This window comes from Pseudomonas sp. RSB 5.4 (genome assembly GCF_037126175.1).
Taxonomy (GTDB): domain Bacteria; phylum Pseudomonadota; class Gammaproteobacteria; order Pseudomonadales; family Pseudomonadaceae; genus Aquipseudomonas; species Aquipseudomonas fluorescens_H.
The window spans coordinates 1648888-1764230 of the sequence record NZ_CP146986.1 but is presented as its reverse complement, the minus strand read 5'-3'; the positions used below and the strand labels follow the sequence as shown (position 1 = coordinate 1764230).

Below are 115343 nucleotides of genomic sequence, written 5' to 3'. Positions count from 1 at the left end.
CATTGTTGAGGGTCGACGAGTTGACGGTCGACTGGTTGTTCACATAGTTATTGTTGTTGTATTGGGTGGCACTGGCGGCCGCGGTCGAGGTGCCGAAGATGAAGCTTTCGTCAGACGAAGCGATCGCTGCCAGGTTGGCTTGCTGGTTGCCGTCACCGGCCGCCGAGTTACCGTTGATGTTGCCGCTGGAACTGTTCATCGCATTGGACATCGACGAATTGTTCTGGGTGCCTTCGTTGTTCACAACGTTGGTGTCGCTGTTTTGGGTATCCACCGAAACGGCGCTGGCGCCTGCACCGATCTGCAGCAGTTGTTCCAGAGTCGGGCCTTTTGGTGGAGGAGGGTTGTGGCCGTGACCGCCTTCATTGCCGCCGCCTGCTTGTGCTGCCATTGCCATCACTGCTGCCAGAGCGAAAACCAGTGGTTTGAGGGCCATTGTAGATTTCATTTTGTTTCCCCTTGCTCATGTGTTGGTTAAGTGTTGGTACTTTCTTGCACTGCAATTGGGTCAGTTAGCGACCCGGATGCTCAGGGTGTTTGAAACCTGATTCCCCACCCCGGCACTCTGGTTCACCTGAATCACTCCCCGGCTGCCGGTGAAGGCCTGGTCGCTGGTAATGACCTGGCGGCTGCCTTTCGAAGTGTCAGTTGCTCCTGAGCTGATTGACGGCGTCACGTTCTGTTGGGAAAGCACGCTGTCGTCGATACTTTGCGGCCCGGTACTGGTGCTGATCCGTACCACGTTGGCCATCTGGTTGCCGGCGCCGGCCGACTGGTTCACGCCCAGTACGCCACTGCCGTTACTGAAAGAGTTGCCGCCAATGGTGGCTGTCGCGTTCATCCGCGGATCGCTGGCCGTGTTGATGTTCTGGTTGATGGTGGTCGTCGCCGAGGCGCTGGGGCCGTTGGCAATGGCCCGGACGTTGGCCTGTTGCGACTGGTCGCCAGCCGCCTGGTTGACGCCGAAGTTGCCGTTGTACTGGGCACCGGAATCCTGGATGTTGGCGCTGTTCTGCACCGGTACACTGGAGTCGGCCATGGCGCTGGTGCTGGCCAGCAGGGCGAGGAAGATCAGGGAGCGGTTCATTTCATGGCTCCGCCGAGAGCGCCAAGTGGGGCCAGGCCATTACTGACGGCGCGGTTCACGGTGTTGGAGATGGATGAGCCCATGCCTCCGCCGTTGCCGCTGCCACCGCCCGCACCCGGCATACCGTTGTTGATGCCATTGAGTGTGTTGACGGCGGAGCCGCCGAACGCGTTGTTCACCGAGTTGGCAATTGAAGAACCGCTGGCGATGCCGGCGAATTCGTTATCGCTCAGTTCGGCATGCGCAGTGGCTGCATTGACGGTCACTGACGGGTTGGCGTTGACTGTGGTCGGGTAGGGGTCTTTGCCGCCATTGCGGCCAATCGGTATGGGTTGAACTTCCCGATTGAGAACGATCACGCCGTTGCCATCGGCGTGGGCGGTGAAACTGATCAGAGAGCTGGCTGCAGATCCGATCAGCAAGAGGCAGGTCAAGCCTTTATTGATATTCCCCACGGCGGCAATTCCTTCTTCAGTGGGCTGGCTCTTGTCAGCGTTGTGAAGGAGAGAGCGAAAGCTGTGCCGCTTTTGAGTTGTCCTTGACTTTCAATGGGTTAGTGCCGAGCCGTGCAGCGCTGTTACATAATCTGTCTCAGCGCTGAAACAGTCGTGCAGGCGCGTGCGGGGTCAGGGGCGGTGCAAAGCTCTGGAACAAGGGTTTGCGCTGAGGTGTTTCACGGCAGTAACAGATGTCCTGACAGAACGATGAAGGCCATTGAAATGGCTGCTTTGCGCGGGGATGGGTGTTTCAGGAATGGACACTTGAGCCCCGAAAGGAGCCCTTTGACGGTCAAGCAGCCAACAAACGCCTCACTGCATCGAAGGCCTGAGACCGACGTTCATCCCAGTTGCCCTGAATGATTTGCAGCGGTTGCCGGTGTTGTTCCAGCCAGTCGCGGGTGGCCTGAAAGAACGCCATGCGTTCACTGAGTTGCGGCTGGCAGCGTTGGCCGTCGTTGGTCCAGTCGATCTGCTCCGGCGACAACAGCAGGTGCAGGTCGTAATGCCGCGCCAGCAGCTCGGACTCGAGCCAGTGCGGGCAGTCGCCGAACAGCGTCTGGCTCCAGAGGATGTTGCTCAGCAGGTGGGTATCGAGAATCAGCAGTTCCGGTTGCTGCGCCCGTGCCTGATCCTCCCATTGCAACTGCCCTCGGGCGATGTCGGGGATGTCGTTCAGGCAGGTGTCGCGCGGATTCTGCTCGATGAACCAGCGCACGTATTCATCCACCCGCAGGCCACCAAAGTGTTCCTGCAGGCCTGCCGCCAGCCAACTCTTGCCCGTGGATTCCGGGCCGGTCAGTACAACGACTTTCATCGCTGCAACGCCGGATCGGCGCGCCACTCACGCCAACCTTGCACGGCAATCAAGGTGAACAGGGCATAGAGTGCCGCAGTGAGGTAAAGGCCCTTGTAAAGAAACAGACCGACGAAAATCACGTCCAGCACGAACCACAGCGCCCAGCATTGCAGGCGTTTCTGCGCCATCCAGAGTTGTGCGACCAGGCTGAACGCCGTCAGCGCGGCGTCGAGCCACGGCTGCGCCGCATCGGTCCAGTGTGCCATGGCTGCGCCGAGCAGCAGACTGCCGAGCGCTCCGACACTCAGGCCGAGCAGGATCGAGCGCCGGTCCAGACGGGTGACATCGCGTCCGTCATGCATCGTGCCGGCGCGTGTCCATTGCCACCAGCCGTAGACTTGCAGCGCGGCGTAGATCACTTGCAGCAACATGTCCGAATACAGCTTCACGTCATAGAAGATCCAGCTGTACAGCAACACCATGACCAGGCCGATCGGCCAGCACCACGGATTCTGTTTGACCGTCAGCCAGACGGCGATCACACCGAGGGCGGCGGCAAACAGTTCAAGCCCGGACATGGGGGTTCCTTGGGGGAATTGAGGAGGGAGCGGATTGTACCCAAAAAACTGTAGGAGTGAGCCTGCTCGCGATGGCGGTGGTTCAGTCACTCTTGGTTGACTGATACGACGCTATCGCGAGCAGGCTCACTCCTACAGGGTAGCGCTGTCAGACGCGGAATTGCCGCAGAAGCTGGTTCAACTGCTCGCTCAATTGCCCAAGCTTCACGCTCGCCGCGCTCGACTGCTCCGCCGCCAACGCGGTGCTGTGAGACAGGCCCGCTGCCTGCGTGACGTTCTGATTAATGTCTTCGACCACATGCGCCTGTTGCAGTGTGGCGCTGGCAATCGAGGCGTTCAGGCCATTGAGATTGCGCAGCGCCTGGCCGATGGCGTTGAGGCTGGCGCCGGCGAGGCCGGCCTGTTCGATGGTCAGTTGCGAGGCCTTGCTGCTGTCGCCAATGACCTTCACCGCCGCTTCGGAATGATTCTGCAGGCGTTCGATCATGGTCTGGATTTCCGCCGTCGATTTTTGCGTGCGCTGCGCCAACAACCGGACTTCATCGGCCACCACCGCGAAGCCACGGCCCTGTTCGCCGGCGCGGGCCGCTTCGATGGCGGCGTTGAGTGCCAGCAGGTTGGTCTGCTCGGCAATCGATCGGATCACCTCCAGCACACTGCCAATCTGCGTGCTTTCCGCCGCCAGGGTGCGAATCACCTCGACCGCCTGATCAATAGTCCCCGACAGTTTATCGATCTGTTGCAGACTGCCGTCGATGTTGATCTGGCCCTGTTGTGCCTGGGCTTCGGCATCGCGCATTTCAGCGGCAGCATGTTCGGCATTCTTCGCTACGTCCTGCACGCCGTAGGTGACTTCGTTGATCGCGGTCGCCACCAGTTCCATCTGCTGCGATTGCTGCTGGCTGCGTTGCTGGGCCTGGGTGGCATCGTTGCCCAGTTCACTTGAGGACTGGCCCAGCGCACTGGCCGAGATCTGCAAATCGCCAATCACCCGGCGCAACTTGGCGGTAAAGGCGTTGAAGTGATGAGCCAGTTGCGTCACTTCGTCCTGGCCGTGGGTGTCGAGACTGCGAGTCAGGTCGCTTTCACCGCTGGCGATGTTGGCCATGGCGTTCACGGTTTCCTGCAGCGGACGCACGATGCTGCGGGCAATCAAAATCACCAGCAGGGCCATGATCACGGCGATCACCAGACCGATCACCGAAGCCTTGATCACCTGACCCTGGAACTCGCTCTGCACATCGTCGATGTAAACGCCGGAGCCGAGCACCCAGCCCCATGGCTCGAACAGCTTGACGTAAGAGGTTTTCGCCACCGGCTCGCTGGCGCCGGGCTTGGGCCAGCGGTAATCGACCATGCCGGCGCCTTTGCTTTTGGCGATTGCGACCATTTCGTTGAACACCGCGAAACCGTCCGGGTCGCGGATCGCCGAGAGGTTCTGGCCTTCGAGCTTGGGGTTGGTCGGGTGCATGACCATCACAGGCGTGAGGTCGTTGATCCAAAAGTAATCGCTCTGGTCGTAGCGCAGACCGCGAATGGCGGTCAGCGCCTGTTTCTGTGCGGCGTCGCGGGTGAGGGTACCGGCAGTTTCGAGGTCGTGGTAGTAGGTCAGCAGGCCGCTGGCGGTCTGCACCACATGCTGGGTTTTCTGCGCCTTGGCGTGATACAGGTCGTCGTGGATCTGCTTGAGCATCAACACGCCCAAGGTCAACAACATGACCACGGCCACAATCAAAATGAGCCACAAGCGTCGGCTGATCGACACACTGCGCAAGCTGTTCATAACGCTGTCACTCCGATTTCTTTTTCTTGTAATAAATCAACGCCAGCATCCAACCACGTTTGGGTGATCGGGCATACGCGACCCAAGTCGAATAACGCCGCAGCACTATTAAGGCTTGTCTGTTAGGATTTCGGCCCCGCGCGGGAAAACCTGAATTCAGGTTGATATTTCACGGAATTTTGACTGTTCCGTGTGGATGCTGTGCGCGCGGAATCGATACAGCAACATACAGCTACGCTGAGCGCAGTGAACGTAAAAATATTATCGGGGCATGCCATGTGCATCGCTTTTTGGGGGATTGATGGATCTTTGGACCGCCTTGCAGGCGCTGATTCTTGGAGTTGTAGAGGGGCTGACGGAGTTTTTGCCCATTTCCAGTACCGGACACCAGATCATTGTTGCCGACTTGCTCGACTTCGGCGGCGAACGGGCCATGGCGTTCAACATCATTATTCAGCTCGGCGCGATCCTCGCGGTGGTCTGGGAGTTTCGCCGCAAGATTCTCGACGTGGTGATCGGCTTGCCGACTCAGCCGAGTGCGCGGCGTTTCACCGCCAATCTGCTGATCGCGTTTCTGCCGGCAGTGGTGTTGGGGGTAATTTTTGCCGATTTGATTCACCAATACCTGTTCAACCCGATCACTGTTGCGACTGCGCTGGTGGTGGGTGGCGTGATCATGTTGTGGGCCGAACGCAGGCAGCATGAAGTGCACGCCGAAACCGTGGACGAGATCACCTGGAAGGACGCGCTGAAAGTCGGTTTCGCGCAATGTCTGGCGATGATTCCCGGCACTTCGCGTTCCGGCTCGACGATCATCGGTGGCCTGCTGTTTGGCCTGTCGCGCAAGACCGCGACCGAGTTCTCGTTCTTCCTGGCCATGCCGACCATGGTCGGTGCGGCGGTTTACTCCGGTTACAAGTATCGCCACCTGTTTGTGCCGGCGGATTTCCCGGTGTTTGCCATCGGCTTCATCACTGCGTTCATCTTCGCCATGATTGCCGTACGCGGTCTGCTCAAGTTTATCGCCAGCCACAGTTACGCAGCGTTTGCCTGGTACCGGATCGTTTTCGGTCTGGTGATTCTGGCGACCTGGCAGTTCGGCTGGGTCGACTGGTCGGCGGCCAAGGCATGAGTGATACTCGCGCCCGTCGCCCCGAAGGACGTCCATCCGGTGGCGGCATTCAGAACCTCAAGTTGAAACTGATCGTTTTCCTGATCGTTTGCGCACTGCCGCTGTTCGGTTCGGTGTCGATGTGGCTGCGCGGAATCTCGCTGGTGCCGCTGGCCGCCTATGGGATCGTCAGCGTGCTGGCGTTCTTTCTGTATTGGGCTGACAAGCGCAAGGCTCGTGCCGACGCCTGGCGAACGCCGGAGAACGTACTGCACGCGGTGGAGCTGGCGGGTGGCTGGCCGGGTGCGCTGATTGCTCAGCAGGTGTTTCGGCACAAGACGCGCAAGGTGTCGTATCAGATCCTGTTCTGGGTGATTGTGGTGTTGCATCAGGTGTTCTGGATCGACCAGTTGTTTCTGGGTTCGAACCTGCTTTCATTGTTCTGAATCACCACAAGAAACCCTGTGGGAGCGAGCAAGCCCGCTCCCACCAAAGTCAAAAGCTAAAGCAACAATCCGATTTGGGTTTTCTTCGGCAACTTGCTCACCACCAACTGATGCGAACGCTGCAGCAAGCCCTGCAGTTCCTCGGCACCCAGCGGGTAGGGCGGGTGCATGATGATCCACTGCGCCCGCGCCAGATAAGGCGCCGGATGAATGCCCGGGCGGTCGCAATGGCCGAGAAACAGATCCTTGTCGACCTTGAACGCCAATGAGTCTCCACGCAGCCCTTGCAGGGCGAACATCTTGTTGCCAGCAATCGAAAACACCCGCACGCCGCCCCATTTGTAGTCTTCCCGCGCGCCCGGCAAGGCCAGGCAGAAGGCGGCGACGTCCGCTTCGTTCATCTTTCCCTGTTTCATAACAAACGCTCCCCGCACGCATTGAACGAATCGACCAGGTGATCGATCCACGCCCGCACCGCCGGCATCACGCCGCGCCGATGCGGATACACCGCCTGCAACCAGCCGCCGGGCAACGACCACTCGGGCAACAGCTGCACCAGCGCGCCGCTCTCGAGGTCGGCTTCGCAATACATCATTGGCAGCAGGGTGAAGCCCTGGCCGGCGAGTACACAGGCCTTGCGCACGATGAAGTCGTCGATGCCCAGTCGCGCCTCCATGTTCAGCTCGACGCTGTTGCCTTGCTGGTCGAGCAGGCGCACATGGACCATGCGATCGGCTTCCAGTGCGCCAAGCACCGGCAGATGCTTCAGATCCAGCGGGTGGGCGATGGTTTTGCCCTCGACGAATGCCGGGCTGGCCACCACGACCATTTGCGCCTGACGCAGACGCCGGGTCACCAGCAACGGATCTTCATCACCGAGTTCGCGCACACGCAACGCAACGTCGAAACCTTCCGCGACCAGATCCACCCGACGATTGAGCAGCACCACTTCCAGTTGCACTTGAGGGAATTTGCCGAGAAATTCGCTGATCACCCACGGCAACATTTCCCGCGCCAGACCGGTAGGGCAGGACACGCGCAAGCGGCCGCGTGGCTCGCTGGACATGCTGGCGACCGCTTCGTCGGCCATTTCCGCTTCCAGCAGCATTGCCTGACAGTGGCGCAAGTAACGCTCGCCGACAGCGGTAAGGTTCAACTGGCGGGTGGTGCGTTGCAGCAATCGGGCGCCCAGGCGCTCTTCGAGTTCGGCAATACGCCGCGACAACCGCGACTTGGGAATGCCCAGCAGACGCCCGGCCGCCGCGAAGCCGCCAGCCTCGACCACCTTGGCGAAATAGTAGAGATCGTTGAGATCCTGCATGAAAAGTCCACCGTTCTATCAGTGGGACGAACTATCGCATTGTCAGCGGCTAATCAGCTATTGGTTTCTTCCGTAGGATTGTCTCCATTCCGTCGCCGTCGGCGATTCTTCCAGGAGATCCCACATGAAACTGCTGCACATCGATTCGAGCATTCTGGGCGACAACTCGGCTTCCCGTCAGTTGAGCAGCCAAGTCGTCAAAGCCTGGCAAGCCGCCGAGCCAACCGCCGTGGTGACCTACCGCGACCTGGCCGCAGACGCCATCAGTCACTTCTCGTCGACCACTTTGGTAGCCGCTGGCACTACCGCTGAACTGCGCAACGCCGCGCAACAGCACGAAGCCGAGCTGAGCGCTTCGACTCTGGCTGAATTCATCGCCGCCGACGCCATCGTCATCGCCGCGCCGATGTACAACTTCACCGTGCCGACCCAACTCAAGGCCTGGATCGACCGCGTTGCCGTTGCCGGCCAGACTTTCCGTTACACCGAAGCCGGCCCGGAAGGCCTGTGCGGTGGCAAGAAAGTAATCATCGTTTCCACCTCCGGCGGCATCCATGCCGGTCAGGCCAGCGGTATCGCTCACGAAGAGTATCTGAAACTGGTCCTGGGCTTCCTCGGCATCACCGACATCGAAATCGTCCGCGCCGAAGGCCTGGCTTACGGTGATGAAGTGCGCAATAACGCGATGAGCGCCGCTCAGGCGAAGATCAGCGAGCAACTGTTCGCCGCTGCGTAAGCATTACGTAAAGACCAGCTGCCGTTCAGGTAGCCCCTCAAAAAACTCTGTATTCTGGTTCTGCAAGGGCCAGATGCGGAGTTTTTTGTTTCTGACTGTTGCATAATCTGGCCCGGGTTATGCAGTCAAACGATCAACGTCTGAGTGCAACGCCGCGCCGGATTACCGAACCACAGGGTTGCGGGCGTGTCGGAACACAAAGGATCTTTCGATTGAGTAACACAGGGTGGGCCATCCCATGATGCGTCTTTGTGCAGCGTTACTGATTTGCCTGCTCGGCAGCCTCGGTTCAGTGCATGCCGCGCCCGGGCGACACCCTGTCTGGAGCGTCGGTTATCACGAGATGACGTTCCTCGATCCGCTGGATCTGCAACCGATGCGTGCCATCGCCTTCTATCCCTCCAGCGACCGCGAACACACCAGCCTGCTTGAGGGCTACACCGTCGAGGCCGGCGCCGACACCAAGGTTGCCATCGGCCGCTTTCCGATGCTGATGCTGTCCCACGGCAACACCGGCACGCCCATTGCGCTGCATGACCTCGCCACCTCGCTGGCGCGCAAGGGGTTTGTGGTGGTCGCGGTGACTCATCCCGGCGACAACTCCAAAGACCACAGCCGCCTTGGCACCCTGAGCAATCTGTACGGGCGGCCGATCCAGATTTCCGAAGCGATCACCGCGACGCTCGGCGACCCGATGCTCTCGCCGTTCGTCAACGCCGATCAGGTCGGGGTGATTGGCTACTCGGCCGGTGGCGAGACTGCGTTGATCCTTTCTGGTGCGCAGCCGGATCTGGACCGCTTGCGCCGTTACTGCCAGGAGCGCCCGGACGACCGCGATGCCTGCAACACTCAGGGCGAACTGATCGTCGACCGTGACGATTTGCAGCCAGTGGCTGACCCTCGGGTGCATGCCTTGCTCCTGATGGCGCCGCTGAGCCTGAAGTTCGGCCGTCACACCCTCGCGGATGTGCATGTGCCAGTGCTGCTTTATAGCGGCGATGGCGACAAATTGGTGGCCTTCGACAAAAACGCTGCCGCTCTGGCGCGCAAACTGCCAACCGCACCGGACTTCAAATTACTGGCCGGGGCAGGGCACTTTGTGTTCATGGCGCCGTGCAATGAAGAGCAGATTCGTGCGATGCCGGCGCTGTGCACCGATGCTGACGGGGTCGATCGCGAAGACATCCACCGCAACCTGATCTCCGAAGCCGGGCAGTTTTTCTCGCGGACGCTGGGCAAGCCGAGCCGGGCGGGGATGCAGACCGCGGATCAGTGATTTTGGCCTTTTGTAGGAGTGAGCCTGCTCGCGATAGCGGTTTGTGAGCCATAAAGATGCTGACTGAACCACCGCTATCGCGAGCAAGCCCGCTCCCACAGTGATTTGTACGAAGTTTCAGGACATCGCCCGGCGCTTGAGCAATACCGTCAATCCCAGCCCGATCACCGACAACAGCGCCGCACTGAAGAATATCCACGCATAGCCCAAATTCAACGCCACCGCGCCCATCAACGGCCCGGCAATCGCCAGCGCCAGATCAAAGAACACCGCATAGGCCCCCAACCCCGAGCCACGGCTGGAACTGGGCACCTGCTTGATCGCCTCGACCCCCAGCGCCGGATACACCAGCGACAAACCAAACCCGGCGAGTCCCGCGCCGATCAAGGCAAACGCGGTAGACGGCGCCAGCCACAGCAGCACCAGCCCAACGGTTTCGATGCTCATGCAGGCAATGGCCGAATTGAAGCCGCCAAAACGGCTGATCGCCGAAATAAACAGCAGCCGCGACACGATGAAGCACACGCCGAAGACCGTCAGGCAATACGCCGCGCCGCTCCAGCCACGGTTGAGGTAATAAAGAGTAATGAAGGTGGTCAGTGTGCCGTAACCGATGGACGCCAGGCTCAAGCTGGCCCCATACGGTGCAATCCGCCCGAAGACTGCCCAAAAAGGCAGCCGTTCGCCGCGCACCACTGGCACCGAAGGTTTATTGCGGATCAATATCAAAGCGCCCGCAGCCAGTACCGAAAGGGCGATGCCCAGGCTGACAAAACCGTAGTCGGCGACCATGACCACGCCCAGTGGCGCGCCAATCGCAATCGCGCCGTAGGAGGCAATGCCGTTCCAGCCGATTGATCTTGCCGTGTGTTCGACACCGACCTGGCCCATGCACCAACTGATGGTGCCGACCCCGATCAAGCCCTGTGCCACGCCGAGCAGCAGGCGCCCGACGATCAGAATCATCAGGCTCGGCAACGGAAAATCCTGCAACAGCGTCGAAATCAGCGTCAGCAGCCCGCTGAGGACAATCCCGCACAAGCCATAGACAATCGCCCGTTTGGTGCCCAGCGTATCCGACATGCGCCCGGCCATCGGCCGACTGAGCAGGGTGGCCAGATACTGCGAGCCGATCACCAGACCGGCAACGATCGCGCTGAACCCCAGTTGTTCATGCACATAACCGGGCAACACCGCGATTGGCAGGCCGATGCACAGGAAGGCGACAAAGGTGTAGAAAACGATGGAGACGATCTGCAGGGTGATCGTCAGGGAGCTTTGCGGAGGCTGTTGCTGCGCAGACATGTGAACTCGTTCGCGGGCGGCGGTGGGAGAGTCGGCATCATGGCGTGGCGTTGAAATAAAAGGAAGCAGGCTAACTATTTTTCTTGGTCCGGGAGTGAGGTGTTGCTGATGGCCTCATCGCGAGCAGGCTCACTCCTACAGTTGAAATGCGTCCCCCCTGTAGGAGTGAGCCTGCTCGCGATGGTCTCGGTACCCGCATGAATACTGGCTCTGGAATGCAAAAAGCCCCGTCACATGGACAGGGCCTTAGCTTGAAGCTAGCAACTCAACACTCGAAGCCGCTCTTAGAACACCACACCCTGACTACGCAGGTAGTCATCGTAGGTGCCGCTGAAGTCGGTCACGCCATTCGGGCTCAACTCGATGATGCGCGTGGCCAGGGACGATACGAACTCACGGTCGTGGCTGACGAAAATCAGCGTGCCCGGGTAGTTTTCCAGCGCCAGGTTCAGCGCCTCGATCGATTCCATGTCCAGGTGGTTGGTCGGTTCGTCCATGATCAGCACGTTCGGCTTTTGCAGGATCAGCTTGCCGAACAGCATGCGACCTTGCTCACCACCGGAAATCACTTTGACCGACTTGAGGATCTCATCGTTGGAGAACAGCATGCGGCCCAAGGTACCGCGAATCATCTGCTCGCCCTGCGTCCACTGACCCATCCAGTCGAACAGCGTGACGTCGTCTTCAAAGTCGTGCGCGTGGTCCTGAGCGTAGTAGCCCAGTTCCGCGGCGTCGGTCCACTTGACGCTACCGGCATCCGGGGTCAGTTCGTTGACCAGGGTGCGCAGCAGGGTAGTCTTGCCGATGCCGTTCGGGCCGATGATCGCTACGCGCTCGCCCGCTTCAACCTGGAAGCTGAAGTCTTTGAACAGTGGCTTGCCGTCGAAACCTTTGGCCATCTTTTCGACCATGACGGCCTGACGGTGCAGCTTTTTGTTTTGCTCGAAACGGATGAACGGGCTCACGCGGCTGGAAGGCTTGACCTCGGCCAGCTGGATCTTGTCGATCGCCTTGGCACGGGAAGTGGCCTGTTTGGCTTTCGAGGCGTTGGCCGAGAAGCGGCTGACGAACGATTGCAGCTCGGAAATCTGCGCTTTCTTCTTGGCGTTGTCCGACAGCAGTTGCTCGCGGGACTGGGTCGCCACGGTCATGTACTCGTCGTAGTTGCCCGGGAACAGGCGCAATTCGCCGTAATCCAGGTCAGCCATGTGGGTGCACACGCTGTTCAGGAAGTGACGGTCGTGAGAGATGATGATCATCAGGCTGTTACGCTGAGTCAGAACGTTTTCCAGCCAGCGAATGGTGTTGATGTCCAGGTGGTTGGTCGGTTCGTCGAGCAACAGCACTTCCGGATCGGAGAACAGCGCCTGAGCCAGCAATACGCGCAGTTTCCAGCCTGGCGAGACTTCGCTCATCGGGCCGAAATGCTGTTCCAGCGGAATACCCAGACCCAGCAACAGTTCACCCGCGCGGGATTCGGCGGTGTAGCCATCCATCTCGGCGAACTCGGTTTCCAGCTCGGCCACGGCCATGCCGTCTTCTTCCGACATTTCTGCCAGCGAGTAGATGCGGTCGCGCTCGGCCTTGACCTTCCACAGCTCTTCGTGACCCATGATCACGGTGTCGATCACGGTGAATTCTTCGTAGGCGAACTGGTCCTGGCGCAATTTACCCAGGCGCACGTTCGGCTCGAGCATGACCTGACCGCCGGACGGGTCGAGGTCGCCACCGAGGATTTTCATGAAGGTCGACTTGCCGCAACCGTTGGCGCCGATCAGACCGTAGCGGTTACCCGCGCCGAATTTGACCGAAACGTTTTCGAAGAGCGGCTTGGCGCCGAACTGCATCGTGATGTTAGCTGTAGAAATCAAAGGTTTTTCCTGCGAAGCATTCTGAGTAGCGAGGGTGCGGCTGGAGCGCTTGGCCCGAGTCAAAGTGCGCTGAGGCGGGACATTCCCGTCATCAACCAAGGGGGCGCGTAAAGTTTGGCGGCGATTGTACTGGTCTGGCTCTTTAAACGATAGGGCGATGACGCCGCGTCTGCCGTTTGGCAGATTCAGCGGACAGTTTTTCACAGATCAGGTTCACCATTGGTTACAAAGTATGGCTAAAATGCCAGCCAGTTACCCAATAGCCGCTAACGGCAAGGGCTCAAGGAAGTGCCACCGGGATAGTATTTGTATTCATGCCACTGCATCAGACCCTGGGCCACCGGCCGGCAGGCGCGCAGTTTGTTCACTTTTGACGTGTGACGATTTCCGTGAAACTCATCATTGCTGCTATTTATGTCATTTCGATTGCATACGTTCACCTTCGTGGGCGCGTGCGTCACAAACTGGGCCGTCAGTTGAGCGATCACTCGACGTTCCTGGCGCCGATCAACTGCTTCCTGTACCTGTTTTCGAAGAAGCCGAACAAGCCGTATCTCGATCCTTCCGAATTTCCTGATCTGAGCCCTTTGCAGGCGCACTGGGAAGAAATTCGCCAGGAAGGGCAGAATCTGCTGCGCGCCGGTGAGATCAAACGCTCGAATCAGTACGATGACGTCGGTTTCAACTCGTTCTTCAAAAGTGGCTGGAAGCGTTTCTACCTCAAGTGGTATGGCGAGAGCCATCCGTCGGCCATGAAGTTGTGCCCGCGCACCACCGAGCTGGTGCAGAGCATCGGTTCGATCAAGGCAGCGATGTTCGCCGAGCTGCCGCCGGGTTCGAAACTGGTCCGTCACCGTGATCCTTACGCCGGTTCGTATCGCTACCACCTGGGTCTCGACACGCCAAACGACGCAGGTTGCTACATCAATGTCGACGGTGAGAGCTATCACTGGCGCGACGGTGAGGCGGTGATGTTCGATGAGACCTATATTCACTACGCCGAAAACACCACCGACAAAAACCGCATCATTCTGTTCTGCGACATCGAGCGGCCGATGAAGTATCGCTGGGCAGCGGCGTTCAATGCCTGGTTCAGCCGCACCGTGATGTCGGCGGCAGGCGCACCAAACGATGCGGGCGATCGTGTCGGTGGGATCAACCGACTGTTTACCAAAATCTACAAAGTCCGACTGCGTGGCAAAGAGCTGAAAAAGCGCAATCGCACGCGTTACTACATGGAAAAGTGGGCGATCTTCGGCGGTTTGCTGGCGGTGTTCATTCTGATCTGACAGCATCGCCAGCCTGCTGGCGATGAGTCTCTCAAAACCAACCTGTCAGCTTCCTGACAGGAGCCGGATCTGATTACGCCCCCGAGGCCTTTTTGGTCTTTCTCGCGGGGGCTGCCTTGCTGGCAGGCTTCGCTTTTGCCTTCGGTTTGGCCGTGGCCTTGCCGCCCAGACTGCGTTTAAGCAGCTCGGTCAGGTCGATCACATCCGCAGACTTGCGCTCTTCCTCGCCACCCACCGTCTCGACATCCTCGATCTTGCCTTCATGGGCCTTTTTCTCGACCAGCGCCATGATCTTGTCTTCAAACTCGTCCTTGTAATCCTCCGGACTCCAGTCGCCGCTCATGTCCTGCACCAGACGTTTGGCCATGTCCAGCTCACCCTTGGCCAACTGTGGCTTGGTCACTTCGCTGCCCAGCTCCAATTCGTCGAGGCCGCGCACTTCCTGCGGCCAGCGCAGCTTGACCAGCACCAGCGCCGATTCCAGCGGCATCAGTGCCGCCAGATATTGCCGAGTGTGCAGGACGACGCGGGCGAGGGCGACCTTGTTGGTTTTGCTCAATGTTTCACGCAGCAGCGCATAGACCTTGCCGCCGCGCTTGTCCGGTGCCAGGTAATAAGGCGTGTCGATGTTTTGTAGTGGAATCTGCTCGGCATCGACGAATGAGAAGATGTCGATGGTCTGGGTCGACACGGGGTGCGCCGACCGAATTTCTTCCTCGCTGAGCACCACGTAGCGGCCCTTTTCATAAGCCACACCTTTAACGATGTTCTCTTTGGTGACTTCCTTGCCCGTGACTTTGTTAACCCGTTTATAACCCACCGGGTCCATGCTGCGGCTATCGAGCCAGTCGAAGTCGACGCCTTGCGAGGACGTTGCCGACACCAGCGCGACAGGGATGTGTACCAGTCCGAAGCTGATCGCGCCTTTCCAGATTGCCCGAGCCATGGTGAGTTCTCCGAGTGATGATCAGGTGACCCGCGTCCCGGCTCGAAAGTTTCCAACGTTTGCATGGGCTCGCAGCAATGCCGGTCAAGTCGTGTTACATCTTGTTTAAGGGCGATGGGTTAACAAATCCGAACCCAGGGCGTAGCGTGGACTCGAAGGCTCTATCCCCTGCGCATCGAGAGGCCGCGCCATGAACCGAATTCCGTTAGGCATCATCGTTCTGTTCCTTGGGGCGGGGCTGGCGCATGCCGAAGTCGGGCCGCCGTCCGCGCCGCTGCTGCTGGCACAGAGTACCACCGGTACCGACAACAACCCTTACAACAGCCCGATCCGCCGCGCCAATCCCAACAGCATGCAGGGCTCACAGCCCAGTGCGCCGATTATTCGCGGGCCGAACACGGTGCCGGTACCCAGTTCGCCAACCGTCGGTAATGGCGGCATCGGCAATGGTCAGCAACAACGTTCGGTGCCGAGTACACCACCAAAATTCATTCCCAACCCACCTTCACGCGATGGAGACAGCAACCGTTGAACGGCAGGACTGAGCGCCTGTCAGCCTTTCGAACGAACAAAAGGAATCGTGCATGTTGCGTAAAACCTTTCTAGCCACGCTGTGTGCCGGCGCGTTGATCAGCGCTCCCGCTTTCGCCGCTGCCCCCAAAGAGCTCAAAAGCGAGCAGGGCACCCTTGAAGTCACCACGATTACCCAAGGACTCGAGCACCCTTGGGCGCTGGCGTTTCTGCCGGATCGGCAGGGCATGCTGGTGACCGAGCGTCCAGGCAACCTGCGGGGGATCAGTGCCGATGGCAAGCGCTCTGAACCGATCAGCGGCGTACCGAAAGTCTGGGCCAAGGGCCAGGGTGGATTGCTCGATGTGGTGCTGTCGCCGGACTTCAAACAGGATCGGCTGGTCTACCTGTCCTATGCCGAGGGCGGTGGTGCCGGGGACAAGGCCGGGACGGCGGTGGGGCGCGGTCGTCTGTCGGACGACTTACGCAGTCTGAGTGATTTCAAAGTGATCTTCCGTCAGGAACCGAAGCTTTCGACCGGTAACCACTTCGGTTCACGGCTGGTGTTCGACCGCGACGGCTACCTGTTTGTCACGCTTGGCGAAAACAACGAGCGGCCCACCGCGCAGGATCTCGACAAGCTGCAAGGCAAGGTCGTGCGGATCTTCCCCGATGGCAAGGTGCCGGATGACAACCCTTTCGTGGGCCAGTCCGGCGTGCGGCCGGAAATCTGGTCTTATGGCCATCGTAATCCGCAGGGCGCTGCGCTCAATCCGTGGAACGGCACAATCTGGGAGAACGAACACGGTCCCCGGGGTGGCGATGAGGTGAACATCATCGAACGCGGGAAAAACTACGGCTGGCCGTTGGCGACCCACGGCATCAACTATTCGCTGCAACCGATCCCGGAAGCCAAGGGCAAAAGTGTCGAAGGCGCCGTGGATCCGCACCATGTGTGGGAGAAGTCTCCCGGCGTCACCGGGATGGCGTTCTATGACGCTGATCGTTTCAAACCTTGGCAGCAGAACCTGTTCATCGGCGCGCTGGTCAGCCAGGAGCTGATCCGGCTGCAGTTCGATGGCGACAAGGTCGTGCACGAGGAGCGTTTGCTGGGCGATTTGAAACAGAGAATTCGTGATGTGCGGCAGGGGCCGGACGGTTATCTGTATGTGCTGACGGATGAGCAGGATGGTTCGTTGTACAAAATCGGTCTGAAATAACTTCACTTCAGACACTGAGTTTCAACTGTAGTGAGGGGATTTATCCCAGATGGCCTGTGCAGCAGGCCCTTAAAAATCCAGGAGGGCCCGCTTCGCGCGCCATCGGGGCGGTGCGACGTTTCGCTAAATCCCCTCACTACAACGGGTCAGCCAGAGATTTCATTCCGGGCATACAAAACCACCGCCGCCCGCAATTTCCCCCGCCCAAATCGGCTCATCTTTTCAAACTCCCCATGGCTGACCGGCACATGTTGGCAGTCCATCGGCTGGCGATGTTGGCTGTGATCGACGTCGGGATCGTGCAGGTACACAAAGTCTTCATCGCAATCGGTGAGCACTACCCAGTGCGGTGATTTGGAGCGGGTCAGGCGATAACTGCTGATCAGCACCAGAGGCTGACCGCCAGCCTCCAGCAGGCGCGGTAAATCCAGATGGATGCCAATCTTCCGCTCGATGTCGGTCTCTTGCATTTGAGCGGTGAACTCCTCATGCACCAGGCGCATGACGTCTTTTTTATGCTCATCGCGCACGCCGTCGAGAAACAATGGCCCGGCCATACTCAGTTGCAAACGCACCCGAAAACCCCGCCGCCAGGCCGCCAGTGCCAAACCCTGGGGGCTGCAGCCACCATGGCCGGAGGTCATGAACACGGTGGTCGCTTCACGCCAGATCTGCAATTCCTCACGCCGCTCCAGCAGGCGCGCAGGCTGCAGCGCGCCCATGGCCATCAGCAGACAGGCCGGGCCACAGGTGAATTCGGTGGTTTGCGGGTAGTAGGGCACCTTGATACTGCGCGAGTCACGGTGCTGAACAATGCGCTTTTCCAGACGCAGTGCATCGGCATGGTCTTCGTAGTAATCGTGAATCAGCGCGAAACGCCGATAGCCGTTGCGCTCGTAAAGCGCGATGGCGGTGGGGTTATCGATACGTACTTCAAGGCGCAGGTATGCGCAGTCATGCTCAACGGCACAGGCCTCGATACGTTGCAGCAATTGTTTGCCCAGACCGGTGCCACGGGCTTCGCCGGCAATGGCGATGGAATACAGGCGCGCCAGTGATGTGCCGCGATGAAACAGCACCAGTGCATAGCCGAGCAATCGCCCGTCAAGCTCGGCGACCAGCAGTTGCGCATGGGCGCGGGTGATCATCCATTGAAAGCTGCGGCTGGTGAGCCGGTCGGTGGTGAAACATTGCATTTCCAGGGCCAGCAACGCTGGCAGATCTTCAACTACCGCCAAACGAAAAACAGCACTCATATGACCACCGTAAAAGTTGCGTAACGAAACGGGACTTTCGAAAAACTTCGTGCTTAATAGAAATGGTCTTGTTCTCCAACGGATCAATCTCTATGTCAGCGGTACAGGGTCATTGGCGCGAAGTATCCGAGCAAAGTTTGCCGACGGCAACTTTTTTAAATCCAGTCATCAGAACTTCCAGTCAAGTGTTGATCATCGTCGAACGCAAGGAAGACTGGGCCTCGTACTTTCCCAGCGAGGACATCGTCACGGCTCAGGAATACCTTGAGCAAACCCGTGACAGCGAACCTGGCAAACGGGTGCAGGTGATTAACCTGTGCCGCAGCTACAAGTACCTGGGGCACGGTTACTACTGCTCGCTGCTGGCAGAAGCCCGCGGCCACAAGGTGATTCCATCGGTCCGCACCATCAGCGAACTGACGAAAAAATCGCTTTACGGCCTGGCGCTGGACGACCTCGATAAAACCCTGGAAAAAGCCCTCAGCCATCATCTGTACAGCGATACCGAAGGTTTCACCCTGACACTTTACTTCGGCAAGACGCATATCGAGCCGCTGCAGGATCTGGCCCGGCAATTGTTTGAAGTGTTTCCGTGTCCGATTCTGCTAGTTGAGTTTCGCCGAACTAACGGCTGGCACATCGAGGGTATAAAGTCCGGTGCCCTGCACAAGTTGCGCGACGATCAGGAAGATCAGTTCGCCAATGCGCTGGACGGCTTTAGCCGTAAAGTCTGGCGAGTGCCGCGCTCGCCGCAAGTGGCGCGTTATGACTTGGCGATTCTGCACGATCCACAAGAAGCCTTGCCGCCGTCAAACGCCAAGGCACTGGAGAATTTTGTGCGGGTCGGCAAGCGTATGGGCATCGATGTCGAGCTGATCGAACGCAAGGACTACGCGCGGCTCGCCGAGTACGACGGCCTGTTGATTCGCGAGACTACCAGCGTCGACAACCACACCTATCGCTTCGCGAAAAAAGCCGAGAGCGAAGGGTTGGTGGTCATGGATGACCCGACCTCGATTCTGCGTTGCACCAACAAGGTCTATCTGACTGACCTGCTCAACAGCCATGAACTGGGTATGCCCGCTACGGAAATTCTCTACAAGGAACGACCGGAAGATTTCGAACGGGTCGGCGAACGCCTCGGTTTCCCGCTAGTGCTGAAGATCCCCGACGGCTGTTTTTCTCGCGGGGTGATCAAGGTTGAAAGCCAGCAGGCGCTGCTTGAGGCCACCGCTGAATTGTTCGAACACTCGGTATTGCTGTTGGCTCAGGAGTTTTTCTACACCGAGTACGACTGGCGCATCGGCGTGCTCAATCGCAAACCGATTTTCGCCTGCCAATACTTCATGTCCAAGGGCCACTGGCAAATCTACAACCACAAGGCCAAGGGCCAGGACATCAATGGCGAGTGCCGCACCCTGGCGGTTCACGAGGCACCGCGGGCAGTGGTGGAACTGGCGGTCAAGACCGCGAACCTGATTGGCGACGGCCTCTACGGCGTGGATCTGAAACAGGCTGGCGACAAAGTGGTGGTGATCGAGGTCAACGACAATCCGAACCTCGATGCCGGCATCGAAGACGCCTATTTGCAGGACGATCTGTATTCACTGGTGCTGGAGGAGTTTGTGCGACGGCTGGAACTCAAGCGTCGCGGCCAGGCCTGGTGAAGCGCCGATGATCAGCAGTTTCGCATTGAGTCACGGCGCGTTGCAGCGGGTAGAACGGCTGGATGCCGAGGTGATGCTGTTCAGCAATCCCGATGCTGCCGAGCGCGACTTGCTCCACACTCACTACAAGGTCGACGAACACGCGCTGGCCTCGGCGCTGGATCCGGACGAAGTCTCGCGAATCGAGTTTCACCCCGACCATTTGTTCTTGATCTGGAAGCGCCCGGAAAACTATTCCGGCGGTGGCAGCCTGGCGTTTGAAGTGTCGTCCTGCGGCCTGCTGTTTTCACCTGGTCAGTTGCTGGTGATCGCCACCGACGACACGCCATTGCACGGCATCGGCACGCGCCAGCCGCTCAATGCGCCGCTGGATGTGTTGCTCGATTTGCTGTTCAACAACATCCACCATTATCTCGGCCACCTGAAGGTGATCAAACTGGTCGCCCGTGAGCTTCAACAGAAGTTCAACGCCTCGATGCAGAACCAGCATCTGGTGCAGATGTTCAACCTCAGCGAAAGCCTGATCTATTACATCAATGCCCTGCACAGCAACGGCGCAGTGCTGACGCGGCTGCGCAATCACGCGGAAAAACAGCACTTCGGCAGCGAGGCGATCGGGTTGATCGACGACCTGATCATCGAGAACAACCAGTGCTACAAACAGGCAGAGATCTACTCAACGGTGTTTTCCGGGCTGATCGATGCGCGCGGCAATCTGATGAACAACAGCATGAACAATCTGCTGCGCAAGCTGACGTTGATCAACGTGGTGTTTCTGCCGTTGAACCTGATTGCCAGTATTGGCGGGATGTCGGAGTTCAGCATGATGACGGCGGGGACGCCGTGGTGGATTTCCTACCCGGTGTTTCTGATGGTGATGTTGCTCGGGGCGGGGGGAATGTTGTTTGGGCTGCGGCGGTTGGCCCAGTGATCGGTGCCTGAGCTGACACCTTCGCGAGCAAGCCCGCTCCCACAGGAGAATGCATTTCAAAAAGTGGGAGCGGGCTTGCTCGCGAAAGCGATCTCAGCAGCACTCGAAGCTCGGGATCAGCTCGCAGGGGCTGCCGCTGCCACTTTCTTGCGCTCCCGAACCCCACGCACCACCAGATACAACAGCGGCCCAATCGACACAAATACTGCCGTCAGCAACAGATACGGCACCACCGACCAGACCGACATCCCTCGCGACCGTGCATCCTTGACCATCCACACCCCGGCCAGCGTCGCCAGCAGATACAGATCAATCACCACCTGCGCCGTGTCCGGGCGCGACATCAGACTGATACCGAAGTCGATCAACGACTGTTCGGCCTGGAGCATCACCGATACGGTGTAGCCAGTAAACGCAATCAACGCAGTGAGGGGCAGGGCGACAGACATCATGCATTCCTTCCTTGGGGTGATGAGCAGAATCGCCAGCCTACCTTGGCGTCCGCAAATAAGCCATTGACTCGCCGGCCGCCGCCGGGCTAATTTCAGGCCCATGACTTCCACCGTATTGCGCTGCCAGCCAAGCATTATTACCGCCATTCCTCATTTGGCGGGCTAGCTCACGACTGCAGCACCCAACCCGCCCTAGAGGCGGGTTTTCATTTTCTGTCTCCGGGGTTTTAACAACGATGGCTCCCTGTAGGAGCTGCCGAAGGCTGCGATCTTTTGACTTTGTTTTGCTCAAATCAAAAGCAAGATCAAGAGATCGCAGCCTTCGGCAGCTCCTACACAGAGCGCCCGGAGATAACGATGAAATACAGCCCCGACCAGCAAGCCCTGCTTGAGCAGTACGTGAAAAAGATCCTCGCCGCGCCGGTCTACGACATTGCCGTGCGTACGCCGTTGCAAGCGGCGCCGGCGCTGTCCGAGGCGCTGGGCAACCGGATCCTGCTCAAGCGCGAAGACCTGCAACCAACGTTCTCCTTCAAGATTCGTGGCGCCTACAACAAGCTGGTGCAACTGAGCGATGCGCAGAAATCGCGCGGGGTGATCACCGCTTCGGCGGGCAATCATGCCCAAGGCGTAGCTCTGGCAGCGCGGGAGCTGGGGATCGCGGCGACCATCGTCATGCCCTCGACCACCCCCGAACTCAAGGTGCTTGGGGTACGAAGTCGGGGGGCCGAGGCGCTGCTGCACGGCGAGAGTTTTCCGTTTGCCCTGGCCCATGCGCTGCAACTCGCCGAGCAGACCGGGCGCACCTTTGTCTCTCCATTCGACGACCCGGACGTGATCGCCGGCCAAGGCACGGTGGCCATGGAAATCCTCCGTCAGCATCAGGGGCCGCTGGATGCGATCTTCGTTCCGGTGGGCGGGGGCGGGCTGATCGCCGGCATCGCGGCGTACGTCAAATACCTGCGACCGGAGGTACGGATCATCGGTGTCGAATCGGAGCATTCGGCCTGCCTGAAGGCGGCGCTGCAAGCGGACGCGCGGGTGGTGCTGCCCAGTGTAGGAACGTTCGCCGATGGCGTGGCGGTGGCGCAGATCGGCGCTTATGGTTTTGAGGTGTGCCGGTTTTGCGTGGACGAGGTGGTCACTGTCAGCAATGACGAGCTGTGCGCGGCGATCAAGAATATCTACGACGATACCCGCTCGATCACCGAGCCTTCCGGGGCATTGGCGGTGGCCGGCATCAAGCAATACGTGGCGCGCAGCGGTGTTCGCGAGCAGACCTTCGTCGCGATCGACTCGGGTGCGAATATCAACTTCGACAGCCTGCGCCATGTCGCCGAGCGCGCCGCGGTGTGCGGCGTCCCGGCGTGATACCGCTCAGGGCAGCAACGGGCGCAGGAAACTGCGCTCGTAGCTGACGATGAATTTCTTCTGCACCAGTGATTCCACTAGCGCCGTGCTTTCCGGGTCGGTCAGCGCGATGTGCCGGTAGCTTTCGTAATCGGCCAGCGAGGGAAAGCTGAACAGGCAATAAGCGATGTTGCTCGCGCCCTCGGAGGGCAAGAAATAGCCGTGATGAGTGCCGCCCAAGCGCTCGACGATGCCCAGCCAGGCCTTGGCGTAGGCCTCGAACTCGGTCAGTTGGTACGGATCGATCACGTATCGCACATGGCAGGTAATCACGTTTGGCGCTCCCTGTTCAGGTCATTCCGCAATGGCGGTGCCGACCTTGTCCGAAGCCGACCAGATGCGATAGCGCACCTCGACATCTTTCGGAGCGTAGATCACCAGTGGCAGCTTGCTGTTGTAGCGCAGCATGAAGCCGTCACCGACGACCGGGACAAAGGCGCGTTTCTTCGCGGTGCCGGGTGGGCAGGCCATCAGCGTGCTCATCGGGCCAATGACTTTTTCCAGGCGGTAGAACGGATAGCCCCAGCCTTCGAGGTTTTTCTCGTCCAGAGCGCCGCCCAGGCGCTGGCGATTACAGTCGACTTCCAGGGTTTTGCCGGCGAGGACTTCAACCTGGAAGTTCTCCTCCTGATCCTGTTTGGGCAGGTAGATGACTTGACGGGTGAAGCCGTTTTCCGCCTTGGGATACGGCGCGACGTCTTCGAGTTTGGCCGCGTGGGCGAGGGTGGACAGGCCGGCAACGAGCAGACCGATTGTCGCGCGAGCGCGTAAAGAACCCATGAAAGCCTCCTGGCGGGTGTAGGGTGGATGTCGGGCATTCTCACTGTCATCAGTGATGAATGCAAACCGGCGTCGACTTGCAAATTGCAGTGCCCAGGAGGGTCGATCTTGCATTTTGCAACTGGCCAACTGCTGGCCACCGCCCCAAGTGCTTGATTTCATGAGGGTCGAAATGACCCGATGAAAGGCACGTTTTATGCGTCGCTTTGGTGCAGCGCACCGGCTTCGGGCGCCTACACTCCAATGGGCATTTCGCAGTACAACCGTTTGCCGCACCAGGGAATCAGCGGGGACACACCCGTGCAGGGGCAGCAAAAGCGGTCAACGTGAAGAGTTGATTGGCAGTTTCATCAATAAGGAGAGGTTCACCATGTTTCTGTCTGCCTTGGAACTACGCAATATCATTGAAAGCAGTTTTCTGCCTAAACGCTGCCAGTGCACGCTGTCGCCAGACCTGTCGATGACCGTCAAGGTCTTCGGCGACCACCAGACTGACCAGGTTGATCTGCACGTCAGCGGAATCGATGCCAGCCATCTCAATGGCTGCCGTGAGATCAATGAGTTGATTGCCGGCCTGCGCTCGGACCTGGCGCAGCAATCCACGCCACACCATTACAGTCCGCGATCCAGAGCCGTTTAACTCACCGTTTCACCCAGTTCGACCGTCACGCGCCGGGCCTGCACAAAGCCTAGGCCCAGCGCGAACTCGACCAGCACCGCGAGCAGAATCCCGGGGCCGGCGTGGCCGTTGAGCCATTCGCCAAAACCCAGTACCGCCAAACCAAAACAACCGACGATAAACCCGTTACTCAGGGCATTGCGCCCCAGCGACGGCGGCGCGCTGCGCACCAGATAAAACATCACCCCCAACGCCGCAAACAGCACCGCACTGCGCCGCGCAACAAACCCGGCAGCGCTCGAATACTCAATGCTCCAGATCGCCAGCAACACCTGCGGGAAAAAGCCCCAGGCAAGCGCCAGCACGAAACACAACAAAGACGTGATGATCGACAACGTGCGAAACGACAACTGCATGGCGAGTCCTTGCGGCAGTGAGGAGGGGCCCCGAGCATAACCCGCGAACCCTCCAGCGCCTACCGCAACCCCGCAAATCAGAGCCTTCTGTCAGTTCTGGTCACTGCACGCGTCGGACATTTTCCGGTAGGTAATTTCCTCAGGCTTCCCGGCATTGTCGACGTACTTCATGTCAGCAGTAACGACTTTGCACTGACGAGTGGGTTGCTCGGTCATGGAGATCACTTTGTTCACATGCAACGGCATGCCGTACTGATAGGGGACAGGCTTGGTTGTGGCGGTGGTGTCATTGGCCTGAGCCACCCCGGCGAATGCGGTGCAGGCGAGGGCGGAGGTGAGCAGCAGCGTGCGAATGTTCATGAATCGGACTCCCGTGCGACGGAATAAGCGTTCGGCGCCATACGGCCGAACCTGCCGCACTCGGCGTCAGCCAGGGGCTGAGGTGTGCGGTTCAGTACAGTCTTGGACTGCGGCGTTAAGCGATGGTTAACCTGGCTGAACGCCGGCTGTCTGGCAGAGGGATGATTTCTCGGGGATGCGGGGCCGATTCCTACAAGGATGGATGCTTTGTCTGCTTCCGGCGACGGGAACGGTGCGGTTATGGTTTGGCGTCGCTGCAAAATCAGCGATTCGGGTTTGGTCACCTGAGAATAATCGATTGCATATGTGCCATCATTTGCACTGCGGAGTTCTTTGACCGTGTAGTGCATTGCTGTGGTGGCCGTGTGCAGGACGCCTTCGGGCGAGCTGAGTTGATTGTTCTCGGTTGACCAAGCCTGTACACGGTCCGCCTCCCATCGTTTGGTCACGATGCTGGCGGGTTACTTTCGAAACAATCGAGTAATCAATATGCTTACACCAAATCCGCTCCCAAGCCGTTATCACCCGCTCAACAGCGGCGTCACCGACAGCGCGCCAATGGTCATCGACACCCAAGCCAACCCCCAAGACATCCTCGAGTCCGCCGTCCAGCGCATCCGCGCCTGCAGCGACCTGCTCGAAACCCTGCACTGCATGTGCTTCCGGCATGGCGATGTTCAGGACATTCCACACATTACCCATGCGCTGTACCTGCTGGCGCAGGATGGCAATGATTTGCTGCAGGTGGCGCAGCAGCAGATGCTGGATTGGAAGGCGCCGGTTTGATGCCTTGAATGCGAACGGGAGTATGGTCGCGTTGGGCGAACCTCACGCCATCTACTCTCCCGTTTGTATGATTCTCGTGCCCTTGAATTCGAATAAAACAAGCTAACGGCTTAGTTTGTCAGGGAAGAAGGACAGGGGAGGGTGCATGGATATCCATTTTTCTGATTGCTCTTTAGCTTCTAATATTTGCGAAGGAGTCAACTTGGAAGCAATGAGGGGAAGCTTGTATTTAACATTTTCCTGCATACCGCCCCCGCCATCCAAGCTACTTAGAGAAAAAATAAGCGAGTATCCCTTTACAGGATCATACGGGAAGCCATAGGTATCGGGCTCGTGAGCTAAATATGAACCGTATCCATATATGGACTCTGCGTAACCTGATACTGCAGCTTGCTCATTCCAATGTCGGAAGCCTTCAATATCTCCCTTCTCAAAAAGAAGAGCAGCCAACTCCATCATTGATCTAGGGTTGCCGCCTTCAGCTGAAAGTTTGTACCTTTTTTCAACTGCCTCACTTCGCTTTCATGGTAGCAAAAATCCCTCACCTTGCTTAAGTGAAGTGGCAAGCCAGTATTGTGCAAGAGCATTTCCTGAAGTTGCAGATCGTTCTAGCCAAGTATCATCTAAAGTGATTTCATACATTATGTACATCGCTTCTGCGTCGCCAGCATTTGCTTTTTGTTGGGCTAATTGTTTTGCTTGGTTTAACCAATCTATAGGTGCTTTCTGTGAAGCGGGACATTCGTTGGATATATCGCATAGGTCGTGTTCGATACGCCCTAACTGAACCATGGCATAAAGATAGTTTTGACCTGAAGACGCCTCGTACCATTTTCTGGCAGCTATATTCATGTAATGATTTTTCGCTCGGAGGGCTTCACCTAAATAATATTGGGCTTCTGCGTCGCCAGCCTCTGCTGCGATTGTCAAAAAGGAAATGGCTGAAGTGGCCTTATATTGGTTATAGAGTATAATGCCTTCGTTTTTAGCGATTTTCTGCTGTGCGTCCAGTTGGGCTTCCGCGTGAGAAGAAAGCATGAATAGCAGGGAAATGGCCAAATACTTCATGGATTCTATCAGTTCAACTCGCCAGAAAAGAGATAATGCTAAGCTTGGTTTTCAACGACTTAGTTTGTCCGGGTAGAACGAAAGTGGTGCGTGAGTCGCCTTCCATTCTTTTGCAAATTTTTTACCTTCTGCAATTTGCTCAGCTGTCATCTTTGCTTCAATTTTCGGTAACTTACTCTCCACTCTTTCTTGTAAACCTCCACCGCCGTCTAGCTCCTTCAAGGTGTAAACGAGGGCATAACCTTTAACGACATCGAATGGGAATCCATACGTGTCTGGCTCATGAGCAAGATCAGAACCGTAACCATAAACTGTTGTGGCGTAGCTTGCTAAAGCTGCTTGCTCATTCCAATGACGGAAACCTTCAATGTCACCTTTTTCATAAAGAAGGGCTCCGTATTCCATCATGGAGGGCGGGTACCCACTCTCAGCTGAAGCTTTGAATAATTTTTCAACCGCTTCCGAGCGTTTCCATGGAAGGAAAAAACCGTCTCCCTGATTGTAGCTCTTAGCTAATAAGTACTGTGAGATTTGGTGGTTTTTTGCGGCTGCTTTTTCTAGCCAAGTTGTATCGAGCGTTAATTCATACATTATGTACATGGCTTCTGCATTTTCATCTTCTGCCTTAGGCTGAGCGATGCTTGATGCTTGATTCAACCAGTCTGATGGTTTTTTTTCTGTGGCAGGGCAGTCGTCTGATAATTTACATAGATCATTTTTTACTCGCCCAAGCTGGATCATTGCATAAAGATCCCCTTGGTCAGCTGCCATTTCATACCACTTTTTAGCTTCAGGATTCATGTAGGTATTTTTTTGCCGTAATGACTCAGCTAGATAATATTGTGCCTCATGGTCTCCAGCCTCTGCCGCTATTCTCAGTAGAGGAGACGCAGAAACAGCTTTAAGTTGATTGTAAAGAATTATTCCTTGTCGCTTTGCGTGCAACTGCTCAGGATTCAGTTCGGCGCTTGCTTGGTTGGCGCCGGCGAGTAATAGCATGGCTGAAAATAATACTATGAGGCGCATGTTTTTTTCTCAAGTGTTATGCTTTTGGGTCTATAAATTTGGCTGTGCCAGACGGCATGTAAGTTCTACCAAAATACTGGGATCTTTGGCATTGCCCATCTTTTTTCGCACCTAGAATTTTTACATGGGACAAATAATCGGCGCGCATGTCATCACCGGTGCGATTTTTTAGGCGGAGAACAGGGTCTGCCATAAAGTTGTCAAGGGCAAGCCTGCTCTCGCAATACAACTGACCTGCGTTTGCTGGTTTTATCCCGAACTTGTTCATCGACATGCATATGTCTTCAAACTGACTTTGTGCTTTATCAATGGTATTGTCTTTCTGTGCACGCTTAAGAATCCAAGACAAAATTTTCTCAATGGCTTGCTGTTGGAGTAGTTTTGATTCTTCGTCGCTGTATTTAATCGTGTCGTCTTTTTCTGCTGTTTTCCCTGTGGGTCTGGAGATGGTCACAGAAAAATCACTTGGAGGGCTGATCAGAGTTAAAAGAAGAGGTCCTAACGCCCCGGGAATAGCATTTATGCACCACTCCTCCAGTTCGAGTTGATTCTCATAAGACATGATGGTTTGTGCTATCGCGCCGCCTTTGCCCGTTGCAGTCAAGCTTTCATAAAGCGTCATTACCGCATCAGCACCCATGAGGTAAATCATCCGGATATCAAAGCCACCAATGGCCAGAGTATTTAATTTCGAAAGGTACGCGTAGGTTTTATCTTCAATAACAAAGTACGGATTCTGTTTGTTTTTATAAAGTTCTCTACGGAACATGTTAAGCAGTTCAGTGACGGCGTCGTAGCCCACCTCGAATTTGAAGGAGCCTCCAACGCCCGGGCCGGCTATCAATGCGGCCTTGAGTACCAGAATCAGACGGCCCTCGTGCAGGGAAATACTCGCTTCAGCCCTCGCACCGAGGCCGGCTGCTGCATTGAGTTCCACGGTCAAGCGCGCAAGGCTAAACCATTCGCTGGCTTTCATTCCTGCGGCTTTACCAGCAACGGGGGCTTTGGTTAGCAAGGCTACTTCGGAAGGTGGAGCCCAGTTCAGCGCTCCGGTGACCATGATCCCGGTTTGCAGACCAGCGAATAGATTGAATGCGGCTTTTGCGCCATCCTGTATCTGTAGAGTTTCTGGAGCTTTTTTAATTTGGCCACTTTTCTCAGTTCTTGCGTAGCTGCGCTTATCGGGGTTGCGCACAACCGGTTCGGGAGGAGCTAAATGGAAGCCAGCGTTGCTGACATCCAATGCAATTTCCGAAGAAAGCAGCAACGATGCTCCGGCGTAGCCCCAAGCCTTCGCGCCTAGATAGAGCGAGAACCGTCCGAGGTTCATCTTCTGCTGTATGTCTTCGGCGTTTCGGTAGGTGATGACGATATCTTTAGCGTTGGCACGGTCTGGCAAGTCGACTTTAAAGAGTTCGACTTCACCCCTTGCAAGGTCAACGGCAAAAGTCGCCTTGGCCGAGGCCTGGAACCCTTCGGCCAGTGTCCAATCTGGCCCCTCTACTTTTGTCGACGAGTGGATGATCTTCGTGGTGGAAGGCATCAGGCAACGAACCAGCTGTGCCTGCGGAGTGATATCGAAAATGCGGAAGGTCTTGCGTACGTTGTCCTTGAACAACACTTGCTGCAATCGATCCCCCCATTCTTTACGTGTACCAGCATTCTCCAGCGCCGTGACCTTGTACTTCTTGCTTTCAAGGTAGGCGTTGAATTTTTCGATCTCGAACCAGCCTTCTGAGGAGAACCAGTCGCTTTCCTGATCCTTGATCCTCAACGCACCTTCGTCTTTCAGCCACTGTCCGAACAAGCTCAGCTCAGAGTCGGTCGCTGCTTTTCCATCGCTATTGCCCGGACGCTTCGCCAGATCTTTGACCTTGGCGCCTACTTTCTTCCAGTCATCCTTTACGGTCTGTTTGAGTCGTGGCAGCGAATACATGCTGAGATAGGTGAGCGGCTTGTTGAGGCTGTCCGCCATGCTCATCTCAGCCAGCGGGAAGCCATTCTTGATCAAACGCTCTTCGGGTCTCGCCTGAAATTGTTCTGGCTCCCACAACAGATGACGGCGAACAGTCGCCGTTTCCACGTTGTTCTCAGCCTGGAGCCGTAGCTTTTCTTTTGACGCCTGCAGCCGGTCCCAGGCGGCACGTTCATTGGTCACAAGGTTGGTGGGCGCCTTGGCTTGTCGTCCACTGGCTTCAATCCAGCCTTTGTACTTGGCACTGAGGCGTTCATTGACCTCTTTTTGCTCTTTCTCTAGCGCCAGATACTGCTTGAACAAGTCGACGCCACCCTCGACTGCTCCACCCTCGGGGATCAATGCAAACTCGGGCAATGCGATTCCGTATTGGGCAACATCGGTGATGGCGTCCAGATAAGCGCTATAGGTCGCTTTCCTTTCCTTGCGTTTGATTTCCTGGTCCCGCACATATGTACACAGCATCAATTGATTATTGGTGCCGCACATCGCGATCTCATCTATTCGCTTTTTGTCCTGAGCGAGCATCGGGGCGAGTTCTGCCGACGTTAACGTGGTGAGATCCTTGTCTTCTAACAACGCCTCTCGTGCTTTCAGATATTTTTGAACGGCTTCACGTGCGGCGATGGCTTTCGGCGCATAAAGGCTGCCGCTTTCGTACGCGTAGCCTTTTTCTTTGGCTGCGGCAATGGCGGTGCGCTTGAGCTTTTGCCATTCACTGTACATGCCGTGCACGCGAGTAGCATCGTCACGGGCGGTCATCATTTCGGTTCTTTTAATCTGATCCTGTTCGAGGCGCGTGAGGGGCGTCGCAGGTGGTGCTGCTTCTGGTGCTGCGGCTTTCCTGCTCTGTTGAGCTTCAAGCAGCGCCGCGTCCAAATTGCTTATGTTGGGATGTTGAGCTTCGATCTCCAGCATCCGGGACTTCTCTTCGCCCTCAAGAAAGTTTGCCAGCTTGGGCTCAAGGAAGTACTCCAGGAGACCTGATTCGTAGAGCCCTTTTTTGCGCTCTTCGGGTGATTTGGTTGAGCTGACTTTTTGTTCCAGATCGCTGGAAGCTTCTTTTAGTGCCGAGTTAGTCCGCTCCGGCAGCAGCCAGAATGATTCATTCTCAGTGTCGTAAATTGCGCTGCCATAGACGGTGGAGCAGGGCGTTTTCACTTTGTCGTGATCGCCTGGTGTATCTTCCGGCGCTTCGGGCTGTTCACCGATATCCCGAGGCGGTTTTGCACAAGCTTCATCAGCGACTACTGCTGTTGTGGGTGCTGACTCGGTGTTAGTTGCTGCGCCGATGTTCTGTTCCATTTCGCTTCCATTCATTCTTTACGGACGGGCTCATCAAGCAGCGCTGTTAGCGAGTTTCTGCAACTGCTGCACTTTGATGAACGACTCTTCCCTTGATTGCAGGATGGCCATTGCCTGTGGCTGCGTTTCGAGCAGCGGGCCGTTGGTGATTTGGCCCAGTTTCAGTAAATGACGACCTTCGTAAATGTTGTGGGCAACCAGCACATTGAGGTTTTCCACGAGGTTGGGCAGTTGTTCGTCGGTAGGTTCACCGTAGGCAGCGTATTGCTCGTCTGCCCAGTAAACCCATCCCAGATGCTCCTGAACCTTTGGCGCTGCTGGTGGCAGGTTGAACGCTGAGACGTCGCCCAGCCATTCAAGTTCCGAAAGGGCTCGCCAACTGAGCCAGCGACCGCGATTGCGCCCGAAGTGGACCGGCGCCGGGCTGTACACGTGCTGCCAAGGGCCGAAGAGCTGATGTGAACTTTCAACGGCGGTGTAGGCCAGCGCGGCCCACAGACTTGGCTTGTGATAACTCAACAGGCTTTGACCGCCGGAGCCATCGTTGGCACGCAGGAGCCAGCGGGCGTGTGCCAGTGCCTTGGCTGGATCTGCTGTGGTGAGGGCGATGCCGGCGAAGTTCTCTTCGCAGAGACTTGCCGCTTCTGCAGCGAGGCGACTGCCCCACGGTGCGACCAGCCATAGAGGGCCGTCAGCGGCGATTTCGGCGAAGTCGGTGTTGAGGAACAGGCCTTGAGTGTCGACAGGTTCGCCGACACGGTAGAGGCGGCTCATGGCCTCTGGCTGACGGGCGCGATCAATGATGAAACATAGGCTAAGGTCGGAGCTCTCTTTCGGCAAACCCTCGAAGGCGTAGCGTGGCGCTTCGAGGAGGGCGCTCAGTGCTTTTACATGCATGTGCAATCCTTACGGCTGCAAGCGCCGTTGCTTTGTTTGCCGCACAACGGCGTGATACCGGACTCGTTGAGGCGTTTGGGCAGCGGGATGAGCACTTTGCCCGCCTTATCCGCATCCGCCACCTTCATCGGCCCCGGCAGCAACGGCGCGGCCGGCGTACCTACACCCGGTGCACCGCCGGTATTGACCTTCACCTCGGCGCCGCTGATGGTCACGCCACCGGCGTCGACCTTGACGAAGCTGCCGCCCGCTTTGGCGGTCAGTTCCATTGCGCCTTCGACGACGACTTTCTGGCCGGCGTAGTAATGGATTTCGCTGCCGGCTTCGACGAATTGCGCTGTGCCTACATTGAGGTGCTGGGTGACTGCGACGGTCAGGTGATCATCTGCGCGCATTTCACTGACGCGATTCAAATGGGTGATGCGGTGCTCTTCGACTTTGAATTCGCTGTAGGTGTTGGCCTCAACCGTGTCATGCCGCTCATTGCCCACACGGATCTTCTGGTCGTGCTCGATGTTCTCGTCCCAATCCCGCTGCGCATGGATATAGATCTGCTCCACACCCTTTTTGTCTTCAATACGAAACTCGTTGTAGCCCTTGCCACCCGGTGAGCTGAGGGTTTTGAAGGTGCTGCGGGTCTTGTTTGCCGGCAGGTCGTAGGGGACGACGTTTTCCTTGTGGTACAGGCAGCCGGTGACGAGTGGCTGGTCGGGGTCGCCTTCGAGGAAGGTGACGAGGACTTCCATGCCGATGCGCGGGATGGCGATGCCGCCGTAGGCCGCGCCGGCCCAGCCGCTGGCGACGCGTAGCCAGCAGGTGGTTTTGTCGTCGGACTGGCCGTCGCGGTCCCAGTGGAACTGGACTTTGATGCGGCCGTACTGGTCGCAGTGGATTTCTTCGCCGGCCGGGCCGGTGACGACCGCGGTCTGGCTGCCGAGGACTTTTGGTTTCGGGTGTTCGAGGGCAGGGCGGTAGTGCGCGTCCCACGGGGTGGCGAGGAAGCTGTTGCGGTAGCCCTGGTGGAAATCGCTTTTGTTGTCGGTGACGTCGCTGGTGACGTTTTCACCGAGCACTTGCGGTTGTTTGCCTTCGTGGAAGACTTCCAGCAGCAGCCACAAGTCGTTCCATTCAGCGCGCGGGTGTTCGGCCAGGGTCAGGAAGTGGCCGCTGGTCAGGGTCGGTTCGTCACCTTTGCCTTCGGCGAGTTTGTAGTCGCTGCGATGGCGTTCAAGGGCGCGGGTCGAGAGGAATTTGCCGCGCTCGCGGGTGGTGAAGCGGCCGGGGTAATCGTAGTCCTCAAGATCCGGGGCGAACTCGGATTTGACTGCACCTTCGGGCAGGATCTTCGGTTTTTCGAAGTCGTAGTCGCGGCGGCTGACGCGCGTGGTGCGGGTTTCCAGGCGCAGGTTGAAGCGTTTGATCACCGGTTTGTCGGCGCTCATGCCGGAGTCTTGCTGGTAGCTCACGGCCTTGAGTTTGCGGAACACTGTCTGATCGTCGCCGAACACCAGTTTGTGCCCGCTACTGCTGTGCTGGAAGTGGAAGTGGATGCCTTCCTCTTCGCACAGGCGCTGGATGAAATGCAGGTCGGACTCGTCGTACTGCACGCAGTAATCGCGTTGCGGGTACTCGGCGTTGAGTTGGAAGCTGTAGGCGTCGGCGAGGATGCCGCGATCTTCCAGCACCTGGGCGATGATCTTCGGCACCGTGAGGTTCTGGAAAATCTGCTGGTCATGGTTGTGCCGCAAATAGGCCAGTTGCGGCACCAGGCTGATGCTGTAACGGGTCAGCGTCTTGCCGGAATCGCCTTGCTCGATGCGGTACACCAGGCCGTGGATTTTGCCTTCGCCGGTGGCGCCGAAGGTCAGGACGCCGGGCTTGTGCAGCAGCTCTTCAAGTTTGAGGTCGGGGCGGGCGCTGACCAGTTCGAGGTCGAAACGGAAAGGCTCGTTGAGGGCTTCGCGACCGGTGAAGCTGAGCACTTGCAGGTCGGCGGAGGCGCCTTCGAGCGTAAGGGTAATGTGGGTAGCGTTGGCGTCCAGCATGCCTTGAATTCCGTCCATTGAATAAGCAGGTGACGGATGATGGAGGATTAAACCGCCCCGTTCAAGGCGCAAATGCCGTAGGGATGGGGTCTGCGACGTATAGGGAAAACCCTTAGATCGGCTTTTTGGCCCAATGAAACCGGGGGCTTCGCAGTCGTGAGCCATTGATCAGCAGGCGGTTTTAGCCAATCGCAGGCCAAAGAATAGCCAGTCAGTTTCAGACTAAAGTCGCCTTCAGCCCGTAAAAGCCATCTGCCATCATTGCGGCTCACCCCTGCGTGTCCACTTCTTCCCGGCAGTTTTTGACCCGGGACGGGAGCTATTTTTCTGGCTAACTGCGCCCCGGCGCAAACGCTGTACTGTTGGAGTTTTTCATGCGTCCCCCATTTCCCCTCATCACCCCGCGCCACTCGTTTGGCTTCGGCGCCGTTGTGCTGTGCGCCGGTTTTGCCGCGCAGGCTCAGGCCAGCGGTTTTCTCGAAGACACCACGGCGAAAATCGAATCGCGCACGGTGTATTTCAACCGCGATTTCCGTGATGGGCACACCTCCAACGAGCAGGGCGCTTCCAAGCGTGAAGAGTCGGCTCAAGGCTTTATTCTCAATCTGCAATCGGGTTACACCGAGGGCACGGTGGGCTTCGGTATCGATGCGCTGGGCATGCTCGGCTTGCAGCTCGATTCCAGCCCTGATCGCAGCAACAGCGGCTTGCTGCCGTCCAGCGGCGACAACCCGCGCGGCTCCAAGGGCCAGTACGCGAAAATGGGCCTGACCGCCAAGGTCAAGGTCTCGGACACGGTGTTGAAGTACGGCGCGTTGCTGCCGGATCTGCCGCTGCTCAAGTACAACGACGGTCGCTTGCTGCCGACCCTGTTCAACGGCGCCATGCTGACCTCTAAAGAGGTCAAGGACCTGACCTTCATGGCCGCGCGTCTGGACAAGTACACCGCACGGGATTCCACCGACTCGCAAGACATCCGCGTGCACTGCAAGAACAAGCGCTACGCCTGTAATACCACTGCCGATCATTTCGACATGTATGGCATCGACTACAAGATCAACGATCGCCTGACCGCGCAGTATCACTACGCGGAACTGGAAGACATCTACCGTCAGCACTTCATTGGTTTGCTCGGCAATCAGCCGTTGGGCGACGGCGTGCTGAAGGCCGATTTGCGCGTGATCAAGAGTGCCGACAGCGGTGCGGAGCGTGCCGGTTCGATCGACAACCGCGCCTTGAGCGGCATGCTTTCCTATGGCATCAGCGGCCACACCTTCAGTGCCGGCTGGCAGCGCATGAACGGCGACAACTCGATGCCGTACCTCGATGGCAGCAACCCGTATCTGGTCAACTACGTGCAGGTCAACGACTTCGCCGCGGCGCAGGAACGTTCCTGGCAGCTGCGTTACGACTATGACTTCAAGGCGATCGGCATCAACGGCCTGAGCTTCTTGACCCGTTATGTGAACGGTGACCACATCAAAGTCCCGGGCAGCGATCAGGAAGGCAAAGAGTGGGAACGCGACAGCGAGTTGAAGTACGTGATCCAGACGGGCACGTTCAAGGATGTCAGCCTGCGTCTGCGCAATGCGACTTACCGCACCAACTATGAAAAGTTTGCGCGGGATGTGGATGAGACCCGGTTGATTGTGAGTTACAACTTCTCCGTCCTCTAAACCTCCCCCCTGTAGGAGCTGCCGCAGGCTGCGATCTTTTGATCTTGATTGTAAAAAACAAAATCAAAAGATCGCAGCCTGCGGCAGCTCCTACAGGGGATTTTCGGCGGGCTACAACCAATGCCAGAACCGGCTCCAGAAGCCGCGATTCAGATCGTCCTTGCACCCGGCATACTGCCGCGCATACACATCGGAACGCGCCTGCACCTTGCGTGCAGTCGGCATCAGCCAGGCCTTGCTGGCGTAGGTCTTGTTGCGGAAACCGCCCCAGCCTTCGTGGTAGTTCAGGTACTGGTTATAGGCGTCGTACTTGTACACGCCGTTGATCGAAGTGGTCTTGTCCATGTACCAGCCGACGAAGTCGATGGCGTCGTCGAAGTCTTCGCGATCGGCGCCATGTCTGCCGGTGCTTTTCTGGTAGTCGGACCAGACTTCATCCTTGGCCTGGGCGTAGCCCGACGCGGTGGTGACCCGGCCCCACGGGATCACCCACAGCAGGTATTTGCGCGGCGTCTTGGCGTCGTAGCGATAGCCGGACTCCTGATACATGATCGCGAAGGGCACCTGGATCGGTACGCCCCAGCGCTTTTGCGTGACTTGCGCGGCGTCGTACCAGTCGCTTTTTTCGCGGAAGATTGCGCAGATGTCTTCCGGCGAACGCGGTGGCGAGGTGCCGCAGCCGCTGAGTAATCCCGCCAGTATCAAAAGTCCCGCCGTCCGCCCCGAAATCAAACCGTCATCCCCATGCGCGCAAAAAGGGCGACAGTCTACGCGCTCAGCTCAACTGGTGACGATAGGGCAAATCCGGACCGGTCTTGCTGCAGGTCAGGGCGGCCGCCTGTACGGCAAACCTGAGCATCGTGTCGATCTGCTCACGGCTGAGCGCTTGAACCCCTTCGACCGAGTCCAGCCCCTGTTCAGTCAACCAGGTGATCAGCGCCGCTTGAAAGGTATCGCCGGCGCCGACGGTATCGGCGATTTTCACTGAAACCGCTGGTACCGACCATGAGCCGTGAGCGCGACTGAATACCGTTGCGCCTTCGCCGCCACGGGTCAGGAACACCAACTGGCAGCGATGTTGCAGCCAGCCTTCGATGACGCGCTGCGGATCCTGTTCCGGGTACAGCAGGCTCAGGTCTTCGTCGCTGACCTTGATCATGTCGGCCAGTTGCACCAGGGTCGCCACCCGCTCGCGCCACAGGTCGATGTTCGGCTCGGGGTTGAGGCGCACGTTGGGGTCGAGGGTGATCAACCGCTTGTCGCTTTCACGTTGCACCAGCGTCAGCAAGGTGTCGGCGATCGGCTGCACCACCAGCGAGAACGAGCCGATGTGCAGACCACGGACGTCAGCGCCCAGTTGTGGCAGATGGGCGAGGCTTAATTGGCGATCAGCGCAGCCCTCGCCGCGAAAGCTGTAATGCGGCGAACCGTTGGCACCGACCGCGACCATCGCCAGCGTGGTTGGCGCGGCAAAGTCGATCAGGTAGTCCGCACGCACACCTTCATCCTGCAGCACCTGCTGCAGACGTCGGCCGAGATAGTCGGTAGACAGCCCGGCAAACAGCGCCGAATCCACGCCCAAACGGCGCAAGCCGACCGCGACGTTGAACGGCGAGCCGCCGGCAATCGCCTTGAAATTCACTTTCGAAGCCAGACCGCTGGCATCGTCTTCGCTGAAGAAATCGAACAGGGCTTCGCCACACACCAAATACATAATTGTTTGCTCTTTATAGGTTTGCGACATGCTGTTGATAGCGTTCATAGGCCTGCTGGAACGCCGCGACATGGGCGGCGACCGGCAGGGTTTCACTGTGCAGATCGAGCTTCACGCAGCGCTGGCACAGGTCGGCCAAAGTGTCCTCGTGGCCGTTCGACCATGACTTGCACCACGCCGCCTGAATCGCCGCGCCGAGGGCTGCGGCTTCGCTGTGTTCGGTGCAGATCACCGGGGTGTTCATGATGTCGGCGACGATCTGCCGCCACACCGCGCTTTTCGAACCGCCGCCGATCAGGCAAATGCTGCGGCTTTGTAAACCATTGTGGCGTAACAGATCCAGTCCATAACGCAAACCGAAGGTGGTGCCCTCGACCACGGCGCGACACAGGTTGGCCTGGGTCAGGTTGCTCAGGGTCAGGCCGTGCAGGCTGCCGGTGGCATGGGGCAGGGCGGGGACGCGTTCGCCGTTGAGGAACGGCAGCATGCTCACGCCTTCGGCACCGATCGGCGCCTGGGCCACGAGTTGATTGAATTGCTCCAGGTCGAGGTTGAACAGTTCGCGGATTGCGCCGGTGGCATTGGTCAGGTTCATGGTGCAGATCAGCGGCAGCCAGCCACCGCTGGATGAACAGAACGTGGCGACCGAGGCATCCGCGCTGACCTTCGGCGCTGCGGCGTAGGCGTACACCGTGCCGGAGGAGCCGAGGCTCATGGTGATCGCTCCCGGCTGAATGTTGCCGGTGCCGATGGCGCCCATCATGTTGTCGCCACCGCCGCTGGCGACCAGCGCATTCGGGTTGAGGCCGAGCTGTTCGGCAATCGCCGGTAGCAAGGTGCCGACCGCCTGATGCGCGTCGATCAGCTCCGGCAGCGCCGCTTGCAGGCGACCCGTGGCGTCGATGTCGCGCAGCAGTTGCAAGTCCCACTGGCGGCTGCGCACGTTGAAATAGCCGGTGCCGGAGGCGTCGCCGTATTCGCTGCACGCGCGGCCGGTGAGCCAGTAATTCAGATAATCGTGGGGCAGCAGAATGCGCGCGATACGCGAGAACACCTCCGGGTGTTGTTCTTTGGTCCAGAGCAGTTTCGACACGGTATAGCCAGGCGCGATGACCACGCCGAGGCGTTCCAGCGAGCCTTTTTCGCCGCCGAGGTGCTTGAGCAGACGGTCATTTTCATCGGTGGTTTCGGTGTCGCACCACAGTTTGGCCGGGCGCAACACCTGGCCCTGATCGTCGAGCAGCACCAGGCCGTGTTGCTGGCCGGAGACGCCGATGCCGAGAATCGCCTGACCGTCGATATTGGCGGCGAGCAGGGCTCGGCGGGTGGCGAGGGCGAAGGCGTCCAGCCACTGTTGAGTGTCCTGCTCGCGCCGGCCGTTGGCGCCGCTGATCATCGTGTGGGTGGCGGCGCCTTCGCCGAGCACCTGACCGTTGGCGGCATCGAGGATGATCGCCTTGGTGCCCTGGGTGCCGCAGTCGATGCCGAGGAAGAGTTGTCGGGTGGTCACAGTGAGGTCCTCAGGGTTCCAGATCTGCCTAGGTGAGGCTGCCATTCGCGAGCAAGCTCGCTCCCACATTGTGAAACGGGTTCCCCTGTGGGAGCGGGCTTGCTCGCGAAGGCGTCGGTGGTTTCACCGCTGAACTCAGGCCAAAACCCGCTCCAAAGTCCGCGAAACACCCACCTCACGCAAACTGTTGCAGCACCACTCGAACGCCGCGACAAACTCCGCCGAACGCGGTATCGCCGTGCCGAAGATCTCCTCGACCGCCAGCAACCGCTGGGTAATCAGCGCATCATCCGCCACCAGCCCCTGACAAAATTCCGCCCGCGGATCAGGAATCGCATAGGTATCGCCGTTCTCGTCGACGCCCTTCAGATACAGCGCCCAGGCCGCCACCACCAGCGCCGCACGCCTGGTTTCCTGACCATCGGCAATCAATCGGTTGATCGTCGGAATGGTGAACTTGGGAAACTTCGACGAGCCATCCGAACACACCCGCTCCAGCTGATCGGCAATTGCCTGATTGGAGAAGCGCGCGACCAGCGTATTTTTGTAGTCGGTCAGATCGATGCCCGGTACCGGCGCCAGTTGTGGGGTGACATCGAGGTCCATGTACGCACGCACATAGCGCACGAACAGCGGGTCGTTCATGGTTTCGTGAACGAAGCGGTAGCCCTTCAGAAAACCCAGATACGTCAGCGCCAAGTGGCTGCCGTTAAGCAGTTTGATCTTCATTTCTTCGTAGGGCGAAACGTCATCGGTGAACTGCACGCCGACCTGTTCCCAGGCCGGGCGACCGTTGACGAATTTGTCTTCCAGCACCCATTGCACAAACGGCTCGCAGACCACTGGCCAGGCATCGTCCACCGCGTGTTTGTCGGCCAGTTGCAGGCGATGCGCGGTGCTGGTCATCGGCGTGATGCGATCAACCATGGCGTTGGGGAAACTGACGTTCTGCTCGATCCAGTCGCACAGTCCTGCGTCGCGCAGGGTGGCGAAGGCCAGCAGCGCTTTGCGGGTCACCGCGCCGTTATGCGGCAGGTTATCGCAGGACATGATAGTGAACGCCGGCGTGCCTGCGCCACGACGCTTTTCCAGCGCCGCGCAGAGGAAACCGAACACGGTTTTCGGCGTTTGCGGATTTGTCAGATCGTGTTGGATCTGCGGCAGGTGCGCCATGAATTCGCCGTTGCTGTCGTCGATGCAGTAGCCGCCTTCGGTGATGGTCAGCGAGACAATGCGGATCTGCGGATCGGCGAGTTTGTCGATCAGCGCCTGCGCGCCATCTTCGGCGAGGAGCATGTCGCGGATCGCGCCGATCACCCGCACCTCGGTGTCGTCGCTGTCACCGAGTTCGAACAGGGTGAACAGGTAGTCCTGTTCCTTGAGGTCGTCACGGGCGCGGCGGTCTTCGGCGCGCAGGCCGACGCCGCAGATCGCCCAGTCCAGCGCCTGACCGGTGTTCATCAGTGCATCGGTGTAGTACGCCTGATGCGCGCGGTGAAAGCCGCCGACGCCAATGTGTGCGATGCCCTCGCGGGTGTCGCTGAGGCTGTAGGCCGGCAGTTGCACCTCGGGGGCGAGGCGATGCAGGTTTTGTTTATTCAGTTTCATCGGGCAAGTCTCGAAATTCAGGCCGCCGCACGCAGCGGGCGGGTCAGCGCCACGCCATTGGCGTCGAACAGGTGGCAATGGCTGGCGTCCAGGTGCAGGTTCAGTTGCTCGCCGTAGCGGCTCGCCAGGTCACCGCGCACGCGCATGGTCAGGGCTTCGCCGGCGCTGGTGGTGACGTGGCAGAAGGTGTCGCTGCCCAGACGTTCACTGACGTCGGCGGTGACCTGCAAGGTGCAGTCGCCCGGTTGCGCCAGTTCCAGATGTTCCGGGCGAATGCCCAGGGTCACGGCGCTGCCGATGCTCAGGTTGGCGGCGTTGAACGGCAGGGTGATGCGCGTGCCGGCATCCAGCGAGACTTCGCAGGTCTGGCTGTCGACACGGGCGATTTTGCCCTTGAGGAAACCCATTTTCGGCGTGCCGAGAAAGCCGGCGACGAACAGGTTGGCCGGGTTGTGATAGAGGTCCAGCGGCGAGCCGACCTGCTCGATTTTGCCGCCGTTGAGCACCACGACCTTGTCGGCCATGGTCATCGCTTCGACCTGATCGTGGGTCACGTAGATCATCGTGGCTTGCAGGTCTTTGTGCAGACGCAGCAGCTCCAGACGCATCTGCACGCGCAGCGCCGCGTCGAGGTTGGACAGCGGTTCGTCGAACAGGAAGATCTTCGGGTTGCGCACGATGGCCCGGCCGATGGCGACCCGTTGTCGCTGGCCGCCAGACAGTTGTTTCGGCTTGCGCTCCAGCATCGGCCCGAGTTCGAGAATGCGCGCCGCTTCACCGACCTTTTTCTCGACTTCGGCTTTCGGTACACCGGCCAGATCGAGGGCGAATGACATGTTCTTCTTCACCGTCATGTGCGGGTACAGCGCGTAGGTCTGGAACACCATCGCCAGATCGCGTTTGGCCGGACTGACTTCGGTGATGTCGCGGCCATCGAGTTCGATGGTGCCGCCACTGACTTCTTCCAGCCCGGCGATCAGCCGCAGCAGGGTGGATTTGCCGCAGCCGGATGGGCCGACGAAGACCACGAACTCCTTGTCATTCACCTCAAGGTCGATGCCCTTGATGATGGAAAAACCTTCGAAGCCTTTTTGCAGATTCTTGATTTTCAGGTTGGCCATGGTGATGGGCCTCCGCTTAAGTTAATTCAATAGCGCCGGGCAGGTTTTTGGTGGGAGCGGGCTTGCTCGCGAAGGGGCCGTGTCAGGCACCATCATTGTTGGATGACACTCCGCTTTCGCGAGCAAGCCCGCTCCCACAGGGGAGAGTGTCGAATGAGCGAGATTCATTTCACGGCGCCGAACGACAAACCGCGCACCAGTTGTTTCTGGCTGATCCAGCCGAAGATCAGGATCGGCGCACAAGCCAGGGTCGAGACCGCCGACAACTTGGCCCAGAACAAGCCTTCGGGGCTTGAATACGAGGCGATCAGCGCCGTCAGCGGCGCGGCTTTCGACGAGGTCAGGTTCAGCGACCAGAAGGCCTCGTTCCAGCACAGGATCAGCGACAACAGTACGGTCGAAGCGAGCCCACCCTTGGCAATCGGCAGCAGCACGCGGACCATTTCCTGCCACAGGGTGGCGCCGTCCAGACGCGCGGCTTCGAGGATGTCCTTGGGGATGTCCTTGAAGTAGGTGTAAATCATCCAGACCACGATCGGCAGGTTGATCAGGGTGTAGATCACGATCAGTGCGATGCGTGTATCGAGCAGGCCAAAACTCTTGGCCAGCAGGTAGATCGGCATCAGCACGCCCACCGGCGGCAGCATCTTGGTCGAGAGCATCCACAGCAGCGTGCCCTTGGTGCGCTGGGTTTCGTAGAACGCCATCGAGTAGGCGGCGGGCACCGCGATCAGCAGGCACAGCGCCGTGGCACTGAAGGAAATCACCACCGAGTTCCAGGCAAAACTTAAGTAGTCGCTGCGCTCGTTGATGTGCAGGTAGTTCTCCAGCGTTGGCGTGAAGATGAACTGCGGCGGCGTGGCGAAGGCGTCGATTTCGGTCTTGAAACTGGTCATCACCATCCAGAAGATCGGGAAGAAAATCACGATCGCGATGGCCCAGGCCAGGGTGCCGAGCAGCAGGCTTTGCAGCCGGCGGGATTGTTGAAGAGTCATGGCAGGCCTCAGGCTTTGTCAGTCAGGTTTTTGCCGATCATCCGCACCAGAATGATCGCGGCGATGTTGGCGATGACCACGGCAATCAAGCCGCCCGCCGAGGCCATGCCGACGTCGAACTGCACCAGCGCCTGGTTGTAGATCAGGTAGGCGAGGTTGGTCGAGGCGTAACCGGGGCCGCCGTTGGTGGTGGTGAAGATCTCGGCGAACACCGACAGCAGGAAGATCGTTTCGATCATCACCACCACCGCAATCGGCCGCGCCAGGTGTGGCAGGGTCAGGTGCCAGAAGATCGCCACCGGACCGGCGCCATCGAGGCGCGCAGCTTCTTTCTGTTCCTGGTCGAGGGACTGCATGGCGGTCATCAGGATCAGGATCGCGAAGGGCAGCCATTGCCACGAGACAATGATGATGATCGACAGCAGCGGGTAGTGCGCCAGCCAGTCCACCGGCTCGGCGCCGAACAGCCGCCAGACGTAGGCGAGGATTCCCGACACCGGATGGAAAATCAGGTTCTTCCAGATCAGCGCACCGACGGTGGGCATGATGAAGAACGGCGAAATCAGCATCACCCGCACGATGCCGCGTCCGAGAAATTCGCTGGCCTCAAGCAAGGCGCTGATCAACACCCCGAACACCACGCTGATCAACAGCACGCTGCCCACCAGCAACAGGGTATTGGTAGCGCCGGGCAGGAAACCGGAGTCGGTCAGGAAGTAGGTGAAGTTCTCCAGCCCGACGAATTCGTTCACCCCCGGATCGAGCAGGTTGTAGCGAATCATCGAGAAGTAAATGGTCATGCCCAGCGGCACGATCATCCACAGCAGCAACAGGGCCACCGACGGGCTGACCAGAAACCAGCCGGGATTGCGTACGCGGACTTTGCGCTGGGGTTGCGACAGGTCGAGGTGGGCTTTGGCAGTTGAAGTATTCATGGTGATCACAACCGAGTCATACAGACCTATGGAGATCCCTTGTGGGAGCGGGCTTGCTCGCGAAGGCGCCGTGTCAGTCAATACACATGACACTGACCCACCGCTTTCGCGAGCAAGCCCGCTCCCACAGGAGGCAGGAGCAAGTCGTTCAGCGGTTACTTGGGATAACCGGCGCGCTTCATCTCGCGTTCGGTAGTTTGCTGCGCGGCGGCCAGGGCCTGGTCCACCGTGGTCTGGCCGATCAGCGCCGCCGAGAACAGTTTGCCGACCTGGGTGCCCACGCCCTGGAATTCAGGAATGGTCACCAGTTGAATGCCGATATAGGGCACCGGTTTCAACGTCGGTTTGCTCGGATCCGCCGCTTTCAGCGACTCCAGCGTGACCTTGGCGAACGGTGCGGCGCTCATGTAAGCGTCGCTGTAAGTCGAAGCGCGGGTGCCCGGTGGCACGTTGGCGATGCCATCGGTCTTGGCCACCAGTTCACCGTACTCCTTGGAGGTGGCCCAGGCACTGAACGCCTTGGCGGCATCCTTGGCTTTGGAGCTGGTCGGAATTGCCAGCGCCCACGAATACAGCCATGCCGAGCCCTTATCGGTAACCTGATGCGGTGCGAAAGTGAAGCCAACGTGATCGGCGACCTTGCTTTGGGTCTTGTCAGTGACGAACGAGCCAGCGACGGAAGCGTCCACCCAGATTGCGCACTTGCCGCTGTTGAACAGCGCCAGGTTCTCGTTGAACCCGTTACTGGAGGCTCCCGGCGGGCCGGATTTCTTCATGGTGTCGACGTAGAAGTTCAGCGCGTTTTTCCACTCCGGGCCGGTGAATTCCGGCTGCCATTTTTCATCGAACCAACGCGCGCCATAAGCATTGGCGACAGTGGTGATCAGCGCCATGTTCTCGCCCCAGCCGGCCTTGCCGCGCAGGCAGATGCCGTACTGCTCTTTATCCTTGTTGGTGAGTTTTTCGGCGAAGCCGGCGATCTGTTCCCAGGTCGGGCGCTCGGGCATGGTCAGCCCGGCATCCTTGAACAGGTCGGTGCGGTAATAGGTGATCGAGCTTTCGGCGTAGAACGGCAGTGCGTATAGCGAACCCTTGACCGACAGGCCTTCACGCACCGACGGGAATACGTCGTCGAGGGCGTAGCTGGCCGGCAGATCCTTCATCGGTTCGAGCCAACCCTTGGCGCCCCAGAGTGCCGCTTCGTACATGCCGATGGTCAACACATCGAACTGCCCACCCTGGGTGGCGATGTCGGTGGTCAGGCGTTGGCGCAGGACGTTTTCTTCCAGCACCACCCAATTGAGCTTGATCTCCGGATGCTCGGCCTCGAAGGTTTTCGAGAGCTTTTGCATGCGAATCATGTCGCTGTTGTTGACGGTGGCGATGGTCAGGGTCTGGGCGCCAAGGCTGACGCTGCTGAGGGTCATGCAGGTGAGGGCAAGCAGAGCTTTTGCAGTGGGTTGCATCGTGCACTCCTTTTCTGCGTCCGTTGGGAGGCAGAAGGACAGTTATTGTTTTTGTGTCTTCCTGTGCAGGAAGAATGTGCACTGATTACAGCCCTCAATCGACGGGCTGACAAATCATCCGTCGCACTCGAATCAATACTTTTTTGCACTGGGGTTTATTGCGGTAAATGCAGGGAAGGGGTTTTCAGCGGGGAGGGGCTATTGAATCAGTACAGGTTTCATCGCGTCGGATGCTTTTTGTGGGAGCGTGCTTGCTCGCGAAAGCGCTGTGTCAGTTTGCCGATCAGTTGACTGATACAGCGCTTTCGCGAGCAGGCTCACTCCTGCAGGGGGCGGTGGTATCAGCCGAGGTTTTGTTCAGTCAGGCGCTGCACGGCGAGGCGTCGATAGTGCGACGGCGTCATGCCCTTGAGTTGCTGGAAGCGTCGATTGAAATTGGAAATGTTGTTGAACCCCGATTCGAAGCACACGTCGGTTACTGGTTTGTCGCCATCGGCCAACAATTCGCAGGACTTGCTGATGCGCAGACGATTGACGAATTCGATGAAGTTGCGCCCGGTGGCCTGTTTGAACACACGACTGAAATAGGTCGGCTTCATCCCCAGATGCTCGGCGACTTCTTCCAGGGTCAGCTCGCGGGCGTAGTGGCTGAAGATGTAATCCACCGCGCGGTTGGTGCGGTCGATGTTGTGCTCGTCGGCCAGTTGCGTGTTGGTGGCACCGGACAGCAATTGATAGTCGTCAGTCGCCGCCAGCAGCTCCATCAGAATGAAAAAGTGCCCGAGACGGGTAATGCCGCGTGTATCGGCAATCTGCTGCATCAGGGTCATGGCCTGGCGGATCGTGTCCTTGTCTCGAAACTCGATACCGTACTGCGCGCGTTCCAGCAGGGGGGTCAGGGTTTTGAGTTCGGCAAACACCAGATGCCCGCCTTCGAACAACTCGTCGGTGAAGTTCACCAGCATGTCGCGCTTTTCCACCACCTCGTCTTCGGCCACCTGGCTGATCCAGTTGTGCGGCAGGTTGGGCCCGGTGAGGAACAGTGTTTGCGGGTAGAAGTTGCCGATGTAGTCGCCAATGAACACTTTGCCGGAGCTGGCGACGATCAGGTGCAGTTCGTATTCCTTGTGGAAATGCCAGCGCACCAGCGGACAGGGAAAACCGTGCTGGCGGTAGATGATGGACAGGCCGTTATGGTCGTCCATCAACTCGTAGGAGGGATCAGTGATTCGGGTGGCCCGGGTCATGTCCGATGCATTCTGTTGTCATGTTGACGTCCATCATGCACGCACGCTCCGGCCAGTGCCAGCGTCTCAGCCCCGGGCCTTCCTGAGACCTTTGGCGTGGTTGATCTGCTGGCAATACTCGATCAGTGGCGTGCCACCGATGAAGTCGGCATTGATGATGCTGCACTTGGGCGCCCATCCCGAGTCCGGGCCAAACCATTGATCGAGCTCGTTGGTAATTCGTTTGACGCCGGCCAGTTCGCCGTAACTGGTGGCGGACAATGACCACAAGGTGCCGGATCGCGGCGGGTTGGCCAGGGTTTTCGTGATGTGTTGCTTGAGTTGCTCGGGAGAGGTGATGTCACTGCCGCTCCATTCATGACGGATATTCGGCCAGTACAGCGGCGAATTGAAGTCGGGATGCCATTCACTGGCCAACACCACTCGTTGCCGTGAATCGACTTGTTTAAGTTGCCCGAGCGTCAAGTGGCTGTTGCTCCGGGGAATCAGTCGCGGCGCCAGATGATTCATGATGACCTGATGGAAGCCCTGATAATCAAAAGGCTTGTTGTCGACCCCCTTGAGTTCATGAATGTCGAGGACGACGAATTCGCTCGGGTGCTCATCGAGGAACACTTCCAGGCTCTTGATCAGTTCACTTAGGGAGCGCCCGCGGAACAGTTTCAGGCCGTGAAAGGTATGAAACTTTTTGATGCCCAGCCAGTGTTCGTCCGAATGCAGGCGCAAGTCGAAGGCGCGCACACCTTCACTCAGTTGCTGAATGAACGGGCCATCCTGGCAGACGAACCAGTTTTTTGCGGGTTGGAGATAGGCCGGATACGAGAAGTCGTAATCCAGCCCGGCGTTATGTGCGCCAGGCCAGAGAACTTCGCCGAGGGTCAAGGCGTCGATGGCGGGCGCAGTCGTCATCCAGTTTTTATACGGGTAATTATTCATGGTGCATTCCGTTGCAGACAAAGTTGAGAGTTTACGACCCGAAAGATAGTTGCTTCAGTTCGAAAAACATTCTTTGGCTTGCTCGGAGAAAGTACAAGTCAACACTCTTTTCAAAGTGTTGAAGTACTTTTGTTTAATGCTGAAGAATTAGCTGTTGTGGTTTTTTGCTTCGATCCATTGCGCCATGTATTGGGTGCTTTTGTGCAAGTGGTGACGCAACATGCTGCCGGTGAAGTTAGCGCGGCGCAGGGCCGGCAAGTTGTCGCGGCATTCTTGCAGACGTTCAATCAATGCCGGACCGTGGATGGCGTGCCGATAGCGCTCGTGCAACAACGTGACGCCGGCCTGTTGCGCGTCGGTCCAGCGCAACTTGTCTTCATGCAGTCTGACCGCCGCATCGGCCAGCGCCTGGGCCGACAGCGCCACCTCACCGGGCCACGGCAGCGCACCGCTCATGCCCTCAGCGCCGATGGGGGTGGTGACGTTCGGTGTGCCACAGAGCATGGCATCGACGATTTTGCCCTTGATCCCTGCACCGAAACGCAAGGGGGCCAGGCAAACCCGGGCTTGCGACATCACTTGCAGCGCATCTTCAGCCCAGTTCATCACATGAAAACCCTGCGCCGCGTTGTGCAGTGCAGTGGCCTTGGGCGGGGTGTAGGCACCGTAGATATGCAACTGCGCACCGGGCAATTGCTGGCGGATCAGCGGCCAGACTGCGTTCTTCATCCACAGCACGGCGTCCCAGTTCGGCGCATGACGGAAATTGCCGATACTCAGAAAGTGCGCACGATCCTCGAAGGGCACGAAAGCGCCGCTCGGTGGTTCGAGCATCAACGGGCACCAGTGCAACAGGTCCCGGGGCACCTGGAACTGTTCGATCAGCAACTGGATTTCCACTTCGGAAATCATCAGGTTGAGGTCACAGCGATACAGCGCGGCGATTTCCCGTTTGGCCAGGTCGGTGTCGGCCATCAACTCGAACTCTTCACCCAGCGCCGGGGCGAACAGTGCGCTGAAATCCTGATTATCCGGGTCGTCCTTCAAGCGCTCCTTGAGCCGCTGGTGACGGGCGTGTCGCAGACTTTGCAGGTCGGAAGTCTCCAGCACTCGCAGGGCGTTCGGGCAATGTTTCTCGACGCGCCAGCCGAACTGCTCTTCCATCATGAACTGGTCGAACAGGACGATATCCGGGGCCAGTTCACTGACGAAAGCATCAAAACTGCTGTTATTGAGTTCGATCGGTACTTCCCGAATCCCCAGCCCAGTCAGGTCAGCCTTGTGCTCGCCGGGCCCCGCCGGGCTGCTGAAGGTGATGTCCCAGCCTTGTTGCAGGAAGGTTTCGAGGATCTGCATCACATGCCCGCTGGCCGCCGAAGAGCGGGGTTCGGGCCAGACGTAGCCGATGACCAGAACTTTGGTGGCAGGCGATGCAGTCATTGACAGGTGTTCCTTACAGACAGGCGGAGAAAAACGGGGCGCAATTAGACCACATCTGATGCCGGCCTTTACAGACAGAAAGTTTTCCGACTTGAGGCGTTGGCGGAGTTACCTGACCGCAAGAGCCTGTTTCTGAAAGTTTGAATGTTGTCGGGATGTTGGCAAAAGTTGCTAACGGAACTTCATTTAATGTTTCTCTCTTATATCGGTATGTTGCCTGCGGCTCGATACATTCAAGTCAGCATTGATTGCTGGCCTCATACCGGAAAGTTAACTGATGAAAATGGATGCAGATGTTTTTGATCTTGGTCAAGCCGCAAGCGAGAACTGCGGGTTATTGGCGCTGCTTGATCCCTGGGGGACTCAGAGCAACTTGAACGAACCTCGCGTAGAGGCGCTGACGCAGGTACCTGACGGAGAAGATCCGGCCGATTTCATTGATTCGGTGAATATCAAGGAACTCGGCGACAAGATTGCCAGTCATTGCGCCGCTCTGACCGATCCTGCCAGTTTTCACCCGGCTTATTTCATCCGCACCCGCATCGAAGACACGGCGCATGCGTGGGTCACTGCACCCAAGGAACTGACACAGATCACCTATGACGCGACGATTGCAGTCAAGTATCTGGAACATGACCCGGTCAATCGCAGCGATTCGCTGAAACCCGAAAAAGCACCGGCCAAATGGCGCCAGAAAAACTTCACCCTGGCCGAGATTTGCACCGATCATCATTTGGTGGTGCTGAAGGAACATGGTTACAAGGAGATCCTCTGGCCTGAGTTTTATCCCAAGGCGTTGATCGAGGCCTTTTCTGAGGCCAACTACCAGGACGATTTCAAACAGTATGTGAAGGACCATCTCTTGCCCGCCGGCGCCCGTGTGTTTGGCTACTATTTAAAGAGAACGGAACTGATCAAACTGGTGGTCGAATTCATCAAGGACGAGAAGCGCGCGCTCGACGACCGTCATATCGCTTTCGCGTTTCTCAGAGGGACTCTGCCAGCGCGCACGTTGCTGCTGCACAGTGACCCGAACCTGCTGGTGGATAACGCGGTGTTTATTGGTCCCGACAACCTGTCCAACGGCATTCTGTTCTTTCTGGGTGAAGACCGGCAGGCCATTGTCTTTCCGTCCGGACATGACGCGCGCGGGAAGTTTCTCGAAAACAATGCGCAACTGCAGACGTTGTTGCTCAAGCGCGTTCCGCTTCGGGCACAGCAGCAGGCACATGTCAGGGACTTCAAATATCGCGGCATGGAAATGCCGCTGTTCGCGACTCGGCCGCACTATCGGGAGCTGGTGTTCCGGACAAGCAACGACATCGGGCGCAGCTTGTATGAGCTGCAGGTCGAGCGCGCACTGGCGGATATCGACACCCTGGTGTCGACCTCCGAGGAGCGCATAACCGACCTGGCGCTCGAGGCCGCAGGGCATGTCCTGCAATGTCTGGCGCTGGCGGCTTCGATGCCCTGGGGCGGCAGCGGTGTGCTGGCCTCGACCTCGGTGAAGGTTCTGGTATCGATGCTGGTGGGCCTCGGTGCGGCGGCGACCGATCTGATCCGTGCGGAAATTGCCGACGACCCGGCCGAAACCGACCGCTTGCGCATCACTGCCGCGATAGGCGTACTGGCCGAGCTCGCGGGCCCGATCGGTGAGCGGCTGATCGGCAAAGCGTTGTCGGCCGCCGCGAAAAAACGCTTGAGCCAGCGCATTCTCAATACCCTGACCCAAGCGAACAGACCCTCACTGTTACGTCGACCGGGCGCAAGTCTGTCGCATCATTTGGCGAGTACGACTGGCAAGGAGATACCGGATCGGGCCAAAGGCGCGGTGGTCGCCGGTCAACTGCAAGAGCTGGCGGGCGGGCCGAGTGTCGCGCAAATGATCGCCGATCAAACCCAGCTCGTGCACCACGCCGGGCCGCAAAAGGGCTTTGTGTATCAAGGCTTCACGTTTCGCGGCGACACCCGTGATCCGTCGATTGTCTTCAAGGAGGGGTTTCGCCAGCGCACGCCCATCACTGACCTCAATCAGGTCAACGGTTTCAAGGGCGGTTACGGCGGCGCGCACGATGCGTTGGCACCGGACGGCGCAGGCATTTCAACCTCGGCATTTTACAAGAAGGATGGTGCTGGAGCCTTTGTCTACGGCGGCGACAAGGGCGGCCACACGTATTTCATCGATGCCCGGCAACTGGAGGGGTTTCATTTGTACGCCAACACCGAGCTGGCATTTCGGCCGAACACCGGGCTCAAGATGCTGCCTCCGCTGGAAATCAACTACGCCGTCGATATCTCGCCAAGGTTGATCCTCGGGGCATACGACAGTGCGGGTAAATTCATCCCCAATCCGCAGGCGCTGCGACTGGCGATCCAGGCGAGTCAGGACGGTGTCGGTCACGGATTCGGCCGGGATGTTGCGAAAAAGGCCGGTAGCGGTGCGGATCCATTGATTCCAACGGATGGCGAGACCTACGGCAACGAGCTAAGGCTCGAAGCCGAATATGGAGGGGCTAAATTCAGCATAGGGTGACTTTAGCCCGCTTCACGGTTACTTCCGAGAGAGAATGCCCTTGACCTTGTCACGCAACTGATCGATCGAGAACGGTTTGCCGATCACATGCATGTCAGCGGGTACGTCGATGTTTTCGGCGTAACCGCTGGCGAACAGCACGGGCAGGGTGGGGCGTAGTTCACGGGCTTTGCCGGCCAGTTCACTACCTTTCATGCCCGGCAGGCCGTAGTCGGTCATCATCAAGTCGATATCGTTGCTCTGATCCCCGAGAATCTTCAGCGCAGACTCGCCGTCGTCCGCCTCCAGCACATTGAACGCCAGCTCCTCCAGCACGTCGACGATGAGCATGCGCACGATGTTGTCGTCTTCTACTACAAGGATGGTGGACGCTGGGGTGGACATATTGGTGCTCTCAAGAAAGGAAATCGGGACGGCGACCGGTCGAAAATGCCGGGCTCTTGCATGAGTAAGTGGCGCATGGCCACAAGTTCCCGATTCGATGGAAAAAAGATTAGCTGCAATCCGCGGCGCAAGGATAACGGTTGGTTGCTCGAGAAGCGCAGCAAAATGTAGGAAATTGCTGCCAAAGCAGTCAGAAACATGGATCCATGCGGCCGTTTTGGGGCAAACTCCCGGGTTTCGACAGTTCGACAAGGCCGCCCCATGTCCACTCCGTCTTCGATTGATGAAACACGGTTTCGCAAACTCCTGACGCGCAACATCGGCTTGCCGCTGGGCGTTGGCGCGCTCAGCGCCGTGTTCTTTGTGTCTCTGATTACTTATCTGCTGTCGGTGATCCAGTGGGTGGAACACACCGACCGGGTGATCAATAACGCCAACGAAGCGGTGAAACTCACCGTTGATCTGGAAACCGGCATGCGCGGCTTTCTGCTCAGCGGCGATGAACACTTCCTTGATCCGTATGAAACCGCCAAGCCGCGGATCAACGTCGCGCTCAATACCCTGCTGGAACTGACCGCCGACAACCCGGTGCAGACTGACCGGCTGCGGCGTCTGCAGGCATTGCAGATCGAGTGGGCCAACTACGCGCAATCGATGATCGATCTGCAGCGCTCCAGCGGTGATTACCGGGGCGCGGTCAAGGCCGGGCGTGGCAAGCGCCTGACCGACGAGATCCGCAAGCAATTCGAAGATGTGATCGATATGGAGCAGCAGTTGCGCACCACGCGCAACGAAGACGTGCGCCGCACCACGATTTGGAGCATCACCCTGTACCTGCTGTTTATCGCCGGGATCAGCGGCTTGCTGGCCTATGTCGGTCGCCGCGATCTGATTCGCCTGTCTGACAGCTACAGCGCCAACCTCGCCGCGCAACAGGCCAGCGCCGAGCGTCTGGAGCGCCAGGCGTGGATGCGCAGCGGCCAGACCGAACTGGCAGAGCAGGTGCTGGGGCAACTCACGCTGAACCTGCTGGGGCGCAACATTTTGCAGTTCTGCGCGCAATATCTGGGCACCGCCGTGGCGGCGTTGTACGTGCGCGAAGAACACGGCGGCCTCAAGCGTGTGGCGTCCTACGGCTTCTCCCGCGAGCAGGAAGAACTGGATCAGCAGATCTATAGCGGCGAAGGCATCGTTGGTCAGGTTGCCCAGCAGGGGCAACTGATTCGTCTGGACTCGGTCCCGGCCGACTACTTCAAAGTCAGCTCGGGCCTGGGCCAAGGCCTGCCACGCAGCGTGCTGGTGGTGCCGACGACTAATGATGACCAGGTCAACGGCGTGATCGAGTTGGGCTTTTTACGGCCACTCACCGAGCGCGATATCGAATTGCTGGAACTGATTGCCGGCAACATCGGCACTTCGATCGAAGCGGCGCGTTATCGTCAGCGCCTGCAAGAAGTGCTGGCCGAAACCCAGCAGCTCAACGAAGAGTTGCAGGTGCAACAGGAAGAGCTGAAAACTGCCAACGAAGAACTCGAAGAGCAGTCGCGGATTCTCAAGGAGTCGCAGGCGCATCTGGAAACCCAGCAGGTCGAGCTGGAGCAGACCAACGAGCAATTGGCCGAACAGGCAAAGACCCTGGCCGAGCAACGCGATGCGATGGATCAGAAGAACACCGAACTCAATCATGCCCAGGTGCAGCTCGAAGAGCGCGCCGAAGAGCTGCAGCGCTCGAGCAAGTACAAGTCCGAATTCCTCGCCAACATGTCCCACGAACTGCGCACGCCGCTGAACAGTTCGCTGATCCTCGCCAAGTTGCTGGCGGAGAACCCGCAGGACAATCTGACGGCCGAACAGGTCAAGTTCGCTGAGTCGATCTATTCGGCGGGCAACGATCTGCTGAACCTGATCAACGACATTCTCGACATTTCCAAGGTCGAGGCCGGCAAGCTGGAAGTGATCCCGGAAAACACCAGCGTCGCGCGTCTGGCCGATGGCCTGCGCAGCGTGTTCGAACCGCTGGCAGCGGAGAAGCAACTGTCTTTCAGCGTCGAGTTGCAGGCGGATGCGCCGATCATGCTGTACACCGACCGCCAGCGTCTGGAACAGGTGATCAAAAACCTGCTGTCCAATGCCGTGAAGTTCACCGAACACGGCGCGGTCAGCCTGACCATCGCCAGTCAGCCGGACGAGCGCATTGCATTCATCGTGCGCGATTCCGGGATCGGTATTGCCGCGGATCAGCAGGAAAGCATCTTCGAAGCATTCCGTCAGGCCGACGGCACGACCAACCGCAAGTACGGCGGCACCGGTCTGGGCCTGTCGATCTCGCGGGATCTGGCGGCATTGCTCGGCGGTTCGATCAGCGTCAGCAGCGCGCCGGGGCAGGGCAGTGTGTTCACTCTGGTGTTGCCGCAGCAATACAGCGAGCCGGGTGACAGCCCCGCGGCCCCGTTGACCTTCACTGCGCCGGCGTCGATTCCGGTGCCGGTTGCACTGCCATCGGCAAGTGTTTCGCCCATGGCGCCGGTACATATCCCGCGCTTTGCCGATGACCGTGGCAAGGCACCGTTCGCCACCCGCTGCATCCTGGTGGTGGAAGACGAGCCGAATTTTGCCCACATCCTCTACGACCTCGCCCACGAACTGGGTTACCAGTGCCTGGTGGCCCACGGTGCGGACGAAGGGTATGACCTGGCCCGCGAGTTCGTGCCGGACGCGATCCTGCTCGACATGCGCCTGCCGGACCACTCCGGGCTGACCGTGTTGCAGCGTCTGAAAGAACACGCCGAAACCCGGCACATCCCGGTGCACGTGATCTCGGTTGAAGACCGCGTTGAGGCCGCGATGCACATGGGCGCGATCGGTTATGCGGTCAAGCCGACCACCCGCGAAGAGCTCAAGGACGTGTTCGCCCGCCTCGAAGCCAAGCTGACCCAGAAGGTCAAGCGCGTGTTGCTGGTCGAAGATGACGATCTGCAGCGCGAAAGCATTGCCCGCCTGATCGGCGACGATGACATCGAGATCACCGCCGTCGGTCTGGCGCAGGATGCGCTGGAGAAACTGCGCACTACGATCTACGACTGCATGGTGATCGACCTGAAATTGCCGGACATGCTCGGCAACGATCTGCTCAAGCGCATGTCTACCGAGGACATCTGCTCGTTCCCGCCGGTGATTGTCTACACCGGACGCAACCTGACCCGCGATGAAGAAGCCGAGCTGCGCAAGTATTCGCGCTCGATCATCATCAAGGGCGCACGTTCGCCGGAACGTCTGCTTGATGAAGTGACACTCTTTCTGCACAAAGTCGAATCGCAGTTGTCCCATGAGCGGCAGAAGATGCTCAAGACTGCGCGCAGCCGCGACAAGGTTTTTGAGGGGCGCAAGGTGCTGCTGGTGGACGATGATGTGCGCAACATCTTCGCCCTGACCAGCGCGCTGGAGCATAAGGGCGCAGTCGTGGTGATCGGCCGAAATGGTCGTGAGGCGATTGATAAGTTGAATGAAGTCGAGGACATCGATCTGGTGCTGATGGACGTGATGATGCCGGAAATGGATGGTTTTGAAGCCACCATTGAAATCCGCAAGGACCCGCGCTGGCGCAAGCTGCCGATCATTGCGGTGACGGCCAAGGCCATGAAGGACGATCAGGAGCGCTGCCTGCAGGCGGGCGCGAACGATTACCTGGCCAAGCCCATTGACCTGGATCGCCTGTTCTCGTTGATTCGCGTTTGGTTACCGAAGATGGAACGCATTTAGTGGAAAGCAGTCACTCTTTGGAGCGCAACAGCGAAATCGAATTACGCCTGTTGATCGAGGCTATCTACCTCAAATACAGCTACGATTTTCGCGATTACTCCGGCGCTTCGATCAAGCGCCGGGTGCAGCACGCCTTGAACCAGTTCGAATGCGCAACCATTTCGGCCTTGCAGGAGAAAGTGCTGCACGATCCGACCGCGTTCATGCAGTTGCTGCAGTTGTTGACGATCCCGGTCAGCGAGATGTTTCGCGATCCATCGCACTTTCTGGCGATCCGCAAGGAAGTGGTGCCGCTGCTGCGCACCTATCCGTCGCTGAAGATCTGGATCGCCGGGTGCAGCACGGGTGAGGAGGTGTATTCGATGGCGATTCTGCTGCGCGAGGAAGGCCTGCTCGACCGCACGATCATCTACGCCACTGACATCAACCCGCGCTCGCTGGACAAGGCCAAGCAGGGGATTTTCTCCATGGAGAACGTCCGCGCCTACACCGCCAATTACCAGCAGGCCGGCGGCCAGCGTTCCTTTGCCGATTACTACACCGCGGCCTATGGCTACGCGATCTTCGACAAAAGCCTGTGCGAGAACGTGACCTTCGCCGACCACAGTCTCGCGACTGATAGCGTGTTCTCCGAAACGCAGCTGATTTCCTGCCGCAACGTACTGATTTACTTCAACAAGAAACTTCAGGACCGTGCCTTCGGTCTGTTTCACGAATCGCTGTGCCACCGTGGCTTTTTGGTACTGGGCAGCAAAGAGACGCTGGACTTTTCCAACTACTCGAATCAGTTCGAACCGCTGGTCAAACAAGAACGGATCTACCGCAAATTATGAACGATGCCGTTGATTTGCCTCGCGTCGAGGCCATCGTGGTTGGTGCTTCGGCCGGTGGTGTCGAAGCACTACTGACCCTGCTCGCGCCGCTGCGCAAGGGCTACGTGTTGCCGATCATTGTCGTGTTGCATCTGCCGGAAGAGCGCCGCAGCCTGTTGGCCGAGGTGTTTGAGCGGCGGCTGATGCTGCCGGTGCAGGAGGCGACGGACAAGCAGGACATCGTCCCCGGCACGGTTTACTTCGCTACACCCGGTTATCACCTGTCGGTCGAGCAGGATCGCAGTCTGTCGCTGAGCCTTGAAGACCGAGTGCACCATTCCCGACCGTCGATTGACTACCTGTTCGAATCCGCCGCCGACGCTTACGGCGAAACACTGGCCGCCGTGTTGCTGACCGGCGCCAATCACGATGGCGCTCGCGGCCTGGCGCAAGTCAAGCAGCGCGGCGGACTGACCATCGTTCAAGACCCAGAAGATGCACAGGTCGCCACCATGCCTCAGGCTGCACTGAAGCTTCAGCAGCCCGACCATGTCCTACCCATTCACGGCATCGGCCGTCTGCTTGTCGAGCTGGAACGAATCGCATGCTGAGTAATATCCAGGCCAAATTGCTGATCGTCGACGATCTGCCGGAAAACCTGCTGGCCCTCGAAGCGCTGATCAAGCGCGAGGACCGCACCGTCTACAAGGCGCTGTCGGCGGATGAAGCACTTTCGCTGCTGCTGCAACACGAGTTCGCCATGGCCATCCTCGACGTACAGATGCCGGGCATGAACGGCTTCGAACTCGCCGAGTTGATGCGCGGCACCGAGAAAACCAAGAACATTCCGATCATTTTCGTCAGCGCCGCCGGCCGCGAATTGAACTACGCGTTCAAGGGCTACGAGAGCGGGGCGGTGGACTTCCTGCACAAGCCGCTGGATATCCACGCGGTGAAGAGCAAGGTCAACGTATTCGTCGACCTGTACCGTCAGAGCAAGGCCATGAAGCAACAGGTCGAAGCCCTTGAGCAGGCGCGCCGCGAGCAGGAAGCGCTGCTGCAGCAACTGCAGAGCACGCAACTGGAGCTGGAGCAGGCGGTGCGGATGCGCGATGACTTCATGTCAATCGTCGCCCACGAAGTGCGCACGCCGCTCAATGGCCTGATACTCGAGACCCAATTGCGCAAGATGCATCTGGCGCGGGACAACGCCGCTGCGTTCACCCTCGACAAAATGCACGCGATGGTCGATCGCGACGAGCGGCAGATCAAAAGCCTGATCCGGCTGATCGAAGACATGCTCGACGTTTCGCGCATCCGCACCGGCAAGCTGTCGATCCGGCCGAATCGTTTCGATTTGTCGCAACTGGTGGGCAATCTGCTGCAGAATTTCGCGCAGCAGATCGAGGCCGCCGAGACTGAAGTCAGCTTCACCGCGCCGCAGCCGGTGGTGGGTCATTGGGACGAGTTCCGTATCGAACAGGTGGTGTCCAACCTGCTGACCAATGCCTTGCGCTACGGTGGCCGCAGTCCGATTCAGGTGCGCGTGTACCGTGAGGGCGACGAGGCGAGGATCGAGGTTCAGGACCATGGCATCGGTATCAGTGAAGAGAACCAGAAGCGTATTTTCCAACAGTTCGAACGGGTTTCCGCCAAGACGGTAGTGGCTGGTCTCGGGCTGGGTCTGTTCATTTCCGAGCAGATCGTCGCCGCCCATGGCGGCTCCATCGCCGTCGAGAGTCAAATCAACGAAGGCGCCCTGTTTCGCGTTTGTCTGCCAATCCAGGAAAACGGCACATCCGACGCAACCTCTGAGTGACCGCACGGTCGTATCAGCAGCTATTGACCGAACAAAGGCTTCCCATGAGCGTAGATGCACAAGATGTAGTACTCGTCGTCGAGGACGAACCGGTTATCTTGATGGTGCTGACAGATTATCTGTCGGGGCAGGGGTATCGTGTGTTGCAGGCCGAAAACGGCGAGCAGGCGTTCGAGATTCTCGCGAGCAAGCCGCATCTGGACATGTTGATCACCGACTTCCGCCTGCCGGGCGGGATCTCCGGCGTGCAGATCGCCGAGCCGGCAGTAAAACTGCGCCCGGATCTGAAAGTGATCTTCATCAGCGGCTACCCGCAGGAAATCCGCGAGACCGGCAGCCCGATCACGCGCAAGGCGCCGATCCTGGAAAAACCGTTCGATCTGGATGTGCTGCAGGAAAAGATCCAGGAACTGCTGGCCTGATCCATAGCGGCTGATATTCCCCATGTAGGAGCTGCCGAAGGCTGCGATCTTTTGATCTTAAAAAACAAAATCAAAAGATCGCAGCCTGCGGCAGCTCCTACAGTCGTATTTGGGTGTCAGCTCTTGATCATCTCGCGAACCTTGGCGGTCAGCAGATCGAAGGTGAACGGTTTGGTGATCATCTGCATCCCCGAGTCGAGGAAGCCACCGCGCACGGCAGCGTGCTCGGCATAACCGGTGATGAACAACACCTTCAACCCGGGCCGGTACTGCCGGCCGATTTCCGCCAGTTGCCGACCATTCATGCCCGGCAGGCCGACGTCACTGATCAGCAGATCGATGCGCTGCGCCGAGTTGAGGATCGGCACGGCGCCGTCGGCATCGCCGGCTTCGACAAACGCATAACCCAATTCACTGAGCACCGCGCTGACCAGCACGCGCACGGCAGGGTCGTCTTCGACGATCAACACGGTTTCGCCATCCAACGCCTCCGGGGCCTGCTGAACAGCGGACACCGGATGCTCCACCTCTTCGCCGCGAAAGCGTGGCAGGTACAGTTTGACCGTGGTGCCCTGATCGATTTCGCTTTCAATCGTGACGTGACCACGGGACTGTTTGCTGAAGCCGTAAATCATCGACAGACCCAACCCCGTACCCTGACCGATGGGCTTGGTGGTGAAAAACGGATCGAACGCGCGGTTGATCACGCTCTGCGGCATGCCGCTGCCATTGTCGGTGACGCTGAGCATCACGTAATCGCCAGGCTCGAGATTCGGGTAGGCCTCGGTGAATTCCCGTTCAAGCACCTGGTTGCTGGTCTCGACCACCAGTTTTCCGCCTTCGGGCATCGCGTCGCGGGCGTTGAGCACCAGATTGAGCAGGGCGCTTTCCAGTTGATTGGGGTCGGCTTCGGCGATCCACAACTGGTCGTTGAGGCGCATGTCCAGCTGAATGCTTTCGTTGAGGCTGCGTTGCAACAACTCGCCCATCGACAGCACCAGCGTGTTCATCTGCACGGCTTTGGAGTCCAGCGATTGCCGGCGCGAGAACGCCAGCAAGCGGTGAGTCAGACCGGCAGCGCGGTTGGCTGAAGTCACGCCAAGATCAATCAGGCTGTCGAGGTCTTCGGTGCGCCCGCGAGCCAGCCGTCGACGCAGCAGCTCGAGACTGCCGATGATCCCGGTGAGCATGTTGTTGAAGTCATGAGCGATGCCGCCGGTCAACTGACCGACCGCTTCCATTTTCTGTGACTGACGCAAGGCTTCTTCGTTGTGGCGAAGTTGCGCGGTGCGTTCCTCGACCTGTTGCTCAAGGGTTTCCAGGGTCGATTGCAGTCGGCGTTCGCTTTCACTCAGATCAATCAGGCGATCGCGGGCTTCGTACTGTCGTCGTCGCCCGCGTAAAGCGGTGGAGACCAGACTGACCAGGGTCGCCGGATGAAACGGACGCTCGAGAAATGTGACGTTGCCCAGCAGTTTGCTCAGGCGCGAGGAGGGGCCCGGTTCCGGGCCTCCGTGGTGAGTCAGCAAGACGATCGGCAGATCCGACCAGGCCGGTTGCTGTTCGAGAAAATTCAGCAGCGTTTCCAGCTCGGGGCCGCGCAGGGCTTCGGTGGCAATCAGCAGCAGTCCGGCGCCGGGTTCCAGTTGCGCACACAGTGCACCCAGATCTGGCGTGATGACCCCACCAAACCCTGCCTCATTGAGGATCATCAGCGCCACCTGGCTGTCACGACCCATGGGCGCCAGAATCAGCGCCCGCTCCGCCAGCGTTACGGTAACCGTCACAAGGTTTCTTCCCGCAACAGCGGATTGCTCGCGCCGAGGTAAGTCGGCACGCCGCGCAACACACCCTGGAAGGCTTCCAGCGGTTCACCGATGGTTATTCCCTGGGTGGAAATACGGTATTCACGGATCGTCGATTCGTGGCTACCGGTACGTTTCTTGATGATCGAAATCGCCCGGCGGACCTTGCCGATGGCTTCGAAGTAGCGGAGCAGGATCACCGTGTCGGCCAGGTAAGTGATGTCCACCGGTGCCTGCATGTCGCCGACCAGACCGTGCTGGGCCACGGTCATGAAGGTCGCCGCGCCTTTGCGGTTGAGGTACAGCAGCAACTCGTGCATGTGCAGCACCAGTGCATTCTCTTCCGGCATCGCGGCCTGATAGCCGTTGATACTGTCGATCACCACGGTCTTGATGTTGCGCTCGTCAACGCAGCGACGTACCCGGTGGGAGAACTCGCCGGGTGACAGTTCGGCAGCATCCACTTGTTCGATCAGCAGGTTGCCAGTGGCTTGCAGCGCCTTGAGGTCGATGCCGATGTTGTTCATACGCTCAAACAGCAGACCCAGTTCTTCATCGAAGATGAACAGGGCGGCTTTCTCGCCGCGAGACACGGCGGAGGCGGCGAAGATCATCGAGATCAGCGATTTGCCGGTACCGGCCGGGCCAAGGATCAGCGTGCTGGAGCCGGTTTCGACCCCGCCGCCGAGCAAGGCGTCCATTTCCTGGATGCCGCTGCTCAGTTGCAGGCGTGGGTAGTCGCTGCGGTGTTCGGCGGCGACCAGGCGTGGGAACACATGCACGCCGTCGCCCATGATGGTGAAGTCGTGGTAACCGCCACGGTACTTCTGGCCGCGATACTTGACGATGCGCACGCGTCGGCGCTCGGCGCCGTAATTGGGCGTCAGTTCTTCGAGGCGGATCACCCCGTGGGCGACGCTGTGCACGGTCTTGTCGAGGGATTCGGTGGTCAGGTCGTCAAGCAGCAGGACAGTGGCGTCGTAGCGCACAAAGTAGTGCTTGATCGCCAGAATTTGTCGGCGGTAACGCAGCGAACTCTGCGCCAGCAGGCGGATTTCGGAGAGGCTGTCGAGTACCACGCGAGTCGGCTTGAAACGCTCGACCACTTCGAAAATCTGCTTGGTGGCTTCGCCCAGTTCCAGGTCGGAGGAGTACAGCAGGCTTTGCTGATGCTCGGCATTGAGCAGGCTTTCGGGTGGCGTCAGCTCGAAGATCTCGATGTTCTCGTTGAGTTCCCAACCGTGAGACAGCGCGCCCTGGCGCAGTTCACGTTCGGTTTCCGACAGCGTGATGTACAGACAACGTTCGCCGGCACGGGCGCCCGCCATCAAGAAATGCAACGCGACGGTGGTTTTGCCTGTACCGGGTTCACCTTCGAGCAAAAACACATGCCCTCGGGACAAACCGCCGGCCAGGATGTCATCCAGGCCGACGATGCCGGTGGCGGCTTTTGCACTGATCAACTCGTTGGACGTAGACAAAGAATGCCCTCTCATGACTAGGGGAATCGAGGCAGCAGGCTGTATCAGCCGTTGTGCACTACCTGATTACTTGACCGCTGCCAGTCATGACGGTTCCGAGGTTTCGATATCAAAATGTCATTGAATTAACGAGTAAAGGCTCAAAGTCCTTGCTGCAAGGCCGGGTCGTCAGGGTTCATCTGTTCCAGTTGTGCCAGCAGAATCTGCACGTTCTGCAGTTGGCCGCTTTCCTTCCAGTAGTTGATCAGCAGCACCCGGGCCTTGCGGTCGGCGGGGTGTCGCTGCACCACTTCCTGCAACTGTTTTTGCGCCGCTTCCAGCTCTTCGGCGGCGTGCAGGGTGGTGGCGAGGTCGTAGCGGTAATCCTTGTTGTCGGGCTCGAGTTCCACCGCTTTGGACAAACCGAGCAGGGCGAACTCACGCTGGTCGTGGTGCAGCAGCCACAGCCCCAACGCGTGTTGCAGATAGGCGGAATCCGGTTGGGCCTGCAGCTGTCTGGCCAGCAACTGGCGGGCGGCGTCGCTTTGGCCCTGACGGTCGAGGACATCGATTTGCATGACCAGCGCCGGCAGGTTGTCCGGTTCCAGGCGCAGGGTATTGTCGAGCGCTTGCTGGGCTTGTTTGAGTTCGGCGTTGTGCAGATACAGGCGCGCCAGTTGCGCATAGGTGGCGGCGTTTTCCGGTTGCTCCTTGAGCACTTGCTCCCAGCCATCGATCGCTTGCTGCAACGGCGCGAAATACAGACCCAGTTCATCCGGCGTCAGGCCCAGCAAGGCGTTGATCGCAGCGAACCGCACACTTTGGTCTTCATCGTCGAGCATTGGCCCGAGCAACAGACTGCGCTGCCCGCCGGGCACCAGTCCCACCACACTTTGAATCGCCGCCAGCCGTACTTCGGGCGCTTCGTTTTGCAGATGGGCGTCGGCCAGTTTCAGCGCTTGCGGGCTTGGATAGTTGGGCAGCTCCGCCAGCAGCCAGGCACTGCGTTTGGGCGACAGATCCGGGCGCCCCAACTGCTGATACAACTGCCGCGCTGCACCCGGCTGCCCTGAACGGGCCGCCGTGAGGGCTTCGCTGTAGCCGCGCTTGATCGCTTCTGGCACCACCGGGGTGGTGCTGCGCAGCGATAACCAGGCAATGACGATAACCAGCACAAGGCCAAGGCTGATGAACAGGTAGCGGCGGGACTGAGGCATGCAGGATTCCGTGAACGGGCGTTCTTTGGCAGAGGGGGCAAGCTTCGGTCAGCATGGCCGTTGAGTCAAATTCCCACACCGATCAATTGTGAGAACAGGCACAAAAAAGCCCCGCGACCGAATGATACGCGGGGCAAAAAATTGGTTGGTTGCGGCCAACCAAAGGAGCTCTGTAGAAATGCTTACTTGCTGGCGACGGTTTCCGGCTGCCAGCCACCACCCAGGGCCTTGTAGATCGCGACGATGCCGCGATACAGATCGACTTCAGCCTGGGCCTGGCTGTCTTCGGCATTCAGACGTTCCCGCTGAGCGTCGAGCAGCACGAGGAAGTCGGTCGTGCCTTCGCGGTAGCGGATCTCCGCCAGATCGGCTGCCTTGCGGCTCGATTCACTCTGGCGGATCAGCGAGATCAGCCGTTGCTGACGCTTGCCGTAATCGCTGAAGGCGTTTTCCGATTCTTCCAGCGCCAGCAGCACTTGTTGCTCGTAGGTCGCGAGCGCGCCTTCGGCATCGGCATCGGCGCCGCGCAAGCGGGCACGCACGCTGCCCAGATCAAACGCTGCCCAGGTGATGCTCGGGCCGAGTGCCCAGGCGTTGGCCGCCGAGGAACCGATCTGCGAACCACGCCCGGCCGTCCAGCCAAGGAACCCGCTGAGGCTGACCCGTGGGAACAGATCAGCTTTCGCCACGCCGATTCGCGCGGTGGCCGAGGCCAGTTTGCGTTCGGCGCTGAGGATGTCCGGACGGCGTTGCAGCAGCTCACCCGGATCGCCGATCGGCAAGGCCTTGGCAATCGCCGGCAATTCTTTCGGGCTCAGATCCACGGTCAGTTTGTCCGGACGCTCACCCAAGAGGGTAGCGATACGGTTTTTCTGCCGAACCTGTTCCGCCTGCAGTTGCGGCACGCTGGCTTCGACCGAGGCCAGACGCGCATCGGCACGTTCGACGTCGAGCTGATCGCCAACGCCGGCGTCACGCAGGCTGATGGTGATCTTGCGTGACTCCTGCTGGTTTTCCAGGTTGGCCACGGCGATTTTCTCGCGCAGTTGTGCACCGCGCAGCTGACCGTAGGCATCCACCAGTTCGGCAATCATGGTGACTTGCAGTTGGTACAGATCGGCTTCGGCCGCCTGCTGGTCGGCGTCGCTGGCTTCCAGATTGCGCTGAATACGCCCGAACAGGTCGAGTTCCCAGGCCATGTCCAGCCCCAGGTCGTAGCGTTCGCTGTTGACCCGTTTGGTGGTCTGGCCGGGGATTTGTCCCTTGGCCAGATCGCTGCTCGCGCGGCTGGTGATGGTCGGCATCGCATCGTTGCTGACGTCGTCGCGGATCGCCCGGGCGGCTTTCCAGCGGGCGAACGCCACGCGCAGTTGACGGTTGCCTTGCAGCGATTGAGTCACCAACTGGTTGAGGGTCGGATCGTCGAATTGCTGCCACCAGATGCCTTCGAATTTCGAACGGTCAAAGTTCTTCTGACCGGCAGCGCCGTCGGTGGCGGTGGTGATGTTGGCCGCCTCCGTCGCCGGGGTCTTGTAGTCAGGGCCGACGGCGCAGGCGCTCAACGCCAGCACCAGCAGACTCGGCAGGAAGACTTTCAGACTCATTATTGCGCCTCCAGTGGCTTTTGCAGAGCGTGTGCCTTGGCCGCTTTGCGGGCTTCGCCACGCTCGACGAAATTACGGATCAATACGTAGAACACTGGCGTCAGCAACAGACCGAAGAAGGTCACCCCGAGCATCCCGGAGAACACCGCCACACCCATGGCATGACGCATCTCGGCACCGGCACCGCTGGAGAACACCAGAGGCACCACACCCATGATGAACGCGAAGGAGGTCATCAGGATCGGCCGCAGACGCAGACGGCAGGCTTCCAGAACCGCCGCCAGCGGATCGAGACCTTCCAGCTGTTTGTCCTTGGCGAATTCGACGATCAGAATCGCGTTCTTGCACGCAAGCCCCACCAGTACGATCAAGCCGATCTGGGTGAAGATGTTGTTGTCGCTGCCAGAGATGATCACACCGGTGATGGCCGACAGCAGGGTCATCGGTACGATCAGGATCACCGCCAGTGGCAGGCTCCAGCTTTCGTACTGAGCGGCGAGTACCAGGAACGCCAGCAGTACGCAGAGCGGGAACACGAACAGCGCGGTGTTGCCGGACAGAATCTGCTGGTAGGTCAGGTCGGTCCACTCGTAGGTCATGCCGTTCGGCAGTTCATCCTTGAGCAGTTTCTCGATGGCTTTTTCCGCTTGGCCGGAGCTGTAGCCGGGGGCTGCGGCACCGTTGATTTCCGCGGTGATGAAGCCGTTGTAGTGCATCACGCGATCCGGGCCCGAGGTGTCGCTGACCTTGATGAAGGTCGCCAGCGGGATCATTTCGCCTTTGTTGTTGCGCACTTTCAACTGACCGATCTGGTCGGATTCGAGACGGAACTGCTGTTCAGCCTGAACGTTGACCTGATAGGTGCGCCCGAAGCGGTTGAAGTCGTTGGCATACAGCGAACCCAGGTAGATCTGCAGGGTATCGAAGATGTCGCTGACGGCCACGCCGTGGGTCTTGGCTTTTTCGCGGTCGATGGCAGCGTCGACCTGCGGCACGTTCACCGTGTAGCTGGTGAACAGCCCGGCCAGTTCAGGCACGTTGTGGCTCTTGGCGATGATATTCATGGTTTCCTTGTACAGCTCGTCGTAGCCCAGGTTGCCCCGGTCTTCGATTTGCAGGCGGAAACCACCAATGGTGCCCAGGCCTTGTACCGGCGGTGGCGGGAAGATCGCCATGTACGCTTCCTGAATGTTCGCGTACTGACCGTTCAAGGCTCCGGCGATTGCTCCGGCGGACATGCTCGGGTCTTTACGTTCGTCGAACGGTTTCAGGGTCACGAACACGATGCCGGCGTTCGGGCTGTTGGTGAAGCCGTTGATCGACAGGCCGGGGAACGCTACGGCGCTTTCCACGCCCGGTTGCTTCAGTGCCAGGTCGGACATGCGCTTGATCACGTCTTCGGTGCGATCCAGGCTCGCGGCGTCCGGCAGTTGCGCGAAGGCCACTAGGTATTGCTTGTCCTGGCCGGGTACGAAACCGGTCGGGGTGTTGGCAAAACCGAAGAAGGTCAGCACCATCAGGCCTGCGTACAGCAGCAGGGCGATACCGCTGCTGCGGATGACCCGGCGCACGGTGCCGACATAACCATGGCTGGCGCGGTCGAAGAAGCGGTTGAACGGACGGAACAGCCAGCCACCGAAGATCTTGTCGAGCACTTTGGAGAAGCGGTCTTTCGGCGCGTCATGGCCTTTGAGCAACACCGCAGCCAGTGCCGGCGACAGGGTCAGCGAGTTGAACGCCGAGATCACGGTCGAGATCGCAATGGTCAACGCAAACTGCTTGTAGAACTGCCCGGTGAGGCCGGAGATGAACGCGGCCGGTACGAACACCGCACACAACACCAGCGCCGTGGCGATGATCGGACCGGTCACTTCACCCATGGCTTTTTTGGTCGCATCGAACGGGTTGAGCCCCAGTTCAATGTTGCGCTCGACGTTCTCCACCACAACGATGGCGTCGTCGACCACGATCCCGATCGCCAGAACCAGGCCGAACAGCGACAGGGCGTTGAGCGAGAAGCCGAACAGGTGCATGACCGCAAACGTACCGATCAACGATACCGGCACCGCCACCAACGGAATGATCGAGGCACGCCAGGTCTGCAGGAACAGGATCACCACCAGCACCACAAGGATCAGTGCCTCGAAGAGGGTGTGAACCACCGCTTCGATCGAGCCGCGCACGAAGATCGTCGGGTCATAGACGATGCTGTAGTCCATGCCTTGCGGGAAGCTTTTCTTCAGTTCTTCCATCTTGCCGCGAACTTCGTTCGAGATCTCGATGGCGTTTGAGCCTGGACGCTGGAAGATCGGGATCGCTACAGCAGGCTGGTTGTTCAGCAACGAACGCAGGGCGTACTGGCTGGAACCCAGCTCGACGCGAGCGATGTCCTTGAGACGAGTGATTTCACCGTTGTCGCCTGCGCGAATGATGATGTTCTCGAACTCTTCTTCGGAGACCAGACGGCCCTGAGTGTTGACCGACAGCTGGAAGCTTTGGGCATTCGGGGCAGGGGGCGCACCGAGTTGACCGGCAGCGACCTGACGGTTCTGCTCACGAATCGCGGTGACCACATCAGTGGCGGTCAGATTGCGCGAAGCGGTCTTGTTCGGATCCAGCCAGACCCGCAGCGAGTAGTCGCCCATACCGAACAGCTGCACGTCACCGACACCACCCAGGCGAGCCAGCTCATCCTTGATGTTGAGGATCGCGTAGTTGGACAGGTAGAGCATGTCGTAGCGTTTGTCCGGCGAGGTCAAGTGCACAACCATGGTCAGGTCGGGCGAGGCCTTGTCGACGGTGATACCGATGCGCGTCACTTCCTCGGGAAGTTTCGGTTCGGTACGGGTCACCCGGTTTTGCACCTGCACCTGCGCGTTGTCCAGGTCAGTGCCCAGGGCGAAGGTGATGGTCAGGGTGATCTTGCCGTCAGCGGTGGACTGCGAGGACATGTACAGCATGTTCTCGACGCCGGTGATGGCTTGCTCCAGCGGAGCGGCCACGGTTTCACCGATGACTTTGGGGTTGGCGCCCGGGAAGTTGGCACGCACCACCACGGTAGGCGGCACGACTTCCGGGTATTCGCTGATCGGTAGCTGGAACAGCGAGATCGCACCGGCGATCAGGATCAACAGCGAGAGCACCGCTGCGAAGATCGGCCGTGAAATGAAGAATTGGGAAAAATTCATCGGAGTTGTCGTCCCTTAACCGCGTGGGGTCGCAGCGGCGAGCTTCACAGCCGTACCCTGTGCACCTTTGGCGGGTGCGACTTTGGGCAGGTTGCTGGCTTCCAGCGCTTGTCGTTGTTGAGCCAGAGCGGCGATGGTCTGCTCGCTGGCCATCGGGATCACTTCAGGGGTAACCGGCGAACCCGGACGTACCCGCTGCAAGCCCTTGACGATGATCGTGTCGTCCTTGTTCAGGCCGCTGCGCACGATGCGCAGGCCTTCGATCTTCGGCCCGAGTTCGACGGGACGGTAGGCGGTCTTGTTGTCCGCATCCATCACCAGCACGAACTTCTTGCCCAGATCGGTGCCGACCGCTTCGTCGTTGATCAGCATGGCGTTGTAGGTGCCGCTGCCGACCAGTTTCAGCCGTGCGTACAGGCCTGGGGTGTAGGTGCCGTCGCTGTTGTCGAACACCGCACGACCACGGATGGTGCCGGTTTTCGGGTTGACCTGGTTGTCGACGAAGTTCATTTGACCGAGGTGCGGGTTGCCGTCTTCGTTGGACAGGCCCATGTACACCGGAGTGGTCGCGCCGCGCTGACCGTTACGGGCGAGTTGGGTGTATTTGAGGAACACACGCTCGTCGGCGTCGAAGTAGGCGTAGACCTTGTCGGTGGAGACCACACTGGTGAGCGGGGTGGTGTCGGCGGTCACCAGGTTGCCCGCAGTGATTTCGGCACGGCTGACGCGACCACTGATTGGCGCGGTGACGCGGGTGAAGCTCAGGTTCAGCTTGGCCAGATCCAGCTGCGCTTGCAGGGCGCCAACGGCGGCGCGGGCTTCCTGTGCAGCACTGGTGCGCGAGTCGGCCAGTTCAGCGGAGATCGCGTTGCTGGCACGCAGACGTTCGCCACGACCGGCTTCGTTTTCACTGCGGGTGGCGTTGGCGCGGGATTGGGCAACCAGAGCTTCGAGGCGGCGCACCTCAGCCTGGAAAGGACGCGGGTCGATCTGGAACAGCAGGTCGCCTTTCTTGACCAGCGCGCCTTCGGTGAAGGCGACCTCGTCGATCTGGCCAGAGACCCGGGGACGGATTTCAACGGTTTCCGGCGCTTCGAGGCGCCCGGTGAATTCGTCCCACTCGTTGACCGGTTGTTCCAGCACCTTCGCCACGCTGACTTTGGCAGCGGGCAGGGTGGCGGCAGTCTCCGGAGTCTTGCCGCAAGCGCTCATCACCAGCACGGCCAACAGGGCCAAGGGGAAGCGCAAATGTTTGAGTGACTGTTCCATGGAATCATCCGCCAATGTATTGAAGATGGGCGGATGATGCTCGGCGGGGGTGTGATGGCACGAATCGAATGAAGCAAAGGTAACTATCATTCGGAATGATATAAGACCGATTCGAGCCCTCTAGCATGCACCTTTCGTTAGGGGGCTATCAATCTGTTTGATGACAAATCTATGTTGCGCCGCGAGTAAAAATCCGGCGGCGTTTCAGATTCATGTCGTACAAACAAAGAGACGGCCATGAAGGCCGTCTCGTTCAACGTGCTGCGGGGTGACTTAGTTGTTGCCTTTGCGGTTCGGCCCGAAACGGTTTGGCCCCGGCTGGCTGTCTTGTACCAGGAACACCAGGTTGACGATCGGCAGCAGCAACCACCAGCCGCTACGGTCGGTGTCGTGCATGCGGCGCGCACCGGCGGCAATGCTCGGCAGGAACATCGCCAGACTGTACAGGTTGTAGAGCACGCCCTTGGTGTTGAGCATTGCATCGAGAACGCCCATGACAATGCAGATACCCAGGTTGATCAGCACGAACATCCAGTATTCGCGGCGAGTGGCGCGGCCTTTGAATTCGGCGTAATTCTTCAGCGCTTCCACGTAAGGGTTGCCCGTGGTGATCGCGGGACCGCTTGCATAGGACTGTTGAGTTGCCTGAGGTGCACCGCACTGTGGGCAGGCCACAGCCAGACTACTAATCTCCTTGGCGCAACCACGGCAGAAAACCAAGCTCATATTTTTTCCCTAAAATTATTCAATCGATAGACAGGACAAAACGAACGCGGCAAGGCCTGACAAAACAATGCCGGCAATCGCGAGGTTTCTTCCTGAGTGTTTTTGGTTGATACAGACGATGCCGCAAGTGAGGCCCGCAAGGCTGAGAATGCCCACACCGACAATCGCATCCCTGTCCCATTCGGAATCATCAAACAGGGTAAGTGCGCTGATAATTCCGAGGATCAACGAAACGATGGCCAGCCAGGGTATTGCAGCTTGCGTTTGCGGCACGCAGGCCTGTTGGGCAGCCCCGCATTGGGGGCAGGTGAGCGCCGTTTCGTGTAGCTCCTTGGCGCAAGCACGACAATAGACCATTGCCATCGTTTTCCTTAACTGAGTGCGAATGCCCGACCCTCCATCGGTCGGGGCGGCGGTAAGTTAATAGTTATTGCAAGATTTGTCATGCAGCGTTTGTATAAACAGCCTCTCAATGTTTAATCCGAGAGAAAGTAAGCGGGTATTACCATTGGCTGTTCATTTTGAGATCCCTGAAGTTTTCTGGCGCTTTTTGAGGTGTACTTTCGCAGATAGCGTCAAGATGTCAGGGTTATTGATATTCCCTATGATTGAGCTGTTGAATTTCAATTTTGCCGGCTCGAACGGTCTGCATAGACTGCCTGACAGCGGATGTCTGCTCGATTGACAGTCGCGCGGCAGATTTGCGCAAATACAAGCCGCCGTCGTTCATGCAAGCATTGCCGGGCAGATCCAGTCAGTGGGGGATTGGCTGTGAAAATGAACGCCGGGTACCTGCTGATCTCTATCGTCCAGAAAAAAAGAATGGTGTGGCAGGCATACATTGCGTTCGCGACGTCGATTCTCCTTCCAGTGTTTTGCGTTGAGGAAGGTGCGGCGTTCTGTATTCCTCGAGCCCGACAGAAGTGATCATCATGAGGGAACAAGATGACCGGGGGTTTTTCGAATAATCACTCTACGCATTGGGAACATGAAGTTCTCGACAGTGCAGGGACGCTGCAAGCTTTCATAAATAAGGCTGCGCCATTGAAGGTCGATATGGTGCTGGAAGGCGAAACCGGCACCGGCAAGGACACGCTGGCCCGACGTATTCATCAATTGTCCTGTCGCGAGGGACCGCTGATTGCACTCAACTGTGCAGCGGTGCCCGAGCAACTGGCCGAGAGTGAATTGTTCGGGGTCATGGCCGGCGCCTATACCGGCGCGTCAAAGTCCCGGGCGGGCTATATCGAAGCCTCCAACCACGGCACGCTGTATCTCGACGAAATCGACAGCATGCCGTTGCTGCTCCAGGCCAAGTTGCTGCGGGTGCTGGAGATGCGCGGTATCGAGCGCCTGGGCTCGACGCGCTTTGTGCCGCTGGACCTGCGGGTGATCGTCGCCACCCAGACCCCCCTGGAAAAACTGGTGGAAGAGGGAAAGTTTCGCCGCGACCTGTTTTTTCGCCTCAATGTGATCAAGATCCAGCTCCCCACCTTGCGCTCGGGTCTGCAACACATCCAGCCGTTGTTCCAGCGCTTCGTCAATGAAGCCGCCGTGCGTCACCATCAACCGATTCCGCAACCCGACCCCGACCTGCTCAAGCGTTTGCTCAGCCATCGCTGGCCGGGCAACATCCGAGAACTCAAATGCGCTGCCGAGCGTTTCGTGCTGGGCATGCCTGCGTTGCAGATGGATGCACCTTTCGGTGATTGCCAGTCCGGCGTGCCGCTCAAAAGCCATTTGCGCCTGTTCGAGAAAACCCTGATCCAGGATTGCCTCAGCCGTCACGACAAGTGCATTGACGCGGTGATCAGCGAACTGGGGATCCCCCGACGCACCCTTTACCACCGTATGAAAAGCCTGAGCATCGATTCCCCCGAGCTCTGATCTCGGGTTTGTGCGCATCGATTTGCCGACCTCATGGAACCGCTTCCGAGAATCGACCACTCACTGTTCGAACACCATTGGGGTGTTCAAACAACCTTCGATTATCAGGAGTAACACTATGGCCGGTACCGCATCCCTTGGCGCTTCGATGGCTGCCATGACGCAGATGGACGCCACTGCTGCAGCAACCACCACCATGAACGCCCAGGCTCAGTCCAACAAGATGATGACCGATACCGTCAACGGTATCGCCAGCGCCTATCAGGACTCTGCCACCAAAGCGCAGAACGCTGCCCAGCAGACCGGCAAGGCGATCAACTACTAAGTGGTCGTGGGCTCTCTCGACTCCGGTCGAGAGGGCCATGACTTGCGCAGTCAAGCAGGAGCACATCTATGTTTTCCACTTCGATAAGCATGCCCCAGACCACCTCGTTCCAGGGCGGTTTCAATACGTCCGGCCTGGGCAATCTGCAGAGCAACTCCGACAGCGGCGCCGGGCAGATCGCCTCGTTGCTGGGCGAGGCACTGTTCGAGAAAAACGGCAGCGGCGCGAACATCCGTGATGCGAAAAACCCGCTGCTTGGGATGATCGCCGACTACATGGACAAGAACCCGGACAAATTCGGCAAGCCCGACGATGCCAACGGCAAGGTTCGCAGCTGGCGTGATGAGCTGAGTGAGGACAACTACCTCAACAAAGAGGAGAAGCAGGCCTTCACCCAAGGTCTGGAAGGTCTGATCAAGGACATTCTCGGCGGCGGCACCCAGAACGGCGGCAACGTCGGTGGCAGCAATGGCGGCTGGAATCCGGGCGCCGGCAATACCGGCAACAGTCAGGGCAGTGGCGGTATCCAGGACTTGCTGTCGTCGCTGCTGGGCAATCTGGGCGAAGAAAAACTCGACAACCTGCTCAAGCCTACCGGTAACCCCGTGCGTGACGCGAAGGGCGAAATGGCTTTCTCCAACGACGACAAGGACGTGCTCAAGGAAGTCGCGCGTTTCATGGACATGCACCCGGAAGAGTTCGGCAAACCGGACGGCAAATCCAAGGACTGGATGGGCGAGTTGTCCGAGGGCGATCTGTTCATGTCCAAGGGCGAGAGCAAGCAGTTCCAGAAAGCCATCGACATGATCAAGGGTGAGGTCAAGGGCAGTGCCCAAGGCAATTCACTGGGCGGACTGTTCCCCAATGCCGAGCAGAACTTCCTCAACGGCGGTGCCGGTAACACCCTGAAAACCGACGCCAGCATCGCGGCCGGTAACGTCTTGTCGGTGCTGGTACAGCAAAGCTCCACCAGCTATCGCGGCTGATTGTAAACCTTCGTCCCGGCAGGAGAGCATGAATGGCGATTACAGGGGTAACAGTTAACCACTCGGGTCTATCCGTTACCGAAGGGCTGCCGCTCAGGCCGCCTGCCGAGGCGGACATTGCCTGGTTTAACTCACAGATGCAGCAGGCCGCTGCCCGGCCACCGCGCGAGGAGGCGGCAGATTCGCCGATCGCCCGCGCTTCTACGGCCCTGCAAAAGGATGCCGACAAGGCCGATCGAGACTTGCAGCGAGCATCGCGCTCCACTGATCCGCAGCAGGCGTTGCAGGCCAACCGGTCCTTGTCCTCGTTTTATCTGGAGAGCCTGCTCAGCGCCAAACTGGTGAGCAAGGCTGCTCAGAGCGTAGAAAAACTCACCAGTCTTCAATAAGGCCAGACCATGCATTTCAAGGCATTCAGGCGGCTTGTGCCGGCGCTGATGATCCTGCTGCTGTGCGGTTGTGGCGAGCGTATGGAGCTGCATCGCGACCTCTCCGAACAGGACGCCAACGAAGTGCTGGCGGAACTGGCCGGCAAGCACATCGATGCGCAGAAGCGGCTGGACAAGAACGGCGTCGCGGTGCTGGTGGCGACCCGTGACATTTCCCGGGCGGTGCGGGCGCTCGAAGCCGTGGGGTTGCCGCGCCGCTCGCGCTCCAGCCTGGGTGAAGTGTTTCGCAAGGAAGGGGTGATTTCCTCGCCGCTGGAAGAGCGCGCGCGGTACCTCTATGCCTTGTCCCAGGAGCTGGAGCAGACCCTGTCGCAGATCGACGGTGTGGTGGTGGCCCGGGTTCACGTGGTGCTGCCGGAACGGGTGGCGCCGGGCGAACCGGTGCAACCGGCGTCGGCAGCGGTGTTCATCAAACACCGCGCGGAACTCGACCCGGACAGTGTACTGCCACGCATCCGGCGCATGGTTGCCAGCAGCATTCCGGGAATCAGCGGCGCCGATGACAAGAAACTCGCGGTGATCTTCGTGCCCGCCCAGAGCTATCAGGAGGCCGAGGAACAGGTGAATATCGGCCCGCTGCGCATGACTCAGGAACGCTGGCAGTTCTGGCAGTGGCTTGCCGGGCTGTGTGTGCTGGCGGCGTTATTGCTGGCGGGAGGATTGCTGGTGCTCAACCCGCAATGGCGTCAGCGCCTGGGCAAAGCGGTAGGCGGGGCCAGACCGACGCCGTCGGATCCGCGATGAGTGTGTCGGCGGTTTCTCCGGAGCAAGCGCTGGCCTGGGTGCGCTGGTGGGTGCAGGGCGCACGGCAAGCCGAGGCTGATTGGGCTTTGGGCGAGCAGAACGTTGCAGCACACTGCCTGGCGTTTTTACGCAGTCATTCGGGGCCGTGGCTGGATGCGCATCTGGGCATGAGCGCCGAGTGGCCCGCCACACCCAACCCCGTTCTGTTGCCGTTGCTCAGCCTGGATCGTGAGCAATGGCGGCGGGTGTTGAACCTGGTGGCAGCGGTCTGCGCGGGCAGCCAGACCCCGCAACCGCCGGGCTTGAGCCACCCCGAGCTGATCTGGTGTCGACGTCTGGGCAAGGCGCTGCAACCGGGAAACTGGTTGCCGCCGACAGCGTTGGCCGACACTGCCGAGATTCGCGGCCTGCGCCTGTTGCGGGCGTGGGTGGGGGAGTCGGCCTGGTCTCGCTTGCGTCTGACGTTTGCCCGTTCGCGCGTGGTCGATGCCGAACGTGTGAGTTTCGCTTCGCTGCCGGGGCAACGCCTGACGAGCCTGTGGCAGGCCGTCAGTTGGTACGCCCTTACTGTCCCGAATGAACAAGGAACGCCCCATGTTGACTCGCCGCTGTCTGACGTTCAGTGATCCTCAGGCGTTGCCCGACGGCCCGGTTCTGCGCCGTGAAATCCTCGAACAAAATCTGTTGGCCAGTCAGCTGCTGGAGGCTGCCCGCAGCAATGCCGAAAGCATCCTCGCTCAGGCACGCCGGCAGTCGGCGCAACTGGCCGACGAGGCCCGTGAGCAGGCACGGGCCGAGGTCTGGCGTCAGGCGGACGCGCTGCTCAACGAATGGCAGCGGCAGCGGCAACAGATGTGGACGGACATTATCGCCAGTGCCGAAACATTGGTCAGCGAGGCCATGCAGTGTCTGTTGGGAGAAACGGTGCAACCGGAGCGTATCAAGGCGCTGTTGCGCCAGCTCGCCGCAGCTCAGCCCTCGGATGAAGCAGGCGTGCTGCACTGTCATCCTGCAGAGCTGGATGCCGTCAGCCACCAGTTGCAGACGACGCAAGCGCTGTGGAGTGTCCGCGCCGACCCGCAACTGCCGCCGGACAGCCTGTGCCTGCGAACGGCGCTGGGGGATTTCAGCCTGTCGTGGGGCGCCCTGGTCGCCCAGGTCTGGCCATTGCCGCGAGTCCCGGCGCAATCAGTGCGATAACGCATGGAACCAAACTCGAAGGCTGACCACTCAGTGGGCAGTTTTCGGACCTGGAGTCTCACCATGCTGTCTTCTGATGCACTGCGCCGCCGTCTCGACAACACCTTCGAACACACGCAAAAGGATCTGGATTCCGCGGCTTTGTCACTGGATGCGTTTTCCCCGGATGACTGGCACGCGTTCAACTCGGCGATCCGCCAGTCCTCCACCGCCAGTTGGGCGGCCAATCAGGAAATTGTCGTCAAGCACAACCTGGCCAAGGCAATCATCAATGAAATCCGCTGAGCTTAGCGTCACCGTGCAACGCTGGCTGGACAGTGGTGAGGGCGAACTGACGCTGCTGATCGATCAGCAATCGGTGCGCCTGCAACGGCGACCCGCCGGAGTGCTGTGTTGTGCCGGATTGAGTGTCGCCTGGCGCGGTGGCGACGCCGACCTTGAAGCAGCTCTGCGTTTGTCCGGCCCCAGTCTCGGACGCTTCAGCGCCGCCCTGGCGCTGGACCCGCAGGAGCGGCGTCTGTGTCTGGTGCGCTATCTGCCATTCGACGGAGTCAGCCCGATCATCGCCGCGCTGGAAGCCTTGGCCAATCAGCGTGAAGTCTGGGAAGCGATGCTGGCCCATACCCCGGCACCGGTGCGCCCTCGGCATCACGCTCTACCTTTGGGGCACCGTTATGTTTAAGCATTTGTGCGGGATGTCCCTGCTGCTGGCACTGTCGTTGCCGACCCTGGCTGCGGTCCCCGCTGACTGGGGGCAATCGGCCTACGCCTACGAAGCCACACAAACTCCGCTGGACACCGTGCTCAGGGATTTCGCCAATGCCTTTGGGGTCGGCCTGAGTATGACCGGTGTCAGCGGTATGCTCGACGTCAAATTGCGCGCGACCAATGCCGTGGAATTTCTCGATCGACTGGCGCTGGAACACCAGTTTCAGTGGTTCGTCTACAACGGCAAGTTGTACATCAGCCCCCAATCGGCCCAGGTTGCGCAGCGTCTCGAAGTGTCGGCCGATGCCGCGCCGGATCTGAAACAGGCGCTGACCGATATCGGCCTGCTGGACAAGCGTTTCGGCTGGGGCGAATTGCCCGATGAAGGTGTGGTGCTGGTCAGCGGGCCGGCGCGTTATGTCGAGCTGATCCGCAGCTTCAGCAAGGAGAAGATCAAGCCTGACGAGAAGCAGCAGGTGATGATGTTTCCGCTGCGTTTTGCGGCCGTCGCCGACCGGCAGATTCAGTACCGCGAGCAAACCGTGAGCATCCCCGGCGTGGCGGCGATTCTCGAAGGGCTGCTGGAAAACCAGCGCTCCACGACGCCTTCAGCCCTGGACCCCAAGGCCAATATCAATGCGCTGCAGAGCATGGCTGATACTGCCCGGGGCAAGATCGTGCGTTTGGCCACGGAGCGGATCAGCGGCCGTGCCGAGGTCAAGTCCAACGTCGGTGGACAGCGGCGCGTTGCCGCTGATGTGCGCAACAACGCCGTGCTGATTTACGACAACCCGGACAAGCGCGGGCAATACCAGCAACTGATCGAGCAGCTGGATCTGCCGAGCAAACTGGTGGAGATCGACGCGATCATCCTTGATATCGACCGCAGTCAGTTGACCACCCTGGAGTCGCGCTGGTCGGCCCGTGCTGGCAGCGTCACGGCGGGTAGCTCGCTGCTCGGCAGTGGCTCGTCGACCTTGTTCATACGCGACTTCGACCGATTCTTTGCCGAGATTCAGGCACTGGAGGGGCAGGGCGTGGCCTCGGTGATCGCCCGTCCCTCGGTGCTGACCCTGGAAAATCAGCCGGCAGTGATCGACTTCAGCCGCACGCAGTACATCACCGCCACCGGCGAACGCGTGGCGACGATTGAACCGGTTACGGCCGGCACCAGCCTGCAAGTGATTCCGCGCACCATTGCCGGCGGTGGCGACAATCGTTTTCAGTTGATCGTCGATATCGAAGATGGCCAGCTGGAGCAGGTTCGCGACCAACAGACGCCGACCGTCAAACGCGGCACGGTGAGCACTCAGGCGGTGATCGCCGAAAACCGTTCGCTGGTGATTGGTGGTTTCCACGTCGATGAGCGTGGCGACCAGCAGCAACAGGTTCCGGTGCTCGGACAGATTCCGTTGTTGGGGCCACTGTTTTCCTCCAACAAGCGCCAGACGTCGCGGCGCGAGCGCTTGTTCATCCTGACACCACGCCTGATTGGCGACCAGGTAGACCCGGCGCGCTATGTGGCCAGTGAAAACCGCGGGCAACTCGACCGGGCGCTGGCGTCCGGCCGTGAACCGGGAAAACCTGCGATTTTGCGTGCAGCGATAGCCGCGACTTTTGCCGGTCTGGTCAAGGGCGCTATCCCGGGTGATATCAAACAGTCATCATCTGGTGCGGCCTTGGGCGACCTGTGTAAAGTGCCAGCGACGCTCACGCTGGATCGGCAGCGGATGCAGTGGTTCAACGCAACGGATTATCGGGTGGCGGTCGGCGTGGTGAAAAACACCAGTGCCACACCGCAGCGCATTGACCCGGCAGCTTGTTCAGGATCACAGACATTGGCCGTAACAGTTGCGCCCAAGTTCCTGTTGCAACCTGGTGAATCAACTGAGATTTTCGTGGCTTTACGACCGACGGCGACTGCAACGCCTGCGGCAACACCGGCACGGATATCGATGTTGCCCCCACAGTGATGGGGGTTATAAAAAATAACGAGACCTGCATCGTTTTTTCGCCGTCCTGCCCAATGGGTGGCCGGAAAAGGATGTAGCGTCCGACAAGGAAGGTGACGAGATGAAGTTGTGCCAGGCCATTATTGTGGCAGCGAGTCTGCTTTTGTTGAGCGCTTGTACTTTAATTCCAGAAGCTTCATGTGGTTCAGGTGATTGTCAGCAACTTGGCGCCAATAATGCCGAGTTGAATGTCTGGTGGTCTCCCGCACTACGGGATGGCGGCGGCGAATACAGTACGGTGTCTCTGAATGACTGAAACGATTTTGCAAAGTACCGATCAACAGGATTTTCTTGCGCGCATCGGCGAGAAGCAGGCCAGTGCCTGGCAATGGGCTCCGGGCATTGAGTTCGTGTGTCGCAAGGAGAGCCTGGGCTGGGGCCTGGCGCTGAATATCCAGCGTCAGGCACAACGTCCTGATTTGTTTTCGGACGCGCTTAAACGGCGTTTCGAAAATGTTGAATCCTACGACGGTTACTACATTTGCCTGGATAGCCAGCACACTTTCGTGGTCTGGCATGAACTCAACAATGAATATCAAGGAGAACAACTACAGGCGTTACTTGCTCAACTCTTGTCGCTGGCCGGGTTGAAACACTGATTTCGCAATGTTTGTTCTGAACGGAACTCCTCGTCGTTGTTTTTCCACTCATGTTTCGTACCGGCAGCTGTCCGGCGAAATCAACTACAGGAAAAGCAATGGCGAACTCCGAGTCCATCATCCAGCGTTTAATTGCCCAGTTGGCCAGCCAATTGGGCACGCCACTTACCTTTCAGCGCGGCGTCTGTGCGTTATATGACCGCGACCATCTTCAAGCGGCTGTCATCGAGTTGCCGGAACACAGCGAAACCGTGGTTTTGCATTGTCGCCTGGGCACTGCGCAACCGGGCGCGGAGAACCTGCAACGTCTGCTGAGCATGAACTTCGATGTCGCGACTTTGCGCGGCTGCTGGTTGGCCCTGGATCAGGGCGACGTGCGCCTGTGTACTTCCCGTGAACTGGCTCGACTCGATGAAGACACCTTCGGTGGGCTGGTGCAGGGCTTTATTGCCCAGGTACGGGAAACCCGTGTGAGTCTGGCCCGTCTGCTCAATTGATCGACGAAGGAACTGCCTGTCAGCGCCGGCCACACAGAGGGCGTGTCGCCGCACAGTGCTGCGGCGAGCACGGTGGATCGGAGGCCATCCCGGCCTCGATCCGGACTCTCTCAGCAACGGGGTACGATGCAGATGGCAGATTTCAGTGTTTTTTCAGGGCTTTCACAGAGTGGGTCGGTGGCCGGTTTGTCGCTGGATCAGAGCACGCTGCCAGGTCAGAACGCGCCGTCCGGTGCTTCCGGGTTGCATGATCTGGCCAGCATGCTGGCCGAGATGTTGCTGGGCTCATCGTCGGGCAAGGAAGCCGGCGCCTCCGACCAGAGCGCCGGCGATGATTTGCTGCAGAAGCTGCAAGGGTCGGGCAAGGACGGGCAAACCGCCACCGAGGGCAGTGGCGGCGAGTCGTCCAAAGAGTTGCTGACTCAGGTCTTGATGGCACTGTTCGAGAAGATCCTCGGCGGCGACGGTGCTCAGGGCGGTGACGGCGCACAGGCCAAGGGTGTGGGGGGCACGCAAGGGGCTGGCGCTGGTTCGAGCCCCGAGGATCTGGTCAATACGCTGATGAAGAGCCTCGGCGAAGGCTCCCTGAACAGCGCGATCAGTCCGACTGCAGAGGGCGGCGGACAAGTGTCCGGCGACGATCGACTCAAGGAACTGCTGGAGATGATCGCCCAGTTCATGGACAGCCACCCGGATACCTTTGGCACACCGGGAGCCGACGGTGGTGGCACATCAAGCAAGGGCGGCGCACCGGTAACCGGCAACACTGTGCCGGTGCCGGACGCTGGTGTCAGCCCGAACCCGGAAGCTGGGGCACCGGTTCTGGACAACAGCGGTGCAGCGCCGGTGATGTTCCCGACCGCTTCGAGCAACCCGACCGTGGTCAACAGCACCATCAAGGTCGGGCCGGGCGAAGTGTTCGACGGCGGCGGCAAGACCTTCACTGCCGGTGCCGCACTGGGCGACGGTGGTCAGGGCGAGTCGCAGAAACCGCTGTTCGAACTGGCTGAAGGCGCCACTTTGAAAAACGTGATCATCGGCGAAAACGGCGCTGATGGCGTGCACGTCAAGGCAAACGGCGAGGAGCCAATCAACGTGGATAACGTGCACTGGACCAATGTCGGCGAAGATGCCCTGACGGTGAAGGACGGCGGCGCCAAGACCACCCACCTGAACATCACCAACAGCAGTGCCCAGGGCGCGGCGGACAAGATCTTCCAGCTCAATGCCGATGCCAACGTCAATGTCGACAACTTCAAGGCCAAGGATTTTGGCACCTTCATGCGCACCAACGGTGGTCAGCAGGGCAACTGGAACCTCAATCTGAGCAACATCAGCGCCGAAAACGGCAAGTTCTCCTTCGTCAAAAGCGACAGCGAGGGTTTGAACATCAGCACTCACAACATCGACCTGAAAAACGTGCAGAACGCTTACAGCAAGCTGCCTGAGTCGACCCGGTTCCAGGAGGTCTGACATGAGCGCCCAGCCTTCAATCCCGAGCAGTTGGAAGGCGCTGGTTCATGGCAATGGCGAGCTGGATGCCCGTCAGCGTCAGGCGTTTGAACAGGCCATCGCTCTGGTCAGTCAGAGCTTGCGGGTGAGCCTCGAAAAACCGGCGATTCGCCGCAGCGAGCGCTTCAGCCTGCCGCGTTACATCGACAGCCTGGAACAGGATTTCCAGGCGCATGGCGCAACGGATCAATTACAGCAGGCAGCCGCGTTGACGGCCTACTGGATTGTCCGTTTGCTGGCTGAGCGTTTGCAGGAAGCGAACGCTCAGCCGCGCCGCTAACGGCCACCATAAACAACGGGCACCTGGTGACAGGCGCCCGTTTTTTATTGCGCTTCAGTGCTGGGCCTGCAGGCGTGCCTGCTCGAATTCCAGGTAAAGGATCGTGCGCGGTGCATCGCTGGCATTGACCACAAAATGATCCTGCGAGCCGTCGAAGATCACCGCCGTGCCGCAACGATGCTGATAAAACTCGCCGGCAACGTTCAGGTAGGCGTAGTTGCGTTCGGTGGCCGCGCCCAGGGTCAGGTGCATTTGCAGCAGGCCTTCCTCGCAGACCTCGGGATGACGGTGAGTGCTGAGCCAGGCGTGAGGCTCCAGTCGAGCGAGGGCGGCGACCTTGAGCCCGGCCAGCGTTTCGAGCAGCGCCACCGTGCGCGGCAGTGCCGCCCGGGCGGGAGGCAGTACCTGATCGCGGAACAGCAGCGGGTATTGCACCCAGTCGCGGTTACCGCCGGCGTCGCCCCAGCCTTTGAGCCAGCCATAGTGGCCGCCCTGTTGCAGGTGCGTGGTGACTTCGTGGTGAATCTGTTCATGAGCCTTGTCAGTGCGGTCGATGTCGAGCACCGGCGCTTGCAACGTCAGCACCTCGTGCTGCATCAACGGCCATTGGGCGGCCAGTTCGGCCAGTGGCGGAAAATCGTCAAGGGGATAAAACGCAGGACGCATGTGGCCTCCTTGGAGAGTCTGGATAATCGCTTGGGGAAAAAGCCGTGGCCACGCGGGCCACGGCGAAGGCAGGTTCAGCTCTTGAGTTGCAGGCCGTCTTTCTTCAAGGCATCCACCGTAGCCTTGAGCGAAGCCCCAGGCCTTGAGAGTTCGCCGTCGAGGAAGTAACTCTTGGGGGTGTCCTGATCCTGGCCATAGCTGAAGTTGATCTTGCCCAGCGTCTTGTTGACGTTGAGCGAAGCACTGCTGCTGTAGCTGACCAAGGGCAGCGGCGAGGTGAAGCTCTCGGGCTGGTTGACGCTCTGGAACACGGTGATGGCCTTGATCCGCATGTTGTCGCGGTCGCTGAGCAGCGCCGCCAGTTCCTTCTGCGACAGGTCGCCTCGGCGGCTGCCTTCATCGATGCGGTCCTGCACCGAGTCCTTGAGTTCAAGGCGCACTCGCGCCAGGGTGCCCGGCGTGCCTTGCAGATCCTTGACCAGGGCCTTGAGCGTCGGGTCCTGACCCAGCAACGCCGAGACGCGCTCAGCGTTGCTCGGCGAGTGCATCGGGCTGACCAGACTCATGACCTTGGACACCACGCCTTGCTCGTCCAGACGCGAGAGGTTGGTGTAGGAACTTTCAAAGCGTCCGCCGTCGAGCAGGCTGCGTCTGGCCTCCGCCGCCTGTTGCTGCACGCCGGCCCGCTTGAGCGCGCGCAGGGCTGCGTATTGCTCGTCGTTTTCCGCCGGTTTGTCGGCGAAGTGTCGCTGCAGACCGTCCAGTTGCTTTTGCAGTTTTTCCTTGGGGCCGAGGCCTGCGTAGTCGGCATGTGCGGTATCGGCCAGTCGCGTCAGTATCTGTTGTGACGCCGGATCCTTGAACGCGGCGCCGAGGCTGCCACCGAGTTTGCTCAGGTTGGCACTGGTCAGCGGTTCGGCTTCCTTGAAGGTGAATTTGACGCGTTTGCTGGTCTTGTTGTCGACGTTGACGGTCGCACTGCCACCCAGTGGCGCGACCACGCCCTGCGAGGCGCCGGACGGCTGGGCATTGCTGCCGGCGAGCTGGGCGCGGGCGAACAGTGAACCGCCGAAGCTGTTGAGCGCGCGCGGACGGTTGCGGCTGCTTTCCTGCAACTCGCCCTTGTTGCTGTGCTGGTCGAGGGAGTAGTTGGTGTAGTTGAGCAGGTTGACGTTGACCGTGCCGCCGACACCGAGCCGTGCGGCGGCGGATAACGGCGAGCTGTCCTTGTCGCTGATGCCAAGGGCGACGCGCATCTCGGCGCTGGCGCTGGCATTGACGTCGACGTTGAAACGCAGGCCTTTCTGGGTTTCGTGATCGACGCCTTTTTTCATCACTTCAAGCGGACTCATCTTGCCGCTGAACAGGTTGTCGACGAACTGATCGATGCCTTCGTCAGGCACGGTGAACACCACGCCGTCACGCTGAGTGCGGGTGGCGGTGCCGGTGACATCCACGCCCAGGCGAAACGCCGGGGTCAGTTGCCGATCATTGCCGATATCAACCTTGGTGAACTTGTCCACTTCGCCGGCCTTGAAGAACCCCGGCCAGTAATCCTTGCCGCCACCCACGCCACCGCTGGCCATCCCGGAGCCTTCACGTTGCAGGTACACGGTCACGCCTTTGTCGCCACGCTCGGCGTTGAGGTTGTAATTGCGCCCGCCACCCACCGCACCGCTGGGCCACGGGCCCATGCCCTTGTTGGCCAGCGACACGAACGGCGTGCTGAGGTTGAGTCCGTAGCTGCGTTGCAGGGCAATTTCGTCGTCGGGGTGTTCGAGTTGCTTGAGCGCCGACTTGAGCTGGTCCGCCAGTTCCGCCTGGGTCTTGCTGCCGGTTGCGGCCCGCAGGTTGACGCTGGTGGCGTGGTCTTCCTTCTTGAACCCGTTGAGGAAGGCCTTGATGCCGTCGTAGGACGCTTCGAGGTTGGCGTGATCGGTGAAACCCATGTCGGTGATCTGCTTCACCGGATGTTCACCGTAGGTCTTGTCCCGCAAATCGCTGAATTGCTTTTTCAACTGCGCCAGCTGCTGGCTGTTGTCGGCGTCGGGGCGGAGCATTTCCACCTTGCCCAGCAGGTCGCCGAGGTCCTTCAGCGTCACCACGTCCAGCGCCAGCCGGGCTTTGGTCAGTCCTTGGCTGTCACTGGCGTCACGGCGTTGCCCGAGGGGAATATCGGCCTTCTGATGAGAGAGCTTCATGCCGTTGTCCTGCAGGGTCTTGAGCAGGGCGCCGGTGGGATTGTCCGCTGACGGTGCAACCTGCTTGAGTGCGCCTTGCACCTCCTTGAGCAGGTCATGACCTGAGCTGGCGATATTGAGTTTTTGCCCGAGGTTTTCCAGTTTCATGCTCAGTTGCGTGCGTCGTGATGCCGGCGCCAGTTCGCCGTGGATGTTCAGCAAACCCTCCTTTTGCTGCAGCAGTTTCGACTTGCCGTGCTGCTGGCCCAGATGCCGGGTGGCCCGCAGGCTGTTGTCCTCCAGCTCGCCGCGCAGGGATTCGAGATCCTGCAGCAGGTCGGCGCCTTGCGGGCCAAGATCGAGCTGACTGATCCGCGACTTCAGATCGCGCCCCGGCGGCGCGGCGGGCTGATCGTGATTGAGAATTTCCAGACGCTTGAACAACTCGCCTTCGGACTTGTACAGCGGACGCAAACCTTCGCGGCCGTGGTGGTGATGCTGGATGTGGTTACCGATATTTTTCAGTACCCGCGGGGTTTCCAGCGTCGGTTTGAAAATGTTGGCGCGGATGAATTCACGGGTGGGTGCACGGTTGGAATTTTCCACGTTGCCACGGCCCATGAAGTTGGCATTCAGGCGTGCGGTGAGGCCGGTACCGGGAATTCTTGCGGTTTTCTCGCCGCCGCGCACTCGCGTGAACAAGTCGCTGAGGGCGTTATGGTCGGCCGGGCGCAGTGTCACGGGTTGCCAGGTCTGGCCCTTGAGCTGCAAGGGTGGTTGCTCGGGGTTGTCCCTGACGGTCACGTTCAAGCGATTGTCATCGCCGGTGCGGATACTTTGCAGCCGTTGTCCGGCCGGCAGCGGCACGGGTTTCCAGCTGGCCTCAGGGCGCGGTTGGTCGGGCTTGGCCTGCCAGTCATCCTTGGCCAGAGTGAACAGTTTGCCTTCGGTGGTCAGCGCATGCAGGTTGTGATTTTCGTCCAGTGCCAGCGAGGCCACGGTGCCTTCCAGATCGAGGCGGCTGAGGTCGCTGCTGGTGCCGTCGGGATGATGCGCGGTCAGGCGCTGGTTGCTGTCCTGGGCGACAAACTGCTTGTCGTTGAGCATCGCGAATGCAGTGATATGGCGCTCTTCAAGGCCGGCCAGCGGCTCGCCCAGTGCAACCTTGGTTGAGCGCGGCGGCTGGTTCAGGGTGTGGCTGCCGCCGACGTTGACGGTGTTGTAATGGGGGCTGACATCGAGCTTTTTCAGCTGCCCGTCCTGCAGCAAATAAGCTTTGCTGTCGATACCGCGCTGCAACTGCTCGACGTCCTTGATGCCGGTGTCCTTCCAGTCCTGACTGGTGGAGTCCCAGCGCTGGACACGCTGATCGCTCAGGCCCACCCGGCCCAGCCGATCAAGGTCGAAGGTCTGCGCCGGCGTTGGCGCGGCACTGCCGGGCAGGCCGCGCTTGTTGTCCAGCACCAGCGCGTCACTGAGATTCCAGCCATCCTTGAGGCGCAGATTGGGCTCGTCCAGCGCATGGGTGTGGGTCTGCCCGGCGCGATCGCTGAGCAACACCTGCAAACCGCCCTGATTGTCATGGAGCAAACCGCTGACCTGATGTTTGCCGCCCAGGCGTTCACCTTCGGGGTGGAAGTGCTCCTCGGGCATCAGTTGCAGGGTCGACGATTCGGCATCGATATCCGCGCGCTTGACGCTGTACAGACGACCTTCAGTGTCGCTGACGAACAAGCGCTCAGGGCTCAGGCCGATGTGCCTGGCTTCGGCCAGGCCCCCATTGAGGATCAGCGTCTTGCCGGCGCCGGTGGCCGGGGTTTCCTGTGCCAGATCGAACAGGTGCAGGGTGCGGTTCTGCTCGCCACTCAGGGTCGCGACATGCTGATCGGCGCCGACTGAAAAGGCCTTGAGTTGCGGAATTTCAACGTGCGGTACATCGCGGCTGGTGAGGTCCACCAGATGATCACCGATCTGTCCATACAACTTGCCGTTGCCCTGACTCGACAGATGGCTGAACTGCATGTCTTCGCTGCCCGGCGGCGTACTCCAGGTGCGGCTGGCATGATCGAACTCGTAAAGCTTTTCTTCGTGCAGACGCATGGGCTGACCGTCGCGATCCTGATGGATTCCGGTCAGATGGCCGAGATGCGCGCGGCCAATCGTGTCCAGTGCGTTGCCGGTGTTGACGCGTGCTTGCTGGTCTTGCAGGACCAGTGTCGGTGACTGACCTTTGCCGGTTTCCTGCGGGCCGGCCGGCTGGCTGCTGCGCAGCATTGTCACGGCGATCGGCGTCTGTTTGATGTGCAGCAAATGGCCTTGGGGCTCCAGCAGCAGATGGTCCTCGCCATTGCGGTCACTGGCGCTGGCCTGATAGTGCTGCCCGGATCGGGTCAAGGTGCTGTGCAGCAGATCGGCCACCGCAGCGGGTTTGAAATCACTGAATTGCGGCTGGCCCTTGGCATCCAGATGTATCTCCGGCGACTTGTCTTCGCCCGGCGTGCGGCGCTGAATGCGCTCTTCCTGGCCATTGAAGTGCGCGGCGTTGTTGCGGCTCAGTCGCGGCGTTTGCCCGGTGTTGCCGGCGCTCGAAGACGAGGCCTGCGGTTCGCTTTCCAGTGCAGCCGACGGATTGGCGTTGCTGGCCGAGGAGGAGGGGGCCGACAGGCGAGGCGTCGCCTGGGTGTCCTGTTTGACATGGCCGACCAGGTTCAGCAGGCGTCGACCCAGATCTCTCAAGGTGTGACTGCTGCGCTGGGTCGGTGCCTGCGGCTGTTGTTCCAGGCCCAGCGGGTTGTGGGTGGCCTGCGGGAGGGGCGCCAGCGTCGGCGACGCCGTCCGTTGAATCGATGACTCCATGGGAGAGCTCCAGGTCATGGACTGACACGGCGGGGTCGTTACGTCCGCCTTGGGCGTTCAGGAAAAATTCCTTTGCCCTGAGTGGCCGGCGCCGAGAGCTGGTTCCTTGGTGGTTCAGTAGGGTGTGCCGGGCATTTCAATGGTCCGCTCCTGCAGCTGATCGTCGAGCTCACGCAGCAGGCGATAGACCTGAGCCACCGCTTGCAGGGTTTCACGCGGGATGAACTGGCCGACTTCGCTGCGATACAGCGTGCGCGCCAGCCACACGTAACGAATCACCGGCACACCGGCCGCCCGGGCGCGCTCGATCAGCTCCCGCGCCTCGGCATCGTGGCCTTTGCCGATGATGCGTGGCAGCGGGGTTTGCTGCGGGCGATAGAACAACGCCACGGCATAGTGGGTCGGGTTGACCAGCAGCAAGTCGGCTTCTTCCACCGGCGCCTTGGCCGCAGCCGCGCCGGCCGGCTGCTGGAGCATTTCCCGGGCCAGCGACTTGCGGTGCGACTTCATGTGCGGGTCGCCTTCCATTTGCTTGAATTCCTTGCGCAGGTCTTCGTGACTCATGCGCTGACCCTTGATGAAGAAGTACTTCTGCAGGGCGAAGTCCACCACCGCCAGCACCAGCAGCAAACCCAGGCAGATACGCGAGAGGCGGCGAAACAGGGCGATCATGGCTTGCCAGTAAGTGTCCAGGTCGGCACTGGCCAGACCGATCAGATCGCCCAGCGCCGGCGGCAACACCAGGTACAGCACCACACCGATCAGCAACGCCTTGCACAGGCTGTTGAGCAGGTTGAACAACTGGCGCGAAGAGAACATCTGCTTGAACTGATTCAGTGGATTGAGCCGCTCGAAATCCAGCTTGAGCGCTTCGGGCGCGAACAGCGGCCCGAACTGCACCCAGCCACCGATCAGGCGCATGGCCACGGCAATCCCCAGCACTGGCAGCATGAACAGCAGCAAGTCCCAGCCGGCCTTGGTCAACACCTCGCCGACGCCGGCGCCGAATGGCCGGCCGATCTGCTGCAGGGGCAGGTTCATCAGCGCCTTGAGCCTGGCGATGCCGCCGTCGGCCAGCCCCAGGATCAGCTCGAGCAGTGCGCCGAAGATCAGCAGTTTGGGCACGTCCTGGCTTTGGCCTACCTGACCTTTCTTGCGGGCATCGGCGAGTTTTTTCGGCGTAGGCTGCTCGGTTTTTTCGCTCATGGCGTGGCCTTGAGCAGCAAGGGCAGCAGGTGTTTGAAGTCGCCCAACTGCGCCAACTGGCCCTGGCCGAGCCAGCACAGCATCGGCAGATAGAGCACCAGAAAGCCCAGACCGACCAGGCTTTTTGCCGGCATCGCCAGCGTCGACACCTGCAACTGCGGGCTGTACAGGCTGAGAATCGCCATGCCGAACTCGATCAGCAACAACAAACCCACCAGCGGCGCGGCGTACAGCACCATGCAGCGAAAGGTGCTGGCGAGCAGTTTCAGGTAAAGATCCCAGCCATCCGCAGCGGGCATTGGCAGCCAGTGATTGGCCGGCCACACCGCGTAGCTGTCCCAGATCACCTGCGTCAGCGCGGCATAACCGCCGCCGAGGATCAGCAACAGAATCAACAGCTGCTTGAACATGTGCCCCAGTTCCGAGGTGTTGTCGCCCAATGCCGGGTTGATCTGGCCGCCGATCAGCGCACCGCGCTGGTTGTCGAACAGGCAGCCGATGGACTCAAACATCCAGAACGGCATCGCCAGCAACAGGCCCAGCAGCAGGCCGATCAGGCTCTCTTTCAAAACCAGCCCGCCAAGGTCGATCCAGCCCAGGTCGTGACCGGCCAGACTGGCGCGGATGCCTGGCATCGGCACCAGCGCCAACGCCAGGACGATGGCGTGGCGCAGCATGCCCTTGATCTCGCGAAAGGCGAACGCCGGCACCAGAAACAGGCAGGGATAGAGGCGCGCCATGCCTAACGTCAGAGCGAGGATGGATTCGGAGACTTCAGTGAAGGCCGGCTGGAACATTTCAGGCCCTCGTCTGCGCGATCATGCTGAATGCCAGGTTGGCCAATTGCATCAACTCGACGCCAATCCAGCGCCCGGTCAACGCCAGAGCGATGCCCACTGCGACCAGTTTGATCGCGAACGGCAGGGTCTGGTCCTGCAACTGCATGACCGCTTGCAGCAACGAGGTCAGCACGCCGACGATCACCGCCACGATCAACGGCGGCGCCGACAGCACCACCACCAGCAACATTGCCTGCTTGAACAGCGTCAATGTATCCATGGCGCCCTCACAGGTAGCTGTAGAAAAGGCCATCGAGCAGTCGTGTCCAGCCATCGACCAGCACGAACAGCAGGATCTTCAACGGCAGGGAAATGGTCATCGGCGCCACCATTTGCATGCCCAGCGCGAGCAGGATGTTGGAGACGATCAGGTCGATCACGATGAAGGGCACGTAGATCAGAAAACCGATCTGGAACCCGGCCTGCAACTCCGAGAGCACGAACGCCGGGACAATCAGCAACAGGTCGTCGCGGCTCGCCTTGGCCGCCATCGGCGCCGGCCACATGCGCTGAGTGTTTTCCAGCAGATGGGTCTGGATGTCTGGATCGACATTGCGTGACATGAACAGGCGCAACGGCTCCAGCACCTGGGTGCCGGCGCTTTGCATGGCGCTGAAGTTGTCCATGCGTTGCGGCAACTGCCGGAAGCGCTGGCCCATGTCGATGAACACCGGCGCCATGATGAACAGCGTCGCCGCCAGCGCGATGCCGTACAGCGCCATGTTCGGCGGTGCCTGCTGCACACCGATAGCGTTGCGGGTAATCAGCAGCACCATGGAAATCTTCAGGAACGCGGTGCAGATCATCATCAGCAGCGGCACCAGCGACAGGGCGCCGAGGAACAGGGCGAGGGTCAGCGGGTCGACATCCTGCACATTCACAAGCGCGGCTCCAGCCGGGTGATCTGCAAGCCCAGACGGCCTTCGATGTCGACCAGTTCGCCCTGCGCCAGCACCCGCTCGCCGTGGCATAACGTGGCTTCCCCCGGGGTGCAGCCGTTGAATCGCAGCACCGAGCCGACCCCCAGATTACGCAACTGGCCGAGGCTCAAGTGGAGGCTGCCGGCACGCAAGGTCAGGGCCAGCGGCAGGTCGTCAAAGCGCGTGGATTCTGCACCCGGCGCTGAGGGCTGTACCTCGCTGGGCACAGGTTGATCGGCGAGGGCGAAGTGATCCAGAGAGGCATTCATCGTCAGGTCTTCCAGTTCGGTGAGGGTGAAGTGCAGGGCAGTGCCCGGCAATTGACGCAGGTGCAGACGGCAGGCGCCGATCTGCAGGCTGCCTTGGCCGTCGGCGCTGAACAGGGCCTGGTGGATAAGCAGAACATCACCCGGTTGCAAGTCGAGTAATTCGCCGCGACTCAGGCTGCAATGTCCCAGCAGCAACGGGATATGCACGGGCCAGATCGGCTCGTTGTCGTTGCCGGGATTGCTTTGCCAGGCCGCGTTTTCGAGCCAGCGCAGCAAGGTCTCGGCGCTGATTCGCAGACGGCTGGTGTGGGTGCCCAGCGTCGCGCCGCGCAGCTCCAGCAGACAGTCCAGCCCCGGCACGGGCGGTGCAATGACCGTTTGCAACGGGCTCCATATCGCCTGCAGTTCAGGGGCCAGATACTGGTTGTACAGCGGCCAGTACCAGGAGCATTGCGTGCTGGCAGTCAGTGGGTCGGCAAGGATCGCCGGGCATGCGGAGATCGCACTCAGCAGTGGTTCTGCGTTGTCCAGCCAGAACCGGCCGCAAACTGATTCGAGCGCTGTGGCGGGCTCGCTATTGAAGGCGGCCGGGGCCAGCCGTAGATGAAGGGTAGTGGGCGCCGGTTGCGTCAGGTTCAGGCACAGGCCCGCGCCCAAACGCTCGCGCACCTGGGCTTCGGCCCACGACAGGTTGCGCAGGCGCAACGCTTGCACGGTCATGTCAAACGCCCTCCCGGTGCAGCCGCAGGCGCACCGCGCGTCCCAATTGCCGGGCAAGCCACGCCGCGCTGGTCTGTTGCAGCGGTTCGACTTGGCGCCACGCATCCGGAGCCATGTGCACGGCGATTTCCAGCGCCGCGCCGTGGTGGATGACATTGACCTTGACCGGGCCAAGGTTGGGCAGCTCCAGATGCGCTTCGAGTACGCCGGGTTGCGGATCATCCAGATGCTGCTCCAGACGTTCCAGCAGTGCTTGCCACCAATCGATGTCGCGCTGCTCCAGTGCCGCCGCACTGTCTGCGGAGGAACCGGAATTCTGCTGCTGCGGCTCCTGAAAACCGGCACCGCCAAAGTCGGCCAGCAGGCCTCGGTCGAGGTTGCCCAGGGTGTCCAGCAAGTGTTCGAAATGCTCGCTCTCGTCACGAATTTCACCGCGCAGATCCTGGCGCCGTTCGGTTCTGGCGGGCCAGGTCGAGGCCGTGGTTTCCTGACGTGGGCGCGGGGCTTCGGGCATACGCGGTGGCGGTTTGAGCGTGGCGTGGCGCGGATTCATGAGGCATCCCGTGCGAGGTCGCGCAAATAGTCGAGTTTCTCCACATCGCGCTGGCGCCGCCGCAATTGCTGCTCGCTGTCCTCCGTCCATTGCTGCTGTTGCCGATGTTCGTCCTGCAAGGCCTGATAGCTTTGCTCGACCCGCTCGATTTTGCGCAGAGCCTGCTGTTCGCCGACCAGCCACTGGTTCATCTCGGTGAGCAGCAGACGCCGATTGACGTGGGCGTCGCGTTGGTCAATGCGACCTTGCTGGTGTTGGTCACGCAGCTCGCGCAGCTCACCGGCCAATTGTTCGAGCCGGCCGTGCAAGGCGCTGAGCACCGAGCGTTGGCGTTGCCAGGCTTGTTCGGCCATGGTCAAACGGTGGCGGCGGATCGGCAGTAGTAGATCGAGCGTCGGTGTCAGGTCGGCATTGGCCGGGGTCTGGTAATCGGAATCAGACTGGAGCATGGGCGGTTACCTGCAGAAGGTGATCCAGGGTTTCATCGAGCGTCACCGGCTCGCGCAGCGATTGCTGGAGGAAGGCCTCGATGCGGGCGCGAGCGTCCACGGCGCAATCGGTCAGCGGGTCGTTGCCAGGCTGGTACTCGCCGAGCTTGATGAGCATTTCCACTTGCTGATAGGCAGCCATCAGTCGGCGCAACTGTGTGGCCCCGTGTTGCTGTTCGGTTCCCACCACATTGCTCATTGTCCGGCTCAGGCTGGCGAGAATGTCCACCGCCGGGTAATGCCCGCGTTCGGCCAGGCGCCGGGACAGCACGATGTGGCCGTCGAGCAGCGAGCGCACCTCGTCGGCGACCGGATCGTTCATCGAGTCCTGTTCGATCAGCACCGAATACAGCGCGGTGATGACGCCGTCGTGGGTGCGCCCGGCGCGTTCCACCAGACGCGGCAACAGGCTGTAGACCGACGGCGGCAAGCCACCGCGCCCGGCCGGCTCACCGCTGGCCAGACCGATCTCGCGCTGGGCACGGGCAAAGCGGGTCAGCGAGTCAATGATCAGCAGCGTCGATTTGCCCTGCTGGCGGAAGCCCTCGGCAATCGCCGTGGCGGTGAACGCAGCGCGGGCGCGCTCCATGCTGCTGCGGTCGGAGGTGGCGCAGACCAGCACGGTGCGGCTGCGCAGTTCGGCATCCAGTTCATGGTCGAGAAACTCACGCAGCTCGCGTCCGCGCTCGCCGATCAAGCCAAACACGATGGCCTGACACGGGGTATTGCGTGCCAGTTCGGCGAGCAGGGTGGTCTTGCCGCAGCCGGCACCGGCGAATATTCCCACCCGCTGGCCTTCACCCAGCGTCAGCAGACCGTCAATGGCGCGCAGCCCGGTGGCCAGCGGTGCTTCGATTCGCGGGCGCTCGCTGGCGGCGGGGGCATCGCGAATCACCGGCAGCGCGCCAATCACCCCGGCCTCGGCAAACGCCTGCGGGCCTTCGCCGTTGAGCGCGCGGCCAAAGCCGTCGAGCACGCAGCCTAAAAGGTGATCGCCGACCAGCAGACTGTGCGGCTGGAACAGTGGTGTGACTCGCGCGCCAATGGCTATCCCGTCCAGCGCGCCGAGGGCCGCCAGCAACGTGTGTTCACGGTCGAACCCGACGATTTCGGCCATCACCTCGCTGCCGTCGGCACGCTGGATCTGGCACAGATCGCCGATCCGCGCCCGGGGCATGCGGCTGTGCAGCAAAATGCCGCTGACCCCGGTGATGCGCCCGTGGATCGCTACCGGTGCGCAGTGTTCGATCCGTTGCCGATGTTGCCCGCACCATTGCTGCAACTGTGCGATGGCATCCTGCATCACCAGCTCACCTCAATGCGCCGATCACCTTCGAACACCACTTGATGTTCGCTGATGCCGACCAGCCGCACGCCAGCCACTTCGTCGCCGAGAAACAAGCGCCGGCCATCGCTGGTCAACACGTTGGGCAAGCGCGCCAGACTGATCTGGACAATGCTGAACGGCAGCAGCGGGGTGGCTTCGGGCAGGTCGCTGAGCACCTGCAACGGGCTGCGATACTGCTGCTCGAAACGCAGCAGCATGCGTTCGGTCGATTGCAGCAGATCGTCCTCGTCGAAACGGCCTTTGAGCAGGATTTTGCCCGGTTGCTCGACGAGGCTGATCCGGCTCTGCAACTCACGCTCGTTGAGCATGTCTTGCAGAACCTGACGGACTTCGGCGGCATCCTTGAGCGCGGTTCGGCCCGGCACTGGCAGCGGCGTCGGCGGTTGCGCCGGGGTGTTGATGCCCCAGATCAATGTGGCGAGAAACAGCAACAGCGCACCCAGCATCAGCAATGGGCCGAGCAGCGAACGCGAGCGAGTCGGGGCGGCTATGTCAGCGTCGCGCTCCGCATTCATGGGCGGCAATGGGGTTTCTGTCGATGCCTGCGGCTGATCTTCAGGCTCTTCCTCGGCGGGCCATTCGGTGTTGGCACTGACCACCGACAACCAGACACCATTGAGGGCAAACGGCGTGCCCGGTTGCAGGGTGGCGATGGCATCGACCTTGTGCCCCTCGCTGTCGGTGACCGGGCCGTCCTTGCGGGCCAGCGACCAGGTGTCGTCGACCAGCCGCAGCAGGCAGTGGCGATCCTTGATGCCGGGGTCGTACAACGCCAGGTCGGCGCTCTGGGCCGAACCGATGCACCATTCGCCACCGCTCAACGGCAGCGCCGCCCCCCGGTGCAAACCGGTGAGCACGCGCAGCTCATACATCATCTCGGGTTTCATCGCATCACTCCGTCAGGCCATCAAGGCATGGGCTTCTTGCAGATCGAGGCGTCCCAGCACCTGTACCTGCACCGAGGACAGCAACTCGGCGAAGGACAGCACCGGAACATGGTTGAATTCATCCCTGAGCAAACCGTGCAACGGGCTGCGCAGGTCCTGCGCCACCAGCAGCACCGGCGCCGGTCGCGAGCGCAGCGGGAAAGCGTGGCGCAGTTGTTCGAGCAGGGCATTGCCCAGTTCCGGTTCGAGGGCAAACCAGGCTTCGTTCTGGCTCTGGCGCAGGGCGTCGCGCAGCAGCACTTCGGTTTCCGGGGTGATCAGCCACGCATTGAGCGCACCTTGTTCGGTGTGCTGGTGGCAGATTTGTGCCTTGAGGGCGATGCGCACGTAATCGGTGAGGGCGTTCAGGTCGCGTTCGTGTTGCCCTTGTTCGATCAGCGTCTCGGCAATCGGCCGCACCGAGCGCAGCGACACCAGCTCGGCGGACAGCCGTTGCAGCACGGCGGCGAAACGCGCCAGGGGCAGGGTACGTTGCAGCTCCTGCGCCAGCTCCGGCTGTTCGCTTTCGAGCCAGCCGAGGATCGCCTTGCTTTCCTGCAGACCAATGAACTGCGGGCCGGTGGCCTGGAAGGCGCGGCTCATGCGTTCGAGGATCAGTTCCTCGGCACTGACCGGCTCGACACTGCTCATGCGCAACAGCGCATGGTCGGGGGCAAACCACACCCATTCACTTTCATCACGCTCCGCGCGCCCCGGCTCGCCGTCGTGCAGCTCCCCGCACTGGCGCAGATGCACGGCTTGCAGGGTTTCACTCCAGGTGGCGCGAATCAGCGGCACTTCGTAGACGCAGAATCGAAATTCGTCTTCGGCGCAATCCTCGCTGAACTCCAGATCGAACGAAGGCAAGGTCAAGCCGAAACGGTGCACCAGGGTGTTGCGTCGCTGGCGAATGCCGTGCAGCAAACGCTCCAGCGCCGCACTGCCTTTGTGGGCGGGATGGAACTGCAACAAATAGGCGCGGGACGGATTGAAGCGGCGGATGTCTTCGCGGCCATTGAGCTCGGGCGCGCCATTGCGGGTGGCGCCGTCGTGATCCTGGAGAATCTGCTTCTGGCGAATGCGCCACAGCTGAATCAGGCCACTGAACAGGCAAATCAGGCTGATGCTGATGAACACCAGACTGGGCATGCCGGGGATCGCGGCAAAGCCGAGCATGCCGATCGAGGAAAACACCCAGGCCTTGGGCTGACTGGTCAATTGTTCGGCGATTTCATGGCCGATGTTGGCGTCGCCGGCCTGACTGTCCGGCGCCACCCGGGTGATGATCATGCCGGCAGTCAGGGAAATCAGCAGCGCGGGAATCTGCGCGATCAGGCCGTCGCCGATGGTCAGCACCGAGTACAGGTGCATGGCGTCGGAGGCCTGCATGCCGTTTTGCAGCACGCCGATGGAGAAGCCGCCGATCAGGTTGATAAAGACGATCACCAGACCGGCGATGGCGTCACCTTTGACGAATTTCATCGCACCGTCCATGGCGCCGAACAACTGACTTTCCTTGGACAGTTGCTCGCGCCGCTGACGGGCTTCACGCACGTTGATCAGATTGGCGCGCAGGTCGCTGTCGATCGACATCTGTTTGCCGGGCATGGCATCCAGGGTGAAGCGCGCGGCGACTTCGGCTACCCGTTCCGAGCCCTTGGTGATCACCAGAAAGTTGACGATGGTCAGGATCAGGAAAATCACCAGACCCACCGCCAGATTGCCGCCCACCACGAAACTGCCGAAGGCTTCGACGATGTGCCCCGCATCCTGTTGCAGCAGGATCAGGCGGGTGGTGGCGATCGACAGCGACAGCCGAAACATGGTGGTCAGCAATAGCACCGCCGGAAACGTCGAGAACGCCAGCGGTCGCGGCAGGTACATGGCCAGCACGATCAGCAGCGAAGAGATGCAGATGTTCAGCGCAATCAGCACGTCGACCAATGCGGTGGGCAGCGGCAGGATCATCATGAACACGATGGCCATGACCATCACGGCGCCGACGATTTCGGTGCGGCGCATCACCGCCAGCGCCAGGCGGTTGAGGGCGTGGATCAGGCGATTCATTGCAGACCTCGCCCCGGCTCGACCAGCCCCATGGCCTGGCGTTCTTGCCGGGCCAGTTGCTCCATCAGGTTATGCAACAGGCGCAGGCCGTTTTGCCGGGTCTTGAGGTCTTTCCACAACACCAGCGGGAGGTTTTGCAGCAGTGGATAGAGGCCGTTGAAATACAGCGGCTGCAAGTGCGGAGCGTTGTCCAGAGTGTCATCGCTGAGTAGCGTCAGGTCGCGGGCGAAGAAACCGTTGGCACAAAAGCGCAGCAGCCGTTTGCTCATGGCCAGCGGCGTCATGCTTTCGCGGCGTTGTTTCTGGCTCAAACGCTGCAACAGGTCGTGGCAAGCCTTGATCAGATTGTTGAGCTGCCCGCAGGAGCCCAAGCCGCGCAACATCGAGCCGAGAACGTTACCGGGCAACGAGGGCGAAAGGGCGGCGATGTCGTCCGCCAGCGCTCGTTGCAAGGTGCGCAGGCCACGGGCGAATTGCTCTTCACTGAAGTGTTCGAGCAGGGCTTCGAGCAGGCTGGCCAAGGGTTGCTGGCCGACGATGGCTTTGTAGTAGAGCTGACGCATCGGCGCCCGTTGCTGCGGGTCGCGGCTGAACAGGGCGATGGCGCTGGCGGTATTGAAGCCCGCTCGGATTTTGTCACCGTGCACCAGACGCAATTCGTCGATCAGCTCGCGCGTGTTCTGCGCCTCGCCGTCCAGACCTTCAGCCAATGACAGGCGCATCGCCTGTTGCAGCAGGATGTCGGTGCGCGCCGGATCATTGTCCGCGACGCTCAGCGCCGCCTGCAGCGACGGCTGCTGTTGCAGTTGCTGCTGCATGCGCCGCGCCTGTTGCTCGAGGCTCGGCTGGTCGCCGTGATCAAGCAGGCGATAGAGCTCGACGAGCTTCTCGATGCGCTCCACGCGCTGCCCTCGGGAAGCATCGCTGATGTGGCGTTCGTCGAGGCTCTTGCTGTGGCGCTCGATGCTTTCGCTGAACTTCAGAGCCACCTCTTCCATGGAGTCGATCAGCGGGTTCTTCGCCGTGGCCGCAGTGGCTTCGGTGCCAAACAGCGGACGCGGCAGCAAGTCCAGTGGCAGGGCATCGTTGTAGTTGGAAATTTTCATGGAGGCGCACGTTCCACCGCTATTCAGGTGTGCAGTGAGTGGCGTTTGCCGGCGTCCGGTTCCCTGGGCGCGAAGCGGCCCGGTTGACTGTGCAAGAACTGGCACAGGCTTTTTGTCGAAAGTGCAACAAATGGCAAAAAACGCGCTTTTCGGTTTTTAAAAGTGTTTAAAAACAATAAGTTATAAAAGTACCAAGGTTGGTACGCTCGCTGCTCTCTATCCCTCCCGCCACTGTCGGCATAGCGTGAGTGATGAGGGAACAAGCGTGGAATCGAGTAGTGTTCAAACGGAAGCGAAAGTCATTGCCGCCATCGAACTGGACCTGGGCGGACTGGCACACAGCAGCGAGAAAAAGCTGCGCGGTTTCATCAATAAGCGAGTGTTCAACCCGGCCGATGTCGATGACCTGATGCAGATGACTTATCTGGAAGCCTGGCGCAACCAGCACAAGTACACCGGGGCGTCGAAACCGGAAACCTGGCTGTTCGGCATTGCCACTAACCTGGTCAGCAATCACTTCAAGAACTTCTATCGCCGGCCGCAGTGCGCGGTGCTGGAAGAGGCGGGCATCGAAAGTCTGGAATATGGCCACGACCCGAGCCAGGTCAGCGAGCACCAGCGCCTGCTCAGGCGCACGCTGGAGGCCATCGACGACTTGTCGGTGGACATGCGCGCGGTGATCGATCTGGTGGTGGATTCCGACATCAGCTATCAGGACGCCGCGCAGCAACTGGGCGTGCCCATCGGCACGGTGCGTTCACGTCTGGCCAGGGCCCGGGGCCAGTTGAAGTGCAGTGTCTACACCGGGAGGGCCAGCGCATGAACGGATTTCGTCATAGCCAACCCATGACCCTGCCACGCGGTGTGCGTGAGTCCTGCGATGCCGACCTGCCGGCGATGATGGAGATCTTCAACGAAACCGCCGGCACGGGTGCCAACTCGCCAGTGACCCGGCCGATGACGCTTGAGGAAGTGACTTTCTATATCAATCTGTACAAGCGCGATGGCCTGCCCGTCTACGTGCTTGAACGCGGCGGCGAAGTGGTTGGCTGGTTGTCGATCAACCGCTTCAGTTGGGGCACCCAGGCCTGCCGCAACACCGGCGAAACTGCCATTTATGTGCGCGCCGATCGCTACGGCAGTGGCATTGGCGTGCGCCTGGGCCATGCGACGGTGATCCTCGGGCGTCAGTTCGGCCTGGAAACCCTGGTCGCCTGGATCATGGCCGCCAACGTGCCTAGCCAGCACATCGTGCAATCCATCGGCGCGGTACTCTGGGCCCGCTTGCCAGGGATCGCCCGGTTTGGCGAGGAGCGGGCGGACGTGTTGCTGTTTGGTCTACCGTTGTTTGAGGATGGGCCGGACTGAGGGCAGATGTGCATCTGCTGCTGTGCAGCGGTGACTCGCGTCGCCGCTGCCGAGGGCAGCCTCGGCAGCGGCGCTGGTTACTTCCTAGACATGGTCGAGCGCTTCACCGGTCCTTTGCTGCTCAAGATCCGTCGTGCGGCATGTACCGCGCGCTCGGAGAGCATTTCCATGCGCGGTGATTGCAGCGCCCACGCATGCCAGTACAGTTCGACATCGGTGAAATGCCCCGGCGCCACATCCACCAGTTCGCGACTTTTCAGCAAATCGCTGACCTGCATATACGGCACCATGCCGTAGCCGAGTCCGCGGCGAATGGCTTTCAGACGAGCCTCTGGCAGTGACAGGTAGTGCGTGGGGTAAGCGTCTGCGTGCAGGCCGAAGCGTGACTGCATGAACTCCGACTGCAGGGTGTCTTTGCGCGAATAGGCAAATACCGGCGCCTTGCGTGCCGCGGCGCGGGTCAGGCCCTTGGCAAACCAGCGCTGCTGAAACTCTGGCGATGCGACCAACTGGTAACGCACCGGACCCAGCAGCTCAGCGAAACAACCGCGCATAGGCTGCGAACGCGTGCCGATACAGCCGATGACCTGGCCGCTTTCCAGCAAGGCATAGGTGTGATCCTGATCGTCGACCACGACGTCGAGCAAAATATTCTCGCTGACGAATATCTCGGCCAGTGCCGGAAAGAACCATGTCGCCAGCGTGTCGCCATTGACGGCAATGACCACGCGCAGGTGATCCTGTTCATCGCCGGTCAGCTCGTTCAGCAGTTCTTCTTCGAGCACGGTTGCACGACGCAGATAGAGCATCAGTTTTCTGCCCGCCAGCGTCGGCTCGCACGGGCGACCGCGCACCACCACCGAGCTGCCCAAGCGAACTTCAAGGGCGTGTATGCGTTGCGACACCGCCGACGGCGTCACGTTAAGACGTTCCGCAGCCTTCTCGAAACTGCCGCTGTCGACTACGGCGAGGAACGCCTGCATCTGTTTTGCGTCGAGTTGCATGGCTGTCGCTCTGGTTAAGTATTTCTAATCGTTACTGAAAGATACTGCGTTTTTCTTCACTTAAACATAGCGCTGCTCAATCATTGCTCGGCGGCGACAGTGAGCGGTTTCAGCCCGCGCAACACACTGCACCGGGTGTCATCCGATTTTCCGAATGACAGCAATGAGGCTTTATTCACAGAGAAAGGTGGGCGTGATGAGCATTCAAATATGCAGCGTCCGATACTTGCCATGAAACTCAATATGATCATCGCTGTGAGCGCCATTGCATTGGTCGGCAACTATGTCTGGCAATCCCACGACCTGAAACTCGGTCCTTATGAGTATCAGGTCTCGGCAAAAACACAGCCGTCCCGCCACACTCATTCCGAGGCCCGTCGGATGGCGCTTAGCGGCGCCGGGAAGAAGTGCGCTTCGCTCGGCAAGCAGATCGACGTGTTTGACGTGCAATCGCGCTTGCCGCTCGATCCCGGGAATGACGTGGCTAACGTGACATTCGTCTGCAAGTGATCGCTGTTTCGGCGATTCGAGCCAGCCAGGAACATTGCAACTTTTAATCTATCGGCGGTACACACCATGAAGTTATTGATGATTGCGTTGCTTGCGACGCTGTTGAGCGCCTGTGTGACATCTGTGCATGACTGGTCCAGACCCGGCGCGAGTGCCGCTGATATCCAGCACGACAAAGCTGAATGCCAGTACCAGGCCAAGGCCGCGACCGCCAGCTACCATTCAAGCCCTGCTGCAAACGATACAACCCACGGCATGGGCAGTGCCGTGGGTGACGGGATCGTCATTGCGGAAAAACAGATCGACCTGACGAATGATTGCATGCGCGTCAAAGGCTACTCAGGGCAATGAGCGAGGCAGATGGTCTCATTCAAGACCTCGCCTTATTGACCGATGCATACCGTGTTGGACTTGGTTCGTGTGGTTTGGCCATCGGCTGATGCGTCACCCTGAACATCGACGCTTTCGGTGGTATTACATTCCTGCATGGCGGGTTTCGCGGTTTTCTGTTGCCACTCCCGATCTTGCTGGGCTTGCCAATCGGCAACGGCTTTCTTGCGTTTCTGGTCGGAGATCATCATGCAGTTTGCAAACGCGGTAGAGCCTTGTACGTAGCCGTAACCGGCGCATGTCTGACGGTCTTCAGCCGCTTGTTGTTCAGCGCTCATGCAACCGCTTAACGTGGCGGCAGCGCTGAATGTCAGGAAAAGGAGGGGAATGATGCGTGCAGCGCAGGTATGAGGCGTTTTCATGGGAATTTCCAGGAAGTGAGGTCATACATTCAGGAGCTGCACGTCCTGGTCCGCTGGCCTGATGCCTGTGCTTGAGGGATCGACGGACACTCGAAAGTGAACGTCGAGTGCTTCAACCCGTTGGACAAGTCACCAAATCTTTATAGTACAGTCGTCATCGAACCACCTGTCGTATGAGGCTTTTCGGCAATGGGTGTACAAAAAAACCGACAGATGGGCACGGATCGCATGCGTACAATTACGCACGATCATCGAAGAGTAATACGACGTTTAAATGAGTGATTCTACGGCGATAAACAACGGCAACTGGTACGCAGTGATTGCCCTGGCACTGGCTGCGTTTGTGTTCAACACCACCGAGTTTGTACCGGTCGGTCTGTTGAGTTCGATCGGCAGCAGCTTCGACATGTCGACCGCGCAGGTTGGCCTGATGTTGACTATCTATGCGTGGGTGGTGTCTTTGACGTCTCTGCCGATCATGCTGCTGACACGCAACGTCGAGCGCCGACGGCTGTTGATCGTGCTGTTTGGAATGTTTATCGCCAGTCACATTCTGTCGAGTCTGGCGACCAGCTTCGGTGTGTTGCTGGTGAGCCGGATCGGTGTGGCGCTGTCGCATGCGCTGTTCTGGTCGATCACCGCGTCTCTGGCCGTACGCCTCGCGCCGCCGGGCAAACAGGTTCAGGCCTTGGGTTTGCTGGCAACCGGTACTTCGCTGGCGATGGTGCTGGGCATTCCCCTCGGCCGCTTGTTAGGCGAGGCCATGGGCTGGCGCACCACGTTCATCGTGATCGCCGGCTTTGCGGCAGCGCTGGTGTTCTGTCTGGCGAAGGTGCTGCCGTTGCTGCCCAGTCAGAACTCCGGCTCGCTCAAGAGTCTGCCGGTGTTGTTGAAGCGGCCGGCACTGGTGGCCATCTATGTCCTGACGGCGCTGGTCGTGACGGCACAGTTCACCGCCTACAGCTACATCGAACCGTTCGTTCTGACCGTAGCGGGCATGAGCGGCGATGTGGTGACGCTCCTGCTGTTGTTGTTCGGTGGCGCCGGCATTTTCGGCTCGCTGTTGTTCAGCTACCTGCACAGCTATAACCCGCAGCGCTTTCTGATCATCTGCGTGTCGTTGCTCGCCTTGTGCCTGGCTTCGCTGTTGCCGTTGAGCGGCAACGTCTCATACCTCGGCGTGCTGAGTGTGTTCTGGGGGATGGCGATCATGGGCTTCGGGCTGGCGTTACAGTCGAAAGTCCTGGTGCTGGCTCCGGACGCTACCGACGTGGCGATGGCGCTGTTTTCCGGGATCTACAACATCGGTATCGGCGGCGGGGCACTGGTGGGGAGTTGGGTGGGGAGTCAGTTTGGCTTTGCTTACATTGGGGTGGTGGGCGGGATGCTGGCGGCGTCGGCGTTGGCGTTTTACTGCCTGTCGCTGTATCGCCTGGCCCGGTCCGTGGCTTGAGTTCAAGGACTACAAGCCGCCGGGCGCATTTCATTTGAAACGTTGCCTGCTCAATGCGCAGGCAACTCGAGACTGTCCGGGTCGCCGAAGAACATCTGAATCCGCGACCGTAACCAACGCTCCCCGGGATCATTATCCTGCGACCCGCGCCACGCCATGTGCAGCTCAAACGTGCGCGTCGGCAACGGCGGGTCTTCCGCCCGCACGCCACCGGCGGCCGTCAGTGCATCGGCGGTGTAATCCGGTACGGTGGCGACGATGTCGGTGCCGGCGAGCAACGTACTCAAACCGTTGAACTGCGGCACGGCCAGCACCACATGACGCTTGCGCCCGAGCTTCTCCAGTTCCTCATCAATAAAACCACTGAGGTCGCCGGCGAACGACACCAGCGCATGCGGGCGCGCGCAATAGTCATCCAGACTCAGCGGTCCGGGCACGGTGTCGGCGCGCAGCAGTTTCGGCTGGCTGCGACGCAGTACCTTGCGTTTGGCGTTGGCCGGCAGGTCAGTGGTGTAGCTGACACCGATGGAAATTTCGCCAGAAGCCAGCAGCCCCGGCATCAATATGTAGTTGACCCGACGTACGACCAGCACGATGCCCGGTGCTTCGGCGCGCAGACGTTTGAGCAGCATAGGCAGCAGGGCGAATTCGACGTCGTCGGACAGGCCGATACGAAATACCGAAGTACTGGTGGCCGGATCGAACTCAGCCGCACGGCTGACGGCGGTGGAAATCGAGTCGAGCGCCGGGGAGAGCAGGGCGAAGATCTCCACCGCGCGGGCGGAGGGTTCCATGCTGCGCCCGGTGCGCACGAACAACGGGTCATCGAACAGGCTGCGCAGGCGCGAAAGCGCCGCACTGATTGCCGGCTGGCCAAGAAAAAGCTTCTCGGCGGCGCGGGTCACGCTGCGTTCGTGCATCAGAGTTTCGAATACGATCAACAGGTTCAGGTCGACACGACGCAGGTCATTACGATTCATCTGGAGTCCTGGCAGAGTCATCAAGCTTGACGAGAGCGGCCATATGAGAACAATGGCCGGCATGAATATTACGGGGAAAGGCTGGTACTCTGCACCGCTAAATTCAGCTTTACCGAGCCGGTTGCGGTATTTTTTTCATCGATTTTGCCAATGCCGTCCATACTGCGGAATCAATGACAGGCATGTCGACTATTAATAGCCACTGATAGTCTTGGGTCAAAAGCCCAGATAGAGTTCAGGGCATTAGAGGTTACTTTGACGAGGTTTGCGATGTCCCGCACGATCCGTTTTCACAAGTTTGGTCCGGCCGAGGTGCTCAAATGCGAAGAGCATGCGGCCGCTCAGCCAGGTCCCGGCGAAGTGCAGGTGCGTGTCGAAGCGATCGGCATCAGCTGGTACGACATTCTCTGGCGTCAGAACCTGGCCTCGTCCCAGGCGCGCTTGCCGTCCGGTCTCGGCCATGAAATGGCCGGTGTAGTGACCGCCGTCGGTGACGGTATCGGCGATCTGTCGGTTGGCGACAAGGTGGCCAGTTTCCCGGCGCAAAGTCCGAACGACTATCCGGTGTATGGCGAGCAGATCGTGCTGCCACGCACCGCGCTGACCCGCTATCCGGATGTGCTCAGCCCGGTAGAAGCCAGCGTGCATTACACACCGCTGTTGATCGCCTATTTTGCCTACGCCGATCTGGCACGGGTCAAACCCGGGCAGTTTGCCCTGGTCACTGACGCCAGCCATTGCGCCGGCCCGTCCTTTGTCCAGTTGGGCAAAGCCTTGGGTGTGCGGGTGATCGCGGCGACGAAAACCGCTGAAGAGCGCGAATACCTGCTGTCGCTGGGTGCCGAGAAAGTCATCGTCACCGAGGAAGAAGATCTGTTGATGCGCATCAACAAGATCACCGACAACCGTGGTGTCGACGTGGTATTCGATGGTCTCGGCGGCCCGCAGATGTCGTTGCTCGGCGATGTGCTCGCGCCACGTGGCAGCCTGGTTCTTTACGGTCTGCAGGGTGGTAACCAGACACCATTCCCGGCGTGTGCGGCGTTCCAGAAAAACATTCAGTTCTTCGTACACTGCATCGGTAACTTCACCGGTAAGCCCGAGCTGGGCATCACCCAGGACCACGTCGCCTTGCAGCGTGCCCTGCGTGACATCAACCAGCTCACCGCCGACCGCGTACTGCTGCCACTCAAGACTCGGGTCTTCCCGTTCAACGAGTTCGTCGAAGCACATCGCTACATGGACGAATGCCCATGCCGTGAACGGGTCGCCCTTCAGGTCGAACCTGCGTAACGCCCTCCAAACAGAGTCCGTGGCCCCACGGACTCTTGCGTTGTACCCCTCGCAAATAATCAGACATGCCGGACAGGGTGCGTGGCCTGTTGTGCATCTGAACCGGTTTTTGTCCGCTATCTGTATCTTCTAATCGGCATTTAAGCCCTGATAATTGAATGATTACTTTCATCTCAAGGAATGAGCCATGTCTGTGCATTCTGTTTTGTTTGCCGTGTTTAATATTTCCTCCTGTGGGCGATATACCGGTTTCTGTTTAATGGCTGTAGGTTATTTCCTATTGTCGTTCTGCTTTTCTTGTGCTCAATGTTCGTGGGACGCTGTAAGAAGTTTCCTCAGATATTTTTCACTCCGGAAAAACTCAATGGTGACGGGGGTTTACGTCACCTATAGTGGCGAAGATATCGACTTCCATGCGTCAAGTGTTTCAAATAACTTCAAAAGCATAAGTGTTAGTATTTGATCGTCTATTACTTATTGATGAATTTGTTGCGCCAGCTTCACTGCTGATGCGATATGAATTTTTTACGCCGGGTAAAGTACTGATGAGCACGATCCATGATCAGGCAATGAACTATGTCTATCAGCAAGTATTGCAGCGTCTGCTGAGCTTTTTTTCCAGAGCCGAACGCACAGCATTGCAATTGCTGATTCAGCGGCTGGTGGTCGCCGCGGGTGGAATGGAGCGTATGGGTGAATACAAGGTCATGGTGACACCGTCCGGTACCCGTGACAGTTGCTATACCCTGGCGTTGCTGCGCGCCGCTCAGCTGAGTATCGCTGGTCGAGCGCCGGCCACTTTTCAGTTGCGTGTGGCCACATTGCGCTGGAGCGGAGCGGGGGCGGCGCCCGGAAATATGCACCGCAGCTTCGCCGCCCTGTTTCTGTACGACGATCCCCGGGTCGAGTTGCTGATGGTGGATCATCGTCAGGTGTTGCCATTCAATCACCTGGCGCCACCCGACAAGGACAGTACGGAAGCCAATCGCACCAACCTTCTGATGATGGGGCATCGACGGGCCTCGGACGAAAGGCTTGAGTTGTGGGATGACGCATGCCTGGCCTGGGCGGAGTTTTGCGGCCAGATCGCCCGCTGGGGCAATGGTGTGGACGCTTGGGTTGCCAGCGAGTCGCCGCGTCGACAAAAGCAATTCATCGATAACCTCGATCGGGCGGTGCAAAAGGCGGGTCTCGGTGCGCTGCCGCCCAATGCCGGAACATTCGATGAGTTGTTCGCCTTGCTCGACGGATTGGGAGGGGATTTATATCGTGGTTTTTACGCTGAATCCGAGCGCCGCTGCTGGCGTCCGGAAGACGGGTTCGAGTCATGCCGTCGCACAACGTTTGTCGACATTCACGACATGGCGGTGGGCAACCTGGAAGAACGCTGGCCGCTGCTCAGCGAGTTTCTCGGGTTCCAGGCAGAGGAGTGGGTGTTCCACCAGGGCGAGGGCGAATACGCCGACCCGTTGATCGAGGCCCATTTGCGCGGCCTGGAGGCGGAATTCCTCGATGGCCGCAGCTATGAAACCGGGTTTTCCCAACATGTTCAGCACATGCTGGCGACCATGCAGCAGCAACGGGTGCCGGAACCGGTATGCGAGCAGATGATTGCCAGATTGGGGCAACAGCCGGCGCTGGATGAACTGCGTGAGGCCGCGGCGAACTGCATTCACGCGACCTACGGCTTGAATGAAACCCAATGGGTCTGCCTGTTGTTCACGCCGTTCATTGACCGTGGTGCCGGCCTCGAGCGGTTCCTGCGCCGTTGTCATCCCGGCATGTTGGTGGCGATGCCCGATTTGCATCGTGCCATGCAGGGGCTGCACGGCCCGGAGCAAGTGCTGCAATGGATGACGGATGTCAGTGGTTTGCCGGTCAGGCTAATCAGTCGTCTCTACGCCATGGAGTCATTGCCGGTGTGTGGCGCCGCCCCGCACGCAGCAGACGCCGCACACCAAACGGCTATCGACGCCAGCGTGGTTGAGCGATCAGCGGAACGTTGAGGTGAGCGCTCCATTCTTCGGCGCATCCGTGTCAACGGTATTGGGCTCATGAAGACTGCGCGGGAGCCCGGTTTTGCTTATCAGGCGGTCTATCGCTACCTGATGCGGCTGATAGCGGAGTCGGCCGGCGACGGCAACGCCAGGCTGCCGTCGTTGCGCCAGTTGGCCAATCGTCTGAACGTATCGATCTCGACCATTCAATACGCTTATTCGTTGCTGGAGAAGGAAGGCAGGATCTATTCAGTCACCAAGTCCGGGTACTACGCACGGGCGGTGGCGCAGGTTACGCAACCAGCGTTTGGCAATGATCTGCTCGAAACGGTCTACATCAATGCGCGGCGCCCGGGGATGCGATTGTTAAATGCTGAAGATCCGGTTTCACTCCAATCGCTGGACAGCCCGTTGCTGTTGATGGAGCGCGAACTGCTGCGCCAGTACCCCCGGCAGCCACTGCTGCTCGGCCAGCCCTGTGGTGACTCGGAGTTGCGCGCTGCGCTGGCGGCCCGCTACACCACCTCGCCGAGGCAATGCTGGCATGCCGAGGATGTCTACATCGGTGCGGATCTGCGCGGGGTACTGGAAATCCTCGTTGCCGTTCTGCAACTCAAACACGCAACCGTTCTGGTCGAGTCGCCGTGTGACTGGTTGATACTGCGGTTGCTGCAGGCGGCAGAGGTGCGCGTGATCGAGCTGCCGTTGCTGGCCTGTGGCGGGCTGGAGCCGCAACTTCTGGAAACACTGCTCAAGACTGAAAGCGTGCGGCTGATTCTCCTGTCGTCGGGCCTGAGCATGCCCCGTGGCACGCAGGTTCCTGCGGATAACCGCGACGTCATTGCCAGACTGCTCCGCGAGCATGGCACCTGGGTGCTGGAAAATGATTGTTATGGCGAGCTTGGCGAGGGAGTGGACGGCGAGCGCTTGCGTGATCGGCTGGATCCTGACCGGGTGTTGATCTTCTCCTCCTTCGAGAAAATCATTGGCATCGAAGCCCCTTACGGGTTCGTGTTATCGCGCCAATGGAAAAACGAAATGCTGCGGCATTTTCTGATGCGTTCGTTCCGACTGTCCCCGATCCGTCAGAAGGCCATTGCCCGACTGTTTGGAAACGGCCGGATCGACCAGCACCTGCATGTACTTCGCAGGCTCCTCAGGGAGTGTCGGACCCCGATGATTCACTTGCTGCGCGAGCGTTTGGGCGATGCACTTCAGGTCGTCGAACCGCAAGGCGGTGCGACCGTCTGGGTGCGGGCACTGCGTCCGGTGGACATGCGCGACGTGTTCCAGCGCCTGCTCCGACAACAGGTATTGATTGCGCCGGGCGAACTGTTCAGTTTGCAGGGGTTGCACCGTCGCCATCTGCGCCTGAACCTGCTGGATCATAGTGACAGCGGTTTGGCGGGGGCGATTGCACTGCTGAGCGATGCACTGCGGTTGGCACCTCTTGAATGAACGTTGAAATCTGTCGGATAGATCCCGTCGCGCTGTGGTCAAACTGCCAGTAAACTGCGCTGTATTTCCTGAACCACTCTATTTCAGAGGTTTTGCATGACTATCAGTCCTTTTGCGGGCAAACCGGCACCGACAGAATTGTTGGTCGACATCCCGCGACTGGTAACGGCTTATTACACCGGCCAACCGGACGCTTCGATTTCCACCCAGCGCGTGGCGTTTGGTACTTCCGGGCACCGCGGCAGCTCCTTCGACCTGAGTTTCAATGAGTGGCATGTTCTGGCAATCAGCCAGGCGATCTGCCTGTACCGCGAAGCCCAGGGCATCGATGGCCCGTTGTTTGTGGGCATTGATACTCACGCACTGTCGACCCCGGCCGGGGCCAGCGCGCTGGAAGTGCTGGCGGCCAACGGCGTGACCGTGATGATCGCCGAAGGTGACGAATACACGCCAACCCCGGCGATCTCGCACGCCATTCTCTGCTACAACCGTGGCCGCACTTCTGGCCTGGCGGATGGCATCGTGATTACGCCGTCGCACAACCCGCCGCAAAGCGGTGGCTACAAATACAACCCTACCAATGGCGGCCCGGCCGATACCCACATCACCAAGTGGATCGAAGCCAAGGCCAACGAACTGCTCGCCAACAAACTGGCCGGCGTCAAACGCATCAGCTACGAGCAGGCGCTCAAGGCCAGCACCACTCACCGTCACGACTACCTCAACACTTACGTCGCTGACCTGATCAACGTGATCGACTTCGATGCCATTCGTGACGCCAAGCTGCGTCTGGGTGTCGATCCGCTGGGCGGAGCAGGGGTGCGCTACTGGTCGGCGATTGCCGAGCATTACCGTCTTGATCTGGACGTGGTGAACAAGCAGGTCGATCCGACTTTCCGTTTCATGACGGTCGATTGGGACGGGCAGATCCGCATGGATCCATCGTCCAGCCATGCCATGCAAGGTTTGATTGGTCTCAAGGAACGTTACGACGTGGCCTTCGCCTGCGACCCGGATCACGACCGTCATGGCATCGTCACCCCTTCGGGTGGTCTGCTGGCGCCGAACAACTACCTGGCGGTGTCCATCGACTACCTGTTCCAGAACCGTCCGCAATGGCGCGCCGATGCCGCCGTGGGTAAAACCGTGGTCAGCAGCGGTCTGATCGATCGCGTGGCCAAGCGTCTGGGGCGTCGTCTGTACGAAGTACCGGTCGGTTTCAAATGGTTTGCCGATGGCCTGTTTGACGGCTCGTTGGGTTTTGGTGGCGAGGAGAGTGCTGGCGCTTCGTTCCTGCGCAAGGATGGCGGCGTTTGGAGCACCGACAAGGACGGTTTGATTCCGGCGTTGTTGGCGGCTGAAATGACCGCCCGTACCGGCCGTGATCCAAGCCAGGCCTATCGCGCCCTGACCGATGAACTGGGCGAACCGTTCTCGGTGCGCGTCGATGCCAAGGCCAACCCTGAGCAGAAAGCGCTGCTGAGCAAGCTTTCGCCGGAGCAAGTAACTTCGACCGAGCTGGCAGGCGAGAAGATTCAGAGCATTCTCAGCCACGCGCCGGGCAACGATCAGGCCATTGGTGGCCTGAAGGTGATGACCGAAAACGGCTGGTTCGCCGCGCGTCCTTCGGGTACTGAAGACATCTACAAGATCTACGCCGAAAGCTTCATTGGCGACGATCACCTCAAGCAACTGGTGGCCGAAGCGCAAACGCTGGTGGATGGCGCAATCAGCACCCAGTGATCTTCAGGGAGGTGAGTTCTTTCTGTGGTGAGGGGATTCATCCCCGATGGACTGCGTAGCCGTCCGCTCCAACGGTAAAGAAGGGCCGCTTCGCGGCCAATCGGGGATGAATCCCCTCGCCACAAAGGTTACAAAAAAGGGGCGACCATGACGGTCGCCCCTTTTTTCGCCTGCAGTTCAGGCCATCAAGCCAGATCCACCAACACGATTTCGCTGTCTTCGAGCGCGGTCACGGTCAGCACCGACTCATGTTCCACAGCAACACCGTCTCGAGCTTGCGCACGCAAGCCATTGACTTCAATCAAACCGGTGGCAGGCACTAGGTAGGCTCGGCGTCCGGCATCCAGACGATATTCAGCCGTTTCCCCAGCCTTGATATTCGCCGCGACCAGCCGCGCATCGGCGCGAATACGCAGGCTCTGGTCGTCACCGTCCTTGCCGCTGGCCAGGGTCACGAACCCTTCGCGCTGGCCTTTGGGGAACGGTTTGGCACCCCACGATGGTGGCGCACCGGTTTCGGTTGGAAGAATCCAGATCTGGAAAATCCGCGTTTCCTGGTCTTCCAGGTTGTACTCGCTGTGAGCGATGCCCGTACCGGCGCTCATGACCTGTACGTCGCCAGCCTCGGTACGGCCCTTGTTGCCAAGGTTGTCCTGGTGGGTAATCGCACCTTCACGAACGTAAGTGATGATTTCCATGTCGCGGTGCGGGTGTTGTGGGAACCCGGTGCCGGCGGCGATCACATCATCGTTCCACACCCGCAGATTGCCCCAGTTCATGCGCTGCGGGTCGTAGTATTCGGCGAACGAAAAGTGGTGATGGGCATCCAACCAGCCGTGATGAGCGCCGCCCAGCGTGTTGAAAGGTCTGAGTTCAAGCATGATCGTCTCCTCAAAAGGTTCGTCATGGGGCGCAACGCCAGAGCCACGAAGCGAGACCGTTGGTTAATGACGGGCATCATCCTTCAGTCAATCATCGAGAAAAAGCGTAAAAAGTGCGGCATTCTCATCGAATCTATTGATGGGAAGCAGGCTCGAAACGATCTCACCCAACTTTCAGTTCATCGCCTAAACCAATGACCTGTAAGCATTTCGCTAGAACTCATGGGCAAATAAAGACACCATAGCCCCCAACAGCCTCACACACTGGAGCCCATCAGCGTGGCGCAACACACTCCCGATCTTCCTCCCGAACTTCGTCCGTTGGCCGAGATGCCTTGGTTCAAACGTCTGGCCGCGCGTTTCTTCGGCCATGGCCTGACGCGTTTGCGCGCCCAGCACCGTGCCTCTTGGCTGCACGGTCAGGCTGACGGGTTTCGCAGCGGGCACACCGCGGGTGTGGAGTACGGTTTCAAAGAAGGAAAACTCGAAGGGCTGGAGGAAGGTCGCCAGGTCCTGCTGATTCGTGACAGCCGCAGCACCGAGCATCGTCCGCCGAGCGTCGACAACCATCTGTTCGATGATTGGCGTCTGCCACTCAGCGCCGAACTGAAAAAACGCATGAAGGCCGATGTGGCACGCCTGCTGCCCGAGCACGCCCAGCCAAGCGTCGCGCAATGGAAGATGATTTTCAGTGATACACCCTCAAGCTCGGTGATTGCCGGGGCCGGTGCGGGTAAATCGACGACGCTGGTGCTGCGTATTCTGTTGCTCACGCATTATCTGGGCTTTGAACTCGACTCGATGACCGTGGTGACCTTCACGCGCGAATCACGTAAGGATTTCATCAATAAACTGATCGAGATGTTCGCGCTCTGGGGCCAGAAATTGAGTCTGAAACAGGCGCGGGAACTGGTGCGGACCTTTCACTCGCGCATTCTGCCGATGGTTCGCAGCCTGCCGGGCTTCGAGCGCTTGCAGGCTTTTGAAAATCTCAGCAATCGACCACAAGGGGCTGATGAGGACGTCGACAGCAACCCGTTCGATCTGCGGATCAACGATGCCCAGCGCCAGCAGCTCAACGCCTGCTACCACCGGTTATTCAATGAAGACGAGCGTTTTCGCTCGTTGATTCAGCCGTTGGCCAAGGCTGCCTTGCAGCTCAAGGAGCTGGAGCGCGACCACCCGGACGTACAGAAGCGCATGGCGGTGACCGAACTGGCGTCCAAACGCGACGAAGAACTGTGCGACGCCATCGAAGACCTGTGGTTTCGCGCCGGTGCCTGGCCGATCAAAGGCATTGAGCCCAACCGGCAAACGTTCGAGATCAACGGTTCGATCTTTCATTGTCATGGCTACATCCCCAGCCTCGATGCCTGGGTGGTGCTCGGCTTCGATCCACAGGAAAACCCGCAGATCTGCCGGCCCAACGCCAAGCTCAGCGTGCGCGCCGAGTGGGCTGTAAAACGCACCCTGTTTCAAGCTTTCTGTCGTAAGCCATTGATTTGGCTTGATAGTTATGAAATGTCAAAGCGAGTTCTGTCGACGTTGGCTGGCGATGCGAGCGCGGGACCCGGGTTCGATTACAAGGTCAAAGGTGAGCTGGTCTCAGCGCCGCTTCTGGACTGTTTTGTCGCGGCGGCCGGTTTCATCGAAAACCTCGGGCTGGATGTGCCGGACGCTGTCGGTCGTATGAGTTTTGCCAAGGATGATCCGGATCGGTTTTTCTTCGAGGCGCTGAGCCTGTTCTGGCGTGCCCTGGAAGATCATTTGCTCGATCAGAAGCCGCCGGTGATGACCTACAACCGGATGTTCGCGCTGTTCAGCGAGCATTCGCCGGAAAATCTCAAGCTGCTGAGTGATGAGCTGCTGCGGCCCATGTCGCACTTGATGATCGACGAGTTTCAGGACGTATCGCCGCAAATCGTCTCGTGGATCCGCGCCAGCCTTGCGGAAATCCGCAGTCGTGGCCCGGCCATGCATGTCGGGCGGGGCGCACAGCGTTCGTCGTTGCTGTGCGTGGGTGACGACTGGCAGTCGATCTACGGCTGGCGGGGCAGTTCGCCGAGTTACTTCATGGAGTTCAACAAGGAATTCTCGTCGCCGAGCACCACGCGGGTGATGCTCAGTGACAATTACCGCAGCCATCAGCACATCATCGATGCCGCCGAACACATCGTCCGCGCCGCGCCGGCAATTCCGGGCAAGAAGGCCAAGGCCAGTGGCGCAGCCAAGGCATTGCAGCCGGTGAATGTCCTGGAGCGCGATGATCAGGCTTTGGGTCAGCGCCTGGCCGAACACTACAGTCGCGGCGATTCAATCTTGATGCTTTATCGAAAAAGTAGTGATAAGTCATTGATAGAGCAGCATATACAGCCTGTAGTTAATGTGGATTCGAGCTTGCCGTACGAGGCTCGACGCCTGAAACAACTGACCTATCACAGCGCCAAAGGTCTGCAAGCCGACGCCGTGTTCCTGCTCGGTGATTGCCAGCACCTGACCAGTTCGCCGTACAAGAATCAGGTGTACCGCATGGCCGGGCTGGGCAAGGCCGGCGACAGCGAGCCTTATGACACGGCGCAAAAGGACGAGATCCTGCGTCTGGCTTATGTCGGCATCACTCGGGCGGTCAGCCATTGCTATTGGTACGTTGAACCGCAGGACAACCAGGCAGTAAACATGCCGAGGGCGTCCGATCGGGTTGCGCAGGGCAAGGCGTTCTTTGTCGATCACCGCTCACAAGCAAAAGCCGGGTAACCGCCGCGCACAAAAAAGCCCGCCTTTACGGCGGGCTTTTTTACTTAAAACAACAAGTTATGCGTAACTCCTGAAAGATTCCGGAGGAATGAATGCCTCCAGCTCATCCTCTACCGCCTCGATAATGCGCTCGACATCGGCCGCGTTCATCACCGTGGCACATGGAATGCCGGCGATAGCGATCATGGTTTCACCGCTGGCACGATCAAACAGACGGGCAATCATGCTGCCCGGTGCATCCATCGTTGCTTCGAAACCCATGGGATGAAAGTGCCAGCGCATCAGTTGGCACGCGTTGGGAAAGGTGACTTTGCTCGAAGCTTTATTCATGTGTTGCCCGCCTTCTTCATCGAGCGCTTCCTTTTGCTCATGTTAGGTGGGAAGAGTCTTCATTGGCTCAACCGTTCAGTGACATTAAAAGTAGCATCCGGATGTGAAATCTCTGTGAGATTTTTCAGTTCATTTTGCGATTGCTTCGCGTTTTTTGATGTAAGTCACGCTCTGGTCAGTGATCGCCAAAAGGCCACTACGGTTTGCTCGTTGATCGTTTTCATGAAGTTGGGCAAGCTCGACTCTTTTGCATCGAGCCATTTATGCACGCCGACGATGACGGCCCCGAACAGACCCCGGCCACGGCTGCCACGGTCATGCGCTACCACCTGAGCTGGAAACACCGCGATCTGGACAGCGTCATGGCGCTGTATCACCCGGACGTCCAGTACAACGATTTCTTTCAGAACCGGGTGTTGAGCCTCGACGAGCTGCGCGAGTACGTGCGCGTCAGCATGCCGCGAGAATCCGACGAAGCGCTGGAACATTGCGACCGGATCCGCGTGGACGGCAATACCGCGTTCATTCAATACGAAGTGACCTTGCGCGGCGGTGACGGTCTGGTGTCGTTCCGCTCCAGTGAAGCGATCACGGTCAAGGACGGGTTGATCTGGCGGGTCAACGAATACGCCTCACTGGTTCGGACACAAACCAACGGCGCTGCCACGCCCAGTCAGCGTCCGGCGGTGAGTCGCCTGGGCCTTTCGCCGCGCCAGATCAGTTTCATGGCTGAAGACCTGCAGCAGTACTTCGAACGCCAGCAACCCTATCTTGATCCCGAACTGGACCTGCAACGGGTGGCGAAGGAGTGCGGCTACAGCCGCAACCAGATTTCCTATCTGCTCAATCAGGTGTTGGGCCAGAGCTTCTATCGCTACGTCAACCAGGCACGCTTGCAGCACTTGCTCAAGTCACTGGATCAGGCCACGCCGCCGCTGCGTATCGACGAGCTGGCGTTTGCGGCCGGTTTCAATTCGCTGTCGGCGTTCTACAGCTGTTTCCGCCAACACACCGGTCAGTCACCGAAGGCCTACGCCAAACAAATTTCTTTGCGGGCACGCGCGCAAGACAGCCGTTGAAGTCACCCACTAGGATCGGCGCCATCGAAGGTTTTCAGTGGCGGAGTCTTGCATGCCGGCGTGGCGCACTATCAGTTTGTGGATGGATCAACTCGACGAGCCGCTTACCGCGCGGCCAGCGCTGGAGCGGGATCTGGATGTCGACGTGGCAATCATCGGCGCCGGTTATACCGGGCTGTGGACCGCGTACTACCTGAAAAAACTCGCTCCCGGTCTGGATATCGCCATCGTCGAGGCGCAAACCGCCGGTTTCGGGGCGTCCGGGCGCAATGGCGGCTGGCTGATGGGCAACCTGCTGGGCGAGGATCGACTGCTTGCCGGGCTCTCGCCACAACAACGCCGCGCTTCGTTCGATCTGCTGCACAGCATCCCCGATGAAGTGGAAGTTGTGCTCGAACGTGAGGGCATCGACTGCGATTACCGCAAAGGCGGGGTGCTGTACTGCGCCGCACGCTATCCGGAGCAGGAAACCAGCCTGCGTGAATACCTCGACAAACTGCATGCCCAAGGCCTGACCGACAACGATTATCGCTGGCTCAGCCCCGAGCAACTGGCGCAACAGATTCGCGTGGCAAAACCCTACGGCGGGATTTATGCGCCGCATGTGGCGACCATTCACCCGGCGAAACTGGTGCGCGGTCTGGCGCGCACCGTGCAGAACATGGGCGTGAAGATCTACGAAAACAGCCCGGTCACGCACTGGCAGTCCGGCAGTTTGCGCACGGCCAAGGCCAGTGTGCGCAGTCGCTGGATCGTGCCAGCCGTCGAAGGTTATTCGGTGACGTTGCCGCCGCTGGGCCGCTATCAGTTGCCGGTGCAAAGCCTGATTGTCGCCACCGAACCGTTGTCGGCAGCGACCTGGGATGAAATCGGCCTCAACCGTGGCCAGGCCTTCAGCGAGTTCAGCCGCCAGGTCACCTACGGCCAGCGCAGTGCCGATAACCGCCTGATCTTCGGCGCCCGCGGCGGTTACCAGTTCGCCGG

At 59.5% G+C, this 115343-nt stretch carries 105 protein-coding genes and 1 pseudogene (2 of these 106 only partly in view); 45 read left to right on the top strand and 61 right to left on the bottom strand.

Annotated elements, in window-relative coordinates:
- The 6 genes from V9L13_RS07805 to V9L13_RS07780 all read right to left on the bottom strand — a co-directional run.
- Window positions 1–448 carry the beginning of a hypothetical protein gene (locus V9L13_RS07805; protein WP_003225365.1) on the bottom strand. Its footprint begins 518 nt before the window's first position, so 448 of the gene's 966 nt are visible here — the first part of the coding sequence; the start codon lies at window positions 446–448; the stop codon falls past the left edge of the window.
- Window positions 449–508: 60 nt separating this feature from the next.
- Window positions 509–1087, bottom strand: a complete 579-nt coding sequence (locus tag V9L13_RS07800) for a hypothetical protein (RefSeq protein ID WP_003225363.1) — start codon at window positions 1085–1087, stop codon at window positions 509–511.
- Window positions 1084–1542, bottom strand: a complete 459-nt coding sequence (locus V9L13_RS07795; protein ID WP_003225361.1) for a hypothetical protein — start codon at window positions 1540–1542, stop codon at window positions 1084–1086. Before V9L13_RS07795 ends, V9L13_RS07800 begins: the two co-directional genes overlap by 4 nt.
- A 334-nt stretch (window positions 1543–1876) precedes the next feature.
- Window positions 1877–2401, bottom strand: a complete 525-nt coding sequence (locus tag V9L13_RS07790) for an AAA family ATPase (protein ID WP_201137500.1) — start codon at window positions 2399–2401, stop codon at window positions 1877–1879.
- Window positions 2398–2961: a nicotinamide riboside transporter PnuC gene (pnuC, locus tag V9L13_RS07785; RefSeq protein ID WP_041064427.1), complete on the bottom strand. Its 564-nt coding sequence runs from the start codon at window positions 2959–2961 to the stop codon at window positions 2398–2400. The genes V9L13_RS07790 and pnuC overlap by 4 nt, the downstream gene beginning before the upstream one ends.
- A gap of 148 nt (window positions 2962–3109) precedes the next feature.
- Window positions 3110–4744: a methyl-accepting chemotaxis protein gene (locus V9L13_RS07780; RefSeq protein WP_201137502.1), complete on the bottom strand. Its 1635-nt coding sequence runs from the start codon at window positions 4742–4744 to the stop codon at window positions 3110–3112.
- Between the two features lie 301 nt (window positions 4745–5045).
- Here V9L13_RS07780 and V9L13_RS07775 point away from each other — a divergent pair, with 301 nt between their 5' ends.
- Both V9L13_RS07775 and V9L13_RS07770 read left to right on the top strand, forming a co-directional pair.
- The gene (locus V9L13_RS07775) at window positions 5046–5876 is read left to right on the top strand and encodes an undecaprenyl-diphosphate phosphatase (protein ID WP_103485119.1); all 831 of its coding nucleotides are present in this window, start codon (window positions 5046–5048) and stop codon (window positions 5874–5876) included.
- Window positions 5873–6301, top strand: coding sequence for a DUF1294 domain-containing protein (locus tag V9L13_RS07770; RefSeq protein ID WP_338802090.1), 429 nt, complete (start codon window positions 5873–5875; stop codon window positions 6299–6301). Before V9L13_RS07775 ends, V9L13_RS07770 begins: the two co-directional genes overlap by 4 nt.
- A 56-nt stretch (window positions 6302–6357) precedes the next feature.
- Here V9L13_RS07770 and V9L13_RS07765 read toward each other — a convergent pair whose 3' ends face one another.
- Entirely contained in the window at window positions 6358–6717 is a 360-nt protein-coding gene (locus tag V9L13_RS07765) for an MmcQ/YjbR family DNA-binding protein (RefSeq protein WP_003225351.1), read from the bottom strand.
- A complete protein-coding gene (locus V9L13_RS07760) occupies window positions 6714–7622 on the bottom strand; it encodes a LysR substrate-binding domain-containing protein (RefSeq protein ID WP_103485116.1) in 909 nt (302 codons plus the stop codon). Before V9L13_RS07760 ends, V9L13_RS07765 begins: the two co-directional genes overlap by 4 nt.
- A gap of 124 nt (window positions 7623–7746) precedes the next feature.
- Here V9L13_RS07760 and V9L13_RS07755 point away from each other — a divergent pair, with 124 nt between their 5' ends.
- Together V9L13_RS07755 and V9L13_RS07750 are read left to right on the top strand one after the other, a co-directional pair.
- Window positions 7747–8358, top strand: a complete 612-nt coding sequence (locus tag V9L13_RS07755) for an FMN-dependent NADH-azoreductase (RefSeq protein ID WP_103521117.1) — start codon at window positions 7747–7749, stop codon at window positions 8356–8358.
- Between the two features lie 238 nt (window positions 8359–8596).
- Window positions 8597–9634 carry a dienelactone hydrolase gene (locus tag V9L13_RS07750; protein WP_338802088.1) on the top strand — a complete coding sequence of 346 codons (1038 nt, stop codon included), beginning with the start codon at window positions 8597–8599 and terminating at the stop codon, window positions 9632–9634.
- 117 nt (window positions 9635–9751) lie between these two features.
- Here V9L13_RS07750 and V9L13_RS07745 read toward each other — a convergent pair whose 3' ends face one another.
- Complete coding sequence (locus V9L13_RS07745) at window positions 9752–10939, bottom strand: MFS transporter (protein WP_338802087.1); 1188 nt, start codon at window positions 10937–10939, stop codon at window positions 9752–9754.
- A 284-nt stretch (window positions 10940–11223) separates the two neighbouring features.
- Window positions 11224–12810 carry an ABC-F family ATPase gene (locus V9L13_RS07740; protein ID WP_080593251.1) on the bottom strand — a complete coding sequence of 529 codons (1587 nt, stop codon included), beginning with the start codon at window positions 12808–12810 and terminating at the stop codon, window positions 11224–11226.
- Window positions 12811–13199: 389 nt separating this feature from the next.
- Between V9L13_RS07740 and lpxO the strand changes: the two genes are divergently transcribed.
- A complete protein-coding gene (gene lpxO, locus V9L13_RS07735; protein ID WP_045122779.1) occupies window positions 13200–14099 on the top strand; it encodes a lipid A hydroxylase LpxO in 900 nt (299 codons plus the stop codon).
- Between the two features lie 73 nt (window positions 14100–14172).
- Here the strand turns inward: lpxO and V9L13_RS07730 are convergent, their stop codons facing one another.
- A complete protein-coding gene (locus V9L13_RS07730) occupies window positions 14173–15045 on the bottom strand; it encodes a Ku protein (RefSeq protein ID WP_003225188.1) in 873 nt (290 codons plus the stop codon).
- A 190-nt stretch (window positions 15046–15235) separates the two neighbouring features.
- Between V9L13_RS07730 and V9L13_RS07725 the strand changes: the two genes are divergently transcribed.
- Window positions 15236–15577: a hypothetical protein gene (locus V9L13_RS07725; RefSeq protein WP_338802086.1), complete on the top strand. Its 342-nt coding sequence runs from the start codon at window positions 15236–15238 to the stop codon at window positions 15575–15577.
- A 52-nt stretch (window positions 15578–15629) separates the two neighbouring features.
- Window positions 15630–16775, top strand: coding sequence for a PQQ-dependent sugar dehydrogenase (locus V9L13_RS07720; RefSeq protein ID WP_338802085.1), 1146 nt, complete (start codon window positions 15630–15632; stop codon window positions 16773–16775).
- A gap of 146 nt (window positions 16776–16921) precedes the next feature.
- Here the strand turns inward: V9L13_RS07720 and rimI are convergent, their stop codons facing one another.
- Entirely contained in the window at window positions 16922–18031 is a 1110-nt protein-coding gene (gene rimI / locus V9L13_RS07715; RefSeq protein ID WP_338802084.1) for a ribosomal protein S18-alanine N-acetyltransferase, read from the bottom strand.
- A 92-nt stretch (window positions 18032–18123) separates the two neighbouring features.
- Here rimI and V9L13_RS07710 point away from each other — a divergent pair, with 92 nt between their 5' ends.
- On the top strand, window positions 18124–19698 hold the full coding sequence (locus V9L13_RS07710) for a RimK family protein (RefSeq protein WP_338802083.1): 1575 nt from the start codon (window positions 18124–18126) through the stop codon (window positions 19696–19698).
- A gap of 7 nt (window positions 19699–19705) precedes the next feature.
- Window positions 19706–20629, top strand: coding sequence for a magnesium transporter CorA family protein (locus V9L13_RS07705; protein ID WP_103520895.1), 924 nt, complete (start codon window positions 19706–19708; stop codon window positions 20627–20629).
- A gap of 116 nt (window positions 20630–20745) precedes the next feature.
- Here the strand turns inward: V9L13_RS07705 and V9L13_RS07700 are convergent, their stop codons facing one another.
- The gene (locus tag V9L13_RS07700) at window positions 20746–21081 is read right to left on the bottom strand and encodes a DUF2834 domain-containing protein (protein ID WP_338802082.1); all 336 of its coding nucleotides are present in this window, start codon (window positions 21079–21081) and stop codon (window positions 20746–20748) included.
- 357 nt (window positions 21082–21438) lie between these two features.
- On the opposite strand from V9L13_RS07700, the pseudogene ilvA reads away from it, so the two are divergent.
- Window positions 21439–22434: pseudogene (gene ilvA / locus V9L13_RS07695) on the top strand (threonine ammonia-lyase, biosynthetic); the annotation flags it as partial.
- A 24-nt stretch (window positions 22435–22458) separates the two neighbouring features.
- Here the strand turns inward: ilvA and V9L13_RS07690 are convergent.
- Together V9L13_RS07690 and eco are read right to left on the bottom strand one after the other, a co-directional pair.
- Window positions 22459–22764, bottom strand: a complete 306-nt coding sequence (locus V9L13_RS07690; protein ID WP_003225174.1) for an NIPSNAP family protein — start codon at window positions 22762–22764, stop codon at window positions 22459–22461.
- Window positions 22765–22785: 21 nt separating this feature from the next.
- The gene (eco, locus tag V9L13_RS07685; protein WP_096796565.1) at window positions 22786–23271 is read right to left on the bottom strand and encodes a serine protease inhibitor ecotin; all 486 of its coding nucleotides are present in this window, start codon (window positions 23269–23271) and stop codon (window positions 22786–22788) included.
- Between the two features lie 370 nt (window positions 23272–23641).
- Between eco and V9L13_RS07680 the strand changes: the two genes are divergently transcribed.
- Window positions 23642–23911 carry a DUF1652 domain-containing protein gene (locus V9L13_RS07680; protein WP_108589489.1) on the top strand — a complete coding sequence of 90 codons (270 nt, stop codon included), beginning with the start codon at window positions 23642–23644 and terminating at the stop codon, window positions 23909–23911.
- Here the strand turns inward: V9L13_RS07680 and V9L13_RS07675 are convergent.
- A complete protein-coding gene (locus V9L13_RS07675) occupies window positions 23908–24306 on the bottom strand; it encodes a hypothetical protein (RefSeq protein ID WP_338802081.1) in 399 nt (132 codons plus the stop codon). The two genes, V9L13_RS07680 and V9L13_RS07675, sit on opposite strands and share 4 nt — an antisense overlap.
- Before the next feature lie 90 nt (window positions 24307–24396).
- Window positions 24397–24666: a DUF2790 domain-containing protein gene (locus V9L13_RS07670; protein ID WP_338802080.1), complete on the bottom strand. Its 270-nt coding sequence runs from the start codon at window positions 24664–24666 to the stop codon at window positions 24397–24399.
- Window positions 24667–25155: 489 nt separating this feature from the next.
- On the opposite strand from V9L13_RS07670, the gene V9L13_RS07665 reads away from it, so the two are divergent.
- Entirely contained in the window at window positions 25156–25452 is a 297-nt protein-coding gene (locus V9L13_RS07665; RefSeq protein ID WP_166495844.1) for a hypothetical protein, read from the top strand.
- 102 nt (window positions 25453–25554) lie between these two features.
- Here V9L13_RS07665 and V9L13_RS07660 read toward each other — a convergent pair whose 3' ends face one another.
- The 6 genes from V9L13_RS07660 to V9L13_RS07635 form a co-directional block, all read right to left on the bottom strand.
- Window positions 25555–25908, bottom strand: a complete 354-nt coding sequence (locus V9L13_RS07660) for a hypothetical protein (protein WP_338802079.1) — start codon at window positions 25906–25908, stop codon at window positions 25555–25557.
- Window positions 25909–25974: 66 nt separating this feature from the next.
- Window positions 25975–26520: a hypothetical protein gene (locus tag V9L13_RS07655; protein ID WP_338802078.1), complete on the bottom strand. Its 546-nt coding sequence runs from the start codon at window positions 26518–26520 to the stop codon at window positions 25975–25977.
- Between the two features lie 51 nt (window positions 26521–26571).
- Complete coding sequence (locus V9L13_RS07650) at window positions 26572–27546, bottom strand: sel1 repeat family protein (RefSeq protein ID WP_338802077.1); 975 nt, start codon at window positions 27544–27546, stop codon at window positions 26572–26574.
- Between the two features lie 16 nt (window positions 27547–27562).
- Complete coding sequence (locus tag V9L13_RS07645) at window positions 27563–30826, bottom strand: hypothetical protein (RefSeq protein ID WP_338802076.1); 3264 nt, start codon at window positions 30824–30826, stop codon at window positions 27563–27565.
- 33 nt (window positions 30827–30859) lie between these two features.
- Entirely contained in the window at window positions 30860–31723 is an 864-nt protein-coding gene (locus V9L13_RS07640; protein WP_003225158.1) for a DUF4123 domain-containing protein, read from the bottom strand.
- Window positions 31714–33768: a type VI secretion system tip protein VgrG gene (locus tag V9L13_RS07635; RefSeq protein ID WP_338802075.1), complete on the bottom strand. Its 2055-nt coding sequence runs from the start codon at window positions 33766–33768 to the stop codon at window positions 31714–31716. Before V9L13_RS07635 ends, V9L13_RS07640 begins: the two co-directional genes overlap by 10 nt.
- A 374-nt stretch (window positions 33769–34142) precedes the next feature.
- On the opposite strand from V9L13_RS07635, the gene V9L13_RS07630 reads away from it, so the two are divergent.
- Complete coding sequence (locus V9L13_RS07630) at window positions 34143–35444, top strand: OprD family porin (protein WP_338802074.1); 1302 nt, start codon at window positions 34143–34145, stop codon at window positions 35442–35444.
- 111 nt (window positions 35445–35555) lie between these two features.
- Here the strand turns inward: V9L13_RS07630 and V9L13_RS07625 are convergent, their stop codons facing one another.
- The 11 genes from V9L13_RS07625 to V9L13_RS07575 form a co-directional block, all read right to left on the bottom strand.
- A complete protein-coding gene (locus tag V9L13_RS07625; RefSeq protein WP_003225153.1) occupies window positions 35556–36176 on the bottom strand; it encodes a hypothetical protein in 621 nt (206 codons plus the stop codon).
- Between the two features lie 43 nt (window positions 36177–36219).
- Window positions 36220–37158 (bottom strand): carbohydrate kinase, encoded by a 939-nt coding sequence (locus tag V9L13_RS07620; RefSeq protein ID WP_338802073.1) that lies wholly within the window; start codon window positions 37156–37158, stop codon window positions 36220–36222.
- 13 nt (window positions 37159–37171) lie between these two features.
- A complete protein-coding gene (gene xylB / locus V9L13_RS07615; RefSeq protein ID WP_338802072.1) occupies window positions 37172–38668 on the bottom strand; it encodes a xylulokinase in 1497 nt (498 codons plus the stop codon).
- Window positions 38669–38803: 135 nt separating this feature from the next.
- Window positions 38804–40276, bottom strand: coding sequence for a mannitol dehydrogenase family protein (locus tag V9L13_RS07610; RefSeq protein WP_338802071.1), 1473 nt, complete (start codon window positions 40274–40276; stop codon window positions 38804–38806).
- 17 nt (window positions 40277–40293) lie between these two features.
- Entirely contained in the window at window positions 40294–41397 is a 1104-nt protein-coding gene (ugpC, locus tag V9L13_RS07605; RefSeq protein WP_226499263.1) for a sn-glycerol-3-phosphate ABC transporter ATP-binding protein UgpC, read from the bottom strand.
- A 164-nt stretch (window positions 41398–41561) separates the two neighbouring features.
- Complete coding sequence (locus V9L13_RS07600) at window positions 41562–42392, bottom strand: carbohydrate ABC transporter permease (RefSeq protein ID WP_338802070.1); 831 nt, start codon at window positions 42390–42392, stop codon at window positions 41562–41564.
- An 8-nt stretch (window positions 42393–42400) separates the two neighbouring features.
- Window positions 42401–43327, bottom strand: a complete 927-nt coding sequence (locus V9L13_RS07595; protein ID WP_003225141.1) for a sugar ABC transporter permease — start codon at window positions 43325–43327, stop codon at window positions 42401–42403.
- 155 nt (window positions 43328–43482) lie between these two features.
- A complete protein-coding gene (locus V9L13_RS07590; protein WP_338802069.1) occupies window positions 43483–44793 on the bottom strand; it encodes a sugar ABC transporter substrate-binding protein in 1311 nt (436 codons plus the stop codon).
- A gap of 341 nt (window positions 44794–45134) precedes the next feature.
- On the bottom strand, window positions 45135–46040 hold the full coding sequence (locus V9L13_RS07585) for an AraC family transcriptional regulator (protein WP_338802068.1): 906 nt from the start codon (window positions 46038–46040) through the stop codon (window positions 45135–45137).
- 66 nt (window positions 46041–46106) lie between these two features.
- Window positions 46107–46976 (bottom strand): phospholipase, encoded by an 870-nt coding sequence (locus V9L13_RS07580; RefSeq protein ID WP_338802067.1) that lies wholly within the window; start codon window positions 46974–46976, stop codon window positions 46107–46109.
- Between the two features lie 147 nt (window positions 46977–47123).
- Entirely contained in the window at window positions 47124–48416 is a 1293-nt protein-coding gene (locus V9L13_RS07575) for a glycosyltransferase (protein WP_103483525.1), read from the bottom strand.
- Window positions 48417–48693: 277 nt separating this feature from the next.
- On the opposite strand from V9L13_RS07575, the gene V9L13_RS07570 reads away from it, so the two are divergent.
- Entirely contained in the window at window positions 48694–50949 is a 2256-nt protein-coding gene (locus tag V9L13_RS07570; protein WP_338802066.1) for a hypothetical protein, read from the top strand.
- A gap of 18 nt (window positions 50950–50967) precedes the next feature.
- Here the strand turns inward: V9L13_RS07570 and V9L13_RS07565 are convergent, their stop codons facing one another.
- A complete protein-coding gene (locus V9L13_RS07565) occupies window positions 50968–51333 on the bottom strand; it encodes a response regulator (protein ID WP_338802065.1) in 366 nt (121 codons plus the stop codon).
- Between the two features lie 261 nt (window positions 51334–51594).
- On the opposite strand from V9L13_RS07565, the gene V9L13_RS07560 reads away from it, so the two are divergent.
- The 5 genes from V9L13_RS07560 to V9L13_RS07540 are packed head-to-tail and all read left to right on the top strand — an operon-like array spanning window position 51595 to window position 58145.
- On the top strand, window positions 51595–55092 hold the full coding sequence (locus tag V9L13_RS07560; RefSeq protein WP_338802064.1) for a response regulator: 3498 nt from the start codon (window positions 51595–51597) through the stop codon (window positions 55090–55092).
- Window positions 55092–55925: a protein-glutamate O-methyltransferase CheR gene (locus V9L13_RS07555; protein WP_103521378.1), complete on the top strand. Its 834-nt coding sequence runs from the start codon at window positions 55092–55094 to the stop codon at window positions 55923–55925. Before V9L13_RS07560 ends, V9L13_RS07555 begins: the two co-directional genes overlap by 1 nt.
- Entirely contained in the window at window positions 55922–56515 is a 594-nt protein-coding gene (locus tag V9L13_RS07550) for a chemotaxis protein CheB (protein WP_262141770.1), read from the top strand. The genes V9L13_RS07555 and V9L13_RS07550 overlap by 4 nt, the downstream gene beginning before the upstream one ends.
- A complete protein-coding gene (locus V9L13_RS07545) occupies window positions 56509–57723 on the top strand; it encodes a hybrid sensor histidine kinase/response regulator (protein WP_338802063.1) in 1215 nt (404 codons plus the stop codon). Before V9L13_RS07550 ends, V9L13_RS07545 begins: the two co-directional genes overlap by 7 nt.
- A gap of 44 nt (window positions 57724–57767) precedes the next feature.
- Complete coding sequence (locus V9L13_RS07540) at window positions 57768–58145, top strand: response regulator (protein ID WP_003225116.1); 378 nt, start codon at window positions 57768–57770, stop codon at window positions 58143–58145.
- A 116-nt stretch (window positions 58146–58261) separates the two neighbouring features.
- Here V9L13_RS07540 and V9L13_RS07535 read toward each other — a convergent pair whose 3' ends face one another.
- The 8 genes from V9L13_RS07535 to V9L13_RS07500 all read right to left on the bottom strand — a co-directional run bounded on the left by V9L13_RS07535 (window position 58262) and on the right by V9L13_RS07500 (window position 69777).
- Window positions 58262–59932, bottom strand: coding sequence for an ATP-binding protein (locus V9L13_RS07535; protein WP_338802062.1), 1671 nt, complete (start codon window positions 59930–59932; stop codon window positions 58262–58264).
- Window positions 59929–61431: an ATPase domain-containing protein gene (locus V9L13_RS07530; protein WP_338802061.1), complete on the bottom strand. Its 1503-nt coding sequence runs from the start codon at window positions 61429–61431 to the stop codon at window positions 59929–59931. Before V9L13_RS07530 ends, V9L13_RS07535 begins: the two co-directional genes overlap by 4 nt.
- A gap of 140 nt (window positions 61432–61571) precedes the next feature.
- The gene (locus V9L13_RS07525; RefSeq protein ID WP_103483516.1) at window positions 61572–62627 is read right to left on the bottom strand and encodes a tetratricopeptide repeat protein; all 1056 of its coding nucleotides are present in this window, start codon (window positions 62625–62627) and stop codon (window positions 61572–61574) included.
- 182 nt (window positions 62628–62809) lie between these two features.
- Window positions 62810–64231, bottom strand: coding sequence for a TolC family protein (locus V9L13_RS07520; protein ID WP_226499272.1), 1422 nt, complete (start codon window positions 64229–64231; stop codon window positions 62810–62812).
- Entirely contained in the window at window positions 64231–67419 is a 3189-nt protein-coding gene (locus tag V9L13_RS07515; protein ID WP_338802060.1) for an efflux RND transporter permease subunit, read from the bottom strand. The genes V9L13_RS07520 and V9L13_RS07515 overlap by 1 nt, the downstream gene beginning before the upstream one ends.
- A gap of 15 nt (window positions 67420–67434) precedes the next feature.
- Window positions 67435–68688 (bottom strand): efflux RND transporter periplasmic adaptor subunit, encoded by a 1254-nt coding sequence (locus V9L13_RS07510; RefSeq protein WP_262141774.1) that lies wholly within the window; start codon window positions 68686–68688, stop codon window positions 67435–67437.
- A gap of 273 nt (window positions 68689–68961) precedes the next feature.
- The gene (locus V9L13_RS07505; protein ID WP_103483515.1) at window positions 68962–69414 is read right to left on the bottom strand and encodes a DUF805 domain-containing protein; all 453 of its coding nucleotides are present in this window, start codon (window positions 69412–69414) and stop codon (window positions 68962–68964) included.
- A 15-nt stretch (window positions 69415–69429) separates the two neighbouring features.
- Complete coding sequence (locus V9L13_RS07500; RefSeq protein WP_338802059.1) at window positions 69430–69777, bottom strand: DUF4190 domain-containing protein; 348 nt, start codon at window positions 69775–69777, stop codon at window positions 69430–69432.
- Window positions 69778–70359: 582 nt separating this feature from the next.
- Between V9L13_RS07500 and V9L13_RS07495 the strand changes: the two genes are divergently transcribed.
- The 14 genes from V9L13_RS07495 to V9L13_RS07430 all read left to right on the top strand — a co-directional run bounded on the left by V9L13_RS07495 (window position 70360) and on the right by V9L13_RS07430 (window position 80613).
- Window positions 70360–71301: a sigma-54 dependent transcriptional regulator gene (locus tag V9L13_RS07495; protein ID WP_003225097.1), complete on the top strand. Its 942-nt coding sequence runs from the start codon at window positions 70360–70362 to the stop codon at window positions 71299–71301.
- Window positions 71302–71419: 118 nt separating this feature from the next.
- Window positions 71420–71626: a hypothetical protein gene (locus V9L13_RS07490; protein WP_003225095.1), complete on the top strand. Its 207-nt coding sequence runs from the start codon at window positions 71420–71422 to the stop codon at window positions 71624–71626.
- 68 nt (window positions 71627–71694) lie between these two features.
- Window positions 71695–72612 (top strand): DNA-binding protein, encoded by a 918-nt coding sequence (locus V9L13_RS07485; protein ID WP_003225093.1) that lies wholly within the window; start codon window positions 71695–71697, stop codon window positions 72610–72612.
- Window positions 72613–72644: 32 nt separating this feature from the next.
- The gene (gene sctI, locus V9L13_RS07480; RefSeq protein ID WP_201137602.1) at window positions 72645–73001 is read left to right on the top strand and encodes a type III secretion system inner rod subunit SctI; all 357 of its coding nucleotides are present in this window, start codon (window positions 72645–72647) and stop codon (window positions 72999–73001) included.
- Between the two features lie 9 nt (window positions 73002–73010).
- The gene (sctJ, locus tag V9L13_RS07475) at window positions 73011–73805 is read left to right on the top strand and encodes a type III secretion inner membrane ring lipoprotein SctJ (RefSeq protein WP_338802057.1); all 795 of its coding nucleotides are present in this window, start codon (window positions 73011–73013) and stop codon (window positions 73803–73805) included.
- On the top strand, window positions 73802–74431 hold the full coding sequence (locus V9L13_RS07470; protein ID WP_338802056.1) for a hypothetical protein: 630 nt from the start codon (window positions 73802–73804) through the stop codon (window positions 74429–74431). Before sctJ ends, V9L13_RS07470 begins: the two co-directional genes overlap by 4 nt.
- Window positions 74400–75005 (top strand): type III secretion system stator protein SctL, encoded by a 606-nt coding sequence (gene sctL, locus V9L13_RS07465; protein ID WP_338802055.1) that lies wholly within the window; start codon window positions 74400–74402, stop codon window positions 75003–75005. The genes V9L13_RS07470 and sctL overlap by 32 nt, the downstream gene beginning before the upstream one ends.
- Before the next feature lie 63 nt (window positions 75006–75068).
- Window positions 75069–75290, top strand: a complete 222-nt coding sequence (locus V9L13_RS07460; RefSeq protein WP_003225084.1) for an HPr kinase — start codon at window positions 75069–75071, stop codon at window positions 75288–75290.
- Window positions 75277–75687 carry a type III secretion system chaperone gene (locus V9L13_RS07455; RefSeq protein WP_003225083.1) on the top strand — a complete coding sequence of 137 codons (411 nt, stop codon included), beginning with the start codon at window positions 75277–75279 and terminating at the stop codon, window positions 75685–75687. The genes V9L13_RS07460 and V9L13_RS07455 overlap by 14 nt, the downstream gene beginning before the upstream one ends.
- Window positions 75680–77686 (top strand): type III secretion system outer membrane ring subunit SctC, encoded by a 2007-nt coding sequence (gene sctC, locus V9L13_RS07450; protein WP_338802054.1) that lies wholly within the window; start codon window positions 75680–75682, stop codon window positions 77684–77686. Before V9L13_RS07455 ends, sctC begins: the two co-directional genes overlap by 8 nt.
- Window positions 77687–77973: 287 nt before the next feature.
- Window positions 77974–78324 carry a hypothetical protein gene (locus V9L13_RS07445; protein ID WP_003225079.1) on the top strand — a complete coding sequence of 117 codons (351 nt, stop codon included), beginning with the start codon at window positions 77974–77976 and terminating at the stop codon, window positions 78322–78324.
- A gap of 98 nt (window positions 78325–78422) precedes the next feature.
- Entirely contained in the window at window positions 78423–78821 is a 399-nt protein-coding gene (locus V9L13_RS07440; protein WP_201137606.1) for a type III secretion system chaperone, read from the top strand.
- A gap of 126 nt (window positions 78822–78947) precedes the next feature.
- Window positions 78948–80294 (top strand): pectate lyase, encoded by a 1347-nt coding sequence (locus V9L13_RS07435; protein ID WP_338802053.1) that lies wholly within the window; start codon window positions 78948–78950, stop codon window positions 80292–80294.
- Window position 80295: 1 nt separating this feature from the next.
- The gene (locus V9L13_RS07430) at window positions 80296–80613 is read left to right on the top strand and encodes an HrpW-specific chaperone (RefSeq protein ID WP_338802052.1); all 318 of its coding nucleotides are present in this window, start codon (window positions 80296–80298) and stop codon (window positions 80611–80613) included.
- Between the two features lie 54 nt (window positions 80614–80667).
- On the opposite strand, the gene V9L13_RS07425 is transcribed toward V9L13_RS07430, so the two are convergent.
- The 13 genes from V9L13_RS07425 to sctW all read right to left on the bottom strand — a co-directional run bounded on the left by V9L13_RS07425 (window position 80668) and on the right by sctW (window position 96757).
- The gene (locus tag V9L13_RS07425; RefSeq protein ID WP_338802051.1) at window positions 80668–81279 is read right to left on the bottom strand and encodes an aspartyl/asparaginyl beta-hydroxylase domain-containing protein; all 612 of its coding nucleotides are present in this window, start codon (window positions 81277–81279) and stop codon (window positions 80668–80670) included.
- A gap of 74 nt (window positions 81280–81353) precedes the next feature.
- Entirely contained in the window at window positions 81354–86315 is a 4962-nt protein-coding gene (locus V9L13_RS07420; RefSeq protein ID WP_338802050.1) for an AvrE-family type 3 secretion system effector, read from the bottom strand.
- Window positions 86316–86429: 114 nt separating this feature from the next.
- A complete protein-coding gene (sctU, locus tag V9L13_RS07415) occupies window positions 86430–87521 on the bottom strand; it encodes a type III secretion system export apparatus subunit SctU (RefSeq protein WP_338802048.1) in 1092 nt (363 codons plus the stop codon).
- On the bottom strand, window positions 87518–88318 hold the full coding sequence (sctT, locus tag V9L13_RS07410) for a type III secretion system export apparatus subunit SctT (protein ID WP_338802046.1): 801 nt from the start codon (window positions 88316–88318) through the stop codon (window positions 87518–87520). Before sctT ends, sctU begins: the two co-directional genes overlap by 4 nt.
- A 1-nt stretch (window position 88319) precedes the next feature.
- Window positions 88320–88580: a type III secretion system export apparatus subunit SctS gene (sctS, locus tag V9L13_RS07405; RefSeq protein WP_003225065.1), complete on the bottom strand. Its 261-nt coding sequence runs from the start codon at window positions 88578–88580 to the stop codon at window positions 88320–88322.
- Window positions 88581–88587: 7 nt separating this feature from the next.
- Complete coding sequence (gene sctR, locus V9L13_RS07400) at window positions 88588–89241, bottom strand: type III secretion system export apparatus subunit SctR (protein WP_338802044.1); 654 nt, start codon at window positions 89239–89241, stop codon at window positions 88588–88590.
- Window positions 89238–90269 (bottom strand): type III secretion system cytoplasmic ring protein SctQ, encoded by a 1032-nt coding sequence (sctQ, locus tag V9L13_RS07395; protein ID WP_338802043.1) that lies wholly within the window; start codon window positions 90267–90269, stop codon window positions 89238–89240. Before sctQ ends, sctR begins: the two co-directional genes overlap by 4 nt.
- Window position 90270: 1 nt before the next feature.
- Window positions 90271–90822, bottom strand: coding sequence for a type III secretion system HrpP C-terminal domain-containing protein (locus V9L13_RS07390; RefSeq protein ID WP_338802042.1), 552 nt, complete (start codon window positions 90820–90822; stop codon window positions 90271–90273).
- Window positions 90819–91271 (bottom strand): type III secretion protein, encoded by a 453-nt coding sequence (locus V9L13_RS07385; RefSeq protein WP_201137614.1) that lies wholly within the window; start codon window positions 91269–91271, stop codon window positions 90819–90821. The genes V9L13_RS07390 and V9L13_RS07385 overlap by 4 nt, the downstream gene beginning before the upstream one ends.
- On the bottom strand, window positions 91258–92613 hold the full coding sequence (locus V9L13_RS07380; RefSeq protein WP_338802041.1) for a FliI/YscN family ATPase: 1356 nt from the start codon (window positions 92611–92613) through the stop codon (window positions 91258–91260). The genes V9L13_RS07385 and V9L13_RS07380 overlap by 14 nt, the downstream gene beginning before the upstream one ends.
- Window positions 92613–93545: an FHA domain-containing protein gene (locus V9L13_RS07375; RefSeq protein WP_338802040.1), complete on the bottom strand. Its 933-nt coding sequence runs from the start codon at window positions 93543–93545 to the stop codon at window positions 92613–92615. The genes V9L13_RS07380 and V9L13_RS07375 overlap by 1 nt, the downstream gene beginning before the upstream one ends.
- Window positions 93546–93557: 12 nt before the next feature.
- A complete protein-coding gene (gene sctV / locus V9L13_RS07370) occupies window positions 93558–95651 on the bottom strand; it encodes a type III secretion system export apparatus subunit SctV (protein WP_003225053.1) in 2094 nt (697 codons plus the stop codon).
- On the bottom strand, window positions 95648–96757 hold the full coding sequence (gene sctW / locus V9L13_RS07365) for a type III secretion system gatekeeper subunit SctW (protein ID WP_338802038.1): 1110 nt from the start codon (window positions 96755–96757) through the stop codon (window positions 95648–95650). Before sctW ends, sctV begins: the two co-directional genes overlap by 4 nt.
- A 265-nt stretch (window positions 96758–97022) precedes the next feature.
- On the opposite strand from sctW, the gene V9L13_RS07360 reads away from it, so the two are divergent.
- Both V9L13_RS07360 and V9L13_RS07355 read left to right on the top strand, forming a co-directional pair.
- Window positions 97023–97580, top strand: coding sequence for a sigma-70 family RNA polymerase sigma factor (locus tag V9L13_RS07360; protein ID WP_003225048.1), 558 nt, complete (start codon window positions 97023–97025; stop codon window positions 97578–97580).
- Window positions 97577–98125 (top strand): GNAT family N-acetyltransferase, encoded by a 549-nt coding sequence (locus V9L13_RS07355; RefSeq protein WP_226499285.1) that lies wholly within the window; start codon window positions 97577–97579, stop codon window positions 98123–98125. Before V9L13_RS07360 ends, V9L13_RS07355 begins: the two co-directional genes overlap by 4 nt.
- A gap of 77 nt (window positions 98126–98202) precedes the next feature.
- Here the strand turns inward: V9L13_RS07355 and argP are convergent, their stop codons facing one another.
- Window positions 98203–99129, bottom strand: coding sequence for an HTH-type transcriptional regulator ArgP (gene argP, locus V9L13_RS07350; RefSeq protein WP_103483496.1), 927 nt, complete (start codon window positions 99127–99129; stop codon window positions 98203–98205).
- 99 nt (window positions 99130–99228) lie between these two features.
- Here argP and V9L13_RS07345 point away from each other — a divergent pair, with 99 nt between their 5' ends.
- Window positions 99229–99639 (top strand): hypothetical protein, encoded by a 411-nt coding sequence (locus tag V9L13_RS07345; RefSeq protein WP_262141790.1) that lies wholly within the window; start codon window positions 99229–99231, stop codon window positions 99637–99639.
- A 66-nt stretch (window positions 99640–99705) separates the two neighbouring features.
- The gene (locus V9L13_RS07340; protein WP_003225039.1) at window positions 99706–99990 is read left to right on the top strand and encodes a hypothetical protein; all 285 of its coding nucleotides are present in this window, start codon (window positions 99706–99708) and stop codon (window positions 99988–99990) included.
- Window positions 99991–100022: 32 nt separating this feature from the next.
- Here the strand turns inward: V9L13_RS07340 and V9L13_RS07335 are convergent, their stop codons facing one another.
- Entirely contained in the window at window positions 100023–100391 is a 369-nt protein-coding gene (locus tag V9L13_RS07335; protein WP_338802037.1) for a hypothetical protein, read from the bottom strand.
- Window positions 100392–100665: 274 nt separating this feature from the next.
- Between V9L13_RS07335 and V9L13_RS07330 the strand changes: the two genes are divergently transcribed.
- Window positions 100666–101844 (top strand): sugar transporter, encoded by a 1179-nt coding sequence (locus tag V9L13_RS07330; protein WP_338802036.1) that lies wholly within the window; start codon window positions 100666–100668, stop codon window positions 101842–101844.
- 50 nt (window positions 101845–101894) lie between these two features.
- Here V9L13_RS07330 and V9L13_RS07325 read toward each other — a convergent pair whose 3' ends face one another.
- The gene (locus tag V9L13_RS07325; protein ID WP_007963542.1) at window positions 101895–102824 is read right to left on the bottom strand and encodes a LysR family transcriptional regulator; all 930 of its coding nucleotides are present in this window, start codon (window positions 102822–102824) and stop codon (window positions 101895–101897) included.
- Window positions 102825–103094: 270 nt separating this feature from the next.
- On the opposite strand from V9L13_RS07325, the gene V9L13_RS07320 reads away from it, so the two are divergent.
- The 4 genes from V9L13_RS07320 (at window position 103095) to pgm (ending at window position 109315) form a co-directional block, all read left to right on the top strand.
- Complete coding sequence (locus V9L13_RS07320; RefSeq protein WP_003225033.1) at window positions 103095–104117, top strand: zinc-dependent alcohol dehydrogenase family protein; 1023 nt, start codon at window positions 103095–103097, stop codon at window positions 104115–104117.
- A gap of 545 nt (window positions 104118–104662) precedes the next feature.
- On the top strand, window positions 104663–106123 hold the full coding sequence (locus V9L13_RS07315) for a hypothetical protein (RefSeq protein WP_338802035.1): 1461 nt from the start codon (window positions 104663–104665) through the stop codon (window positions 106121–106123).
- Between the two features lie 48 nt (window positions 106124–106171).
- Window positions 106172–107572, top strand: coding sequence for a PLP-dependent aminotransferase family protein (locus V9L13_RS07310; RefSeq protein WP_338802034.1), 1401 nt, complete (start codon window positions 106172–106174; stop codon window positions 107570–107572).
- 96 nt (window positions 107573–107668) lie between these two features.
- Window positions 107669–109315 (top strand): phosphoglucomutase (alpha-D-glucose-1,6-bisphosphate-dependent), encoded by a 1647-nt coding sequence (gene pgm / locus V9L13_RS07305; RefSeq protein WP_338802033.1) that lies wholly within the window; start codon window positions 107669–107671, stop codon window positions 109313–109315.
- Between the two features lie 185 nt (window positions 109316–109500).
- Here the strand turns inward: pgm and V9L13_RS07300 are convergent, their stop codons facing one another.
- On the bottom strand, window positions 109501–110196 hold the full coding sequence (locus V9L13_RS07300) for a pirin family protein (protein WP_003225024.1): 696 nt from the start codon (window positions 110194–110196) through the stop codon (window positions 109501–109503).
- A gap of 279 nt (window positions 110197–110475) precedes the next feature.
- Here V9L13_RS07300 and V9L13_RS07295 point away from each other — a divergent pair, with 279 nt between their 5' ends.
- Window positions 110476–112950, top strand: a complete 2475-nt coding sequence (locus V9L13_RS07295; RefSeq protein ID WP_338802032.1) for a UvrD-helicase domain-containing protein — start codon at window positions 110476–110478, stop codon at window positions 112948–112950.
- A gap of 57 nt (window positions 112951–113007) precedes the next feature.
- Here V9L13_RS07295 and V9L13_RS07290 read toward each other — a convergent pair whose 3' ends face one another.
- Window positions 113008–113280 carry a DUF1652 domain-containing protein gene (locus V9L13_RS07290; protein WP_045122460.1) on the bottom strand — a complete coding sequence of 91 codons (273 nt, stop codon included), beginning with the start codon at window positions 113278–113280 and terminating at the stop codon, window positions 113008–113010.
- A 263-nt stretch (window positions 113281–113543) separates the two neighbouring features.
- On the opposite strand from V9L13_RS07290, the gene V9L13_RS07285 reads away from it, so the two are divergent.
- Window positions 113544–114359 carry a helix-turn-helix domain-containing protein gene (locus V9L13_RS07285; RefSeq protein WP_338802030.1) on the top strand — a complete coding sequence of 272 codons (816 nt, stop codon included), beginning with the start codon at window positions 113544–113546 and terminating at the stop codon, window positions 114357–114359.
- A 52-nt stretch (window positions 114360–114411) separates the two neighbouring features.
- Window positions 114412–115343 carry the 5' portion of an FAD-dependent oxidoreductase gene (locus V9L13_RS07280; RefSeq protein WP_103483489.1) on the top strand. 475 nt of this gene lie beyond the right edge of the window, so 932 of the gene's 1407 nt are visible here — the first part of the coding sequence; it begins with the start codon at window positions 114412–114414; its stop codon lies beyond the right edge, outside the window.

Bases quoted from the DNA above. Each gene is read 5' to 3' on its own strand.
- V9L13_RS07505 (WP_103483515.1), bottom strand. From the start codon at position 69,414: ATGAGCTTGGTTTTCTGCCGTGGTTGCGCCAAGGAGATTAGTAGTCTG.
- V9L13_RS07590 (WP_338802069.1), bottom strand. From the start codon at position 44,793: ATGCAACCCACTGCAAAAGCTCTGCTTGCCCTCACCTGCATGACCCTC.
- V9L13_RS07550 (WP_262141770.1), top strand. From the start codon at position 55,922: ATGAACGATGCCGTTGATTTGCCTCGCGTCGAGGCCATCGTGGTTGGT.
- V9L13_RS07635 (WP_338802075.1), bottom strand. From the start codon at position 33,768: ATGCTGGACGCCAACGCTACCCACATTACCCTTACGCTCGAAGGCGCC.
- ugpC (WP_226499263.1), bottom strand. From the start codon at position 41,397: ATGGCCAACCTGAAAATCAAGAATCTGCAAAAAGGCTTCGAAGGTTTT.
- pgm (WP_338802033.1), top strand. From the start codon at position 107,669: ATGACTATCAGTCCTTTTGCGGGCAAACCGGCACCGACAGAATTGTTG.
- sctU (WP_338802048.1), bottom strand. From the start codon at position 87,521: ATGAGCGAAAAAACCGAGCAGCCTACGCCGAAAAAACTCGCCGATGCC.
- V9L13_RS07765 (WP_003225351.1), bottom strand. From the start codon at position 6,717: ATGAAACAGGGAAAGATGAACGAAGCGGACGTCGCCGCCTTCTGCCTG.
- V9L13_RS07310 (WP_338802034.1), top strand. From the start codon at position 106,172: ATGAAGACTGCGCGGGAGCCCGGTTTTGCTTATCAGGCGGTCTATCGC.
- sctT (WP_338802046.1), bottom strand. From the start codon at position 88,318: ATGTTCCAGCCGGCCTTCACTGAAGTCTCCGAATCCATCCTCGCTCTG.
- V9L13_RS07390 (WP_338802042.1), bottom strand. From the start codon at position 90,822: ATGAATCCGCGCCACGCCACGCTCAAACCGCCACCGCGTATGCCCGAA.
- V9L13_RS07720 (WP_338802085.1), top strand. From the start codon at position 15,630: ATGTTGCGTAAAACCTTTCTAGCCACGCTGTGTGCCGGCGCGTTGATC.
- V9L13_RS07335 (WP_338802037.1), bottom strand. From the start codon at position 100,391: ATGAAAACGCCTCATACCTGCGCTGCACGCATCATTCCCCTCCTTTTC.
- V9L13_RS07285 (WP_338802030.1), top strand. From the start codon at position 113,544: ATGCACGCCGACGATGACGGCCCCGAACAGACCCCGGCCACGGCTGCC.
- V9L13_RS07315 (WP_338802035.1), top strand. From the start codon at position 104,663: ATGAGCACGATCCATGATCAGGCAATGAACTATGTCTATCAGCAAGTA.
- V9L13_RS07660 (WP_338802079.1), bottom strand. From the start codon at position 25,908: ATGGAGTTGGCTGCTCTTCTTTTTGAGAAGGGAGATATTGAAGGCTTC.
- V9L13_RS07755 (WP_103521117.1), top strand. From the start codon at position 7,747: ATGAAACTGCTGCACATCGATTCGAGCATTCTGGGCGACAACTCGGCT.
- V9L13_RS07760 (WP_103485116.1), bottom strand. From the start codon at position 7,622: ATGCAGGATCTCAACGATCTCTACTATTTCGCCAAGGTGGTCGAGGCT.
- V9L13_RS07540 (WP_003225116.1), top strand. From the start codon at position 57,768: ATGAGCGTAGATGCACAAGATGTAGTACTCGTCGTCGAGGACGAACCG.
- V9L13_RS07580 (WP_338802067.1), bottom strand. From the start codon at position 46,976: ATGAATAATTACCCGTATAAAAACTGGATGACGACTGCGCCCGCCATC.
- V9L13_RS07650 (WP_338802077.1), bottom strand. From the start codon at position 27,546: ATGCGCCTCATAGTATTATTTTCAGCCATGCTATTACTCGCCGGCGCC.
- V9L13_RS07560 (WP_338802064.1), top strand. From the start codon at position 51,595: ATGTCCACTCCGTCTTCGATTGATGAAACACGGTTTCGCAAACTCCTG.
- V9L13_RS07790 (WP_201137500.1), bottom strand. From the start codon at position 2,401: ATGAAAGTCGTTGTACTGACCGGCCCGGAATCCACGGGCAAGAGTTGG.
- argP (WP_103483496.1), bottom strand. From the start codon at position 99,129: ATGCAACTCGACGCAAAACAGATGCAGGCGTTCCTCGCCGTAGTCGAC.
- sctL (WP_338802055.1), top strand. From the start codon at position 74,400: ATGTTGACTCGCCGCTGTCTGACGTTCAGTGATCCTCAGGCGTTGCCC.
- V9L13_RS07640 (WP_003225158.1), bottom strand. From the start codon at position 31,723: ATGCATGTAAAAGCACTGAGCGCCCTCCTCGAAGCGCCACGCTACGCC.
- V9L13_RS07585 (WP_338802068.1), bottom strand. From the start codon at position 46,040: ATGACCCGGGCCACCCGAATCACTGATCCCTCCTACGAGTTGATGGAC.
- V9L13_RS07725 (WP_338802086.1), top strand. From the start codon at position 15,236: ATGAACCGAATTCCGTTAGGCATCATCGTTCTGTTCCTTGGGGCGGGG.
- V9L13_RS07340 (WP_003225039.1), top strand. From the start codon at position 99,706: ATGAAGTTATTGATGATTGCGTTGCTTGCGACGCTGTTGAGCGCCTGT.
- sctC (WP_338802054.1), top strand. From the start codon at position 75,680: ATGTTTAAGCATTTGTGCGGGATGTCCCTGCTGCTGGCACTGTCGTTG.
- V9L13_RS07800 (WP_003225363.1), bottom strand. From the start codon at position 1,087: ATGAACCGCTCCCTGATCTTCCTCGCCCTGCTGGCCAGCACCAGCGCC.
- sctJ (WP_338802057.1), top strand. From the start codon at position 73,011: ATGCATTTCAAGGCATTCAGGCGGCTTGTGCCGGCGCTGATGATCCTG.
- V9L13_RS07775 (WP_103485119.1), top strand. From the start codon at position 5,046: ATGGATCTTTGGACCGCCTTGCAGGCGCTGATTCTTGGAGTTGTAGAG.
- V9L13_RS07680 (WP_108589489.1), top strand. From the start codon at position 23,642: ATGTTTCTGTCTGCCTTGGAACTACGCAATATCATTGAAAGCAGTTTT.
- V9L13_RS07420 (WP_338802050.1), bottom strand. From the start codon at position 86,315: ATGGAGTCATCGATTCAACGGACGGCGTCGCCGACGCTGGCGCCCCTC.
- V9L13_RS07630 (WP_338802074.1), top strand. From the start codon at position 34,143: ATGCGTCCCCCATTTCCCCTCATCACCCCGCGCCACTCGTTTGGCTTC.
- rimI (WP_338802084.1), bottom strand. From the start codon at position 18,031: ATGAGTGCTGTTTTTCGTTTGGCGGTAGTTGAAGATCTGCCAGCGTTG.
- V9L13_RS07495 (WP_003225097.1), top strand. From the start codon at position 70,360: ATGACCGGGGGTTTTTCGAATAATCACTCTACGCATTGGGAACATGAA.
- V9L13_RS07430 (WP_338802052.1), top strand. From the start codon at position 80,296: ATGAGCGCCCAGCCTTCAATCCCGAGCAGTTGGAAGGCGCTGGTTCAT.
- V9L13_RS07655 (WP_338802078.1), bottom strand. From the start codon at position 26,520: ATGAAGTATTTGGCCATTTCCCTGCTATTCATGCTTTCTTCTCACGCG.
- sctI (WP_201137602.1), top strand. From the start codon at position 72,645: ATGGCGATTACAGGGGTAACAGTTAACCACTCGGGTCTATCCGTTACC.
- V9L13_RS07675 (WP_338802081.1), bottom strand. From the start codon at position 24,306: ATGCAGTTGTCGTTTCGCACGTTGTCGATCATCACGTCTTTGTTGTGT.
- V9L13_RS07510 (WP_262141774.1), bottom strand. From the start codon at position 68,688: ATGGAACAGTCACTCAAACATTTGCGCTTCCCCTTGGCCCTGTTGGCC.
- V9L13_RS07455 (WP_003225083.1), top strand. From the start codon at position 75,277: ATGAAATCCGCTGAGCTTAGCGTCACCGTGCAACGCTGGCTGGACAGT.
- V9L13_RS07570 (WP_338802066.1), top strand. From the start codon at position 48,694: ATGAAAATGGATGCAGATGTTTTTGATCTTGGTCAAGCCGCAAGCGAG.
- V9L13_RS07500 (WP_338802059.1), bottom strand. From the start codon at position 69,777: ATGGCAATGGTCTATTGTCGTGCTTGCGCCAAGGAGCTACACGAAACG.
- V9L13_RS07445 (WP_003225079.1), top strand. From the start codon at position 77,974: ATGACTGAAACGATTTTGCAAAGTACCGATCAACAGGATTTTCTTGCG.
- V9L13_RS07770 (WP_338802090.1), top strand. From the start codon at position 5,873: ATGAGTGATACTCGCGCCCGTCGCCCCGAAGGACGTCCATCCGGTGGC.
- V9L13_RS07520 (WP_226499272.1), bottom strand. From the start codon at position 64,231: ATGAGTCTGAAAGTCTTCCTGCCGAGTCTGCTGGTGCTGGCGTTGAGC.
- V9L13_RS07745 (WP_338802087.1), bottom strand. From the start codon at position 10,939: ATGTCTGCGCAGCAACAGCCTCCGCAAAGCTCCCTGACGATCACCCTG.
- V9L13_RS07700 (WP_338802082.1), bottom strand. From the start codon at position 21,081: ATGATGTCTGTCGCCCTGCCCCTCACTGCGTTGATTGCGTTTACTGGC.
- V9L13_RS07330 (WP_338802036.1), top strand. From the start codon at position 100,666: ATGAGTGATTCTACGGCGATAAACAACGGCAACTGGTACGCAGTGATT.
- V9L13_RS07780 (WP_201137502.1), bottom strand. From the start codon at position 4,744: ATGAACAGCTTGCGCAGTGTGTCGATCAGCCGACGCTTGTGGCTCATT.
- V9L13_RS07730 (WP_003225188.1), bottom strand. From the start codon at position 15,045: ATGGCTCGGGCAATCTGGAAAGGCGCGATCAGCTTCGGACTGGTACAC.
- V9L13_RS07595 (WP_003225141.1), bottom strand. From the start codon at position 43,327: ATGAATACTTCAACTGCCAAAGCCCACCTCGACCTGTCGCAACCCCAG.
- V9L13_RS07385 (WP_201137614.1), bottom strand. From the start codon at position 91,271: ATGCTCCAGTCTGATTCCGATTACCAGACCCCGGCCAATGCCGACCTG.
- V9L13_RS07575 (WP_103483525.1), bottom strand. From the start codon at position 48,416: ATGACTGCATCGCCTGCCACCAAAGTTCTGGTCATCGGCTACGTCTGG.
- V9L13_RS07300 (WP_003225024.1), bottom strand. From the start codon at position 110,196: ATGCTTGAACTCAGACCTTTCAACACGCTGGGCGGCGCTCATCACGGC.
- V9L13_RS07665 (WP_166495844.1), top strand. From the start codon at position 25,156: ATGCTTACACCAAATCCGCTCCCAAGCCGTTATCACCCGCTCAACAGC.
- V9L13_RS07645 (WP_338802076.1), bottom strand. From the start codon at position 30,826: ATGGAACAGAACATCGGCGCAGCAACTAACACCGAGTCAGCACCCACA.
- V9L13_RS07375 (WP_338802040.1), bottom strand. From the start codon at position 93,545: ATGAAACCCGAGATGATGTATGAGCTGCGCGTGCTCACCGGTTTGCAC.
- sctW (WP_338802038.1), bottom strand. From the start codon at position 96,757: ATGAAAATTTCCAACTACAACGATGCCCTGCCACTGGACTTGCTGCCG.
- V9L13_RS07380 (WP_338802041.1), bottom strand. From the start codon at position 92,613: ATGCAGGATGCCATCGCACAGTTGCAGCAATGGTGCGGGCAACATCGG.
- V9L13_RS07610 (WP_338802071.1), bottom strand. From the start codon at position 40,276: ATGAAACTGAATAAACAAAACCTGCATCGCCTCGCCCCCGAGGTGCAA.
- sctQ (WP_338802043.1), bottom strand. From the start codon at position 90,269: ATGACCGTGCAAGCGTTGCGCCTGCGCAACCTGTCGTGGGCCGAAGCC.
- V9L13_RS07545 (WP_338802063.1), top strand. From the start codon at position 56,509: ATGCTGAGTAATATCCAGGCCAAATTGCTGATCGTCGACGATCTGCCG.
- V9L13_RS07320 (WP_003225033.1), top strand. From the start codon at position 103,095: ATGTCCCGCACGATCCGTTTTCACAAGTTTGGTCCGGCCGAGGTGCTC.
- sctV (WP_003225053.1), bottom strand. From the start codon at position 95,651: ATGAATCGCCTGATCCACGCCCTCAACCGCCTGGCGCTGGCGGTGATG.
- V9L13_RS07325 (WP_007963542.1), bottom strand. From the start codon at position 102,824: ATGAATCGTAATGACCTGCGTCGTGTCGACCTGAACCTGTTGATCGTA.
- sctS (WP_003225065.1), bottom strand. From the start codon at position 88,580: ATGGATACATTGACGCTGTTCAAGCAGGCAATGTTGCTGGTGGTGGTG.
- V9L13_RS07485 (WP_003225093.1), top strand. From the start codon at position 71,695: ATGTTTTCCACTTCGATAAGCATGCCCCAGACCACCTCGTTCCAGGGC.
- V9L13_RS07470 (WP_338802056.1), top strand. From the start codon at position 73,802: ATGAGTGTGTCGGCGGTTTCTCCGGAGCAAGCGCTGGCCTGGGTGCGC.
- V9L13_RS07355 (WP_226499285.1), top strand. From the start codon at position 97,577: ATGAACGGATTTCGTCATAGCCAACCCATGACCCTGCCACGCGGTGTG.
- V9L13_RS07435 (WP_338802053.1), top strand. From the start codon at position 78,948: ATGCAGATGGCAGATTTCAGTGTTTTTTCAGGGCTTTCACAGAGTGGG.
- V9L13_RS07710 (WP_338802083.1), top strand. From the start codon at position 18,124: ATGTCAGCGGTACAGGGTCATTGGCGCGAAGTATCCGAGCAAAGTTTG.
- V9L13_RS07460 (WP_003225084.1), top strand. From the start codon at position 75,069: ATGCTGTCTTCTGATGCACTGCGCCGCCGTCTCGACAACACCTTCGAA.
- V9L13_RS07565 (WP_338802065.1), bottom strand. From the start codon at position 51,333: ATGTCCACCCCAGCGTCCACCATCCTTGTAGTAGAAGACGACAACATC.
- pnuC (WP_041064427.1), bottom strand. From the start codon at position 2,961: ATGTCCGGGCTTGAACTGTTTGCCGCCGCCCTCGGTGTGATCGCCGTC.
- V9L13_RS07620 (WP_338802073.1), bottom strand. From the start codon at position 37,158: ATGTATTTGGTGTGTGGCGAAGCCCTGTTCGATTTCTTCAGCGAAGAC.
- V9L13_RS07600 (WP_338802070.1), bottom strand. From the start codon at position 42,392: ATGACTCTTCAACAATCCCGCCGGCTGCAAAGCCTGCTGCTCGGCACC.
- V9L13_RS07290 (WP_045122460.1), bottom strand. From the start codon at position 113,280: ATGAATAAAGCTTCGAGCAAAGTCACCTTTCCCAACGCGTGCCAACTG.
- V9L13_RS07525 (WP_103483516.1), bottom strand. From the start codon at position 62,627: ATGCCTCAGTCCCGCCGCTACCTGTTCATCAGCCTTGGCCTTGTGCTG.
- V9L13_RS07425 (WP_338802051.1), bottom strand. From the start codon at position 81,279: ATGCGTCCTGCGTTTTATCCCCTTGACGATTTTCCGCCACTGGCCGAA.
- V9L13_RS07440 (WP_201137606.1), top strand. From the start codon at position 78,423: ATGGCGAACTCCGAGTCCATCATCCAGCGTTTAATTGCCCAGTTGGCC.
- eco (WP_096796565.1), bottom strand. From the start codon at position 23,271: ATGGGTTCTTTACGCGCTCGCGCGACAATCGGTCTGCTCGTTGCCGGC.
- V9L13_RS07750 (WP_338802088.1), top strand. From the start codon at position 8,597: ATGATGCGTCTTTGTGCAGCGTTACTGATTTGCCTGCTCGGCAGCCTC.
- V9L13_RS07670 (WP_338802080.1), bottom strand. From the start codon at position 24,666: ATGAACATTCGCACGCTGCTGCTCACCTCCGCCCTCGCCTGCACCGCA.
- V9L13_RS07490 (WP_003225095.1), top strand. From the start codon at position 71,420: ATGGCCGGTACCGCATCCCTTGGCGCTTCGATGGCTGCCATGACGCAG.
- V9L13_RS07705 (WP_103520895.1), top strand. From the start codon at position 19,706: ATGATCAGCAGTTTCGCATTGAGTCACGGCGCGTTGCAGCGGGTAGAA.
- V9L13_RS07515 (WP_338802060.1), bottom strand. From the start codon at position 67,419: ATGAATTTTTCCCAATTCTTCATTTCACGGCCGATCTTCGCAGCGGTG.